Source organism: Pseudotabrizicola sediminis, from assembly GCF_004745575.1.
In the GTDB taxonomy this organism is placed as follows: Bacteria; Pseudomonadota; Alphaproteobacteria; order Rhodobacterales; family Rhodobacteraceae; genus Pseudotabrizicola; species Pseudotabrizicola sediminis.
The window spans coordinates 171,330-285,956 of the sequence record NZ_RPEM01000004.1 but is presented as its reverse complement, the minus strand read 5'-3'; the positions used below and the strand labels follow the sequence as shown (position 1 = coordinate 285,956).

Annotated in this window: 103 protein-coding genes and 3 pseudogenes (2 of these 106 running past the window's edge); 56 read left to right on the top strand and 50 right to left on the bottom strand. The window is 62.7% G+C overall.

The features are described 5' to 3' along the window. Together ctaD and EEB11_RS08215 are read right to left on the bottom strand one after the other, a co-directional pair. Positions 1-674, bottom strand: partial view of a cytochrome c oxidase subunit I gene (ctaD, locus tag EEB11_RS08220; protein ID WP_135430187.1) — the beginning only. 1,867 nt of this gene lie to the left of the window's left edge; only the first 674 of its 2,541 coding nucleotides appear in the window; the start codon lies at positions 672-674; the stop codon falls past the left edge of the window. A 2-nt stretch (positions 675-676) separates the two neighbouring features. After that, complete coding sequence (locus tag EEB11_RS08215) at positions 677-1,351, bottom strand: cytochrome c oxidase subunit II (protein WP_135430109.1); 675 nt, start codon at positions 1,349-1,351, stop codon at positions 677-679. A 66-nt stretch (positions 1,352-1,417) separates the two neighbouring features. On the opposite strand from EEB11_RS08215, the gene EEB11_RS08210 reads away from it, so the two are divergent. Beyond that, positions 1,418-1,933 (top strand): DUF2231 domain-containing protein, encoded by a 516-nt coding sequence (locus EEB11_RS08210; protein ID WP_135430107.1) that lies wholly within the window; start codon positions 1,418-1,420, stop codon positions 1,931-1,933. On the opposite strand, the gene EEB11_RS08205 is transcribed toward EEB11_RS08210, so the two are convergent. From EEB11_RS08205 to EEB11_RS08195, 3 genes are all read right to left on the bottom strand, one after another. Then, positions 1,915-2,391, bottom strand: a complete 477-nt coding sequence (locus tag EEB11_RS08205; RefSeq protein WP_135430105.1) for a CopD family protein — start codon at positions 2,389-2,391, stop codon at positions 1,915-1,917. The two genes, EEB11_RS08210 and EEB11_RS08205, sit on opposite strands and share 19 nt — an antisense overlap. Beyond that, positions 2,388-2,990: a cytochrome c oxidase assembly protein gene (locus EEB11_RS08200; protein WP_245298815.1), complete on the bottom strand. Its 603-nt coding sequence runs from the start codon at positions 2,988-2,990 to the stop codon at positions 2,388-2,390. The genes EEB11_RS08205 and EEB11_RS08200 overlap by 4 nt, the downstream gene beginning before the upstream one ends. 315 nt (positions 2,991-3,305) lie before the next feature. Beyond that, positions 3,306-5,798, bottom strand: coding sequence for a membrane-bound PQQ-dependent dehydrogenase, glucose/quinate/shikimate family (locus tag EEB11_RS08195; protein ID WP_435531098.1), 2,493 nt, complete (start codon positions 5,796-5,798; stop codon positions 3,306-3,308). A gap of 284 nt (positions 5,799-6,082) precedes the next feature. Between EEB11_RS08195 and EEB11_RS08190 the strand changes: the two genes are divergently transcribed. From EEB11_RS08190 to EEB11_RS08165, 6 genes are all read left to right on the top strand, one after another. Further along, the gene (locus tag EEB11_RS08190) at positions 6,083-6,607 is read left to right on the top strand and encodes a 2Fe-2S iron-sulfur cluster-binding protein (protein ID WP_135430099.1); all 525 of its coding nucleotides are present in this window, start codon (positions 6,083-6,085) and stop codon (positions 6,605-6,607) included. After that, positions 6,604-7,572 (top strand): FAD binding domain-containing protein, encoded by a 969-nt coding sequence (locus EEB11_RS08185; RefSeq protein WP_135430097.1) that lies wholly within the window; start codon positions 6,604-6,606, stop codon positions 7,570-7,572. Before EEB11_RS08190 ends, EEB11_RS08185 begins: the two co-directional genes overlap by 4 nt. After that, positions 7,569-9,743 carry a xanthine dehydrogenase family protein molybdopterin-binding subunit gene (locus tag EEB11_RS08180; RefSeq protein WP_135430095.1) on the top strand — a complete coding sequence of 725 codons (2,175 nt, stop codon included), beginning with the start codon at positions 7,569-7,571 and terminating at the stop codon, positions 9,741-9,743. The genes EEB11_RS08185 and EEB11_RS08180 overlap by 4 nt, the downstream gene beginning before the upstream one ends. A 63-nt stretch (positions 9,744-9,806) precedes the next feature. Then, entirely contained in the window at positions 9,807-11,627 is a 1,821-nt protein-coding gene (gene treZ / locus EEB11_RS08175) for a malto-oligosyltrehalose trehalohydrolase (protein ID WP_354002088.1), read from the top strand. A gap of 86 nt (positions 11,628-11,713) precedes the next feature. Continuing rightward, a complete protein-coding gene (locus EEB11_RS08170) occupies positions 11,714-12,076 on the top strand; it encodes a DUF1622 domain-containing protein (protein WP_167852697.1) in 363 nt (120 codons plus the stop codon). A gap of 113 nt (positions 12,077-12,189) precedes the next feature. Further along, positions 12,190-12,513 (top strand): DUF2934 domain-containing protein, encoded by a 324-nt coding sequence (locus tag EEB11_RS08165; RefSeq protein WP_135430091.1) that lies wholly within the window; start codon positions 12,190-12,192, stop codon positions 12,511-12,513. Between the two features lie 75 nt (positions 12,514-12,588). On the opposite strand, the gene EEB11_RS08160 is transcribed toward EEB11_RS08165, so the two are convergent. Next, a complete protein-coding gene (locus EEB11_RS08160; RefSeq protein ID WP_135430089.1) occupies positions 12,589-13,086 on the bottom strand; it encodes a YciE/YciF ferroxidase family protein in 498 nt (165 codons plus the stop codon). Positions 13,087-13,439: 353 nt separating this feature from the next. On the opposite strand from EEB11_RS08160, the gene EEB11_RS08155 reads away from it, so the two are divergent. Then, entirely contained in the window at positions 13,440-13,736 is a 297-nt protein-coding gene (locus EEB11_RS08155) for a PRC-barrel domain-containing protein (RefSeq protein WP_135430087.1), read from the top strand. 482 nt (positions 13,737-14,218) lie between these two features. After that, positions 14,219-15,223 carry a sensor histidine kinase gene (locus EEB11_RS08150; protein WP_135430085.1) on the top strand — a complete coding sequence of 335 codons (1,005 nt, stop codon included), beginning with the start codon at positions 14,219-14,221 and terminating at the stop codon, positions 15,221-15,223. 15 nt (positions 15,224-15,238) lie between these two features. Here the strand turns inward: EEB11_RS08150 and EEB11_RS08145 are convergent, their stop codons facing one another. Next, positions 15,239-15,943 carry a response regulator transcription factor gene (locus tag EEB11_RS08145; protein ID WP_135430083.1) on the bottom strand — a complete coding sequence of 235 codons (705 nt, stop codon included), beginning with the start codon at positions 15,941-15,943 and terminating at the stop codon, positions 15,239-15,241. A 528-nt stretch (positions 15,944-16,471) separates the two neighbouring features. Between EEB11_RS08145 and EEB11_RS08140 the strand changes: the two genes are divergently transcribed. Together EEB11_RS08140 and EEB11_RS08135 are read left to right on the top strand one after the other, a co-directional pair. Further along, entirely contained in the window at positions 16,472-17,056 is a 585-nt protein-coding gene (locus EEB11_RS08140) for a TRAP transporter small permease subunit (RefSeq protein WP_135430183.1), read from the top strand. After that, on the top strand, positions 17,053-18,906 hold the full coding sequence (locus tag EEB11_RS08135; RefSeq protein WP_135430081.1) for a TRAP transporter large permease: 1,854 nt from the start codon (positions 17,053-17,055) through the stop codon (positions 18,904-18,906). The genes EEB11_RS08140 and EEB11_RS08135 overlap by 4 nt, the downstream gene beginning before the upstream one ends. A gap of 101 nt (positions 18,907-19,007) precedes the next feature. On the opposite strand, the gene EEB11_RS08130 is transcribed toward EEB11_RS08135, so the two are convergent. From EEB11_RS08130 to EEB11_RS08120, 3 genes are all read right to left on the bottom strand, one after another. Beyond that, on the bottom strand, positions 19,008-20,114 hold the full coding sequence (locus tag EEB11_RS08130; protein ID WP_135430079.1) for a TRAP transporter substrate-binding protein: 1,107 nt from the start codon (positions 20,112-20,114) through the stop codon (positions 19,008-19,010). Positions 20,115-20,412: 298 nt separating this feature from the next. Next, entirely contained in the window at positions 20,413-22,632 is a 2,220-nt protein-coding gene (locus EEB11_RS08125) for an NADP-dependent isocitrate dehydrogenase (protein WP_135430077.1), read from the bottom strand. A 101-nt stretch (positions 22,633-22,733) separates the two neighbouring features. Then, positions 22,734-23,462, bottom strand: a complete 729-nt coding sequence (locus EEB11_RS08120; protein WP_135430075.1) for a FadR/GntR family transcriptional regulator — start codon at positions 23,460-23,462, stop codon at positions 22,734-22,736. Between the two features lie 105 nt (positions 23,463-23,567). Between EEB11_RS08120 and EEB11_RS08115 the strand changes: the two genes are divergently transcribed. Further along, complete coding sequence (locus tag EEB11_RS08115; RefSeq protein WP_135430073.1) at positions 23,568-24,254, top strand: fumarylacetoacetate hydrolase family protein; 687 nt, start codon at positions 23,568-23,570, stop codon at positions 24,252-24,254. Positions 24,255-24,283: 29 nt separating this feature from the next. Here EEB11_RS08115 and EEB11_RS08110 read toward each other — a convergent pair whose 3' ends face one another. Continuing rightward, positions 24,284-24,961, bottom strand: a complete 678-nt coding sequence (locus tag EEB11_RS08110) for a FadR/GntR family transcriptional regulator (RefSeq protein ID WP_135430071.1) — start codon at positions 24,959-24,961, stop codon at positions 24,284-24,286. A 195-nt stretch (positions 24,962-25,156) separates the two neighbouring features. On the opposite strand from EEB11_RS08110, the gene EEB11_RS08105 reads away from it, so the two are divergent. The 11 genes and pseudogenes from EEB11_RS08105 to EEB11_RS08055 all read left to right on the top strand — a co-directional run bounded on the left by EEB11_RS08105 (position 25,157) and on the right by EEB11_RS08055 (position 35,941). Continuing rightward, positions 25,157-26,083, top strand: a complete 927-nt coding sequence (locus tag EEB11_RS08105; protein WP_135430069.1) for a fumarylacetoacetate hydrolase family protein — start codon at positions 25,157-25,159, stop codon at positions 26,081-26,083. 65 nt (positions 26,084-26,148) lie between these two features. Then, a complete protein-coding gene (locus EEB11_RS08100) occupies positions 26,149-27,177 on the top strand; it encodes an ABC transporter substrate-binding protein (RefSeq protein WP_135430067.1) in 1,029 nt (342 codons plus the stop codon). Further along, the gene (locus EEB11_RS08095) at positions 27,177-27,986 is read left to right on the top strand and encodes an ABC transporter ATP-binding protein (protein WP_135430065.1); all 810 of its coding nucleotides are present in this window, start codon (positions 27,177-27,179) and stop codon (positions 27,984-27,986) included. Before EEB11_RS08100 ends, EEB11_RS08095 begins: the two co-directional genes overlap by 1 nt. Next, positions 27,983-28,849: an ABC transporter permease gene (locus EEB11_RS08090; protein WP_135430063.1), complete on the top strand. Its 867-nt coding sequence runs from the start codon at positions 27,983-27,985 to the stop codon at positions 28,847-28,849. The genes EEB11_RS08095 and EEB11_RS08090 overlap by 4 nt, the downstream gene beginning before the upstream one ends. Before the next feature lie 2 nt (positions 28,850-28,851). After that, positions 28,852-29,892: an Ldh family oxidoreductase gene (locus tag EEB11_RS08085; protein WP_135430061.1), complete on the top strand. Its 1,041-nt coding sequence runs from the start codon at positions 28,852-28,854 to the stop codon at positions 29,890-29,892. 35 nt (positions 29,893-29,927) lie between these two features. Then, entirely contained in the window at positions 29,928-31,460 is a 1,533-nt protein-coding gene (locus tag EEB11_RS08080) for an acyl--CoA ligase (RefSeq protein WP_135430059.1), read from the top strand. A gap of 88 nt (positions 31,461-31,548) precedes the next feature. Beyond that, complete coding sequence (locus EEB11_RS08075; protein WP_135430057.1) at positions 31,549-32,520, top strand: 2-dehydropantoate 2-reductase; 972 nt, start codon at positions 31,549-31,551, stop codon at positions 32,518-32,520. A gap of 417 nt (positions 32,521-32,937) precedes the next feature. Beyond that, a pseudogene (locus EEB11_RS08070) lies at positions 32,938-33,747 on the top strand (SDR family NAD(P)-dependent oxidoreductase); the annotation flags it as partial. A gap of 79 nt (positions 33,748-33,826) precedes the next feature. Beyond that, complete coding sequence (locus tag EEB11_RS08065; protein ID WP_135430053.1) at positions 33,827-34,252, top strand: helix-turn-helix domain-containing protein; 426 nt, start codon at positions 33,827-33,829, stop codon at positions 34,250-34,252. Beyond that, positions 34,249-34,956, top strand: coding sequence for an autoinducer binding domain-containing protein (locus tag EEB11_RS08060; RefSeq protein ID WP_135430051.1), 708 nt, complete (start codon positions 34,249-34,251; stop codon positions 34,954-34,956). Before EEB11_RS08065 ends, EEB11_RS08060 begins: the two co-directional genes overlap by 4 nt. Positions 34,957-35,056: 100 nt before the next feature. After that, complete coding sequence (locus tag EEB11_RS08055) at positions 35,057-35,941, top strand: acyl-homoserine-lactone synthase (RefSeq protein WP_135430049.1); 885 nt, start codon at positions 35,057-35,059, stop codon at positions 35,939-35,941. 123 nt (positions 35,942-36,064) lie between these two features. On the opposite strand, the gene EEB11_RS08050 is transcribed toward EEB11_RS08055, so the two are convergent. Genes EEB11_RS08050 through EEB11_RS08035 form a run of 4 tightly spaced genes read right to left on the bottom strand, consistent with a single transcriptional unit; the run spans position 36,065 to position 40,795 of the window. Continuing rightward, the gene (locus EEB11_RS08050; protein ID WP_135430047.1) at positions 36,065-37,219 is read right to left on the bottom strand and encodes an OpgC family protein; all 1,155 of its coding nucleotides are present in this window, start codon (positions 37,217-37,219) and stop codon (positions 36,065-36,067) included. Further along, a complete protein-coding gene (gene mdoH / locus EEB11_RS08045) occupies positions 37,212-38,996 on the bottom strand; it encodes a glucans biosynthesis glucosyltransferase MdoH (RefSeq protein WP_135430045.1) in 1,785 nt (594 codons plus the stop codon). Before mdoH ends, EEB11_RS08050 begins: the two co-directional genes overlap by 8 nt. 3 nt (positions 38,997-38,999) lie before the next feature. After that, a complete protein-coding gene (locus EEB11_RS08040) occupies positions 39,000-39,197 on the bottom strand; it encodes a hypothetical protein (protein ID WP_135430043.1) in 198 nt (65 codons plus the stop codon). After that, positions 39,194-40,795, bottom strand: a complete 1,602-nt coding sequence (locus EEB11_RS08035) for an OpgD/OpgG family glucan biosynthesis protein (protein ID WP_210134394.1) — start codon at positions 40,793-40,795, stop codon at positions 39,194-39,196. Before EEB11_RS08035 ends, EEB11_RS08040 begins: the two co-directional genes overlap by 4 nt. 480 nt (positions 40,796-41,275) lie before the next feature. Here EEB11_RS08035 and EEB11_RS08030 point away from each other — a divergent pair, with 480 nt between their 5' ends. Continuing rightward, positions 41,276-42,463 (top strand): glycine C-acetyltransferase, encoded by a 1,188-nt coding sequence (locus EEB11_RS08030; protein ID WP_135430041.1) that lies wholly within the window; start codon positions 41,276-41,278, stop codon positions 42,461-42,463. Positions 42,464-42,474: 11 nt separating this feature from the next. Next, positions 42,475-43,500: an L-threonine 3-dehydrogenase gene (tdh, locus tag EEB11_RS08025; RefSeq protein ID WP_245298828.1), complete on the top strand. Its 1,026-nt coding sequence runs from the start codon at positions 42,475-42,477 to the stop codon at positions 43,498-43,500. A 3-nt stretch (positions 43,501-43,503) separates the two neighbouring features. Here the strand turns inward: tdh and EEB11_RS08020 are convergent, their stop codons facing one another. Next, positions 43,504-43,974: an Lrp/AsnC family transcriptional regulator gene (locus EEB11_RS08020; RefSeq protein ID WP_210134393.1), complete on the bottom strand. Its 471-nt coding sequence runs from the start codon at positions 43,972-43,974 to the stop codon at positions 43,504-43,506. 105 nt (positions 43,975-44,079) lie between these two features. Between EEB11_RS08020 and EEB11_RS08015 the strand changes: the two genes are divergently transcribed. Then, a complete protein-coding gene (locus tag EEB11_RS08015; RefSeq protein WP_135430035.1) occupies positions 44,080-45,525 on the top strand; it encodes an aminotransferase class V-fold PLP-dependent enzyme in 1,446 nt (481 codons plus the stop codon). Between the two features lie 387 nt (positions 45,526-45,912). Continuing rightward, positions 45,913-47,217: an MATE family efflux transporter gene (locus tag EEB11_RS19540; RefSeq protein ID WP_245298827.1), complete on the top strand. Its 1,305-nt coding sequence runs from the start codon at positions 45,913-45,915 to the stop codon at positions 47,215-47,217. 5 nt (positions 47,218-47,222) lie between these two features. On the opposite strand, the gene EEB11_RS07995 is transcribed toward EEB11_RS19540, so the two are convergent. Next, positions 47,223-47,783, bottom strand: a complete 561-nt coding sequence (locus tag EEB11_RS07995; protein WP_135430033.1) for a helix-turn-helix domain-containing protein — start codon at positions 47,781-47,783, stop codon at positions 47,223-47,225. Between the two features lie 178 nt (positions 47,784-47,961). Here EEB11_RS07995 and EEB11_RS07990 point away from each other — a divergent pair, with 178 nt between their 5' ends. Beyond that, positions 47,962-48,849: an EamA family transporter gene (locus EEB11_RS07990; RefSeq protein ID WP_135430031.1), complete on the top strand. Its 888-nt coding sequence runs from the start codon at positions 47,962-47,964 to the stop codon at positions 48,847-48,849. 39 nt (positions 48,850-48,888) lie between these two features. On the opposite strand, the gene EEB11_RS07985 is transcribed toward EEB11_RS07990, so the two are convergent. The 10 genes from EEB11_RS07985 to EEB11_RS07940 form a co-directional block, all read right to left on the bottom strand. Continuing rightward, the gene (locus EEB11_RS07985) at positions 48,889-49,947 is read right to left on the bottom strand and encodes a sn-glycerol-3-phosphate import ATP-binding protein UgpC (protein WP_135430029.1); all 1,059 of its coding nucleotides are present in this window, start codon (positions 49,945-49,947) and stop codon (positions 48,889-48,891) included. Continuing rightward, entirely contained in the window at positions 49,948-50,817 is an 870-nt protein-coding gene (gene ugpE, locus EEB11_RS07980) for a sn-glycerol-3-phosphate ABC transporter permease UgpE (protein WP_135430027.1), read from the bottom strand. After that, positions 50,810-51,691, bottom strand: a complete 882-nt coding sequence (gene ugpA / locus EEB11_RS07975) for a sn-glycerol-3-phosphate ABC transporter permease UgpA (RefSeq protein WP_135430025.1) — start codon at positions 51,689-51,691, stop codon at positions 50,810-50,812. The genes ugpE and ugpA overlap by 8 nt, the downstream gene beginning before the upstream one ends. A 72-nt stretch (positions 51,692-51,763) precedes the next feature. Further along, positions 51,764-53,059, bottom strand: coding sequence for a sn-glycerol-3-phosphate ABC transporter substrate-binding protein UgpB (gene ugpB, locus EEB11_RS07970; protein ID WP_135430023.1), 1,296 nt, complete (start codon positions 53,057-53,059; stop codon positions 51,764-51,766). Positions 53,060-53,382: 323 nt separating this feature from the next. After that, on the bottom strand, positions 53,383-54,207 hold the full coding sequence (gene cysW, locus EEB11_RS07965; RefSeq protein WP_167852694.1) for a sulfate ABC transporter permease subunit CysW: 825 nt from the start codon (positions 54,205-54,207) through the stop codon (positions 53,383-53,385). 9 nt (positions 54,208-54,216) lie between these two features. After that, positions 54,217-55,059, bottom strand: a complete 843-nt coding sequence (gene cysT / locus EEB11_RS07960; RefSeq protein ID WP_135430021.1) for a sulfate ABC transporter permease subunit CysT — start codon at positions 55,057-55,059, stop codon at positions 54,217-54,219. Further along, positions 55,056-56,057: a sulfate ABC transporter substrate-binding protein gene (locus EEB11_RS07955; RefSeq protein WP_135430019.1), complete on the bottom strand. Its 1,002-nt coding sequence runs from the start codon at positions 56,055-56,057 to the stop codon at positions 55,056-55,058. The genes cysT and EEB11_RS07955 overlap by 4 nt, the downstream gene beginning before the upstream one ends. Further along, the gene (locus tag EEB11_RS07950) at positions 56,054-57,151 is read right to left on the bottom strand and encodes a sulfate/molybdate ABC transporter ATP-binding protein (RefSeq protein WP_135430017.1); all 1,098 of its coding nucleotides are present in this window, start codon (positions 57,149-57,151) and stop codon (positions 56,054-56,056) included. Before EEB11_RS07950 ends, EEB11_RS07955 begins: the two co-directional genes overlap by 4 nt. Before the next feature lie 225 nt (positions 57,152-57,376). Beyond that, the gene (locus tag EEB11_RS07945) at positions 57,377-58,450 is read right to left on the bottom strand and encodes an FAD-binding oxidoreductase (protein WP_135430015.1); all 1,074 of its coding nucleotides are present in this window, start codon (positions 58,448-58,450) and stop codon (positions 57,377-57,379) included. A 3-nt stretch (positions 58,451-58,453) separates the two neighbouring features. Then, positions 58,454-59,692: an aromatic ring-hydroxylating oxygenase subunit alpha gene (locus tag EEB11_RS07940; protein WP_135430013.1), complete on the bottom strand. Its 1,239-nt coding sequence runs from the start codon at positions 59,690-59,692 to the stop codon at positions 58,454-58,456. Between the two features lie 332 nt (positions 59,693-60,024). Between EEB11_RS07940 and EEB11_RS07935 the strand changes: the two genes are divergently transcribed. The 9 genes from EEB11_RS07935 to cobA all read left to right on the top strand — a co-directional run bounded on the left by EEB11_RS07935 (position 60,025) and on the right by cobA (position 71,228). Continuing rightward, positions 60,025-60,606: an ANTAR domain-containing response regulator gene (locus EEB11_RS07935; RefSeq protein ID WP_135430011.1), complete on the top strand. Its 582-nt coding sequence runs from the start codon at positions 60,025-60,027 to the stop codon at positions 60,604-60,606. Further along, positions 60,603-61,778, top strand: a complete 1,176-nt coding sequence (locus EEB11_RS07930) for an ABC transporter substrate-binding protein (RefSeq protein WP_135430009.1) — start codon at positions 60,603-60,605, stop codon at positions 61,776-61,778. Before EEB11_RS07935 ends, EEB11_RS07930 begins: the two co-directional genes overlap by 4 nt. A 283-nt stretch (positions 61,779-62,061) precedes the next feature. After that, positions 62,062-63,351: a CmpA/NrtA family ABC transporter substrate-binding protein gene (locus EEB11_RS07925; RefSeq protein ID WP_135430007.1), complete on the top strand. Its 1,290-nt coding sequence runs from the start codon at positions 62,062-62,064 to the stop codon at positions 63,349-63,351. A 10-nt stretch (positions 63,352-63,361) separates the two neighbouring features. After that, positions 63,362-64,246 (top strand): nitrate ABC transporter permease, encoded by an 885-nt coding sequence (ntrB, locus tag EEB11_RS07920; RefSeq protein WP_135430005.1) that lies wholly within the window; start codon positions 63,362-63,364, stop codon positions 64,244-64,246. Next, positions 64,243-65,052 carry an ABC transporter ATP-binding protein gene (locus EEB11_RS07915; RefSeq protein ID WP_245298813.1) on the top strand — a complete coding sequence of 270 codons (810 nt, stop codon included), beginning with the start codon at positions 64,243-64,245 and terminating at the stop codon, positions 65,050-65,052. Before ntrB ends, EEB11_RS07915 begins: the two co-directional genes overlap by 4 nt. Before the next feature lie 5 nt (positions 65,053-65,057). Further along, on the top strand, positions 65,058-67,484 hold the full coding sequence (nirB, locus tag EEB11_RS07910; RefSeq protein WP_135430003.1) for a nitrite reductase large subunit NirB: 2,427 nt from the start codon (positions 65,058-65,060) through the stop codon (positions 67,482-67,484). Next, complete coding sequence (nirD, locus tag EEB11_RS07905; RefSeq protein WP_135430001.1) at positions 67,481-67,816, top strand: nitrite reductase small subunit NirD; 336 nt, start codon at positions 67,481-67,483, stop codon at positions 67,814-67,816. The genes nirB and nirD overlap by 4 nt, the downstream gene beginning before the upstream one ends. Then, the gene (locus EEB11_RS07900) at positions 67,813-70,410 is read left to right on the top strand and encodes a nitrate reductase (RefSeq protein WP_135429999.1); all 2,598 of its coding nucleotides are present in this window, start codon (positions 67,813-67,815) and stop codon (positions 70,408-70,410) included. Before nirD ends, EEB11_RS07900 begins: the two co-directional genes overlap by 4 nt. Further along, positions 70,407-71,228, top strand: a complete 822-nt coding sequence (gene cobA, locus EEB11_RS07895) for a uroporphyrinogen-III C-methyltransferase (protein ID WP_135429997.1) — start codon at positions 70,407-70,409, stop codon at positions 71,226-71,228. The genes EEB11_RS07900 and cobA overlap by 4 nt, the downstream gene beginning before the upstream one ends. Positions 71,229-71,269: 41 nt before the next feature. Here the strand turns inward: cobA and EEB11_RS07890 are convergent, their stop codons facing one another. The 6 genes from EEB11_RS07890 to EEB11_RS07865 all read right to left on the bottom strand — a co-directional run bounded on the left by EEB11_RS07890 (position 71,270) and on the right by EEB11_RS07865 (position 77,071). Then, complete coding sequence (locus EEB11_RS07890; RefSeq protein WP_135429995.1) at positions 71,270-72,205, bottom strand: NAD-dependent epimerase/dehydratase family protein; 936 nt, start codon at positions 72,203-72,205, stop codon at positions 71,270-71,272. A 98-nt stretch (positions 72,206-72,303) separates the two neighbouring features. Continuing rightward, positions 72,304-73,107, bottom strand: a complete 804-nt coding sequence (locus EEB11_RS07885) for a glycosyltransferase family 2 protein (protein ID WP_135429993.1) — start codon at positions 73,105-73,107, stop codon at positions 72,304-72,306. Beyond that, positions 73,104-73,676, bottom strand: a complete 573-nt coding sequence (locus tag EEB11_RS07880) for a DedA family protein (protein WP_135429991.1) — start codon at positions 73,674-73,676, stop codon at positions 73,104-73,106. Before EEB11_RS07880 ends, EEB11_RS07885 begins: the two co-directional genes overlap by 4 nt. Before the next feature lie 4 nt (positions 73,677-73,680). Continuing rightward, positions 73,681-74,802 carry a ceramide glucosyltransferase gene (locus EEB11_RS07875; RefSeq protein ID WP_245298812.1) on the bottom strand — a complete coding sequence of 374 codons (1,122 nt, stop codon included), beginning with the start codon at positions 74,800-74,802 and terminating at the stop codon, positions 73,681-73,683. Beyond that, a complete protein-coding gene (locus EEB11_RS07870) occupies positions 74,802-75,596 on the bottom strand; it encodes a UDP-2,3-diacylglucosamine diphosphatase (RefSeq protein ID WP_167852693.1) in 795 nt (264 codons plus the stop codon). The genes EEB11_RS07875 and EEB11_RS07870 overlap by 1 nt, the downstream gene beginning before the upstream one ends. A 143-nt stretch (positions 75,597-75,739) precedes the next feature. Continuing rightward, entirely contained in the window at positions 75,740-77,071 is a 1,332-nt protein-coding gene (locus EEB11_RS07865; protein ID WP_135429985.1) for a formimidoylglutamate deiminase, read from the bottom strand. A 104-nt stretch (positions 77,072-77,175) separates the two neighbouring features. On the opposite strand from EEB11_RS07865, the gene hutI reads away from it, so the two are divergent. Genes hutI through EEB11_RS07840 form a run of 5 tightly spaced genes read left to right on the top strand, consistent with a single transcriptional unit; the run spans position 77,176 to position 82,925 of the window. Next, positions 77,176-78,378 carry an imidazolonepropionase gene (gene hutI, locus EEB11_RS07860; protein WP_135429983.1) on the top strand — a complete coding sequence of 401 codons (1,203 nt, stop codon included), beginning with the start codon at positions 77,176-77,178 and terminating at the stop codon, positions 78,376-78,378. Next, a complete protein-coding gene (gene hutH / locus EEB11_RS07855; protein ID WP_135429981.1) occupies positions 78,375-79,907 on the top strand; it encodes a histidine ammonia-lyase in 1,533 nt (510 codons plus the stop codon). The genes hutI and hutH overlap by 4 nt, the downstream gene beginning before the upstream one ends. After that, a complete protein-coding gene (hutG, locus tag EEB11_RS07850) occupies positions 79,907-80,698 on the top strand; it encodes an N-formylglutamate deformylase (protein ID WP_135429980.1) in 792 nt (263 codons plus the stop codon). Before hutH ends, hutG begins: the two co-directional genes overlap by 1 nt. Positions 80,699-80,712: 14 nt before the next feature. Further along, entirely contained in the window at positions 80,713-82,398 is a 1,686-nt protein-coding gene (gene hutU / locus EEB11_RS07845; RefSeq protein WP_135429978.1) for a urocanate hydratase, read from the top strand. Beyond that, positions 82,395-82,925: a HutD/Ves family protein gene (locus tag EEB11_RS07840; protein ID WP_135429976.1), complete on the top strand. Its 531-nt coding sequence runs from the start codon at positions 82,395-82,397 to the stop codon at positions 82,923-82,925. Before hutU ends, EEB11_RS07840 begins: the two co-directional genes overlap by 4 nt. Here EEB11_RS07840 and hutC read toward each other — a convergent pair. The 12 genes from hutC to EEB11_RS07780 form a co-directional block, all read right to left on the bottom strand. After that, complete coding sequence (hutC, locus tag EEB11_RS07835; RefSeq protein ID WP_135429974.1) at positions 82,906-83,622, bottom strand: histidine utilization transcriptional repressor HutC; 717 nt, start codon at positions 83,620-83,622, stop codon at positions 82,906-82,908. The genes EEB11_RS07840 and hutC overlap by 20 nt on opposite strands. 63 nt (positions 83,623-83,685) lie before the next feature. Next, positions 83,686-84,819: an aromatic ring-hydroxylating oxygenase subunit alpha gene (locus EEB11_RS07830; protein ID WP_135429972.1), complete on the bottom strand. Its 1,134-nt coding sequence runs from the start codon at positions 84,817-84,819 to the stop codon at positions 83,686-83,688. Between the two features lie 121 nt (positions 84,820-84,940). Further along, positions 84,941-86,176, bottom strand: a complete 1,236-nt coding sequence (locus tag EEB11_RS07825; protein WP_135429971.1) for a flavin-containing monooxygenase — start codon at positions 86,174-86,176, stop codon at positions 84,941-84,943. Between the two features lie 93 nt (positions 86,177-86,269). After that, positions 86,270-87,217 (bottom strand): LysR substrate-binding domain-containing protein, encoded by a 948-nt coding sequence (locus tag EEB11_RS07820; protein ID WP_135429969.1) that lies wholly within the window; start codon positions 87,215-87,217, stop codon positions 86,270-86,272. Between the two features lie 19 nt (positions 87,218-87,236). Continuing rightward, complete coding sequence (locus tag EEB11_RS07815) at positions 87,237-87,908, bottom strand: DUF1028 domain-containing protein (protein WP_135429968.1); 672 nt, start codon at positions 87,906-87,908, stop codon at positions 87,237-87,239. Positions 87,909-87,912: 4 nt separating this feature from the next. Beyond that, a complete protein-coding gene (locus EEB11_RS07810) occupies positions 87,913-88,326 on the bottom strand; it encodes a RidA family protein (protein ID WP_103335924.1) in 414 nt (137 codons plus the stop codon). 240 nt (positions 88,327-88,566) lie between these two features. Then, entirely contained in the window at positions 88,567-90,222 is a 1,656-nt protein-coding gene (locus EEB11_RS07805) for an amidohydrolase (RefSeq protein WP_135429967.1), read from the bottom strand. Between the two features lies 1 nt (position 90,223). After that, the gene (locus EEB11_RS07800; RefSeq protein WP_135429965.1) at positions 90,224-91,642 is read right to left on the bottom strand and encodes an amidase; all 1,419 of its coding nucleotides are present in this window, start codon (positions 91,640-91,642) and stop codon (positions 90,224-90,226) included. A 73-nt stretch (positions 91,643-91,715) separates the two neighbouring features. Beyond that, positions 91,716-92,741 (bottom strand): extracellular solute-binding protein, encoded by a 1,026-nt coding sequence (locus tag EEB11_RS07795; protein WP_135429963.1) that lies wholly within the window; start codon positions 92,739-92,741, stop codon positions 91,716-91,718. A 19-nt stretch (positions 92,742-92,760) separates the two neighbouring features. After that, positions 92,761-93,564 (bottom strand): ABC transporter permease, encoded by an 804-nt coding sequence (locus EEB11_RS07790; RefSeq protein ID WP_135429961.1) that lies wholly within the window; start codon positions 93,562-93,564, stop codon positions 92,761-92,763. Continuing rightward, positions 93,557-94,468, bottom strand: coding sequence for an ABC transporter permease (locus EEB11_RS07785; RefSeq protein ID WP_135429959.1), 912 nt, complete (start codon positions 94,466-94,468; stop codon positions 93,557-93,559). Before EEB11_RS07785 ends, EEB11_RS07790 begins: the two co-directional genes overlap by 8 nt. A gap of 4 nt (positions 94,469-94,472) precedes the next feature. Then, a complete protein-coding gene (locus EEB11_RS07780; RefSeq protein ID WP_135429957.1) occupies positions 94,473-95,528 on the bottom strand; it encodes an ABC transporter ATP-binding protein in 1,056 nt (351 codons plus the stop codon). A 176-nt stretch (positions 95,529-95,704) separates the two neighbouring features. On the opposite strand from EEB11_RS07780, the pseudogene EEB11_RS07775 reads away from it, so the two are divergent. The 6 genes and pseudogenes from EEB11_RS07775 to EEB11_RS07750 form a co-directional block, all read left to right on the top strand. Then, a pseudogene (locus tag EEB11_RS07775) lies at positions 95,705-96,412 on the top strand (substrate-binding domain-containing protein); the annotation flags it as partial. A gap of 81 nt (positions 96,413-96,493) precedes the next feature. Then, positions 96,494-97,876, top strand: coding sequence for a phosphate ABC transporter permease subunit PstC (gene pstC, locus EEB11_RS07770; protein WP_135429953.1), 1,383 nt, complete (start codon positions 96,494-96,496; stop codon positions 97,874-97,876). Beyond that, a pseudogene (locus tag EEB11_RS07765) lies at positions 97,876-99,189 on the top strand (PstA family ABC transporter permease). The gene pstC and the pseudogene EEB11_RS07765 overlap by 1 nt, the downstream one beginning before the upstream one ends. A gap of 135 nt (positions 99,190-99,324) precedes the next feature. Then, a complete protein-coding gene (gene yghX / locus EEB11_RS07760; RefSeq protein WP_135429951.1) occupies positions 99,325-100,212 on the top strand; it encodes a YghX family hydrolase in 888 nt (295 codons plus the stop codon). Between the two features lie 132 nt (positions 100,213-100,344). Continuing rightward, positions 100,345-100,698 (top strand): hypothetical protein, encoded by a 354-nt coding sequence (locus tag EEB11_RS07755; protein WP_135429949.1) that lies wholly within the window; start codon positions 100,345-100,347, stop codon positions 100,696-100,698. Positions 100,699-100,770: 72 nt separating this feature from the next. Then, a complete protein-coding gene (locus EEB11_RS07750) occupies positions 100,771-101,268 on the top strand; it encodes a copper chaperone PCu(A)C (protein WP_135429947.1) in 498 nt (165 codons plus the stop codon). Between the two features lie 37 nt (positions 101,269-101,305). On the opposite strand, the gene EEB11_RS07745 is transcribed toward EEB11_RS07750, so the two are convergent. Next, positions 101,306-102,175 (bottom strand): MurR/RpiR family transcriptional regulator, encoded by an 870-nt coding sequence (locus tag EEB11_RS07745; RefSeq protein WP_135429945.1) that lies wholly within the window; start codon positions 102,173-102,175, stop codon positions 101,306-101,308. A 178-nt stretch (positions 102,176-102,353) separates the two neighbouring features. Here EEB11_RS07745 and EEB11_RS07740 point away from each other — a divergent pair, with 178 nt between their 5' ends. The 7 genes from EEB11_RS07740 to EEB11_RS07710 all read left to right on the top strand — a co-directional run bounded on the left by EEB11_RS07740 (position 102,354) and on the right by EEB11_RS07710 (position 110,164). Beyond that, positions 102,354-103,121, top strand: a complete 768-nt coding sequence (locus tag EEB11_RS07740; RefSeq protein WP_135429943.1) for an N-formylglutamate amidohydrolase — start codon at positions 102,354-102,356, stop codon at positions 103,119-103,121. A 3-nt stretch (positions 103,122-103,124) separates the two neighbouring features. Beyond that, positions 103,125-103,631: a TRAP transporter small permease subunit gene (locus EEB11_RS07735; protein ID WP_135429941.1), complete on the top strand. Its 507-nt coding sequence runs from the start codon at positions 103,125-103,127 to the stop codon at positions 103,629-103,631. Beyond that, complete coding sequence (locus tag EEB11_RS07730; RefSeq protein WP_135429939.1) at positions 103,631-104,974, top strand: TRAP transporter large permease; 1,344 nt, start codon at positions 103,631-103,633, stop codon at positions 104,972-104,974. The genes EEB11_RS07735 and EEB11_RS07730 overlap by 1 nt, the downstream gene beginning before the upstream one ends. 50 nt (positions 104,975-105,024) lie before the next feature. Beyond that, the gene (locus EEB11_RS07725; RefSeq protein ID WP_135429937.1) at positions 105,025-106,077 is read left to right on the top strand and encodes a TRAP transporter substrate-binding protein; all 1,053 of its coding nucleotides are present in this window, start codon (positions 105,025-105,027) and stop codon (positions 106,075-106,077) included. A 92-nt stretch (positions 106,078-106,169) separates the two neighbouring features. After that, positions 106,170-107,537, top strand: coding sequence for a glutamine synthetase family protein (locus tag EEB11_RS07720; protein ID WP_135429935.1), 1,368 nt, complete (start codon positions 106,170-106,172; stop codon positions 107,535-107,537). Between the two features lie 79 nt (positions 107,538-107,616). After that, positions 107,617-108,999, top strand: a complete 1,383-nt coding sequence (locus EEB11_RS07715; protein ID WP_135429933.1) for an aldehyde dehydrogenase family protein — start codon at positions 107,617-107,619, stop codon at positions 108,997-108,999. Between the two features lie 4 nt (positions 109,000-109,003). Beyond that, positions 109,004-110,164 (top strand): iron-containing alcohol dehydrogenase, encoded by a 1,161-nt coding sequence (locus tag EEB11_RS07710; RefSeq protein ID WP_135429931.1) that lies wholly within the window; start codon positions 109,004-109,006, stop codon positions 110,162-110,164. A gap of 31 nt (positions 110,165-110,195) precedes the next feature. Here EEB11_RS07710 and EEB11_RS07705 read toward each other — a convergent pair whose 3' ends face one another. The 4 genes from EEB11_RS07705 to EEB11_RS07690 all read right to left on the bottom strand — a co-directional run bounded on the left by EEB11_RS07705 (position 110,196) and on the right by EEB11_RS07690 (position 114,106). Continuing rightward, entirely contained in the window at positions 110,196-111,257 is a 1,062-nt protein-coding gene (locus EEB11_RS07705) for an ABC transporter ATP-binding protein (protein WP_135429929.1), read from the bottom strand. Then, the gene (locus EEB11_RS07700; protein WP_135429927.1) at positions 111,257-112,039 is read right to left on the bottom strand and encodes an ABC transporter permease; all 783 of its coding nucleotides are present in this window, start codon (positions 112,037-112,039) and stop codon (positions 111,257-111,259) included. Before EEB11_RS07700 ends, EEB11_RS07705 begins: the two co-directional genes overlap by 1 nt. Further along, the gene (locus EEB11_RS07695) at positions 112,036-112,905 is read right to left on the bottom strand and encodes an ABC transporter permease (protein WP_135429925.1); all 870 of its coding nucleotides are present in this window, start codon (positions 112,903-112,905) and stop codon (positions 112,036-112,038) included. The genes EEB11_RS07700 and EEB11_RS07695 overlap by 4 nt, the downstream gene beginning before the upstream one ends. A 97-nt stretch (positions 112,906-113,002) precedes the next feature. Continuing rightward, positions 113,003-114,106 carry an ABC transporter substrate-binding protein gene (locus tag EEB11_RS07690; RefSeq protein WP_435531100.1) on the bottom strand — a complete coding sequence of 368 codons (1,104 nt, stop codon included), beginning with the start codon at positions 114,104-114,106 and terminating at the stop codon, positions 113,003-113,005. A 385-nt stretch (positions 114,107-114,491) separates the two neighbouring features. On the opposite strand from EEB11_RS07690, the gene EEB11_RS07685 reads away from it, so the two are divergent. Continuing rightward, positions 114,492-114,627: the start of a TonB-dependent receptor plug domain-containing protein gene (locus EEB11_RS07685; RefSeq protein ID WP_135429921.1), read on the top strand. The gene runs 665 nt beyond the window's last position; the window shows 136 of its 801 coding nt (coding positions 1-136); its start codon is at positions 114,492-114,494; its stop codon lies beyond the right edge, outside the window.

The following is a 114,627-nucleotide window of genomic DNA, read 5'->3' as shown; positions in this document are numbered from 1 at the left end:
CAGCCCATCAACGGCATCTGCGTCAATGCCATATTGGCCGCGCGGCAGAACAGGATGGTCACGATGATCTCGACCGCCGCCGCCACAGCTGAAATCTCGACAAAGGTGACGCCGATCAGCCAGATGTCGGCGTTGATGCCCGGCGTGTGGGTCTTGTCGGACAGCGGCGTATACATGAACCAGCCGCCATCAGGGGCCACGCCGCCCAACAGCGACAGGACGATGATCAGCCCACCGAACAGATAGCACCAGTACCCAAGCGCTGACAGACGTGGAAACGCCATGTCGCGCGCGCCAAGGATCTTGGGCAAGAGCCACAGCGCCAGGCCTTCCAGCATCGGGATGGCAAACAGAAACATCATGATGCTGCCGTGCATCGTAAAGATCTGGTTATACAAGGCAGTGTCGAGGAAATCGCCGCGCGGCGTGGCCAGCTGTGCCCGGATCAGCATCGACAGCACACCGCCGATGGCGAAAAAGACAAAGGCCGTCGCCATGAACCGCAGGCCGATGGTCGTGTGGTTGACCGACATCAGCACCCCGCGCCAGCCCGGGGCATCGGTCCAGACTTCGGTCAGCTCCTTGTGCAGCCGCAGGGCGCGTCGCTGCGGGTTGGCGGCAAAGCCCGCTGCCGTTGCCTGCACCGGGAGCGAGCTGGCATCCTGCGAAGTCATGGTCATGGAGAGACCTCCGTCCCGGCCACATTTGCATCAACATCCATTTCCGGAAACGCCCCTTCAGGGTAGACGATCACTGAAAACCGCATGACACTGTGCCCGACACCGCAGAATTCGGCACAAAGCCCTTCCAGCACCTCGGGCGCATCAGCCTGCAGGCGGGCCAGGTTCACGCGGCCCGGCACGGCATCCATCTTGCCTCCAAGGCGCGGCACCCAGAAGCTGTGAATGACATCGCTTGACGTGATCTCGATATCGAACGGACGCCCCGCAGGAACGTAAAGCACATCCTGCGTGACGATCGGTGTCCCATCAGGGCCGGGCTGGGTAAACTCCCACCCCCATTGCCGGGCATGTGCCGCTACCCGCAGCGCACCGTCATCGCGGGTAAGGATGCGCTCGCCCACCCAGACGCCGTAAGCCACCAGCACCACCAGGACCGACATGGTAAAGCCAACACCAAGGCCCCAGATCCAAAGCCGCTCACCCCCCGCGCGGGTGGCGTCGCCCCGCCATGCCAGCGCCAGCAAAAGCCAGACCAGAGCAGTGATCACCGCCGCTCCGATCAACATGGCCCACCACAGCCCTGCAACCACCCCCGAGGATGGCCCCGCCGGGTCCAAAGTCGACAAAGGGCCGCCACAGCCTGCCAACCATGGAACAAAAATGCCCATCAGTGCTTTGTTCCTATGGCAGGGCCGCATCGCGTGCCGCGCCTCAGGTTGTTTGAAAGGCCCCGCATGACCCGCAAACCCTCCCGCCGATTTGTCGACCCCGTCCAGAAGTTCGACGCCTTTAACGACACGGAATCCACCGTCGCCATCGCCGGGCACCCCCTGCACGCGATGATGGTCGCCTTTCCAATCACGCTGGCGTTCTGCACCTTTGCCGCTGACGGGCTTTACTGGTGGACAGGTGATGCCTTCTGGCCCCGTGTGGCGATCTGGTCTGCCGGGGTGGGCTTTTTCATCGGCGTTCTGGCCGGCATCGTCGGCACGGTCGAGCTGCTCGCAGTGCGCGGTATCCGCGTGCGGTCGGCCAGCTGGACACATTTCATTCTGGCGGTGATGCTGCTGTCGCTGCTGGGCGCGAACTGGGTTATCCGCCATGACAATGCCGAAGCGATTGTGTTGCCTTGGGGAATGCTTGTCTCGGCCATCTGTGCCGGGATGACGGCCATTACCGGATGGCACGGCGGCAAGCTGGTGTTCGACTATCAGATCGGCACGAAAGATGGTCACAGGGACCCTCCCTGAGGTTCAAGAGCCACTGCAGGCAACAGGTCTGCCAGCCAGGCCAGATCAGGCTTGGCCAATGCCAGCCAAAGAATGACCGCGATCTGGGTTAGAACCAGCGGCAGACTGATCAGCGGCGGTGGCATTTTGTAGCTGCCCCCGGTTTCGCCGGATTTCAGGATCAGATGCCCGAGCCACGCATGTACCAGCACCATCCCCGCCACGAAGGCCAGCTTGATGAGCAGCCATGGGTCGTACACATCGGCTAGGAAAATCAGCACTGTTCCCGCCGAAATGGCCACAACGGCGGCGGGCGAGGCAAAGGCGATATAGCCATAATGAGTGATCAGCCGGTATTCCGTGTAATCCGATTGCGTCCTGGCCCGCCGGTAATGGTGCAACAGCACCGGCAGCCCCACCAGCGCCGCGCTCCAGCACAACAGACTTGCGATATGCAGGAACTTGACCAGCGCGATCACGTCGCAAACCCTCGTGCCCATCCGCGCGCAACAATGCGGAACGCCAGGGCGGCAAGGGGCAGGAAGCCTGGCACCCACATGATCAGCCCTGCCAACTGCTGATCCGCCAGCAGGCTCAGGCCATAGGCATCGCTGCCGGGCAAATGCTGCGGATAAAGCGCGGTGGGCGCAAAGGTAAGCACCGCACCGATCAACCCCATGATCCCGGCAAGCGCGCCGACCTGAAGCGCATCCATGAACACCCTTTCGGCCTGCCGCTTGGGATGCAGCACTGCCGACCAGAACAGCCATGCCGGACCCAGCAGAGCGGCTTGCATCAGCCAGTAGACTGCCACGCTGTTCCACGCGGCATCATAGACTGAAGGGATATGCCAGAGCAGAACCGCGCCTGCCGTCAACGCAAAGCCGATCCCGCCTGCGGCACGACTCAGCGGCAGGGCAATGGCCAAGGCCGGAGCGACCAAGCTGATCAGAAGAATATGATGTACTGACCGCGCCGCAAACAGCGCGACCGTGGCCGCGCACAGGGGCGACACAAAAGCCACGATCAGTCCCGCAAAGGCGATGGCCAGCGCCCGGTTCTGCGAGCGGCCAGGCATAGAGGTACGCCTCATCCATAACACGGCCACTCCCAATGCCAGACACAATGTCCCCAGCAGCAATGGGTCGGTGTTCCATGCCGTTAAAAGCCCCTTCGGTGCCACCAATGGCCCGCAATAGGGATTGCTGCCTTCAAGCTGTGACAGCGGCGTCAGTTCCATTTGCAGCACCTCAAGACCGGGTTCCCCTTGTCACAATATATGGGTGGCGGAGCCAGACCTGCGCCCCGCTAGACGAAGGTGCAGGACCGTGGCCCGCACCTTCCTTCGTTGAACAAATGCCGGCCCTGTAGCCAGGCATGGCTCGCCAAAAGACTACGGCAACGCATAGGCGATGAAATAATCGCCAATCGGCGTTTCCATGAAATTGTGGCCGCCCGCATTGATGATCAGATACTGCACCCCGTCGATTTCATACATCGCCGGGCCCGCTTGTCCGCCTGCCGGCAAGCGGTCTTCCCAAAGCACCTCACCGGTTTCGATGTCCATTGCACGGATCAGATCATCGGTGGCCGCGGCGATGAAGATCAGCCCACCCGCCGTTACAACAGCACCCGCATTGTTCGGCGTGCCGATGTCCAGCGGCAACATCGAAGGGATACCAAACGGGCCGTTCTTGCGCGCGGTTCCAAAGGGTTTGTCCCACAGCACCTGCCGCGTGGCCAGATCAATGGCCATGATCCCGCCATACGGCGGCTCCTTGCACAAAAGGCCGGTGAAGGGCACCCGCCAGCCCGCATTGACCTTGATGGCGTACGGTGTGTCCGACTGCGGATTATAGCCCGCTGGTGTGTCTTCGGCACCCGGTTCGTCGATGGGTACAACGCCCAGACGTTCGGCCTCCTCACGCGGGAGCAACCGATTGAAGTTCGGCGTGTCGTTGTAATTGGCAACCATGACTCTGCGCACAGGGTCAATCGCGACGCCGCCCCAATCAGACCCGCCATTATAGCCCGGATATTGAATCCAGTCGCGGTCTACCGAGGGCGGCGTGTAGATACCGTCGTAATTCGCCTGACGGAACTGGATGCGGCACCACAGCTGGTCCAGCGGCGTCATACCCCACATGTCGCGCTCTTCGATGTCTGGCTTCAGGGTGCTGGGGAAATCGACGACAAAGGGCTGTGTCGGAGACAGGCGCTCTGGCTCTACCCCGCCCTGCGGCACCGGGCGTTCTTCGACCTCAACCAGCAGTTCGCCTGTTTCGCGGTTGAAGATAAAGAACATGCCCAGCTTGGTCGGCAGGATCAGCGCTGGAACTGAACCGGCCTCGGTTTCCAGATCGATCAGGGACCCTTGTGAGCCAAGATCGTAATCCCAGACATCATAGTGCACGGTTTGGTAGTGCCAGGCGACCTGCCCGGTTTCCACGTCAAGCGCGACCAGTGCAGTGGAGTATTCGTTCTCGGCTTCGGACCGCGTGGCCCCCCAGTAATCGACCGAGGAATTGCCAAGCGGCAGATAGACCAAGCCAAGGTCATTGTCGCCCGACGAAATGGTCCACACATTCGGCGTGCCGCGTGTATAGGTTTCACCCTCGGGCGGAGGGCCGGTTTCGCCCGGCCGTCCCATGTCCCAGGCCCAGGCCATCTCGCCGGTTTCAACATCATAGCCACGCACCACGCCAGAGGGCGCGTCACGCCGCTGGCCGTCACGCACCTGCGAGTGGACCACGGCGATGTTGCGGACCACGGTGGGCGGAGAGGTTGGCGCGTACCAGCGGGGCACTGTATGACCGATGCCCTCTTTCATATCCACCGAGCCACCAGTGCCAAACCCTTCGCACAGCGCGCCAGTGCGGATATCGACAGCAATAAGGCGGGCATCGAGCGTGTTCATAAGAACGCGCTGTGCACAGGGTGCATCTTCGGGCGGGCTGGGCGAAGCGTAATAAGCAAGACCGCGACAGGTGGCGTTATAGGGTATGGCTTCGGTCGGGACCTGCGGATCATAGCGCCAGTTTTCTTCGCCGGTGCGGGCATCCACGGCGATGATCTTGTTCATCGCTGAACAGATCAGCACCTGATCGTCGATCTTGAGGGGGGTGTTCTGGTTGGAATACCGCTCGCCGTCCTGCGGCATGTCGCCCGTGCGGAATTCCCACACCCGGCGCAGACCGGATACGTTCTGCGGGGTGATCTGATCCAGAGGCGAATAGCGGGTGGCGTGATGGCTGCCGCCATAGGCCGGCCAGTCCGCACCCGCTTCGGGCATTGTGAATGAAGCGGCGGCGTCTGGAGTTTCAGGGATAATGGTCCCGGGGGCTGGGGCCGGCTCCGGGATTTGATCAACCGGAGTGTCTGGAACCTGATCTGCGGGGGTATCAGGGGTGATCGATGGCGGGGTCGCGTCCTGAGCCTGCGCTGCGCCATAAAACGAGGGGCCCATCGCAAGCATCACGCCCATCAAGGCCGCGACCGAGAGCACCCCGCGGTGCGCCGGAGCCCCAAGCCGCCGCAGTGCCGGGATGGTCGCCAGCACCAGGAGCAGGATCAGCGTCGGTGCAACAAGCCGGGGCACCTGCGCCCACCAGTTGAACCCGACCTCCCAGAAGGCCCAGACAACAGTGCCCGCAAAGGTAAGCAAATACACCCAGACCGCCGCCATCGTCCTGCGAAACAGACCGTAAGACGTGGCCAACAAGCCCGCGCCTGCTAAAGCATAATACCATGAGCCGCCCAGCAAGATCAGCCATATACCACCGGCAAAGATTGGCATTCCAAAGATCAGAACAACAACCGCCAGTGTCGTTACAGCGGCGGAAGCTGCTCGGTTGCGGGCTGGCGGGACGGCTAAGGAATTTCGCACAAGGGGCTCCGCTGGTTAGGCTGATCCATGGGTCAACCAGTGGATCACAATTATGTTCCCAAAAAAATGATGTGCGTCCCGCGCGGACTGCGACGCCTCCCCGGTCATCCAGCGAAGCCGCGTCCAATCCCGGGAGCGCATATCAAGCTGTTGGAAACAGCGAGGGCTTTCCACTGATGATAAGGCGAGCCCGGGCAGGGAACAAACCGGGGGAACAAACCGGGCGCTCGGATGTTGATCAGGCAGACCGTGACTGAACACCCAACCCTGACGCCCGAGGATGCATGCAAATCTCTCTCCACATCAATGGCAGCCTGAGGGATGTCTATGTTGACCCGCGCACCACCCTTATTGACGCCCTGCGAGACCACCTTGGATTGACCGGTACGAAGAAGGGATGCGATCATGGCCAATGTGGGGCCTGTACGGTTCTGGTCGACGGGCGCCGGATCAACGCCTGCCTGACTTTGGCCTGCATGGCGCAGGATAGCGAGGTCACCACGATTGAAGGGCTGGGCACGTCTGACGCGCTGTCGCCCCTTCAGACGCAGTTCCTGAACGACGACGGCTTTCAATGCGGGTTTTGCACGCCGGGGCAGATTTGTTCCGCCACCGCAATGCTGGGCGAAATGGCTGCCGGTTGGCCAAGCCATGCCTCGGACAGTCTGTCTGGACCGTTTTTGCTGAGCCATGCCGAGATTGCCGAGCGTATGAGCGGGAACCTTTGCCGCTGCGCCGCGTATTCAAATATTATCGAAGCCATCCAGAACGCTGCCCACGCGGAAGGCAGCAGCGGTGATGCACCATGAAGCCGTTCATATATCACCGCGCCCGTACACTGCAGGATATGCCGGACGGTGCAACAATCATCGCGGGCGGCACCAATCTTCTGGATCTGATGAAGCATGAAGTGACCACGCCCGGATCCTTGGTGGACATTTCCCATCTTGATCTGAACCGGATTGAACCAGAAGGTGACGGGTTGCGCATCGGGGCCTTGGTGCGCAACAGCGATCTGGCTGCGGATCCGGTGATCCGGCGGGACTACCCCGTGCTGTCGCGCGCCTTGCTTGCCGGGGCTAGCGGGCAGTTGCGCAATATGGCGACCACTGGCGGCAATCTGATGCAGCGCACCCGTTGCCCCTATTTCTATGATCTGCGCACCCCCTGCAACAAGCGCGCGCCCGGAACAGGCTGTGCGGCATTGGGCGGTATCATCCGCAATCACGCCATCTTCGGTGCCTCGGCTGACTGCATCGCCACCTATCCGGGCGATATGGCAGTGGCCCTGTCCGCTCTGGATGCCGAGGTAGAGATTGCCGGACCCAACCCGAGGCGGGTTCGGGTTGCCGATTTCCATTTGCTGCCCGGCAATACTCCGCATGTCGAAACGCGTTTGCAGCCGGGTGAGATCATCACGGCTGTCATTTTGCCCGCTCCGGTCAAGGGGGAACAGCGGTATCGCAAAGTGCGGGATCGGGCGTCATTTGCCTTTGCGCTGGTGTCCGTCGCTGTTGTGATCACAATGACGGACGGCCGTATCACCCGCGTGGCACTGGCCTGCGGAAGCGTTGCCGCAAAGCCTTGGCGTGACCCGGAATGCGAGGCGGCGCTGATCGGCCACGCGCCGTCAGACGCACTTTTCGAGCAGGCCGCCAACCTGATGCTGCGCGCCGCATCCGGTCACGTCGGCCCTGCGTTCAAAATTCCCCTTTTGCGCCGGACCCTGATCGCCACGCTACGCGATGCAACCGGACTGGAGCCTGCCCCATGACCCGTCACCTCAAGGTAGATGCGCCCGACAACGAGAGCCGGGTAGATCAGATGGCGCAGGGCGTGTTGGGAATGCCGATCAATCGCATTGAAGGTCACCACAAGGTCACTGGCAGCGCCACTTATGCCGCCGATGCCGGTGCCGAGGGCATGGCCTATGGTGTACTGGTGCAGGCAGCCATTCCGGCGGGGCGGGTGGCAGAAATTGGCGACGTGCCGGGTGTACTTGCTGTTATCCATGACCCGCGCATGCTGCGCCGGGCCGCGCAGGGGATGGCGACCGAGGGACCGCCCGCAGGGCCACAGCAGATTGACTTCATGGGGCAGGCTGTGGCGCTGGTCGTGGCCGAGACCCTTGAGGGCGCGCAGGCGGCCGCCCATGCCCTGCGGGTCCGTTATGAGGCGTATCAGGTGCCCGTTGATCCGGACGCGGTAGACCCTGAGCTGCCGGAAGACAAACAATCCTCTTCAGGGGATCTTGATGCCGCCATGCGCAAGGCGGCGTTTACGGTAGACAATGTCTGGCACACCCCATCCCATGCCGCCGCCGCGATGGAACCCCATGCAGCGGTGGCGCAATGGGCGGGAGATTGCGTGACGATCCGGGCAGGATTGCAGATGCTTGGGTCCAGCCGCGAGCAGATTGCCGACGCACTGGGCATCGACGAAGGTCAGGTCCGCCTGCTTGCGCCCTATGTGGGCGGTGGCTTCGGGTCCAAACTGGGTATCAACGCGGAATCCGTGGCCGCTGCAATTGCCTCAAAGCAGTTGGGAAGGCCGGTCAAGGTTGTGATGTCCCGCCCGCAAGTCTTTGATCTGGCCCATAGGCGATCGGAAACCACGCAGCGTGTCCGACTGTCCTGCGATACAAACGGCGTGCTTTCGGGCATCGGGCATGAGGCGTTAGTCTCGAACCTGCCGGAGGCAGAGTTTTCCGAGCCGGTGACGCAGGCCACACCCTTTACCTATCAGGCGGCCCATCGGCAGATTGTTCACAAGGTTGCCCGGATACACCGCAGTTGTGCCGGTTCCGTCCGCGCGCCGGGCGAGGCAGTTGGGGTCACAGTGTTCGAATGTGCGCTGGATGAGCTTGCAGATGCCGCCGGTATTGACCCGGTAGAGCTGAGGCTGCGCAACATCCCCGAAACGGAACCCGGCACCGGGCGCCCGTTTTCCAGCCATAAGCTGGCCGAAGCCCTACGCGACGGCGCACAGCGGTTCGGTTGGGCGGATCGGCTGACGCCGCGTGCGCGCATCGAGGGTGAGTGGTACGTCGGCATGGGGGTCGCGGCTGCGGTGCGAGTGAACTCGCTGATCGAGTCCCGTGCCAAGGTAACGTTGACCCCGCAGGGCCGCGCCACCGTGGAAACCGATATGACTGATATCGGAACCGGCACCTACACGATTCTTGGCCAGATTGCTGCCGAGACATTGGGTCTTGATATCGGATATGTGGATGTCAGGCTTGGCGACACCGATTTCCCCCGCGCCTCCGGGTCCGGCGGATCGTTCGGGGCGGCATCCAGCGGGACATCGGTCTATCTTGCCTGCGTCGAAATCCGCGACCAGATCGCCGCCCGGATGGGATGTGCCGAGGCGGATCTGACCCTGCAGGACAGCACCGCGCGATGCGGGAACATCGTGCGGCGACTTGGCGATATTGTCACAAGCCCCCTTGCGGGCAACGGGCATCTTGAGCCGGGCAAGACCGAAGACAGCGTGCGTCAGGCCACCTGGGGCAGCCACTGGGCTGAAGTGGCGGTTAACCGCTGGACAGGTGAGACCCGTGTGCGCCGGATGCTGGGTGTTTTCGCCTGCGGTCGCGTGCTCAATCACAAGACGGCCCGTTCGCAATGTCTGGGTGGCATGACCTTTGGCATCGGCATGGCGCTGACCGAGGCGATGGAGCATGACCCGCGCGACGGCCATATCGTCACGCGGGATCTGGCCGAGTATCATATTCCCTGCCACGCCGATGTGCCGCCTATGGAGGTACATTTCCTGACCGAACGCGATGCCTATGTCGGACCGCTGCAAGCCAAGGGTCTGGGAGAGTTGGGGATTTGCGGTGCGGGGGCGGCCGTGCTCAACGCCATTCACAACGCTTGCGGAGTGCGGGTTCGCAGCCTGCCAGCGACACCTGACAAGATTATTGCGGGCTTGGATCCGTAAGCCAGCTTTCTGCCGAATGCCGACGCGACAAGACCAGTCTTCAAGCACCCCGGAAGCCCCCTGATGCATCATCACGCCACGCTTTCCCATAAGATGCGCTTTGGTGCAGAAGTCCGGCAGACGGGCAGCCGCTTTGCCCTTTGGGGCCCAAAGTGCCGGTCCGTCGGACTGAAGCTGCAACGGCGAAAGGTTATTCCGATGCAACGCGACGATGCGGGCTGGCACCGGGTCGATGTGCCCGGCGTCGGGGCGGGGGCGCGATACAAAAATGTGATCGGGTGTGGCAAGCAGATTGCAGATCCGGCGTCCCGGTTCCAGCCCGCCGGGGTTGAAGGCTTCAGCGAGGTGATCGCTCCCGAACTCTTTCGCGGGCGGGCACCCCGATGGTCTGGCAGGCCGTGGGAAGAGACCATTCTTTACCAACTGCACATCGGTACCTTTACCCCGGACGGCACCTGGGCTGCGGCCATGGACAGGCTGGACTATCTTGCCCGGCTTGGGTTTACCGCCATTGAGCTGATGCCGGCAGCCCAAAGCCATGGTGCATTCAACTGGGGCTATGACGGTGCCTTGTGGTTCGCGCCGTACGCGCCTTATGGCCGCCCTGAAGACATGAAGGCCTTCATAGACTGCTCTCAAGCCCTTGGGCTGATGGTCATTCTTGATGTGGTCTACAATCACTTCGGCGCAGTCGGAAATGCGCTTCCGGAGCTGTGCCCGACCTTCAACCACGCCTCCGGCAATGCCTGGGGCAAGGCGATCAACCTGGATGGCAAAGGGTTGGCGGATGTGCGCGCTTTCATCATTGAAAATGCGCTCTACTGGCTGACAGAGTTCAATCTGGACGGCCTGCGGCTGGACGCGGTGCACGTTCTGGTCGATGACAGCAACACCCATCTGCTGGAAATTCTCGCAGCGCGGGTGCGGGCGGCGTTTCCTTTCCGCCACGTCCATCTGATCCTTGAAAAAAAGCAGAACGAAGAGGGCTGGTTGCGCCGGGACACACGGCTGAACCCCGTGCACTACACGGCGCAGTGGAACGACGATCCGCACCATGTGCTGCATGCGGCAGTGACCGGTGAAGTGACCGGCTATTATGCCGATTACCAGACCGGCACCTCTGCTTCCGAAGACATGGGTCGCGCGCTGGCCGAGAGGTTCGTGTTTCAGGGTCAGCGCATGGCGGACGGGTCGCCTCGGGGTGAAGAAAGTGCGGGGCTGCCGCCCACGGCCTTTGTCATCAACATGCAGAACCATGACCAGATCGGCGATCGTGTGCATGGTGACCGCATCCACCGCTTCGCTCCGCCCGATGCAGTGACGGCCTTCGCCGCGACCTACCTACTTTGCCCGCAGATCCGGATGCTGTTCATGGGCGAAGAGTTTGCTGCCCCGACGCCGTTTCCGTTTTTCGCAGATATGCCAAAAACCATGCACGCAGACATGCGAAAGGGGCGCGTGGCGCAATTGCGCGACACGCCGGAAGAGGACGATCCGGAAAAGCCCGATGCAGATGAAACGGATGATCCCACCGACCGCAAGACCTTTGACCTGGCCAAACTGGATTGGTCAGAGTCAGAGGCGGGTCGCGGGTTTGAGACTTTGAACACCTATCGCGCCCTGCTGGACCTGCGGCGGCGCGAGATTGTGCCCCGGTTGGCCGGCATCTCTGGCTTTGACGCCTGCTACGCGCGGTTGGGGCAGGATGCTGTGCTGGTGATCTGGCGCATGGGAGATGGCGCGACGCTGCGGCTTTATCTGAACCTGTCGCAGACCTCTCAGACCGGTGTGCCGCCTATCGAAGGCTGCCAGCTTTGGCTGAGCGGTTATGTGGGGGAAGGCCGTCTTGGCCCCTGGACGGTCCTCTGGACGATCGAGGTTTGAACCGGCGGCGGATGCCCTGAGCCTCTTTCGGCTCACTGCGACGTGACACGTCAGTTCCGCGTTTGCCTGATAGAAAGGAGATGGCCATGCTGGCTTTGAGCGACAATCTTTCGGGCATAGCAGCCGCCCTTGAATGGGTGGTCATCGCGATCGAGCTGTTTGCGATAGCGATCTTCATTCTGGGCGTTCTGCGGTTTTCGGTATGGTTTATTTCCGGCGCAGCCTTGCGACGCGACGCCCATGAACGCAGCCATCAGCTCAATCGCGGGCGGTTGGCCCTGGGCCGGCATATACTGGCCGGACTTGATGTGCTGATTGTGGCCGATTTGATCCGCACTGTCCTTCACTTTAGTTTGGACACGGTCGCCCTTTTGGGAGGGCTGGTGCTGATCCGCGCAGTCATCTCACTGATCCTGGAGCACGAGATACGGGCGCTGGAGAAGGAGTGAGGGTCCTTTGGAAGGGGCTGACCCGTGCACAGGGCCCTCCGGCCTGGGGAACAGTATGCGGGCCGCAATGGTTAACTTACCAGTTACCCCGAACCATAAGGAGCGAACGTCAGATGACAGCGATTGAAGAAGACCGCATCCGTCAACGAGCCTATGAGATCTGGGAGGCACTTGGATGTCCGGAGGGGCGGCACGAAGACACCTGGCAGCAGGCGGAGATCGAAATTGCAGCGATGGACGCCTATGGTCTGAAAGCCGTAGAAGTCCGCACTATGCAGCACGCCGCCGCCGGTACCGATTTTGTGGCTGCGGATCCTTCTTCCGCTGAGGGCGCAGACCCTGCTCCTCCCACGCTTCAACAACTTAAAAGCTGCGTCAGCGATGGGCAGAGCCCGCCAGGCCGGTTTCCGGCCGCCCTTAGGACATCGACCAAATGAATGACGGCCCCCGGAAAGGGAGCCGTCCGCCGGTCAAGGACCACGGCAGGGAACGCCCGTGGTCCCCGCCTGGGGTCAAGCAGCCGCCACGGCCGCTTTGTTGACCGACCCTTCGGCCAGCTTGGTCAGTGCGGAATCGGTGGCCTCTTCCTCCGTCAGGGTTTTCTGGAACAGATTGACGGCGTCTGTATGACCCAACAACTCTGCCCAGTTCCGAAGCGTGCCGTAGCGTGCCATCTCATAATGCTCGACAGCCTGCGCCGCAGCGACCAGACCGGCGTCCAGCGCCTCGGACCCTTTGAAGGAGTCGAGAATTTCTTCGCCTTCTTCCAGAATTCCGTCGATGGCGGGACAGGTTTTGCCACGAGCCGGTTTGCCCAGCATTTCGAACACTTCCTGCAGGCGTTCGATCTGGCCTTGGGTTTCCTCATGGTGCTTTTCGAAGGCCGCCTTCAACTCGGCCGATTGCGCCCCGCGGGCCATCTTTGGCAGCGCCTTGAGGATTTTTCGCTCTGCGTAATAGATATCTTTCAGAGTATCGAGAAACAGATCGTCCAGGGTTTTGGTTTTCATGACATCGCTCCGGTCATTTGATTTCGGTGATAGGTTTACAACCCGGTCTTTGGGTGAGTGTTCCGCTTCGGCTCGAATTTATTGGCCCCCGGTGCCATTTTTCGTGCGCCCGATGATCATATATTGATCGGCACCGCGGGGCCGGTGTTTCGCGAACCCCGGTATTGACCGCGCTTCGGAACGCACGGGCCATTTCCGTGTTGATGAGGCAGAGATGCCCCCGGCAAGGCAATCGATTGGCAGGAAGACCGCAGTGGTTTTTCGTTTTCCTGGCGTAGCCAACACACTGGCGGTCTGGCTTTTGCCACCGTTTGCCGAGAGCTTCTTCACCCAGCGGCTAAAGGAGATCACGCATGGATCATAGCAAACACACACCTTTGAACAGCACGGAATATACCAACGCCATCCTGAACGACGCCCCCATCTATGGCGCGGACGATGAAAAGATCGGGACGATTTCGCATGTGCATGGGGTTGGCACGGCAACGGACGTTGTTGTCGATGTCGGCGGCTTTCTTGGCATTGGTGCGAAATCCGTTCAACTGAGCCTCGATCAGATCAAGTTGATGCGCGATGAAGCAGGAGTTGTGCATGGGGTAACGACGTGGACCAAGGAGCAGATCAAGGACCTGCCCGAGCACCACGACTGAAATCAGCGGCACCTCGGGCGCTGTCCGGGGTGCTACGGCCAGTGCGCTGCGAAAACGGGTCTGATCAGACCAGTAGCAGGGGGCAAATTTCATACCAGAACCCGGATAGCAGTGATTGCTCGCTGCTTCGGCAATTGGTCGATTGCCAAGGCCCGTAGTTCCCAGTCCATTCACGGGTCGCCCGCGTCTGGTCGTGAGTGGTGCCGCAGGGTTCCTTTGTCAGGGCTCCACGCTATGGAACAACAAGTCTGCAATGCTCATTTCGTGCCCGCCCCGTGCACAGGCTATGGTTGCCGCAACTGCCGCCATCGGCGCAGGCGATCAGGCGCCACCAGACCCTGACCGGCGCAGCCAGACGCTTGACTTTGGCATATTGCAACCGGATATTTTGCATTAACTTTCTGATATCAGCCTTATCCGAAGCCTGTTTTTTGCCTTTGATGCAGCCTTTTCCTTATGGCACGAGTTGCGGAGAATTTTAATTGGATGACCAACCCTGCGGTCAAAAGACCGATATCTGGGACGAACGCCATCTGCGCATCGCGACAGAGGCAACAGGCGTGGCCCTGTGGTCGTGGAACGTCGATACGGACCGTATCACGATGGACAGCCGAGCCTTCGAGCTGTGGGGCTTGCCTCAAAGATCCAAGGTCACATTCGAAGACCTGTCAGCGTGCATTCATCCGGCAGACATCGACAAGGTCCGGACAGAGTTTTCTGCCACCATAGATTTGCGCGGTGCGTATGAGATCGACTTCCGGATCCTGCATGGCGACGAAGAACGCTGGGTTTCCGCCCGGGGCCGCGGAGAAGACCAAGGCATCGTCCGCCGGATCATGTATGGCGTTTTTCTGGATGTGACATTCCGGAAAAGCCTTGAAGACCAGCGAGAACTTGTCACAAGGGAAATGCATCACCGGATCAAGAACCTGTTCAGCCTGTCGTCGGCACTCGCCTCAATAGCGGCCCGAAATACCGAAACAAAGGAAGAAATGCTTGAGGATCTTGCCCAGCGGTTTCAGGGCCTGTCAGCAGCGCACAATCTGATTTTTGCGAGATCCTATGATCAGAAAAAGGCGATCAGTCTGAATGAGCTCCTCAATGCTCTTTTGCAGGCCTATTCGCTTGATCCGACGGCAGCAAAAAACATTTCCATTTCGGCACCTGAAATCTTGGTTGGCGAGCATTCCATCACGCCTCTTGCAATGATCATCCACGAGCTGGCCACAAATTCCACAAAATATGGCGCGCTTGCAAATGATCTTGGCCGGATTGTCCTGACTGGTGAGGACGAAGCCGATGTGGTCAGACTGGTTTGGAACGAAGCGGGCGGTCCTGCATCAGACCCTATGGCACTGAAAAGCGGCTTTGGAAGCAAAATGACAGAGCGGGTCATCCAGCAATTCAACGGCTCGATCCATCGGGACTGGACGGAGGATGGTGTGAACATCACTTTGAGTTTGAACAAGGCTTTGCTGGTCGGCTGACCGGAGGCTGCGGCATCAGTTGGTCTGATGTGCCAAAAGGTACAGCTCCATCAGTGCGGGAAGAGATTTCACCCCACATTTGTGCATCAGACGCGCGCGGTGACCTTCGACGGTGCGCTGGCTGATGCTCAGGCCGGCGGCGATGTTCTTGTTTGGCATACCTTCAAGCATCATGGTCAAGACCTCGGTCTCGCGTGTCGTAAAGGCCCTGAACCGCGCTTTTGCCTTGTCGCGCAACTGGGCTTGGGTGCGCACCTCCTTGGCACCTTTGATTGCGTCGGCAATACTGGCAATCAGTGCCGTGCGTTCCGCTGGCTTTTCGATGAAATCCGCTGCACCCGCCTTCAGCGCGGCAACTGCGGTGGCGGCGTCTCCCAGACCGGTAAGCATGATTGCCGGAACCACTGACCCTTCCGCGCGCAGTTTTTCGAGCAATGTCAAACCGTCCAACCCGGGAAGCAGGACGTCAAGGATAAGACAGACATCGCCGGAAGGTCGTGGGGCGGCGAGGAAGGCTTCTGCCGAGAAAAAGTCGCGCACGACCCAGCCTTGGGATTCGAACAAGTCGCGCCCTGCCTCACGCAATGCAGGATCGTCTTCAATCAGATAAATTATGATGCCGGTCGCGAGGTTCGGTTTAGCCATCATGCGCCCTCTGCCCGAATGCGCCGCATGTGACCCTATTCGATCTGGATCGCGTAATTCAGCGATGCGCCCCATGTCCCGGACTCCCCAGCAAAAACCTCTTACTTAACTCACGGGAGTGTGATTGGTTCCATTCCGACGGCGCAATGGCGTATGATTGAGCGCTTTGGTCAGGTGCGAAATACACATCTGACAGAATCGGAACGAACGCGATTTTCCGGCTGTTGCGGCTTCAGAGTGCGTTTCCTACCAACCTTCTTAGCGACTTCGACCACCTGAGCGAGAGTGACACCCGTGTTTCCAGTGTTGCACTGGGTCTGTTTTGCCCGGACGGCGTCTCGCGCCCCTTTAACGCGTGTTATGCTCACTGAGTGGGCAGGTGGCCAACCGGAATTGTCTACATTATGCGACAACTTCGCCGCATCCGGGATTGCCGTCCCAGAAGCGCCGCGTGCGCAGTGGAGTGAACACATGCTGCGTTGACGGCGGTGCCGGTTTTTGCGATTGACCCCCGCACCTGTACGGCCAATTGTACCGGACACAAAGTGCGGACCCGGACCCGAGGCACATCGGGCGGGGAACAGGGTCATGGGAGGCTATCGAATGGCGTTTCTTTTGGCGATCTCGCGCGGGATCGACCGTTTCAACGAAATCATCGGTCGTGGCGTGGCATGGCTGATCCTGCTGTCCGCGCTGGTGAGTGCCGGAAATGCGGTGATCCGCAAAGTGCTGAACACCTCATCGAATGCCTGGCTTGAACTCCAGTGGTATCTGTTCGGCGCCGCCTTCCTGCTAGCGGCGGCCTATACGTTGAAGCAAAACGAGCACATCCGCATCGACATTCTGTACGGCACCTTCAGCCGAAAGACGCAGCACCTGATCGACCTGTTCGGGCATGTGTTCTTTCTGATGCCATTTGTGTTGCTGATGACATGGTACTTCTGGCCTTATTTCACCCAGAGCTTTCTGAATCAGGAGGTGTCGACCAATGCCGGCGGTCTGATCATCTGGCCGGCAAAATTCCTGCTGCTTGCGGGATTCGTGCTGTTGTCGATTCAGGGTGTGTCCGAGATCATCAAGAAGATCGCCATCCTGCGCGGCTTGATGGAAGATCCGCACCCGTTCGTGTCGGCCCAGACGCTGGCCGAAGAGGAAGCCCTCGCGCTGATTCAGGACATCAAGAAATGATCGAATTCATCGCGCATTATATGGCCCCGATCATGTTCCTGTCGCTGATCGGCTTTCTGCTGATCGGGTATCCGGTGGCCTTTGCCCTTGCGGCAAACGGGCTGTTGTTCTTTTTCATCGGTGTTGAGCTCGCCCCCTATTCCAATGGCCTGATCACGCTGAATTGGCCGCTGCTGAACACGCTGCCGTCGCGGTTCTGGGGCGTGCTGTCGAATGAGACGCTGCTGGCTATCCCGTTCTTTACCTTCATGGGCATCATCCTCGAACGCTCTGGCATGGCCGAAGACCTGCTTGATACAATCGGCCAGGTGTTCGGGTCTATCCGCGGAGGTCTGGCCTTTGCGGTGGTATTCGTGGGGGCGCTACTGGCGGCCACAACCGGCGTTGTGGCGGCCAGCGTCATCGCCATGGGCTTGATCAGCCTGCCGATCATGCTGCGCTATGGCTATGACCGGAAACTGGCCACCGGGGTGATCGCGGCGTCGGGCACGCTGGCGCAGATCATTCCGCCTTCGCTGGTTCTGATCATCATGGCTGACCAACTGGGCCGGTCGGTCGGCGACATGTACCGCGCGTCTTTGGTGCCGGCGCTGCTGCTGACTGCGATGTATATCGCCTATATCGTCGTGCTCACGGTGCTGCGCCCGAACGCCGCGCCAGCCCTGCCGCCCGAGGCGCGCACGCTGGGCAACGGCTTTCGCTCGCTTTTTGTTGCTGTCGCTGCCGTTATGGCGATCAGTTACGGCGCACATATCTGGCTGTACGAAAGCCAGGGTGGCAATGCCAATATTCTGGGCGTCGCAGTGGGCGTGATCGTGGTTTATTTCTACACGCTGGCCGACAAGGCGCTGGGTATGAACACCATGTCGCGGCTGGCGCAACAGGTGATCATCGTGATGATTCCGCCGCTTGCCCTGATCTTTCTGGTGTTGGGCACGATCTTTCTGGGCATTGCGACCCCGACAGAGGGCGGTGCGATGGGAGCTGTCGGCGCTATGATCCTCGCGGCGGTCAAGGGACGCCTGAACTTTGGTGTGGTCAGCCAGGCGCTGGCCTCGACCACGCGCCTGTCGGCCTTTGTCTTGTTCATCCTTTTGGGCAGCCGGGTGTTTTCGCTCACGTTTTTCGGGATCAACGGGCATGTCTGGGTCGAAGAACTGCTGACGTCGCTGCCTGGCGGCGAATACGGCTTCCTGTTCATCGTCAACCTGATTGTGTTCTTCCTCGGGTTCTTCATCGACTTCTTCGAGATCGTGTTCATTGTCGTGCCGCTCATCATACCGGCGGCAGAAAGTCTGGGGATCGACCTGATCTTTCTGGGTGTGATCCTGGGGATGAACATGCAGACCAGCTTCCTGACACCGCCCTTCGGCTTTGCGCTGTTCTACCTGCGGTCCGTCGCCCCGCGAGGGTCTTACATCGACAAACCGACAGGGCGGCGGATAGACGGGATCAAGACCACCGACATCTATCGCGGCGCGGTGAATTTCATCGCCATCCAAGTTGTGATGATCCTGATGGTCGTCTTCTTTCCGCAGATTGTGATGCACTACAAGGGGCCGGTGATCGACAGTTCTGACGTGCAGATCATCCTGCCGCAAGGCGGGGGGCTTGGCGGTGCACTCGGCGGTGGGCTGGGCGGAGGATTGGGCGGCGGGCTTGGCGGTGGCGGGCTCGGGGGAGGTGGATTGGGCGGTGGCCTCGGCGCGCCGGGCGGTGGTCTGGCTCCCGGAGGTGTGGCACCCGCGCCGGTTTCCCCGGCAGTTCCGGCCCCGGTCCAGCCCACACCTGCACCTGCGCCCGTGGTGCCTGCGCCTGCCGCTCCCGTGGCACCGGCACCCACGAACTGATTTTGAATTTGTATCCCCGCCGCATCGGGGATGCGAATACAACAAAGGCCCCGGGTTTCCCCGGGGCCTTTCCATTGCGGGCGTCGTCTGGCGCGTTGGCGTCAGATTTTGCCGTTGTTCTTCTGGATCATCATGAACGTGTCGTAGTTGTATTCCGCGATCTGCGTCCACTGATAGAAGTCACCGCGGAAGGTCTTGATCGAATCCCACAGCGTTGCAAAGCCCGGGTTTCCGGCCGAAGTTTCGGCATAGACCTCTTCGGCGGCGTTGAAACACGCCTCCAGAACCTCGGGGGTGAAGGGACGCAGCTGCGCGCCCTGCGCCACGAGGGTCTTGACCGCCGTCGGGTTCTTGTGGTCGTAGGACGACATCATGTCCATATTCACGGCCTGGCAGGCCGTGCGCAGCAGCGACTGATAGCCGGCGGGCAGCGCCTCATAGGCGGTCTTGTTGAACATGAAGTGAACCGTCGGCCCACCTTCCCACCAGCCGGGATAGTAGTAATAGGGCGCGACCTTCACAAAGCCGAGCTTTTCGTCGTCGTAAGGCCCGACCCATTCCGCCGCATCAATGACGCCGCGTTCCAGGGACGGATAGATGTCGCCACCGGCGATCTGCTGCGGCACCACGCCCAGTTTCGACATGACCTGACCAGCAAAGCCGCCGATCCGCATCTTGAGGCCGACCATGTCGGCAACGGTGTTGATCTCGCGCCGGAACCAGCCGCCCATCTGCACCCCGGTATTGCCGCCCGGGAAGGCGACCAGACCGTGCTGTTCAAGGAAGGTGTTGTAGAGGTCGATACCGCCCCCGTAATAGTGCCACGCATTCATGCCACGCGCCGACAGCGAGAACGGCACGGCGGCTGCAACCGCATAGGACGGGTCCTTGCCGAAATAATAGTATCCGACCGTGTGGCACGCCTCGACGTTGCCGGCGCCGACTTCGTTCGCGGCCTCAAGGCCGGGAACCAGTTCGCCTGCCGGGAAAACCTGCATGGTGAAGTTGCCGTCAGTTGCCTCGCTCAGGTACTTCGACAGCGTGTCGGACGCGCCATAGATCGTGTCGAGCGACTTCGGGAACGACGATGTAAGCCGCCAGTTGACCTTCGGCGTGGTCTGGGCGACCAGTGGTGCGGCAAGCGTGCTCGATGCCGCAATCGCTGACCCGCCGATCGCCGCTTTGCGGATGAAAGAACGTCTGTCCATGAATAGGTTACCTCCCCTTCGTGAAGTGCCGAGGTTTTGCCCGGCCACTGTTTGGTGCGCAAAGCCTAGTGAGGTTTGCGCGACAAGCAACCAAAATTGCGCGCATATGTGCCCGCTTTCGGGTGAAAGCAAGATGTGATCCAGATGCAGCTTTGGGCATGGCCCACAGCACCTTTTCTGCGCCTGCGTTGCGTGCTCCGTTGCGCAGCCTGCTTGCACCGATGGCGGCGCTGTTCCTGCGCAAAAGGCAAAAAATCGGCAGGGCCCGCTGTCCAGGCCCTGCCGCAACGCGCCAGTTTCAGCCGATGATTTCTGCGAACGTGGCCGAAGGCCGCATCACGGCAGCAACCTTCGCATCATCGGTGTGATAGTATCCGCCCAGATCTGCCAGCGTTCCCTGTGCGGCACCAAGTTCCGAGACAATCACCGCTTCTTTGTCCGTCAGCGCCTGAGCGATCGGTGCGAAGTGGGCAGCAAGCTCTGCGTCCACAGTCTGTTCTGCCAAGGCGCGGGCCCAATACAGTGCAAAGTAGAAATGGCTGTCGCGATTGTCTTTCTGGCCCACATTGTATTGTGGCGAGTGGTTGTGGTCGAGAACGCCTTGGGTCGCGACATCAACCGCATTGCCCAACACGCGCGCCTTCTCATTGCCCTTGGCATCTGCCAGAAATTTCAGGCTTTCCCCCAGCGCGCAGAATTCCCCCAGACTGTCCCAGCGCAGGTGGTTTTCCTCGACCAGCTGCTGTACATGCTTGGGAGCAGACCCGCCGGCACCGGTTTCGAACATCCCGCCACCGTTCATCAGCTTTACGATCGACAGCATCTTGGCGCTGGTGCCCAGCTCCAGAATCGGGAACAGGTCGGTCAGATAGTCGCGCAGCACGTTGCCGCTGACGGCAATCGAGGTTTCGCCTTTGCGGATGGTTTCCAGTGACAGCCGCGTTGCTTCGCGCGGGGCAAGGATCTGGAACTTATCCGCTACGCCCGCCGCGGCCAGCATGGGTTTGACATAGGCAATCAGCTGGGCGTCATGTGCGCGTGTCTCATCCAGCCAGAAGATCGCCTGACAGTTTTCTGCCTTCTGGCGCGAAATGGCCAGATTGACCCAATCTTCAATCGCAGCCTTGCGGGTGGATGCTGCGCGCCAGATATCACCGGCCTGTACGTTATGCTGGTGGACCAGATCGCCGTTTTCCAGCACCATCCGGACCGTGCCATCGGCTGGGATCAGGAAGGTCGTCGGGTGCGAGCCGTATTCTTCGGCTTTCTGTGCCATAAGGCCGACGTTCTGCACCGTGCCTGCCGTTGACGGATCAAGCGCGCCGGTTTCTTTGAAATACCGGATCGTTTCGTCATAGACCGCCGCATAGCTGCTGTCGGGGATCACACAATTGGTATCGGCCGCCTTGCCGTCTGGCCCATAGCCCTTGCCTCCTGCCCGGATCAGAGCCGGGATGGATGCGTCGATGATCACATCTGACGGCACATGCAGATTGCTGATGCCCCGGTCAGAGTTGACCATGTACATCGGTGCCCGGTCCGCGATCACTGCATGGATCTGCTCTGCAATCGCCTTGCCCGCCGGCATCTCTGCCACCCGCTCCAGCATCGCACCAAGGCCGGAATTGGCGTCGACCCCGGCAGCCGCTAGGGCCGGGCCATGCGCGTCGAACACAGGCTTCAGGAACTGGCGCACCGCGTGGCCAAAGATGATCGGGTCAGAGACCTTCATCATGGTGGCCTTCAGGTGGATGGAAAACAGAACCCCATTCCGCTTTGACGCATCAATCTGTTCGGCCAGAAACGTATCCAGCGCCGAAGCTGACATGAATGTTGCATCAACCACGGTGCCAGCGGGGTAGGACAGTTTGTCTTTCAACACGGTCACAGTGCCATCCGCCGAAACATGCTCGATGCGGGCGAGTCCGGCCTGCGCGTCTGTTAATGTGACAGAGGTTTCGTTTGAACGGAAATCGTCCGAGGTCATGGTGCTGACGCAGGTCTTGCTGTCTGCCGACCATTTGCCCATCGAATGCGGGTTGGCTTTCGCGTAGTTCTTGACCGCAATTGCCGCGCGTCGGTCAGAATTGCCTTCGCGCAGGACCGGGTTCACGGCAGAGCCCTTGATCGCGTCAAACCGGGCACGAACCGTTTTATCCTCGGCAGTCTGCGGATCTTCCGGATATTCGGGAATGTCATAGCCTTGCGACTGCAACTCTTTCACCGCAGCGATCAGTTGCGGCACAGAGGCCGAAATGTTGGGCAGTTTGATGACGTTGGCGTCCGGCGTCTTCACCAGTTCCCCCAGCTCTGCCAGATCATCGGGCTGCTTTTGCGCCAATGTCAGCCGGTCAGAAAACGCGGCGATGATCCGGCCGGCAAGCGAGATGTCCTTGACGCCCACCGAAACGCCTGCCGCAGAGGCGAAAGCCCGGATGATCGGCAAAAGCGAGGCCGAAGCAATTTGCGGTGCTTCGTCAACCTTAGTGTAGATAATGTCGGGGGTGGAATTTGCCATGTCGTGACCCTGTCCTGTTGTGGTGCGGATGTTCTGACTTCGGGTTAGCAGCATGCGACGGGCGCGTCACGCATGTCCGTGTCGAAAACCGAACGCAGGGCTTACCCAAGCAGCCGGTTTTCAACGGTGCGCAGATGCGACCGCATCGCATTCTGGGCATTGTCCGGATTGCGGCTGGCGATTTCGTTCACAATCCGAAGATGCTCGGCAAAGCTGGAGTGATCGGGCGGTGGGCGGATGCCACTGCGCACCATCCGGCCCCACGACACCATGCGCCGCAGCGTGTTCAGCTGATCAAACAGAGCCAGCAAGGTGACAGACCCGCTGCTTTCCGCGATCAGACGATGAAAATCATTGTCCAACGCTTCATACTCACGCCAGGTTGCGGCCTTTGCCGCCCTGTCGACATTCAGGCGCATTTTGGCAATCGTTGCGGCAGAGGCATGCAGGGCCGCTTCGCGCGTGATGGCAGGTTCGAACGCGGCGCGTGCGCGCAGCACATCTGCAGGGCTGACCTGCTGTGCCAGTTGCCCAAAGGCATCCGGCGGCCCCGATGGATGATCAACCTCGGTCAGAAAGGTGCCTTTTCCGACATGGCGCCAGAGCCGGTTTTCCCCCTCAAGCACCTGCAGGGCGCGGCGCAGTTCGGCGCGGTTCAGACCCAGATCCGTGCAAAGTTGCCGTTCCGGCGGCAAACGCTCCCCCGGCTTGAAGGCACGGTCAGCAATATAGGCGCGCAACTGGGCCAATGCGGCGGTGCCGGAAACGCCACTTTCGCTGCCCAAGGGGCGCACAGGGGCTTCGGATTGCGATGGAATGTCATTCGGCATGCCCATTCAATATCCGAATTGGTTTGGCGCGTCCAGAATGATCGTGATTGATTCACAGTCCGAAATCTGTGATCAAGATGTGCCGCTGAACAAGGAAGTGTCACCATGTCAAACTACGTATTCAGTCCAACGCCCCCCGTGACCCTTCCGATTGAGGGGTCTGACGCGCTTTTCCCCGTTCGGCGGGTTTATTGCATCGGGCGCAACTATGCCGCCCATGCGATTGAAATGGGCCATGACCCAAACCGCGAGCCGCCATTTTTCTTTCAGAAAAACCCCAACAACCTGACCACAGGGGATAGCTTCCCCTATCCGGATCAGACCAAAGACGTGCATCACGAAATTGAAATGATCGTCGCGCTGAAATCTGGCGGAAAGAGTATTCCCCTGGATCAGGCGCTGGACCACGTTTTCGGCTATGGTGTCGGGCTGGACATGACACGTCGCGATCTTCAGGGCGTAGCAAAGGAAATGGGTCGTCCGTGGGAAATCGGCAAAGCTTTTGAAGACTCGGCTCCGGTCAGCGCCTTGCGTACGGCGTCAGATGTTGGCCACCCCGATGCGGGATTGGTCCAACTTAAGGTCAATGGTGCGGCAAAACAGACCGGTGATCTGAACCAGATGATCTGGAAAGTGCCGGAAATGATCTCGTATCTGTCTGATTTCTTTGAACTGGCGGCGGGTGACGTCATCATGACCGGCACACCGTCCGGGGTTGGTCCCGTGGTGCGCGGCGACGTGATGGAATGTCATGTTGCTGGCGTCGGTGATCTGAAAGTCACTGTGGTCTGAAAAGTCACCGTGGTCTGAAACACAGTCTGTCAGCCTGAAATGGCTGGCAGCACCCTCTCGCGCACCGAAACCATATGGTCCCGCATCCGCAAGGATGCCACCTGACCATCCCGGGCAAGGATTGCGGCACAGATTGCATCATGCTCTGCAAAACTGCGGTGATCAGTGTGGGGCTTGCGGCTTGTTCTGGGCTGGCCCCAGACTGTTGACCTGCGAACAACATTAAGAATATCAAACAGATAGATCAGAAGTTTGTTGTGCGTGGCCTTGGCGATCGCATGGTGCAGGTTGTTGTCCCATGCCTCATAGATCCGCCAGTCATTCGCGGCACGACACCGGCTGCTGCACGCCTGAATTTCATCAAAATCGGCCCGTGTGCCGTAGAGCGCCGCCAGCCTTGCCAGTTCCGGTTCAATGACCAGCCGCGCCGCAATGACCTGCGCCGGGCTGGCCAATTCTCCCAGATAGGTCGCATCCGCAAGGTTCAGGACCGGGCGCGCCCCGATGAAGGTGCCGCGCCCGACATGGCGCCAGATGAGCCCGTCTTTCTCCAGTTCAGCCAGACCTTTGCGCAACTCGCCCCGTGTAACGCCAAAGCGCTGCGCCAGCACACGCTCGGGCGGCAGGCGGTCGTTATGCTTGAACTGCTCTGTGGTCACATATTCCATGATCTGCTCTGCAAGCTGCCGTACACCGGTGGCGTCCATTTAAACCAATCCTTCCATTGGTTATGCCAAAATTCTATGCATATGGCATAAACGTGGGTAGCGTAAGCCTCAGGAAAGCGAATCTGTTCTGACCGGTAAGAACCGCGAACCAATTTCAGCCACAGAAAGGCCGCTTGAGAGCCAATGCTCAAAGCGACCGTTGCCCCAACACCCTGACCAAGAAAGACCCTGCACATGCGCTTTGCGACCCTTCAGACATCCGCCGGTCCGACCTGTGCCGTCCAACTGGCCGATGGTCGTTTTTTGCCGGTATCGGGTGCCTGCAAGGCCGCAGGATTATCGGAGGTCGCGTTGTTGGACGGAAGCCTCCAAGCGCTGATTGAAGGGGGCGATGCCGCACTTGCCGCTGTGGCCGATCTGCTGTCGCGCGCGCAGTCGGGTGATGCAACACTGACTGTGCTGGCTGTCGAGTCACCTGTCTTGCTTGCCCCGCTGCCGCGCCCGAAAAAGAATGTCTTCTGTGTGGGCCGCAACTATGCCGAACACATTGCCGAAGGGGCGCGGGCGCAGAATACCAAGATTGCCGTCACCGAAGTCCCTGTGTACTTCACCAAGCCCTGCACCGCGGTTATCGGGCCGAATGCCGCGATCCCGATCTTTCCCCATGTGTCCGCCCAGATCGATTACGAAGTCGAACTTGCGGTCATTATCGGCAGACCAGGCCGGGATATTCCGAGGCACCGGGCCTATGACCATATCTGGGGCTACACCATCCTGAACGACATCACGGCGCGCGATGTGCAGCGCCGCCACGGCGGGCAGTATTTCAAGGGCAAGGGTCTGGATGGATCTTGCCCCCTCGGGCCGGTTGTCGTCACGCGTGACGAATTGACAGATCCGCAGAATGTCGGCTTGCGCACATTGGTCAACGGAGAGCTGCGTCAGAGCAGCACCACCGCCCAGATGATCTTCGACATCCCGACCCTGATCGCATCCTTGTCCGAAGGGCTGACGCTGGAGCCGGGCGACATTCTTGCCACCGGCACGCCTTCGGGTGTGGGCTACGCGATGGAGCCGCCGACGTTTCTAAAGGATGGCGACGAGGTGATCTGCGAAATTGATGGAATCGGGCGGCTGGCAAATCCTGTCCGCACCGTCTGAAACGACCCGGCCAGCAGAGCCGGGCGTTCATGAAGTCTGAACATGAAATTCTGGGAGGAATGGAAATGCTGAAGAGAAGGATCTTTACGACGGCCCTGGCAGGCGCGATGGCGCTGTCAGTTTTCGGCCTTGGCACTTTGGCAATGGCACAAGAGATGACGAAGGTCACCTTCGTGCAGCCCAGCCCGTCGGCCATCAATTCGTTCAACGTCTTTGTTGCCATCGGCGAGGGATATTTTGCCGAAGAAGGTCTGGACGTGTCTGTCGAGGCCATCAACGGCTCCGGTGCCGTTTTGCAGGCGCTTGCCTCAGGCCAGGCACAGTTTGGCCGCCCCGGCCCCGGCCCGGTTCTCGCAGCGCGCGGGCGGGGCGAGGATTTTGTCTTCATCTACAACTTCTCGGCCAAGTCGAACTTCGGTGTCGTGGTTCCCGCCGACAGCCCTGTGCAGTCGCCTGAAGATCTGAGGGGCAAGGTGGTTGGCACCGGCACCGCCGATGGCGCCGAAGTGGGCTTTGCGCGCAACGTGATGTCCGGCTCAGGTATGACAGATGGCGCGGATTACACCTTTCTTACAGTAGGGGATGGCGGGCCGGCGACGGCTGCATTTTCGTCTGGCGAGATTGATGCATATTCCGCATCGGTGGCAGATGCCGCGATCCTGAACCAGCGCGGCGTTTCGGTTCGCGAAATCACACCGCCGGAGTTCAGCCGTTTCTTTGGCAATGGCTTTGTTACCTCGGGTGCCCTGATCCGTGACAATCCGGAGCTGGTGGAAAAGTTCGTGCGCGCCATTCACAAAGGTCATGTATTTGCCCTTGATGAAGCAAACCGCGCGGCGGTTCTGGCCCATCTGGCCGCTGGCAACCCACAAGAAAGCGAAGATGCGGCCTTTGCCGCCGCCTTGTTCGACGCCGTGAAAGAAAAGACCATTCCGGTCGATTTGTCTAACGGCTACGGCTATCAGCCGCCGGAAGTTTGGGAAGAATGGCAAGCGACCCTCATAGCCGGGGGCGATCTTACGGGTCCGCTTCCAGACCTGACAGCGGCGTACACCAATGAGTTCGCGCTGAAAGTCAACGGGAGTACGAACTGATGCAGGCTGCCGCAGCCTTGACCGATCTGGCTACCCCCGTGGGAGAGCCTGTCTATCAGCTTCGCAATGTGGGCAAGACCTATGCGCGCAATGCGATCGTGGCTTTGGAAGGGGTTAGCTTGACCCTGACCAAGGGCAGCTTTTCCGCTGTTATCGGGTCGTCAGGCTGCGGCAAGTCCACACTTTTGAAAATCATGTCGGGTCTGATCCCGCCCTCCACAGGGCGGGTTGTCCTGCAAAACCGCCCCGTGACCGGTCCGCGCCGCGACATTGGCATGATGTTCCAGCAGGCTGTGCTGTTCCCATGGCGGACCACGCTGGAAAATATCGTGCTGCCGATTGAAATACGCGACGGCAAGGGTGCCGCCAAGGCCGCCGAGACCCAGGCGCGCGAGTTGTTGGAACTGGTCGGCCTGAAAGGATTTGAGAACACCTATCCGTCCGAACTTTCCGGCGGCATGGCGCAGCGCGCGTCCATCTGCCGGATGCTGATCACCGAACCCGCCGTACTGCTGCTGGACGAACCGTTCAGCGCGTTGGATGAACTGACCCGCGATTTCATGAACATGGAACTGCAGCGTATCTGCACGTCGCGCAATGCGACGGCATTTCTTGTCACCCACTCGATCCAAGAGGCAGTTATCCTGTCGGACGTGGTCTATGTGATGAAGCCCCGTCCTGGTCGGGTGGCCGAGGTGGTGCCCATCGACCTGCCGCGCCCGCGCACGCTGGACATGATGACCACACCGAAATTTGGCGAACTGGTCGAACACATCCGTGGTGCTTTGGATAAGGAGGCGTTCAAATGAGCAATCTGGAAAGCATCGCAGACCGGTCCCCTGCAGCCGAAGATGATACCGTCTGGACCGAGGAGACAAGCTGGCTCGACCGGGTTCCCCGCGCGATCCAGATGTTGTTTGTCTTCGTGGTTTTCGTGCTTCTGTGGGATCTGGTCACCCGCTTCGGCTTGGTCAGCCGGATCATCCTGCCCACGCCGCTTGAAACATTCTACGACCTGATCTTTGTCGGCAAGAACCTTGCAAGTGGTGGCTATATGCTGCCCGCACTGTGGATCACGCTGAAAGAGGTATTCTACGGCTTCCTTCTGGCGATGGCGATCGGCTTCAGCCTCGGGGTGATAGTCGGCGAAACCGCCTTTGGAGAGCGGGCGATCATGCCTTATCTTGTCGCCATCGATACCATGCCAAAAGTCGCCTTTGCACCGCTGTTCGTGGCCTGGCTTGGCTTTGGAATCGAAAGCAAGGTTGCCCTGGCCGCCTTCATCGCCACCTTTCCCATTATCGTGGGCACTGCGGCGGGTCTGCATGCCGCTGACTCCAACAGCCGCAACCTGTTCAAGACCATGGGGGCGTCCCGCTGGCAGACACTGTTGAAAATGAAGCTGCCGATGGCTCTGCCACAGGTGTTTACCGGGCTGAAAATCGGGTCGGTCGGCGTGATGGCGGGCGCGATTACCGGCGAATTCCTCGGCGGCGGCAAGGGCTTTGGCGAATTGATCCGCACGGCCGCAAGCCAGCTGAACACACCCCGGGTGTTTTCGCTGATCCTGTACCTGTCGGTGATCGGTTTGGGACTGTTTGCTTTCGTGTCCTGGGTTCAGCGCCGTTTCGTCTTCTGGCACAAAGAGCGGGTTTCAGCCGGAGGCGAGTAGGCATGACCAGAATTGCTGCTGAAGCGCTGATCGGATTTGTCACCCGCGCGTTCGCAAGCCTTGGCGTCCCTGACCGCGACGCCAAGGCGGTGGCGGTTCTGATGGTCGAGGCCGACCTGTTGGGATACGACACTCACGGCCTGTTCCGCCTGCGTCAATATGTGAACCGGCTGCGCGATGGTGGGTGCAACCCGCGTGCGCAGCCAAAGTTGTTGCGCGAAACATCTGCCACCGCGTTGATCGACGGTGACAATGGCCTTGGGCACCTGTCCATGTCACTGGCCTGCGATCTTGCGATGATCAAAGCGAAGACGGCGGGCATTGGCTGGGTTGGGGTGCGGGGTGGCAACCATGCGGGGCCTGCAGCGCTCTATGTCAGGCCGCAGGCTGCGGCGGGCATGATCGGCTTGTGTGCCGCCGTCGGCAGTGCCAATCACGTCGCACCTTTTGGGGGCAGTGACCTTCTCCTCGGCACCAACCCCATCGCCATCGCCACGCCCGGCGGCAACGATCCGTTTGTACTCGATATGGCCACCACCGTTGCCGCCGTTGGCAAGATCAAGACCCTAGCCCAACGCGGCGAGGCCATGCCCGAAGGCTGGATGGTCGGACGTGACGGCACGCCGCTGACAGACCCCACGCGCCGTGACGAAGGCTTTCTTCTGCCCATCGGCGGCGCCAAGGGGTACGGACTGGCCATGGCAATCGGTTTGCTGGCGGGCACGCTGAACGGCGCGGCCTTTGGGGCCGACGTCGTCGACTTCACCACCGACACCAAAACCCCGACCAACACCGGCCAGTTCGTCGCCGCGATAAACATCGCAGCCTTTGGCGACCCGGCCGCCTTTGTCGCCGACGCCACCCGTGCCTTTGCCCAGATGCGGGCGTCAGACCCGCTGCCCGGCCACGATCCGGTCCGCGTGCCCGGCGACGGGCGCGAGGCGACCCGGGCGCGCCATCTTGCCAGCGGCGTGCCGGTCCACCCGACACTGCGGGCCGAACTCGACCGTATTGCGGCCGACCTTGCCATCGCGCCCGTCTAGGCGCAGTTGTTCCTCTTGCACAGGCAGATGACCCGATGACCGACACCATTGCTGCCCTTCTCGCCTCTGCCAGCCCTGATGCGCCCGCCATCGGTGCGCCAGACCGGCCATGGCTAAGCTATGCAGAGCTCGCCGATCAGACCGCCCGTACCCTTTCTGCCCTTCATTCGGCAGGCGTCGGGCGCGGTGACAGGGTGGCCATCGTGCTGCCCAATGGCCCGGAAATGGCCTCGGCCTTCGTCTGCGTTGCGCAAGGCGCAGTCACAGCTCCCTTGAACCCGGCCTACAAGCTGGACGAATTCGACTTCTACCTGTCAGACCTCAAGGCCCGGGCCATCGTACTGCCCGAAGGCTATGACGGCCCGGCGCTTGAGGCTGCGCACAAACACAACCTTGCCATTCTGCACCTGTCCTTTGCGGCCACCGACCCTGCGGGTCAGTTCACCCTTGCAGTACAGGGTACAACCGGGCTCGCGCCAGACACCGCTCCTGCAGATGCCGATGACGTGGCCCTCATCCTGCACACCTCGGGCACCACGTCGCGCCCCAAGATCGTGCCGCTGCTACAGCGCAACGTGGCTGCATCGGCCAGGCATATCGGTGCCTCACTGGCATTGGTGCCGCAAGACCGGTGTCTGAACATGATGCCGCTGTTCCACATCCACGGCCTGATCGCTGCGGTCCTGTCCAGTCTTGCCGCCGGATCTTCGGTCTGGTGTACGCCGGGTTTTGACGCGATGCGCTTTTTCGGCTGGCTCGATACCGCGCGGCCCACATGGTATTCGGCCGTGCCGACGATGCACCAGACCATCCTGCAGCGCAGCGCCCGCAACGCGGACATCATCGCGCGCGCGCCGCTGCGCTTTCTGCGCTCTTCCTCGGCGAGCCTGCCCGCACAGGTGATGCTGGAGCTGGCGGCAACTTTCAACGCCCCGGTGATCGAGGCTTATGGCATGACCGAAGCCGCGCATCAGATGGCGTCCAACCCGCTGCCACCGCGCGTCCAGAAGCCTGGCGCTGTGGGCATTGCCGCTGGTCCCGCCCTGCACATCGCACATGAGGTTGAAAACCACCTCCTGCAGGGCGGAACCGGTGAAGTCGTCATCTCTGGCCCCAATGTCACCCCCGGCTATGAGGGCAACCCGGAGGCCAATGCCAAGGCCTTCTTCGACGCCGATGGCCTGCGTTGGTTCCGCACCGGTGATCAGGGCTCGCTGGATGAAGAAGGCTACCTCACCCTGACGGGCCGCCTGAAGGAAATCATCAATCGCGGCGGTGAAAAGATCAGCCCGCTTGAAGTCGACGGCGTCCTCATGGATCACCCCGCTGTGCAACAGGTGGTGACCTTTGCGCTGCCGCACGCAAGCCTGGGCGAAGAGGTCGCCGCCGCCATCGTGCTGCGAGAGGGGCAAGAGGTGGACGAAGCCGCCCTGCGCGCCTTTGCAGCCACCAGGCTTGCCGCTTTCAAAGTGCCGCGCCGCATTGTGATCCTGCCAGAAATCCCCAAAGGGGCGACGGGAAAATTGCAACGCATTGGTCTGGCACAGAAGCTGGGTCTGGCACCCTGACCCTTCATCTGTTCAAAAATATCCCCGCCGGAGGCTCCGCCATCCACGATAGGCGCGACATTCTGGTTTCAGACGTTTCGGAGTCCACATGAAAATCTGCATCTTCGGCGCGGGCGCCATTGGTGGTTACATGGGTGCAAAACTGGCCGCTGTCGGGGCCGATGTGTCGCTGGTGGCACGTGGCCCGCATCTGGCGGCGCTGCAGTCCAAAGGTCTGACACTGATCGAAGACGGCCACATGACCACACACAAGGTGCGCGCCACCGACGATGCGCGCACGCTCGGGCCGCAGGATTATGTGATCCTCACGCTCAAGGCGCATTCGGTGCCGGGCGTGGTGGATCAGATCACCCCACTGCTTGGGCCGGACAGCACGCTTGTCAGTGGTGTCAATGGTGTGCCGTGGTGGTATTTCCACCGCATTGGAGGCGTCTATGAAGGTACCCGTCTGGCCTCGGTCGATCCCGGTGATGTGCAGTGGAACGGCTTTGGCCCAGACCGGGTGTTGGGCTGCGTGGTCTATCCGGCGGCGGAAGTGTCGGAACCGGGCACCATCACCCATGTGGAGGGCAACCGTTTCTCATTGGGCGAACCCTCGGGTGAAAAATCCGCCCGTGCGCTGCACCTGTCTGCGGCGCTGACGGCAGCGGGCCTCAAGGCCCCCGTTCGGCCCCGTCTGCGCGATGAGATTTGGGTGAAGCTGTGGGGCAACCTGTCTTTCAACCCGATTTCCGCCCTGACCCATGCCACATTGGATGTGTTGTGCACTGATCCCGGCACCCGCGCCGTCGCGCGTGCGATGATGATCGAGGCACAGGTCATCGCTGAAAAGCTGGGTGTCATTTTTCCCATAGACGTGGATCGCCGCATTGACGGCGGCGCGGCTGTGGGCGCGCATCGGACGTCGATGCTGCAAGATCTGATCGCAGGCCGTCCGATGGAAATCGAGGCGCTTGTCGGCTCGGTCGCCGAACTGGGGCGGCTGACCCATACACCCACACCCTCCATCGACACCGTTCTGGCGCTGATCCGCCTGCGGGCGCTGTCGGCGATCAGCTAGCCTCGCCGGCCAATTTCTGAACCCCCCGCCGCAAAACCGGAGTGTGGTGCTGGTGATGCCTTAAAGAAGCAACATGTCGGATCGCCACTTTGGGCAGACAAATCGGCGTGACTCCGAAACCGCGACACGGTTGCCCGAAGCCTTCGGTTTCCAGAAGATCACCATAGGGCGGCGCAATGGCGCAAACAGCTTTTTCCAAGCCGTGCCGCCCTTGCCGGATACCGCTCACTGACAAGCGGCATTGACCGGGTGCGCTCAAGCACTTTGGTGCGTGTGGTTACATTGCCAAGGTTTCCAGCCATGTCGTGTTGATAGACAACAACCCCAGGGGTGGCTTCATACAAGCCCCGCTTCTTTGCCTCGGCCCGCCGACAGATAAAATCGGTATCTTCTTGATCGCGCACGGAGGTTGTCACCGGCGCAGGGTCCGGCATCGGGCGCGCAGTGGCGGCGCGCTTTGCGGCGAACGGGATGGCCGTTCTGTGTGCCGACCTGAATGAGCCAGCCGCGCAGGCCGTCGCCAATGGCCTGACAGCCGCCGGGCACCCCGCCTGCGCCGTGCGAACCGACATCACGGATGAAGCTTCCGTCGCCGCCATGGCCGCCGCGGCCATCAACTGGGCCGGCCGCATCGACACCTGCATTGCCAATGCCGGAGCCATGATCGAAGGCGATATCCTGTCCCTGTCGCTCACCGACTGGAACCGCGCAATGCTGGTAAATGCCACCGGGGCCTTTCTCACCGCCCGGGCCGTGCTGCCGCATCTGCTGGTGCAAGGTGGCACGCTGGTTTTTACCGCCACCACTGTCGATCTGTCGGGGATGAAGGGGGTGGCGGCCTATTTGCCCGCCAAGGGCGCGGTCATGGCACTTACCCGCCAGCTTGCCGCCGATTTCGCTGCGCGCGGGGTGAGGGTGAACGCGGTGGCGCCGGGGGCGGTGCGCACGCCGCTGTCGGAGTCCCAATTCCGTGCCCGTGCAGCGGACGAGGCGGAATTCCAGACCTTGCTGGCGCAGGTCATCGGGCGCTATCCGATCTCGCGCTGGGGCACTCCGGAAGAGATTGCCGAAGGGATGCTTTTTCTGGCCACCGACCGGTCATCCTGGATGACAGGTCAGATCATTCCAATCGATGGCGGATTGCTGGAACTGCGCCAAGCCCCCCGGTCAGCGCGGTCCAAAGCCCGGTTCGGCAGGTGGGATGCCCGCGCGGAGACATCATTTTAAGAATGATTAACGATTGGTTGATCCAGACACAGAGTGCTGTAAGATTTCGCATCCAGCAGCTTTAACGGCATCGCAAATCATGAACAGTGTAGATTCGTTTATTGGCCGTCGTATCCGGCAATTCCGCTGGGTTTGTGGCGTCACCCAGGCCGAGCTGGCAGAGCACCTGTCGGTCGACCCGGGGCAGATCAGCGCGTATGAGGCCGGCACAAACCGGGTTGCCGCCGCACAACTGCTGCAGATCGCGACCGTCCTCGATATACCCGTTGCCTCATTTTTTGACGGCATTGCCGCGCCATCCGGTGCCGACCAAAATGGTCCTCCAAAGACGATCGGCAGCAACCGAGCCGAAATGCTGTCGCATTTCAATGAGATGACCGACCCCCAGCAAGTGGCACTTCTGAAGATGGCGCAGACGATGGCCACGCACCTTGGTAATCTGGCAACGCCAGCGCAGAGCGCCAACGATCTGCAGTCCGCGACAGCAACAGAGCGTCAGCGGTGAACGTCGATCTGATCGACCTTGGAAACGAAAGCCGCAATGCCGGTAGTTTCGTCTCATTCCTCGATCAGATCTGCGCCCGCTTTGAACTTGACCATGCGGCCTATGCCGGAACCAACCCGGTCGCCAGTGCAGTCCATGGCTATGTGAATTACCCTGACGCCTGGAAGCACCACTATGCTGAAAACGGGTTGCACCGGATTGATCCCACGCTTCTGGTCGCAAGCCGGTCGATCGCCCCGGTGGACTGGAGCAGGCTGGACCACACGGAAGGTTTTGAGAAAACCTTCCGCGACGCCCGCGATTTTGGCATCACCAACCGGGGCCTGACCATTCCGGTGCGCGGGCCTTATGGCGATATCGGCATGCTCAGCGTGACCCGCGATTGCAGCGTGACAGAATGGGAAAAGCTGTCTCGGCAGATTTTGCCGGATCTGCAATCGGTCGCCGTGCATGTGCATGATACGGTGATGCGGTCCGATGTTCTGTCGCGCGCCCTGCGCTATCCGGCGCTTTCCACCCGCGAACGCGAGATCCTGCAATGGATCGCAGCTGGCAAGTCGCAGCAGGACGTTGGCGACATTCTGGGGATTTCACACCGCACGGTCGAGGTTCACCTAAGGTCGGGGCGCGAAAAGCTGTATGCATTGACCACCCCGCAGGCCGTGGGCCGTGCCATCATGCTGGGCCTGATCTACCCGCTTTAGGCCGCTCTCAGCCCGGATTACGGGATTCCCCTCATAGTCTTTACCCTGTCGGACGCATTAACCTTGTTCAGGGGAAGACCACTCATGTTTGGGGATAAATATGATCATCATCGTCGATGCACTGAACAAGGATCGCTTCGGCGACCTTCTGGATGAAATGTTCAAGCTCCGCGCACGCGTTTTCGGCGACCGCCTGGGGTGGGAAGTCGAGATCACCAACGGCCGCGAGATTGACCAGTTTGATCGGCTCGATCCGGCCTATGTCATCGGGCTGGATGACGAAGGCCATGTTGTGTCCTGCGTTCGCGCCCTGCAGACCACGGGGCCGCACATGCTGTCAGACGTGTTTCAGGTTCTGCTGGATGGCGAACCGCCGCTGCGCAGCGCCACTTTGTGGGAATCCACCCGCTTTTGCGTCGATACCCAGCGGCTGTGCCGCGATGGTAACACGATGAAAGCCGTGTCCATGGCGACGTGCGAACTGATGATCGGCTCGCTGGAATATGCGCGCCGCTCGGGGATTTCCGACATCATCACCGTGATCGACCCGGTGGTGAACCGTGTGCTCAAGCGGTCTGACAACGCGCCCTATGATTATGTCGGATCGACCAAGCAGATGGGTAAGGTTCCGGCCATGGCAGCTCTGCTCGATTGCACCGAAGAGCGTATCAACCGCGTCCGCGCCTTTGCCGGCATCACGCATGATGTGTTTGCCAACGAAGACACCGTGCGTGATCTGCTGGATGCGCGCCAGCTTGCTTTCGCGGCGCAGCTGGGGGAATCGTCGGAGTGGATGGCAGCCATCCTGTCCGGGTCGGAAGAGGCCCTGCCTCCGGTTTTGCCAGAGGATATCCAGGACTATTGCCGCGCGCAGATTGAAACCGCTCAGACCGAAGAAGAGCATGCCGCTGCCCTCCGCCTTGTCGCGGTTCTGGTCCGTGAACGCGTCCACCCGGCAATGCATCGGTTGGTGTTCCAAAGCTAAGGCACCTGGCGGCGGGCCACGGCTCGCCCTGACCGGATGGCAATGAAGGTGGCGCTTTCCGCGCGACGGGCCGTTTCGCGGCGCGCCGGGATATGCCGCGCTACGATGTGAAAGTCCGTCGGTTCAGACCCGGTGCTCAACCGGGATCGCGGCGCGCTGCGTCTTGCGCAGACTCAGCCACCCGGCCAGCGCAAACAAGATCGCAAATCCGGCGGCAATCAGCGCCGTGTCCAGCAGGAAGGACGGCCCCACCATCGCCTTGGTCACCTGCGCCACATAGGCCAGACCGGTGCTGGCGGCAAAGACCGGCAGTGCATGCTGCCCCAGCGTCACCAGAGGGGCCAGTTTGGGGTTTTCCGACAGCCGCGTCAGCGCGGGCAGCGCGCTCAGCACATAGGCCAGCGCCAGAATGTGCAGCAGCCGGGGCAAGTGGAGAAAGCTCTTGTCAAACGACGTGAACACCGATGGTGCGCCCAGATATTCGTGCACCATCCACAGCCCGTGCCCGCCCCAGGCTGCGACCACCGGCACCTGAACCCAGATCGCCGCGAGGCACAGATATGCCAAGGCCAGCCGGAACGCCCAAACCCGCATCGGCAACCACCGCTGCCCCTGCCGCATCGCAAGGCCCGTCAGCACGCCCGCCACAAACACCACCTGCCAGGCCAGCGGGTTGAAGAACCAGCCGTTGTCCAGCGGCCAGGTCGGCACCCTGATCCGGAAGATCCCGACCACCACCCACAGCAGCAAAGACGCCACCATCAGCCCGCGCGGCCAGCGCACGCCCGCCGCCAGAATGGCCGGGGCGGCCAGCAGCAGCACGATATACAGCGGCAGAATATCGGCATAGGCAAACTGATGGCTCAAGGCCACCAGCGCCGGAACAAAAAGCATCGGGTCTTCCAGCGCCCGGGCAATGTTGCGCTTCACCGACATTGCGGCCACCGCAGGGTCTTGCACGGTCAGGAAAAACAGCCCCAGAATCCCCAGCACCACCAGCACATGCACCCACCACAGCGTCAGCACCCGTCGCCAGGGCCGCAGCGCCAGCGCCATCGGCGGGGTCCGGTCGCGCATGAAAATCGGACCATAGGCCAGCGCTGTCGCAATGCCCGACATCAGGACAAAGCCTTCAGCCGCATCGGAAAAGCCGAAATTGCGCGAGGTCAGATGTTCCCAGAACGTGCCGGGAATGTGGTTGATGAAGATCATCATCAAGGCCACGCCCCGCAACAGATCCACCCGGTAATCGCGCCGGTGCGCGACCAGCTCAGGCAACGACCTTCTCCGCCGTTACCGGGGTAGCCAGCCATTCGCGCAGCACCGCATCATGGCGCGCGACAATTCCTGGCAGGGTACGGTCCTCGGGCACCGCAAAGCGGCCCCGGGCTGCTGGCTGCGATGTCCACCAGATCAGCACCGGGGCCAGAAGCATCGGGAGCAGCACCGGCAGCAACCACAGTGTCAGCGCCGGCGCAAAGAAGTGCGCCACCCCCAGCCCCACAAGTCCCCAGCCGCTGATCCAGCGACCCGCAGCCCAGGCCTCGGCAAAATCCAGGCCCCCATCACCACGGTTGTTGGGCGGCCAGCCGCCATCGCGCCCCAGCAAGACCTGCACAACAGACCGGCTCTGAAAGGCCAGCAGCACCGGCGCGATCAGCGATGACAACAAAAGCTCGCTCAACATGGCACGCAACGATGCCCCGGCCCCGCCAAAGGTGGCTGCCCTGCCGGTCAGGGCGGCGTCCAGCACCACCAGCAGTTTGGGCATGACCAGAAGGCCAAAGATCCCCAGAGCCAGACCCACGGCCTTTGCGGTCTGGTCATAGGGAAACACAGGAAAGGGCCAGTTTTCCTGTGGAAAGTAATCCGGCCCGCTGGCGGTGGCGGTGGCAATGACCGACGCTGCGATGAAGGCCAGCCAGATCAGTGGCGCTACATAGGCGAAAATGCCCTGAAACAGGGTGAAGCGGCTCCACCCCTTCAGCCCCGGCGCCCCGATCACCTTGCCATGCTGCAGATTGCCCTGACACCAGCGCCGGTCACGCTTGGCATGATCGACGATATTCTCCGGCCCCTCTTCAAAGCTGCCGTCCAAATCATCATCCAGCCGCACCGTCCACCCGGCGCGCGACAGCAATGCCGCCTCGACATAATCATGGCTCAGGATATGCCCGCCCAACGGGGGGCGTCCCGGCAGTTCCGGCAAGCCACAGCTCTCGGCCCATGCGCGAACGCGCACAATGGCATTATGGCCCCAGAACGGCCCCGTACGCCCCTGCATCGCGGCCAACCCATGGGCAAACACCGGCGAATGGAACGAGGCTGCAAACTGCATTGCCCGGCCAAATACCGTCCGCGCCCGGATCACTCGGGGCAGCGATTGCAGCAGGCCCAGCGTCGGATCAGCCTCCATCCGGCGGATCATGGTCAGAACCGTCTCGCCCTCCATCAGGCTGTCGGCATCAAGGATCACCGCGTAATCCCATGCCCGGCCCGATGTGGTGATGAACTCCTCGATATTGCCCGCCTTGCGCCCGGTGTTCTTTACCCTGCGGCGGTAAAAGATCCGGCCCGCCCCGTTCTGCCGTGCAAGCAGCCGCGCGCACCATTGGCGTTCCTCGGCGGCAATCGCCTCATCCCGCGTGTCGGACAGGATGGCAAAATCCACCATCACACCGCCACCTGCCGCCCGCAGGGAATCGTCCATCGCGGCAATCCGGGCAAAGGTGACGCTGGGGTCCTCGTTGTAGATCGGGACGATCACTACGGTCTTGCCGACGATCTTGCCCCGAACTTCCGGTACCGGCGGCCTTGCCCCGGAAAACAGACCCAGCATCGCCGTGCCAGCCCCCCATGCCAACCACCAGGTTGACAAAAAGATCAGACCCGAGCGGATCAGATCCACCGCCGTGACCCCATCTGCCGCGCCGTAGATGTGAAACACCATCCCCGCAGCGGTTGCCGCCAGCAGGCTGAAGGCAAGCGCAAACGCGCGCGCGCCCGTCGCGCGATCGAGTTTCACAGGCGACAGGGCGACCGAGGACAGCGTCATGCCTTACCCCACGCGGCCCATATCCCGGCGCAGCAGGGACAAGACCGCGACAAAGCCGCGCCACAGCGGCCCGGCCTCGCGGGTCAGGGTTTGTTTCGGCATTGCCAGCGGTGCCATGGGGGGGGCAAGGACAGACAGGTCCATGCCGCCGGTTCCGACATCTGGAAATGTTTCTGTCGCGGCAAAGGGTGCCATAGTCATGCGCTCATCCATTGATAGAGCCAATTTTCTGTCAGCTTGCGGCCGTAACCCGCGACATGCGCCACAAGTTCCACCGTGGCCCCCTGATTGGGCTTCACATCCACCACCAAACGCCAGACTGCATTGTTTTCAATCTTTGACAGTGTTTTGACGACTATTTCACCACCTGCGATGGTCACCACAGCGTCAACCTCGGCATCTGACGGTAAGCGCGACAGCAAGCCTCCGGCGAAATCGACCACGAACTTTCGGCTGCCATCGGTGTTTTCCACGCCCGACACACCACCAACCCCGGCCCGCGTTTCCTTGACGAAAGCCACGTCCGCCGCCGGATCGACCGGCAGCGCGCCCCAATGCAGGCGATAGGCAAATTCCATCATCTCGCCGGGCACGGGCTGGGCTTCGGGCACCCAGAACGCCACAATGTTGTCATTCACCTCAAGCGGAGTCGGGATTTCCACCAGACGCACGGCGCCCTTGCCCCATTCCCCCACAGGTTCCACCAGCAGCGAGGGGCGGCGTTCATAATGCGACACCGCATCCTGATAATTCTCGAAGTCCCGGTCCCGCTGCATCAGGCCAAAGGCAAGCGGGCTTTCCTCGATAAACCACGAGTCAGACAACCGGCTCGGGTTGTTCAGAGGCCGCCAGTTCCGGTCTCCGTCGCGCCGGTGAATCGCCAACCCATCGCTGTCATGCACGGCGGGGCGGAAATCGTCAAAATCGGTGCGGCTTTTTTCGGAAAACAGATACATCGAGGTCAGCGGTGCGATGCCGATCTGGTCCACTTCGGTGCGGAAGAACAACCGCGCTGTCACGTCCATCACCGTATCGGTGCCGGGGCGGATCACAAAGCGGTAAGCCCCGGTGCAGCTTTCGCTTTCCAGTGCTGCATGGATCACCACATCGCGGGCAAACGCCGCAGGCCGTTCCAGCCAGAAGCGCGAAAAGCGGGGGAATTCCTCGGGCTTGCCCAGCCCGGTGTTGATCGCCAGCCCGCGCGCAGACAGGCCATAGCCGGTATCGCGCCCCACGGCGCGGAAATAGCTGGCCCCCAGGAAGGCCACCACCTCATCAAACACATCGGCCCGGTTCAGCGGTGCGTTCAGCCGGAACCCGGCGATCCCCGGCAGGGGCTCATGTTCTGGCACACGGTCGCGGACAAGATCGAAATAACGGAAATCGTCGGTGCTGAACACCATCGGGCGCGCCACGCCGCCCTCAACCTCGAACATCGTTACCGGCTCGGCAAACAGCCAGCCAAGGTGGAAGGCATGCACATGGAATCCGGCATCGGTGCCTGACCAGCGCGCCTGCTCCGGGTTGAACTGCACTGCCTGATAATCATCATAGCTGAAGGTGCTGAAAAACCCTGTCGCCCGATCTGACGGCGCATGCGGCGCGGTGGCAAGGCTGCGCATCTCTTCTGTCAGGCGGTCAAAATCGAACGGCATTCCGGCAGCCTCAGTGGGGGGCGGGGTCTGTGCATGTCCAACGCCTACAAGGGCGGTGCTGCACTGCAGCAGGGCAGCAGTCCCTAAGAGCCCAAGGAAAGAGCGTCGCGGCATCATATCTGTCTGTCCCGGCATATCCGGCATTTTGGCTCCCGCACGTCGATTCGGTAAAAACTCAATGAAGTTCTCAGGTTATAGAGGGGTGCGCCAGACCGACTGCTATGCGCAAAATGCAAGTCTGCCATGCTGCGTGTGCAAAGCATTTTCCCGATTATGTCCCCGAAAACCCCAGCCTTCATGATGCCGCAGATGGGGTATCGGACCCGCAGCCGTCAATGGCTGCCGCGTTCCGGCGCAAAATATTCTGCGACAAATGGCTGCTTTCCGCCGAACAGCGGGAATGTCACGGTTTAAATGCCGGGGGCTGGGCAATGGCCGCCTGTCAATCCTCGTTGCGACCCTCACCAAATGCCTTTTGCTGATCGTCCAAGAGGGTTGCGCTCACCGCCTCTCAAGCAGGGTCTGCGTCGCGCTCCAACATCCGTAATAACGGACGATATTCTTTTATATTGACATTCACGCTCTGCTTGCCCAACATTCCCATCGTACAAGAAGGAGAGACTGATGTCGCGCACCGACTTCCTTCGCCAGATTGGCCAGACGTTGGCCGAGATTGAAGCGCAAGGCCTGCTCAAGCGCGAACGTATCATGTCATCGCCACAGTCGGCGCATGTCACGGTGGCGGGGCGCCCGCTGCTGAACCTGTGCGCAAACAACTATCTGGGGCTTGCAAACGACCCGGCGCTGATCGCCGCTGCCCATCGTGCGCTTGACGATCACGGGTTCGGCATGGCCTCTGTGCGCTTCATCTGCGGCACCCAGGATCTGCACCGTAAGCTGGAACAGCGGATCGCGCAGTTTCTGCACATGGACGACTCCATCCTTTTCGCCGCCTGTTTCGATGCCAACGGCGGCCTGTTCGAACCGCTACTGGGCCCCGAGGATGCGGTCATCTCGGATGCGCTGAACCACGCTTCGATCATCGACGGTATCCGGCTGTGCAAGGCCAAGCGCTACCGTTACGCCAATTCCGACATGGCCGATCTGGAGGCGCAATTGCAGGCCGCCCGCGCGGATGGTGCCCGCCACATCCTGATCGCCACCGATGGCGTGTTCTCGATGGATGGTTATCTTGCCAACCTGCCCGCCATCACCGCGCTGGCTGAAACATACGGCGCGCTGACCATGGTGGATGATTGCCACGCAACCGGCTTCATGGGTCCACAGGGTCGGGGCACGCCCGCGCATCACGGGGTGTCGGTCGACATCCTGACCGGCACGCTGGGCAAGGCGCTGGGCGGCGCGCTGGGCGGTTATATCGCCGGGCCGCAAGCGGTGGTGGACCTGTTGCGCCAACGCGCACGGCCTTACCTGTTTTCCAACGCGCTGCCCCCCGCCATCGTGGCGGCAGGTCTGGCGGCGCTCGATCTGGTCGAGGCGGCAGATGACCTGCGCGCCCGGCTGTTTGACAACGCAAGCTATTGGCGTTCAGGCCTGGCAGATGCGGGCTTCACCTTGCTGCCCGGTGAACACCCGATCATTCCGGTCATGCTGGGCGAAGCCCCTCTGGCACAAGCCATGGCCAGCGCGCTTTATGACCGGGGCGTCTATGTCTCGGGCTTCTTCTTCCCCGTGGTGCCCAAGGGGCAGGCCCGTATCCGAACCCAGATGAACGCCGCCCTGACGCGCGCCGATCTGGATTTCGGCCTTGATCAGTTCCGTGCCGCAGGCAAAGCCGTAGGGGTCATCTGATGCGCAACGACATGAAAGCACTGGCCAAAACCAAACCGGAAACCGGACTCTGGATGGAACAACGCCCAGTGCCGGAAATCGGCCCCGATGATGTGCTGATCCGTATCCGCAAGACCGGCATCTGCGGCACTGACATCCATATCTGGAACTGGGATGACTGGGCCGCCCGCACTGTGCCGCTGGGCCTCGTCACCGGCCATGAATTCGCGGGCGAGATTGTGGAACTGGGCCGCAACGTCACCGGCCTTGCCATCGGCCAGCGCTGTTCGGGCGAAGGGCACCTGATTTCCAACCAGTCGCGTCAATCGCGCGCGGGCAAGTTCCACCTTGATCCCGCCACGCGCGGCATCGGGGTGAATGAACAGGGCGCCTTTGCAGAGTACCTGTCGCTGCCCGCCTTCAACGTGGTGCCCCTGCCGGACGAGATCGACGATGACATCGGCGCCATCCTCGACCCCTTGGGCAACGCGGTGCACACTGCGCTGTCCTTTGATCTGGTGGGTGAAGATGTGCTGATCACCGGCGCCGGCCCCATCGGCATCATGGCCGCCGCCGTCGCCCGCCACGTCGGCGCGCGCCATGTGGTGATCACCGATGTCAATCAGGACCGTCTCGATCTGGCGGCGCAAGTCGCCGACGTGGTGCCGGTCAACGTGTTGAAACAGGATCTGCGCGAGGTGGAAACCCGGCTGAAGATGAAGCAGGGGTTTGATGTCGGCATGGAAATGTCGGGCAATCAGGCCGCGCTCGACCAGATGATCGAAAACCTTGTCATGGGCGGCCGCATCGCCATGCTCGGCATTCCCCCCGGCAAATCCCCGGTGGACTGGAGCCGGATCGTGTTCAAGGCCATCACCCTGAAAGGCGTCTACGGCCGCGAGATTTTCGAGACCTGGTACAAGATGATTGCCATGCTGGAAAACGGGCTGGATATCCGCCGCGTCATCACCCACCGCTTCCCCGTCGACCAGTTCCGCGACGGGTTCGAGGTGATGCGCGCAGGCTCCAGCGGCAAGGTCGTGCTGGACTGGACCTGACCGCTAAAGCAGGCGGTTCAGATCGGCGGGGCGGTTTTCAAAGATCTGTTCCATGGAAAACAGGCCCGTCACCTTGTCGAATTCGAACCCGTCGATCAGCCGCTGATAGAACCGGTCATACCCCGCCATGCCGGGTGTGACAATTTTCAGCAGATAGTCCCACTCCCCGCCGATCCGGTTGAAGTCGATCACCTCGGGCAGGCTTTGCACATGGTGCGAAAAGCGGTCTACCCAATCGCGCGCATGGTGCCGGGTGCGGATCATCACGAAAACCGTCAGATCCAGCCCCAGCGCCGCCAGATCCACCCGTGCCTGCGAGCCCGCCAATATGCCCGCCGCCTGAAATGCCTGTATCCGCCGCCAGCAGGCATTCTGCGACAGGCCCACCAGATCGGCAATCTGTCGCTGCGACAGTGACGAATCACGCTGCATCGCTGTGAGGATGCGCAGATCAAAAATATCCATAGTCTTCATATATTGGATCATATGATCTGAATTTATAGAAATATACCGGAATATCGCGGCATTTGATTGCCCGAATTCGATCTATCGTAAAGGCAGACCAAGGAGTGCCACCCCGTGACCGACGCCGCCGATCTGTTTTCCCCGTTCCGCACCGCCTTGCAGGCGGCAGACCCGCTGGCTGCCCTGCGCGCCGGCCTGATCGGCGAGGGCGCGCTGATCGACGGCCCTTGCGGCCCCAAACCGCTGATCTACGCCGACTACACCGCTTCGGGCCGCGCCTTGCGTCAGGTGGAAACCTTCCTGATGGATCACGTGCTGCCCTGGTACGCCAACAGCCATACCGAAGCCTCGTTCTGCGGTGCGCGGATGACTCAGATGCGCCGCGCCGCCCGCGCCATCATCGCGCAATCCTGCGGGGCGGGGCCGGATCATGCGGTGGTGTTCTGCGGATCGGGTGCCACGGCGGGCATCAACCGGCTGGTGGCGCTGCTGGGCGCGGGCCCCGGCGCGCGGGTGATCCTCGGCCCGTTCGAGCATCATTCCAACCTGCTCCCTTGGCGCGAAAGCGGGGCCGAGGTGATCGAGCTGGGTGAAGACCCGATGGGCGGCCCCGACCGTGCCGAACTGGCGCATGCGCTTGCATCGGCACCCAAAGGCGCGCGCATCATCTGCGCCTTCTCGGCCGCCTCCAACATCACCGGCGAGGTGGCCGATGTCAGGGCGCTGACGCGGCAGGTCCGGGCGGCTGGCGCGCGGATGGTCTGGGATTACGCCGGCGGCGGCCCTTATCTGCCGATCACCATGTCACCGGCACCCGACGCCGAAATCGACGCCATCGTGATCTCGCCGCACAAGTTCATTGGCGGGCCTGGGGCATCGGGTGTGCTGATTATGCGCCGCGACGCGGTGGTGTCAGACCGTCCCAGCTGGCCCGGTGGTGGCACCGTGCGATTTGTATCACCCGGCGCGCATGACTACAGCCAGCGGCTTGAGGCACGCGAAGAGGCGGGCACTCCGAACGTGACCGGTGATCTGCGCGCGGCATTGGTCTTCATGGTCAAGGACTGCATCGGCATCGCGCAGATGGCCATACGTAACGCCGTGCTGGTGCAGCGGGCGAACGCCGCATGGGCCAGCCAGCCCCGCATTGCCCTGCTTGGCCCTGCCGATCGCAACCGCCTGCCGATTTTCTCTTTCCGGATCAAAGACGGGCAGGGCGGCTTTGTGCATCATCAGCTGATTACTCGGCTTTTGTCCGATCTTTACGGCATTCAGGCCCGCGGCGGCTGTGCCTGCGCCGGGCCCTATGTGCACCGCCTGCTGGGCATCGACGCCGCCGCCTCAGCCCGCCTGCGCCACGCAATCCTGTCAGGCGACGAGATGCAGAAGCCGGGATTTGTCCGGCTCAACTTGTCACCGCTGATGACGGACGATAAGGTGCAGACCATTCTGGACAGCGTCGCATCCCTTTCCGCCACAGCCGCCGATCTGTCGCGGACGTACCAGTGTGATCCTGCGCGCGCCATTTTTTTCCGCTTGCCCGAGGCAGCTTTGGCATGACCAACGTGCAGCGCGCGCCGGGCCACGAATTAAATGATCTTGTGGTAAAGAATTCTTGACATGACCATCCGCTATGGCACCATTTAATCCGTAATATCGGAACAATGTGTCGCGATGGGTCAGAAACGTCACTCACTCCGGGGGGCAATACCCCGGCCAGACGATCTTCCCCGGCTGCCCGGCTCCGCCCGGTGGGGACAGATCAAAGCTGCACATCACCGGGCCATCATGGCCCTGTCGATGTGCCTCAACGGCGACCGGCCAGAGGTTTCGCGATGACTGCACAAGAACCGTCACCATCGGGATCGGCGTAGCTGGAGACGCGCCTTGCGCGCGATCTGCAGGATCTGTGCTATCCTCCAGCCAATTAAGTGCCGCACCGTGACCATGGCGGCGAAGCCGTGGTCGAGGGACAAGATCCCGCGTCCGATGTGGATGGACTATCTGTCATGGTATCGGCGCGTGATGCAGGTCCCGGTGGAAAACGGTGTCGCGCCGGCTCGTGTCGAACCCGAAGAAGGCCTGCTGCGCCTGCATGTCACCGGGGCGGCGCAAAACAGCATCCTGACCCGCAAGCTGGTGATGGCTACCGGGCGCAATGGCACCGGTGCCCCGCAGATTCCTGCTTTCGTGACCGGACTGGACCGGGCCTTCTGGGCGCATTCCGCTGATCCCATCGACTTCGCCGCCCTGCGCGGCAAACGCGTGGCGGTGGTCGGCGTCGGCGCATCAGCGGTCGACAACGCGGCAGAGGCGTTGGAGGCAGGCGCGTCAGAGGTCCGCCACCTGATCCGCCGCACCAAAACGCCGACGGTCAATAAATTCATGGGCATCGGCAGCTATGGCTTCACCTGCGATTTTGCAGGAATGGATGATGCATGGCGCTGGCGCTTCATGAACTATTCCTTCGCCACCCAGTCCCCGTCGCCGCGCGGGTCCACTCTGCGTGTCAGCCGTCATCCCCGGCGTCATCTCGGCCACCGCATTCCGCATCGCTGCGCGGTTGATGGGGCTGGAGCCGGGCATGTGGGCCATCATCTGGTCGCATGCCATCCACAACGTGCCCTTTGTGGTTCTGGTCGTGATGGTGTGCCTGTCCACCCTGCCCAAAATCTATATACGTCTTTCGTGTTCCTGTCTGCGGGGCAGGGCGATGTGAACCTTGCCGCCAATCAGGTGCTGCTGCAATTCCTGCACCTGTTTTCCTACATGCTCGACGCATTCGCCTTTTCGGCCGAAGCGCTGGTGGGGCAGGCCGTCGGTGCCCGCGCCGTGGGGCCATTGCGGCGCGCGGCCATCCTGTCGGGCAAATGGGCGCTGGGCGGCAGCCTTATTCTCACCACCGCAGCCCTGTTCGGCGGCCCCCAACTGATCGCCCTGATGACCACCGCCCCCCATGTGCAGGCCGAGGCGATGCGCTATCTGCCATGGGTCTGTATCATGCCGCTGGTCAGCTTTGGCAGCTTCATCTTTGATGGCATTTTCATCGGCGCCACCATGTCGCGCCAGATGCGCAACGTGATGTTCGTCTCGCTGATCTTGTATCTGGCCACCATCCTGATCGGCCTGCCGCTGATCGGCAACCACGCCCTCTGGCTGGGGCTGATCGTCATGTCTTTGGCGCGCACCTTGCTGATGGCGCGCAGCTATCCGCAGGTCGAGGCGAAGGCCCGCGTGGCGCAAGATCCGTGATGCTGCTAGCTGTTCTGCACGATCAGAATGGCGCGCGCCGGTCCGCCAACCGCCTCTATCCGGTGCGGGCGGTCGGCGAAATACCGCGCCGTGTCGCCGGTGCCCAGCTGCTGGCTTTCCTCGCCCGAGGTCACCTCGATTGCACCGTCGAGCAGCGTCAGATGCTCCCGGCACCCCGGCCCGTGCGGATCGCTGATCAGCTTGCCACCTGCAGCAAAGGTCAGGTCATACACCTCATGCTCGCCCACCGCTTCGGCGGGCGACAGGATGCGGATGGTCACCCCCAGCCCCCGACCGCCGATCACCGGTGCAACCTCGGCCCGGATCACCTCGATCCGCGGCGTTTCGCGGGCCTCCAGCAGCCCTGCGAAATCCACCTGCAACGCTTGCGTCAGGTTCCACAGCGTCGCCACCGTGGGGCTGCTTTCGCCACGCTCGATCTGGCTGACCATCGACCGGCTGACACCCGACAGCCGCGCCACGGCATCAAGGCTCAGCCCCTTGGCCGTCCGCGCCTCTTTGAGCGAGGCGGCAAGGCGGGCGTGAATTTCCGAACGCGGGTTCATGTATGATCTCTGAGACAAGCCAAACCATCCCGCCCGACAGCCGGGCGCGACCCGCAAAGCGTGGCGCAAATCTGCTTGCATGGCAATATTTTAAGTGTCGCAGGACCGCCGGGAAACCCGGCACAAAAGGCGCGCGCGCGGCTGGTCTTCAAGCCACCGCCGTGGCATCACAGCCGTGATGGACCTCTGGATCGCCTTCACGATTTTTGCCGCCCTGACGCAGACCCTGCGGTTCGCGCTGCAAAAGGCTTTGGGGTCCACCGGGCTTTCCCCCGGCGGGGCGACCTTCGCGCGCTTCCTGTTTGCCGCGCCCTTGGCCACGGCAGCGGCCTGCGCGCTTTATGTGCAGTCCGGCGTCTCGTTGCCGGTGCCGGGGGTGGCCTTCTTCGGTTATGTGGTCGTGGGCGGCATCGCCCAGATCATCGCCACCGAGCTTACCGTCCGCCTGATGGGCATGCGCAGCTTTGCCACCGGCATCGCCTTCACCAAGACCGAGGTGCTGCAGGCCGCCGTCGCCTCGGCGCTGATTCTTGGCGAGATGGTGTCCTTCGGCGCGGGCCTTGCCATCGCCGTCGGCTTTGCTGGACTGGTTTGCCTGTCCTTCCCGCGCACCACCGCGTTCGAAGGGCGGCCCGTCGCCTTCGGCCTTGCTGCCGGCGCGCTGTTCGCCGTGGCCGCGATCTGCTACCGCGGGGCCACGCTGTCGCTGGAACCCGCCCCCTTCCTTTTGCGCGCGCTGCTGGCACTGGCCACCGCCACCGTGATCCAATCGGTGATCATGGCGTTGTGGCTGAGCTTTCGCGAGCCCGGCGAAATGGCCCGCGTGCTGCACGGCTGGCGCCGCACCGCGCCGGTGGGCATCACCGGGCTGCTGGGTTCACTCGGCTGGTTCGCCGCATTCTCGCTGCAGAACGCCGCCTATGTCCGCGCGCTGGGCCAGGTTGAGGTGATCTTCACCCTGCTGTTTTCCACGCTCTGGTTCCGCGAAAAACTGGGAGGGCGCGAGGTCGCGGGCCTGCTGCTGGTATCGCTGTCGGTGATCTTTCTGGTGCTGGGCACCGGCTAAACCCCGGGGCGGCGCTGCGGCCGCCCCTGCCACAAACCTCTACAACCGCTTCCCGGTCTCGGGCGAAAATAGATGAATCCGCCCTTGCGCCGCCGCCACGTGCAGTCGGTCGCCGCGTTTGGCCAACGTATTGCCGGGCAGGCGCAGGGTCATCAGCACATCCGACCCCTCGATCACCCCATAGCCAAAGGCATCCGCGCCCAGCCATTCCACCGACTTCAGCACCACCGGAATCGACGGCGTGTCGCCCTCCACCAGCTCCATATCCTCGGGCCGCAGCCCCAGCCGCACCTCGCCGCTGGCGGGCAGCCCCGGCAGTGGCAGACGCTGGCCGCCGGGCAACACCGCCACACCAGCCTCGGCCCGTACCGTGAAGATGTTCATCGCCGGTGACCCGATGAACCCCGCCACGAACTCGCTGGCCGGGGTCATGTACACCTCATGCGGGGTGGCGATCTGATCGGCGACCCCCTTGTTCATCACGATCAGCCGGTCGGCCAGCGTCATCGCCTCCACCTGATCATGCGTCACATACAGCGTGGTCTGCCCGGTGCGCTGGTGCAACTCCTTGATCTGCAACCGCATCTGCACCCGCAGCTTGGCGTCCAGGTTCGACAGCGGCTCGTCCAGCAAGAACGCCGCCGGTTCGCGCACCAAAGCCCGCCCCATCGCCACACGCTGCCGCTGCCCGCCCGACAGGGCGCGCGGCTTGCGGTCCAGATAGGGCTCCAGCTCCAGCATGGTGGCCGCCTTCGCCACCCGTGCGTCAATCTCCGCCACCGGCATCTTGGCGATCTTCAAGCCATACGCCATGTTCTCGCGCACGCTCATATGCGGGTACAAAGCATAGTTCTGGAACACCATCGCGATGTCGCGCTCGCGCGGTTCCAGATCGTTCACCACCCGGTCGCCGATGGAAATCGTGCCGGCGCTGATCCCTTCCAGACCCGCCACCATCCGCAGCAGGGTGGATTTGCCGCAGCCCGAAGGCCCGACGATCACCACGAATTCCCCGTTGGAGATGTCCATCGTGATCCCGTGGATCACCTCTTGCCCGGCATAGCTTTTGCGCAGGTCGTTCAGCTGAATATGTGCCATTTACTTCTCCGTCTCGACAAGACCCTTCACGAACCAGCGCTGCATCAGCACGACCACAAGGATCGGCGGCAGGATCGCCAGCACCGAAGTCACCATGACGAGGTTCCAGGGGGTATCGGCATCGGCAAAAGAAACCATCTTCTTCAGCGCAATGACGATCGTGTTCATTTCATTCGAATTGGTAACCAGAAGCGGCCACAGATATTGCGTCCAGCCATAGATGAACTGGATCACGAAAATCGCTGCCACATTGGTCAGTGACAAGGGCCACAAGATATCCTTGAAAAACCGCCACGGCCCGGCGCCATCCACCCGCGCCGCTTCCAGCAGCTCATCCGGGATGGTCATGAAGAACTGCCGGAACAGCAGCGTTGCGGTCGCCGATGCAATCAGTGGCAGGATCAGCCCGGCATAGGTGTCGATCAGCCCCAGATCCACCATCACCTTGTAGGTCGGCTGAATCCGCACCTCGACCGGCAGCATCAGGGTGATGAAGATCAGCCAGAAGCACGCCATGCGGAACGGGAATTTGAAGAACACGATCGCATAGGCCGAGGCCATCGAAATTACGATCTTGCCCACTGCAATCCCCACTGCAATCAGCGTGGTATTGCCCAAGAGCCGCCACAGGCTGACCCCGCCGATCCGGTTGATCTCACCCGAGAACGCTCCCCGGTAATTTTCATAGGCGTCCGACCCCGGCAGCAACGGCAGGGGCGGGCGCAGGATCGTCTGCACTGAATGGGTCGAGGCGATAAAGACGTAATAGACCGGAAAGGCCACGATGATCACACCCAGGATCATCCACAGATGCGCCATTGTCCGGCCCATGCCGCGCGCCACCAGCGGGCCTTGCGTGCTGTTATCCATAGTGCACCCGCTTTTCAATGAACCGGAACTGGAAGGCCGTCAGGCTGATCACGATGACCATCAGAATCACCGACTGCGCTGCTGAATCGCCCATGATCAGGTTCACGAACCCGTCGTTATAGACCTTGTAGACCAGCGTCTCGGTCGACTTGCCCGGCCCGCCACTGGTTACCGCATGGATGATGCCAAAGGTGTCGAACAGCGCATAAACCGTGTTCACCACCAACAGGAAAAACGTCGTCGGCGTGAGAAGCGGGAAGACGATGGTCCAGAACGCCCGCCGCTTGGTCGCGCCGTCAATCGCCGCCGCCTCCAGCAGGGATTTCGGGATGGCCTGCAACCCGGCCACAAAGAACAGGAAGTTATAGCTGATCTGCTTCCACGTCGCCGCCGCCACCACCAGCGCCATCGCCTGCTCGCCGTCCAGGAGCGGGTTCCAGTTGATGCCCAACTGCCGCAGGGGCCAGGCCAGTGTGCCAAAGGACGGGTTGAACATGAACAGCCACAGCATCCCCGCAATCGCCGGGGCCACCGCATAGGGCCAGATCATCAGGGTGCGATACAACCCCTTGCCGCGCACGATCTTTTCCACCTGCACCGCAAGGAAAAGCGCAATCGTCATGGCAAAAAACGCCACCAGCACCGAAAACACCACCGTGACCTGCGCCGCATTCAGATAGGCCGGATCATTCAGAACCTTGCGGAAATTCGCCAGCCCCACAAATTGCGATGACAGGCCGAACGGGTCTTCGCGCAGCACAGACTGGCGAAAGGCCTGCGCCGCAGGCCAATAGAAAAAGATCAGGGTAATCGCCAATTGCGGTGCCAGCAAAAGCCAGGGCAGCAACTTGTGCGGAAAGACGGTGCGCCGCATTCATAGTCCTTGCGTTGGTCAAAAGAAAAGCGCGCACCGGCCATGGCCGGTGCGCGCCCTGTACCGGACTGTTCAGCCGCCGGTTGCGTCGCGGATCGCGGCATTGCCGCGCTCGGCTGCGGCGGTCATCGCCTGTTCAGCTGTCTGCTGACCTGCCAGCATCTTCTCGAACTCTTCGTTCAGGATGTCGCGGATCTGCGGCAGGTTTGGCGCGCGCACGCCTTTGGAGTTTTCGGTCGGTGCCTTGCCCATCATCTGGGTGATCGGAACTTCACGCGCCGGGTTGGTCTCGTAAAAGCCCGAGGCTTTGGTGGCTTCATACGCCGCCATCGTCACCGGCAGATAGCCCGAGACTTCGTGCAGATACTGCTGCACTTCGGTCTGCGACAGGTAGTTGAAGAAGGTGCCCACGCCTTTGTAGACCTCATCCGACTTGCCGCCCATTACCCACAGCGACGCCCCACCGGGAACGGTGTTCTGCGGCGCACCTGTCGCGGTTTCGTCATAGGGCAGCTGGCCGATGCCATAGTTGATGCCAGCCTTGACGATATCGCCCAAGCCACCCGAGCTTTCGGTCAGAATCCCGCACTCCCCGGACGTGAAGTTCTGCTTGGCTTCCGAGGTGCGGCCGCCATAGACAAACACGCCCTCTTTCGCCAGATCGGCCATTTCCTGGAAATGCTTCACGAACAGCGGGCCGTTGACGGCCAGTTCCGGCGTGCCGGCCAGACCGTTTTCGTTGCTGCCCCAGGACACGTTGTTCCAGGCGGCAAAGTTTTCAGTGTGGATCCAGGTCAGCCAGGTCGAGGTATAGCCGCAGGTGGCCGCACCGCTTTCCTTGATCTGACGTGCCGCCGCCCAGACTTCCGCCCAGGTTTTCGGCGGGGTGTTCACATCCAGCCCTGCCTTTTCAAAGATGTCCTTGTTGTAGAACATGATCGGTGCGGATGAGTTGTAGGGGAACGACAGCATCTCGCCTTCGGGGCTGGAATAATATCCAACGATGCCCGGCAGATACTCGCTCTTGTCAAAGGTGAACCCGGCTTCGCCCAGCACTTCGGCGACAGGTTTGATGGCGCCTTGTGCGCCCATCATCACGCCGGTGCCCACGTCGAACACCTGAATGATGTCGGGCGACTGGCCGGCGCGGAACGCGGCGATGCCGGCGTTCAGCGTTTCGGGATAGGTGCCCTTGAACACGGGCTTCACCACGTAATCAGACTGGCTTGCATTGAAATCGGAGGCGATTTTTTCCACCACTTCCGAATTTGCGCCGGTCATGGCATGCCACCAGGAAATCTCGGTCTGGGCCTGTGCTGCCATTGGCAGCGCCATCAACCCGATTGCCCACAGGTTTGCGGTTTTCATATGTGTCTTCCTCCTAGGGATTTGCTGACTGGGCACCTATTCCCGATAGACATGACATCCATGTAACAATCGGCCTCCCCGGCGCCCCTTCGTTTGTAACAAAGCCAGATTTTTTACCGGAAAGTCAATTGTCATCCGCCATAGCGCGGCGCGACCCGCTGCATGGAGGGGGCGGCGGCCGGGGCGATGGCCCGGGTCAGGCGGGGAAACAGGCGGCCAGGGTGCAGGCGGTGAGGTGTTAAAAGTTACTGAACATGAAAAGATCAAGCCATTGATATGGCTTGATCTCTATCGACGTCACACGGGGGTGCCCGTGTGACACCTCACGCGCCGCGCCGCCCCTCCAGCACCGCCTTGATGACCAGAGCCACCAGCGCCAGCAAGGTCAGCACCGACGCCGCCGCAAAGGCCCCGGTCGCATTCAGATCGTTGAACAGCAGTTCCACATGTAGGGGCAGGGTATTGGTCTGGCCCCGGATATTGCCCGACACCACCGACACCCCGCCAAACTCCCCCACCGCCCGGGCCGTGCACAGCACCGCCCCATACAGCAGCGCCCAGCGGATATTGGGCAGCGTCACCCGGGCAAACATCTGCCACCCGCTTGCCCCCAGCGTCAGCGCCGCCTGCTCCTGCTCGGACCCCTGGGCCTGCATCAAAGGCAGCACTTCACGCGCCACAAACGGGGCGGTCACGAACATCGTGACCAGCACGATGCCGGGCAGGGCAAACATCACCTGCAGATCATTCGCCTGCATCCATGGTCCCAGAATACCCTGACGCCCGTACAGCAGCAGATAGCAGATCCCCGCGATGATGGGCGAGATCGAGAAGGGTATCTCGATCGCCGTCACCAGAATGCTGCGCCCCGGAAAGCGAAACCGCGCCACCGCCCAGGCCGCTGCAATCCCGAAGGCCACATTGATCGGCACCACGATCAGCGCGACAATGCTGGTCAGCCAGATCGCATGCACGGTTGCCGGATGCATCAGGTTGGCGGCATAAACCTTCCAGCCTTCGCCAAAGGCGCGGGCAAAGATATAGACCAGCGGCGCCACCACGATCAGCAGCGTCAGCAGGGCCGCCACCCCGATCAACAGGCGCGGCATCAGGCGGTTCCGGGTCGGGTCCATCGCAAGCGTCTGCATCACACCCCCCTATATGCCCTTGAACCGCATTGCCCAGGCCTGCAGCCGGTTTGACACCACCAGCAGGATCAGCGCGAACATCAACAACACCAGCGCAATCGCCGACGCGCCCTGATAGTCGAACTCCTCCAGCCGGATAAAGGCCAGCAGTGCCGCGATTTCCGTCTTCATCGGCAGGTTGCCCGCGATGAACACAATCGCCCCGAACTCGCCCAGACTGCGGGCAAAAGCGATGGTGCAGCCTGCCAGCCAGGCGGGCAGGATCTGCGGAAACACCACGCGGGCAAAGATCGCCCCTTCCGACGCACCCAGCGTGCGCGCCGCCTGCTCGAAAGCCGGGTCCAGATCCTCCAGCACCGGCTGCACGGTCCGCACCACAAACGGCACCGAGGTAAAGGCCATCGCCAAGGCAACGCCCCAGATCGTATAGACAATGGAAATCCCCTGCGGCTCCAGAAACTGGCCGATCCAGCCATTGGCCGAAAACAGCGCCGTCAGCGACAACCCCGCCACCGCCGTCGGCAGCGCAAAGGGAATGTCCATCAGCGCATCCAGAATCCGTTTGCCGGGAAACTCATACCGCACCAGCACCCAGGCCATCAGCAAGCCGTAAACCGCGTTGAAGGCGGTCGCGATCACCGCAGCGGTGATCGTGACCTGGAATGCCGCCAGCGCGCGCGGCGCCGTGACAATGGCCCAGAACCGCGCCGGGCCGATTTCGGCCCCTTTCAGGATCAGCGCCAACACCGGGATCAGGATGATCGCGGTCAGGTACAGCAGCGTCGTGCCAAGGCTCAGCGTGAACCCCGGCAAGACGCGCTTGGCACGGACAGGCGCGGCGGCGTGAATCATTGGTTCACAAACACCTGATCAAGGATCGCGCCATCTGCCAGATGCTCGGCACGGATCGCATCCCAGCCACCGAACACCTCGTCCACTGTCACCAGCCGCACTTCGGGGAAGTCGGCGGCGTATTTTGCGGCGATGTCCGCGTCATTCACTCGGTAGAAGTTCTGCGCCAGAATATCCTGCGCCTCTGGCGAATACAGCCATTCCAGATAGGCGGTCGCAACCTCGGTCGCGCCCTTCTTGTCGGCGTTTTCGGCCACCACCGCTGCGGGGAAGGCCGCAAACAGCGACAGCGATGGCGTCACACGCTCGAACCCTTGGGCCGCATATTCCCGGGCAATTCCGCCGGTTTCGGCCTCAAACGTAACCAGCACGTCGCCCAGTTCCCGCTCGGCAAAGGTTTGCGTCGCCGCGCGGCCACCGGTATCGAATACCGGCACCGACGACAGAATTGCTTTCACAAACTCCTGCGCCTTTGCATGGTCGCCGCCATTCTGTTCCAGCCCGTAAGCATAGGCCGCAAGGTAGGTATAGCGCGCGTTGCCGCTGGTTTTCGGGTTGGGGAAGATCGGGGCCACGTCTTCGCGGGCAAGGTCAGACCAATCGCGGATGTTCTTGGGGTTGCCCGCGCGCACGAGGAAGGCGGGCAGTGAATAATAGGGCGAGGCCCCGTTCGGCAGCGCATCGCGCCAACCGGCGGGCAGCAGACCGCCCTCGGCCAGCACGTCGATGTCGGTTTCTTGGTTGAAGGTCACCACATCGGCCTGCAACCCTTCCAGAATGGCGCGGGCCTGACGCGACGATCCGCCATGACTCTGGTCGATGGTCAGGTCGCGCCCGGTGTCGGCCTTCCACTGGGCAATGAACGCCGGGTTCAGCGCCTCAAACAGCTCGCGCGCGATATCATAGCTGACGTTCAGGATGCTGTCTTGTGCGCTTGCGGGGGCGGCAAAGCCCAAGCTGGCGGCCAGAACGGCGGCCTTGATCAATCCGTGTTTCATTGGCGTTTCTCCTTGAGAATGGGAAGCGGACGCGGCGCATCATTTTGTGCGACGCCGTCCAAAGGAAAGACCGCGCCAGTCAGCGGGCGCAGGCGGTAAGCGGTGCCAAGGCTCAGATCCGGGGCCGAATGGCGCAGCAGATCGACCGGCACTTCGGTGCCATCGGCCCGGCGCAACGTCGCGCGGATCATGGCCCCGTTGCTGGCCTTGTGCGACAAGATCCAGGGGCTGGCCGGGTCAGCGTCCAGCGCAATCGCATCCGGGCGCAGGAACAACTGCGCCGGGCCATCGGCCATTGCGCGGCGTTCCAGCATGCGGGCATCAAGCCCCGCCGCCTCGGCCCGTCCGGCGCGCAAGGTGACCGGCAATTCCACCACGGCACCCATGAAGCGGGCGACAAACGGAGATGCCGGATGATCGTGGATCTGGTCGGCAGACCCGATCTGCTCGATCCGGCCTTCGCCCATCACCACGACGCGGTCGGCCAGCTCGAACGCCTCTTCCTGATCATGGGTCACGAACAGCGTGGTCGAGCCTGTCGCCTGATGCACCTCGCGCAGCCAGGCCCGCAGGTCGCGGCGGATGGCGGCATCAAGCGCGCCAAAGGGCTCATCAAGCAGCAGAACCGCCGGTTCGATGGCCAGCGCCCGCCCAAGGGCCACCCGCTGCCGCTGACCGCCAGACAACTGCGCCGGAAAGCGGTCGGCCAGATGCGGAATCTGCAGCAGACCCAGCAGGTCATCGACCTTGGCGGCAATCGCGGTCTTGCTCGGGCGCTCGGATTTGGGGCGCACGGTCAGGCCAAAGGCGATGTTGTCGCGCACCGTCATATGCGGGAACAGCGCGTAATGCTGGAACACAAACCCGATCCGCCGCTTTTGCGCGGGCAGGGGCAGCCAGTCCTGCCCGTTCACGACCAACCCGCCGGCATCGGGCCAGTCCAGCCCGGCGATGATCTTCAACAGCGTGGTCTTGCCCGACCCGGAAGGCCCGAGCAATGCCACCAATTCCCCGTCATTGATCGTCAGATCAATGCCGCGCAGAACCGCAGTCTGGTCGAACCGTTTGGTCAGCGATGAAATGGCAATTGTCATGCGAGTTTTCCTGTGCTCGCCGTGACATGCGCCGATCCGATGCGCGTTTCAATGGTGGGCCCGGGGCGCGCGGCCCTGCCGTTCCGGGTTGGGGCGGAACAACATTCCGGGCGGGTCCGGACCGCCCTTGCTGGCGTCCGCGCCGCCGTTGCTACAGCGGAACCTTGTGCCCGGCGCTGCCCCGCCTTCGCGACGCAGTTCTTTTTTCGGCGGGGCAGGCGCGCGTCAGACCTCGACGCTCACCCGCCCGATGGGGTTTGAACAGCAGGCCAGAATGAACCCTTCGGCAATCTCGTCATCCGAAATGCCGCCGTTGTGCACCATATGCACTTCGCCAGCCGACTTGCGCACTTTGCATGTACCACACAGGCCGAACGTGCAGCCCGACGGAATGTTCAGGCCCGCTTTGCGCGCGACAGCCAGCACCGTGTCGGTTTCCGCACAGGCGGCAGTGACGCCGGAGGCGGTGAAGGTCACGGCAGCGCGGGTATCGGCATCAGGCACCACATCGGTGATCGGTTCGGCATCGCTTTCCTTGCGCACCGGCGCGCCAAAGCTTTCCTGATGATAGCGGTCCATGTCATAGCCGATCGACACCAGCATCTCGCGCACCGACTGCATGAACGGCTCTGGTCCGCAGCAGAACACCTCGCGCTCAAGGTAATCCGGGGCCATCAGGCCCAGCATGATCTGTGAAAGGCGCCCCTGAAACCCGTGCCAGGTGCGGAACGGGTCAGGCTCTTCCACCGTAAACCGCAGCTTCAGCCCCGGCACCCGGTTGGCGAACTGCTCCAGCCGTTCGCGAAAGATGATCTCGGACGGGCGTTTGGCGGCGTGGACAAAGGCGATGTCGGGCATCTCGCCGGAATCCCACGCCCATGTCGTCATCGACATCATCGGCGTGATCCCCGACCCGGCCGAGATGAACAGGTATTTCTGCGCCGGATGGCGGTGAAAGCTGAAGATTCCCGATGGCCCGTACGCCTTTATCCGCATGCCGGGTTTCAGGTGGTCCAGCATCCAGCGCGTGCCGATGGACGTGGCCTGCGCCTTGACGGTGACCGAAATCGACAAGGGCCGCGACGGGCTGGAGCTGATGGTGTAGGTGCGCTGCACGTTGCCGCCCGGCACGGGCAGGTCCAGCGTCACGAATTGCCCCGGTTGATAGTCGAACCATGCCCCCGACGGCGCGCGGAAGGTGAAGGTGGCAGTATCGGCCGTGTCGGGCACCACCATGGCGCATTCCAGTGGCTCGGACTCTTGCCACGGCTTTGCGGCCCAGTTCAGCTGGTTCGGCATGGTCTACTCCGCCGCCAACGACGTTGAGGGGGTCAGCTTTTTGCCCATCGAGTCGCAATACCAGTTGATGAACTGGATCACGCCCTCTTCCTGAATCGGCGAATAGGGGCCGGGCTCATAGGCGGGCGACAGGATGCCCTTCTGGTTTTCCTCGACCACCTGACGGTCTTCGTCATTGGTGGCCAGCCAGACATGGGTCAGCGTTTCCAGATCGTAATCCGTGCCCTCGACCGCGTCCTTGTGCACCAGCCAGGTGGTGGTCACCTCCGTCTCGGTCGGGCTGATCGGCAGCACGCGGAAGGTGATGGCATGGTCGCCAAGAAAGTGGTTCCAGGTGTTGGGGTAGTGGTACATCAGCAAGCTGCCCGCATCGTTGAACGGCATCTTGCCCATCCGCTTGGCCACCGCCGCCTTGGTGCTCATCGTATAGCTTTCGGCGTTGTTCAGCAGCGGAATGCGCGCCAGCCGCCACTGGAAATCCGGGGCATGCACAAACCGCGACGGCAGACCCGCCGCTTCACAACGTTCCCAATGCGCAAGGATTTCCGGGCTGGCAGACTGCGGGCCATCCATCGCGCCGATCTTGGGGTTGTCCGAAAACGTGCGGCACAGTGCGGGGTGCGATCCACCGCAATGATAGCATTCGCGGTTGTTCTCGATAACCAGCTTCCAGTTGCCTTTTTCCACGATGCTGGACGAAAAGGCCACCTTGGTATCGGCAAGGCCCGAAGGCGCCAGATACGTCGCAGCCGTGCGGGCCAGATCGGCAATGGCGGGCGGCACCTCGGCCAGACAAATGTAGACGACTCCGCCCAGATCAACGCAATGCACCTTTTTCAACCCGTAAGCGGCGGGGTTGAAATCCGCGCCCATGTCGCGCGCCCAGGCCAGCTTGCCATCCAGATCATAGGTCCACTGGTGATAGGGGCACACCAGCTTGGTCACCGTGCCGCTGGTCTTGGCGCACAGCCGCTGGCCGCGATGGCGGCAGACATTGTGAAACGCCCGGATGCGGCTATCGGTGCCGCGCACGATCACCACAGGGTAATCCCCGACCTGCAATGTCGCGTAAGACCCGGCTTTGACCAGCTCGCAGGCTGGCACGGCGAACAGCCACTCCTTGTACCAGATCTGCTCCAGATCGGTCTGATAGACGCCCGGATCGCAATAAAGGTCGCGCGACAGGGCAAAATTTGCCTTGCGCGACTGCAGTTGTGTACGGATTCCGTCCTGGCTCAGCATCTGGACCTCGCTCTGCCCAATTCTCCGCTGTCGTCAGCGGCACCTTAAAGCCGCACGATATTGTTTTGCCGCAGCCGTCGTATCGCGGCGGCGACTTGGCGTGATCGCTTTCCGACTTTGCGGAAAATTGCCGGTTTGCGTGCGGTTTGCGCTCCCCGGGCAAATCCCGCAGACCCTGCGGCAATTTCTGTTCTTGTGACGATTAAGCCATAGGCAGATCGGAAAAATTTGGGGAATTTTCGGGCGGTTTCCGGGGTCGGTGACCCCACAATGCCAAGGCCGGTCGCACACGCTCTTGCTCCGCCGCTTTTCTCTCTGACGGGGTGATCAACATGGCACGGCTTTCCATCATTGTGGTCGAGCGCGACCGGGACCGGGCGCTGCGCATTGTCGATGGCCTTATGGCCTCGGGCGATCATGCGATCACGGTCATTTCCGAAAAAACCGGTCTGGCCCGCAGAATCGCCGACCAGAAACCCGACATCGTGCTCATCGATGTGGCCGATCCGTCGCGCGACGTGCTTGAAGAACTGGCGCTGGTCTCCGGCCCGATGGAACGCCCGGTGGCCATGTTCGTCGACCGGTCCGATGAACAACTGACCCGCGCCGCGATAGAGGCCGGGGTGTCGGCCTATGTGGTGGATGGCTTGCAGCCCGAACGGATCAAGCCGGTGCTCGATGCTGCCATTGCCCGCTTTCACATGTTCCAGAAGATGCGCGCCGAACTGGCCGCCACCAAGGCCGCGCTGGAGGATCGCAAGATCATCGACCGCGCCAAGGCCATCCTGATGAAGGCGCGCGGGATTGATGAGGAAGCCGCCTATGCCCTCTTGCGCAAAACCGCGATGGATCAGAAGCGGCGGGTCGCCGATATCGCACAGCAGCTGGTCATGGCGGCGGGATTGCTGACATGAGCCTCACCCCGCTGCGCCTTGGCTATGTGCCGCTGACCGACGCGGCCCCCCTGATCGTGGCGCAGGAACTTGGCTTTGCGGCTGAGGAAGGGCTGCATCTTGATCTGATCCGGGTGCAAAGCTGGGCGCAAAGCCGTGATTTGCTGGGCATGGGCGGCATTGATGCCGCGCACATGCTGGTGCCGTTGCCGATTGCACAGACCCTTGGGCTTGGCCCGGACTATCCGCGCTTTGATCTGGTGATGATGCTGTCGGTGGGCGGGCAGGCTATTGCGGTCAGTGCTGCATTGGCCAACGCGATGCGGGCGCAGGGGCATGGCTTTGGCTTTGACGATCCGGTCGCGGCGCGCACCGCTTTGGCGGGCGTGGCGGACGGGCCGTTGCGCGTGGGTGTGCCATTCCCCTTCTCAACGCAGGCAGAGCTTGTGCGTCGCTGGCTGGACGGCACCGATCTGGGCGCGCGCGTGACCATCCATACCGTGCCCCCGCCGCTGATGGCCGATGCGCTGGCAGCGGGCGAGGTGGACGCCTTTTGTGTGGGCGAGCCTTGGGCGTCTTATGCCGTGGAAACCGGGGTCGGCGCGCTTTTGCTGGCGGGGCGGGCAATCTGGGCATCGCCGCCGGAAAAGGGGCTGGTGCTGACCCGCGACTTTACCGAGGCCCGCCCCGACGAAACCGGGCGGCTGATGCGTGCGGTCTGGCGCGCCTGCCGCTGGCTCGACCGGCCCGACAACCGGGGCACGGCCGCCGAAATCCTGTCGCGCCCCGACTATCTGAACCTGCCGCCGGAACTGACGGAACGCGGGTTGCTGGGCCGGCTGCATGTCAGTGCTGCAGGCGAGGTGCGGCAGTTTCCGGGCTTCATCCGGTTTCACGACGGCTCGGTGAATTTTCCCTGGCGCAGTCTGGCGGCGCTGCTGGCGCGGCGGATTGCCGGGCAGCACGGGCTGGACGTGGCGCGCGCGATGGAGCAAGCGACGGAATGCTTCCGTACCGACCTCTACCGCCAGCATCTGCGCAGCGCAGGCGCAGATCTGCCCGGCGCTTCGGCCCGGATTGAGGGCGCGATGGCGCACCCGACAGCGGTGGCCTCGGAAAAAGGCCAGATGATTCTGGCCCCCGATGCGTTCTTTGACGGCGAAACCTTTGATCCGGCGTTTACGCTGCGCTGAAGGATTGGGCAGAGCCTTCGGCCTTTGCGCAAAAGCAATGCTGCAAGCGCGATACTGCAGTGCAGCGCTTGACCGGATACGGCCTGTGGCACATGATGAAACTAGGCCGCAAGCAATGGCGCTGTCGGCCGCCGTGATTTCCGCAAAGATGCGGTCCCCCAAAATGGCAATGCCGCCACCCATCCTGTCCTCAAGCCGAGGCAGTGATCGAGGTGGCTTTTTGCCGTTCAGCCCAAGCCCGCCGCGCACCCGCCGGCCCGGCCTTTGCCAGAGGACACGCCACATGACCCTGATCCAGCCCACCCGCCGCAGCTTTCTGAAATCCGCCGTCAGCGTCGCCGCAACCGCCGCAGGCGCCCGCCTTGCCCTGCCGGGCGGGGCATGGGCCGCCACCCCCACGCCCGAGGTCACCGGCTGCACGCTGGGCTACATCGCCCTGACCGATTCCGCGCCACTGATCATCGCCTTTGAAAAAGGCTTCTACGCCAAACACGGCATGCCCGATGTGAAGGTGGAAAAGCAGGCCAGCTGGGGGGCCACGCGCGACAACATGGCCCTTGGGTCGGCAGGTGGTGGCATTGATGGCGGCCATATCCTGCGCCCCAAGGTGCATCTGTATGCCACCGGCAAGGTCATGCAGAACAACCAGCCGCTGCCGATGTATACCCTGCTGAGCCTGAACGAGGATTGTCAGGGCCTGTCGGTGGCGCAAGCCTACGCCGATACCGGCGTCGGGCTGGATTCGTCACCGCTGCGCGAGGCCTTTGCCGCCAAACGCGCCGCCGGGCAGGAAATCCCGGTCGCCATGACCTTCCCCGGTGGCACCCATGATCTGTGGATGCGCTACTGGCTGGCCGCAGGCGGGATCGACCCGACGAAAGACGTCGATCTGATCGTGGTGCCGCCGCCGCAAATGGTGGCCAACATGAAGGTCGGCAATATGGAGGCCTTCTGTGTGGGCGAGCCGTGGAACGAACAACTTGTCAACCAGGGCATCGGTTTCACCGCGGCCACCACCGGCGAGGTTTGGGCCAACCACCCCGAAAAGGTGCTGGGCATGCGGGCCGCATGGGTCGACGCCAACCCGAACGCCACCCTCGCCCTGATGATGGCGGTGATGGAGGCGCAGATCTGGTGCGAAGACGCCGCCAACAAGGACGAGATGGCCGAAATCATTGGGCGCCGGCAATGGTACAACGTGCCCGTCGGCGACATCATCGGCCGTATCAAAGGCGAAGTGAACTATGGCAACGGCCGCACCGCATCGGACCCGGCATTGGCGATGAAGTTCTGGCGGGGTGGGGCCACCTCCTTCCCGTGGAAGTCGCTGGATGCGTGGTTCATCACCGAAAACAAGCGCTGGGGGTACTTCCCCGGCGATCTGGACACCAAGGCCACTGTTGACGCCACCAACCGCAGCGATCTGTGGCTGCAGGCGGCGGCGGGTCTGGGGATCGACACCAGCGCCTTTGGCGACAGCCGGGGCACAGAGACGTTCTTTGACGGCAAGATCTTCGACCCCGCCAATGCAGATGCCTATCTCGACAGCCAGTCGATCAAGGCCATGGTGTAAGGGGGTGGGCATGTCTGTTGTAGTGCTCAAGAAAACCCCCGCCCCGGCCAAACACCCCCCGGCGCAGGTGGTGCCGCTGCCGGTTGCCGCGAAATCCGGGCAATGGGCGCAGAAGTCGCTGGCATGGATCGTCTCGTCGGTCCTGCCGCCGCTGGTGGTGCTGTTCGTGCTGCTGGCGATCTGGCAGATCGCCTTTTCCGGCCCTGATGCCGGGTTGCCCACACCCACCAAGGTCTGGGCCGAAAGCAGCGAGCTGATCCTTGATCCGTTCTTTGTCTACGGCTCGCAGGACATCGGCCTTGGCTGGCGGGTGCTGACCTCGCTTGAACGGGTGGCCTACGGGTTTGGCCTTGCCGCCGTGGCGGGCGTGCTGATGGGCGCGGTCATTGGCCAGTCGGCGCTGATGATGCGCGGCTTCGACCCGATCTTTCAGGTGCTGCGCACAGTGCCGCCACTGGCCTGGCTGCCCATCAGCCTGGCCGCCTTCATGGACAGCCGGCCAAGCGCGATCTTCGTGATCTTCATCACCGCGATCTGGCCCATCATCATCAACACCGCCGCCGGGGTCCGCGCCATTCCGCAGGATTACCGCAATGTCGCCGCCGTGTTGCGCCTGAACCAGATCGAGTTCTTCTGGAAGATCATGGTCCCCTCTGCCGCACCCTACATCTTTTCCGGCCTGCGCATCGGGGTTGGCCTGTCCTGGCTCGCCATCGTTGCGGCTGAGATGCTGACCGGCGGCGTGGGCATCGGGTTCTTCATCTGGGATGCGTGGAATTCCTCGCGCCTGACCGACATCATCGTGGCACTGATCTACATCGGGGTGACCGGCTTTGTGCTGGACCGTCTGGTGGGCTGGATCGGTTCTGTCGTCTCAAGAGGAACAGCATCATGACCATGGCACCGACAAAATACCTGCACATCGACCGCATCAGCAAAACCTTCACCAACGGCTCCAAGGTGACCGAGGTTCTGCAAGACATCCGCCTGACCATCGACAAGGGCGAATTCGTCTCGATCATCGGCCATTCCGGCTGTGGCAAATCCACCTTGCTGAACCTGATCGCGGGCCTGACCGACGTGACCACGGGTGCCCTGAAACTGGAAGGCCGCGAGGTGAACGCACCGGGGCCGGAACGCGCCGTGGTGTTCCAGAACCACAGCCTGCTGCCCTGGCTGACCGTTTATGACAACGTGAAGCTGGCGGTTTCCAAGGTGTTTTCCGGCACCAAGACGCGGGCGGAACGCCACGACTGGATCATGCAGAACCTTGATCTGGTGCAGATGATCCATGCCGCCGACAAACGCCCCGGCGAGATTTCGGGCGGCATGCGGCAGCGGGTGGGCATTGCCCGCGCCCTGTCGATGGAACCCAAGGTGCTGCTGCTCGATGAACCCTTCGGCGCGCTCGACGCGCTGACCCGGGCGCATCTGCAGGATGCGGTCATGGATATCCACGCCCGCCTTGGCAACACCATGATCATGATCACCCATGATGTCGATGAAGCCGTGTTGCTGGCCGACCGCATCGTGATGATGACCAACGGCCCGGCGGCCACGATCGGCGAGGTGCTGGAGGTTGCCATCCCCCGCCCGCGCGACCGCATCGCGCTTGCCAGCCATCCCGATTACGTCCGCGCCCGCGAAGCGGTGCTGCGGTTCCTCTATGAACGTCACCGCTTCGTCGAAGCGGCGGAGTAAAGATCATGAAACAGAAACTTGTGGTGGTCGGCGCAGGCATGGCCTCGGGCCGCATGCTGGAGGCTGTGTTTGAGGCGGGGGGCAATTTCGACGTCACCCTGTTCAACGCGGAACCGCGCGGCAACTACAACCGGCTGATGCTGTCGCCGGTGCTGTCCGGGGAAAAAACCTACGACCAGATCGTGACGCATGATGCAGACTGGTATCAGGCCCATGGCGTCGACTGCCGCTTTGGTGAACCCGTGGTCAAGATCGACCGCGCCAACCGCATCGTCACGTCCAACACCGGCGGCGTGCCCTATGACGCGCTGGTCATCGCCACCGGGTCGGCCCCGTTCATCGTGCCGGTGCCGGGCAAGGATTTGCCGGGCGTGGTCGCCTACCGTGATCTGGAAGACACCAATGCGATGATTGCCGCCAGCCGCCCCGGTGCACGCGCCGTAGTGATCGGTGGCGGTCTGCTGGGGCTTGAGGCCGCCGCAGGCATGGCCGCGCGCGGGGCCGAGGTAACGGTCATCCACCTGATGGGCCACCTGATGGAACGTCAGCTCGACCCCGCCGCCGGATATCTGCTGCAAAAGGATCTCGAACGCCGCGGCATCCGCATCCATTGCAAGGGGGCCACCAAAGCCATTCTGGGCACGGATAGGGTGGAGGCGGTTTTGCTGGAAGACGGCACCGTCTACCCCGCTGATCTGGTCTGCATGGCCGTCGGCATCCGGCCCGAGGTGCGGCTGGCCAATGACGCGCATCTCGACGTGGGGCGTGGCATCACGGTCGATGACCAGATGCGCACATCCGATCCCGCAATCTTCGCGCTGGGCGAATGTGTGGAGCATGACAAGCAGGTGTTCGGCCTCGTCGCGCCGCTGTATGATCAGGCCAAGGTGCTGGCAGCCACGTTGCTGGGTCAACAGGCCGCCTTCAAACCCGTGCAAACCGCCACCAAGCTGAAGGTCACTGGCGTCGATCTGTTCAGCGCCGGCGATTTCGCCGATGCACCGGGGCGCGAGGATATCGTGTTCCGCGATCCGGGGCGCGGCGTCTACAAGCGCCTGATCCTTGAGGGCGCGCACCTGATCGGCGCGGTGATGTATGGCGATACCGCCGATGGCGCGTGGTTCTTTGACCTGATCAAACAGCGCCGCGATGTCACCGATCTGCGCGACACGCTGATCTTTGGCCCGGCCTTTCAGGGAGGTGCCCAAACGGACCCTCTGGCAGCCGTTGCAGCCTTGCCGCCTGAGGCGGAAATCTGTGGCTGCAACGGCGTGTGCAAGGGAAAAATCGTGACCGCCATCGGCGGCGGGGCCACCACGCTGGAACTTGTGCGCAGCACCACAAAAGCCAGTGCCAGCTGCGGCACCTGCACGGGCCTCGTGGAACAGGTGATGGCCCTGACACTGGGCGACAGCTTCAGCGCCAATGCCAACCCGCCCATGTGCAAATGCACCGATCACACCCATGAAGACGTGCGCAGGCTGATCAAGTCGATGGGCCTGAAATCCATTCCCGCTGTGATGCAGGACCTGGGCTGGAAAACCGTGGGCGGCTGCGCGTCGTGCCGTCCTGCGCTGAACTACTACCTGATCGCCGACTGGCCGATGGACTACACCGATGACCGCCAGTCGCGGTTCGTGAACGAACGCAACCACGGCAATATCCAGAAGGATGGCACCTATTCCGTTGTGCCGCGCATGTGGGGCGGCGTCACCACGCCGGCTGAATTGCGCGCCATCGCCGATGCCGCCGACCGCTACGGCGTCCCGATGGTCAAGGTCACCGGCGGCCAGCGGATCGACCTTCTGGGCGTGAAAAAGCAAGATCTGCCCGCCATCTGGTCCGACCTGAACGCCGCCGGAATGGTCTCGGGCCACGCTTATGCCAAGGGCCTGCGCACCGTGAAAACCTGCGTCGGCACCGACTTCTGCCGCTTTGGCACCCAGGATAGTACCGGGCTGGGCATACAGCTGGAAAAACTGCTCTGGGGCTCATGGACCCCCGCTAAGGTGAAACTGGGCGTCTCGGGTTGCCCGCGCAACTGTGCCGAAGCCACCTGCAAGGACATCGGCGTGGTCTGCGTGGACTCAGGGTATGAGATCAGCGTGGCCGGGGCCGCAGGCATGGACGTGCGCGAAACCGAGTTTCTGTGCAAGGTCACCACCGAGGCCGAGGTCATGGAGGTGATCGCCGCCTTTACCCAGCTTTACCGCGAAAACGCCCGTTATCTGCACCGCATCTACAAATGGGTGGCCAAGGTGGGGCTCGATTGGTGCCGCGCGCAGGTCGAAGACCCGGCCACGCGCCGCGCGCTGTATGACCGTTTCATGCTGTCGCAGTCGATATATCAAACCGACCCATGGGCCGACCTTGCCGCAAAACCGGCAGACTGGGCCCCGATAGCCGACCTGACGCTGAGGGCCGCAGAATGACCGCATTCATCGACATCGCCGCATTGGAAGACATTCCGCGTCAGGGCGCGCGGCTGGTGAAAACCGTGCTGGGCTGCATCGCGGTGTTCCGCACTGCCGATGATCAGGTCTTCGCGCTGGAAGACCGCTGCCCGCACAAGGGCGGGCCGTTGTCCGAAGGCATCGTGCATGGCACATCGGTCACCTGCCCGCTGCACGCCTGGGTGTTCGACATGAACACCGGGCAAGCGCAGGGTGCCGATGATGGCGCGGTGCAGACCTTCGCGGTGCGGCTGGAAGCGGGCCGCGTGCTGCTGGACGCCACCCGCCTTGCCCGGCGCAGCGCCGCATGACCGGGGTCAGCACAACCTGCCCCTATTGCGGCGTCGGCTGCGGCGTGATCGCCACGCCGGATGGCAGGGGCGGCGTGCAGATCAAGGGCGACCCCGACCACCCGGCCAACCGGGGCCGCCTGTGCGTCAAGGGCGCGGCACTGGGTGAAACCCTGTCCACCGAGGGGCGGCTCCTGTCGCCGATGATCCGTGGGCAACAGGCGACTTGGGACAGCGCGCTGGACGAAGTGGCGGCACGGTTTTCGCAAACCATCGCAGCCCACGGGCCGGACTCGGTGGCGCTTTATGTCTCCGGCCAACTCCTGACCGAAGATTACTACGTCGCCAACAAACTGATGAAAGGCTTCATCGGCAGCGCCAATATCGACACCAACAGCCGCCTGTGCATGGCGTCTAGCGTAGCAGGCCACCGCCGCGCCTTCGGCTCCGACACCGTGCCGGGCCAGTATGAGGATCTGGAACTGGCCGATCTGGTGGTGCTGGTCGGCAGCAATCTGGCGTGGTGCCACCCGGTGCTGCACCAGCGCCTGATGGCCGCCAAAGCCGTACGGCCTGCATTGAAAATCGTCGTCATCGACCCGCGCCGCACCGCCACCTGCGAAGGGGCCGATCTGCACCTTGCGCTGGCCCCCGGCGCGGATGCGCATCTGTTCAACCTGCTGCTGTGTCAGCTTGCGGATCAGGGTCACCTGAACCCGGACTTCCTGCACCATGTGACCGGGCTGGACGCGGCCCTTGCCAGCGCGCGCATCAGCACCCCCGCCGCAACCGGATTGCCCCCGGCGGATCTGGCCGCCTTCCTCACCCTCTGGGCCAGCACCGAACGGGTGGTCACCGTCTATTCCCAAGGCATAAACCAGTCCGACTCTGGCACCGACAAGGTGAATGCCATCCTCAACTGCCACCTTGCCACCGGCCGCATCGGCCGCCCCGGCATGGGGCCGTTTTCCATCACCGGTCAGCCCAATGCCATGGGCGGGCGCGAGGTGGGGGGGCTGGCCAATATGCTCGCCTGCCATCTGGATCTTGAAAACCCCACCCACCGCGACGCGGTACAAGGCTTCTGGGCCGCACCCGCCATGGCAACCCAGCCGGGGCTGAAGGCGGTGGACATGTTCCGCGCGGTTGAAGACGGGCGGATCAGGGCGCTGTGGGTCCTGCACACCAACCCCGCCGTCACCATGCCCGACGCGGATCGCGTGGCCCGTGCCATCGCTGCTTGCGATTTCGTCGCGGTCAGCGACCTTTGGCCCAACACCGACACCGCCCGTCTGGCGCATGTGCTGCTGCCCGCCGCAGGCTGGGGCGAAAAGAACGGCACCGTCACCAACTCTGAGCGCATGATCAGCCGCCAGCGTGGCTTTGCCCCGCCCCCCGGTCAGGCCCGGGCGGATTGGTGGCAGCTGGCACAAGTGGCGCAGCGCATGGGGTTTGCGGGGTTTGACTGGGACAGCCCCGCGCAGATCTTTGATGAATACGCCCGCCTGTCCGGTGTGGCTGGCACCTTGGGCAGCGATTTCGACATCTCGGGGCTGGTCGGCACCGCTTACGAAGCCTTTGCCCCGGTTGTCTGGCCGCAGGCCGCCAAGCGGGGCGGCAGGTTCTTTGCCGATGGCCGCTTTCACACCCCCGATGGCCGTGCCCGCATGATGCCCGTCACCGCCAGCCTGCCCGCCGCAGTGACCAAGGCCCTGCCATTCCGCCTGAACACCGGCCGCGTACGCGACCAATGGCACACCATGACCCGCACCGGCATGGCCCCGCGCCTGACGCAGCATCTGGGCGAACCGTATCTGGAACTGCACCCCGCTGATGCTGCGGGTCTGGGGCTGGCCCCCGCCTCTCTGGCCGAGGTCAGCAACAGCCATGGCCGCTGCATCCTGCGCGTCATGATCAGCGACAAGGTCCAGCCCGGCCACCCCTTCGCCCCGATGCACTGGACGGGTGAGACCGCCCCCACGGGCCGCATTGATGCGCTGGTTCCGGGCCTGACAGACCCCGTGTCCGGCCAACCCGCCAGCAAATCCGCAACTGTGGCCATCCGCCCCTTTGCCGCCGGCTGGTACGGCTTTGCCCTGTCACACCGCGATGTGACCCCGGCCTGCGACTATTGGGCCGAGGGCCGGACTGCGGGCGGCATCCAGCTGGAACTGGCAGGGCAGGTGGCACCAGAGGACTGGCCTGCATGGGCCTCTGCCCTGTTTGACCTGCCATCCCCCTCGGCGATGGTGTCAGACCCGGCGCAGGGCGTACATCGCATGGCCTTTACTTCTCATGGCAAGCTTGTCGCCGCCTTGTTCATCGCGCGCACTCCGGTCCTGCTGTCGCGCGCCCACCTGACCACCGCCCTTGGCACCACCGACCTGTCGGTGCTGGCAGGCCGCCCCGCAGCCGACCGCCCCGATCCGGGGCCAACGGTCTGCGCCTGTCTGAATGTCGGGCTCAACACCATCCTGCGCGCCATCACCGGCGACGGGCTGATGAGCGTTGATGCCATCGGTGCCGCCCTTGGCGCGGGCACCAATTGCGGCTCCTGCCGCCCGGAACTTGCCGCCCTTTTGTCCCGTCACAGCCACCGCGAGGCCGCCGAATGAGCTTTCTTCAGAACCCCGCCACCATCCTCCCCGATCTGGACAAGGCACCACGCGGGCGCATCACGCTGGTCGGGGCCGGGCCGGGCGCGGCGGACCATCTGACGCTGCGGGCGGTGCGCTGCCTTGGGCAGGCCGATGTCATCTACTACGACCGGCTGGTCGACCCTGAAGTGCTGGCCTTCGCCCGCCCCGGCGCGGAATGCGTCTTTGTCGGCAAAGAGGTCGGCGCCCACAGCTGGCCGCAATCCCGCATCGACGCCACCATCGTCGCCGCCGCGCTGCAGGGCAAGCATGTGGTGCGGCTGAAATCGGGTGACCCTTCGATCTTCGGGCGCGCAGGCGAAGAAATCGCCGCCGCCCGCGCCCATGGGATTCCCATCGACATCATCCCCGGCGTCACCGCCGCCTCTGCCGCTGCGGCCAGCCTGTGCCAGCCGCTCACCCTGCGCGGGGCGACAGACCGGGTGGTGCTGGCCACGGCAACCTGCTGCACCGGCGACATGCCATCGGGCGTGGCCGAAATGGCGCGTCCCGGCACGTCACTGGTGTTCTACATGGCGATGAAGCAACTCGACGCGCTGACCGCGCAATTGCTGCTGGCCGGTGTGGCACCCGGTCAGCCGGTGACGGTTGCCGCCAATATCTCGCGTCCCGATGAGCGCGCGATTACGACCACGCTGGCCCGCCTGTCGCAGGATTGCGCTGCGGCCAGGCTGCGCAATCCGGCGATCATTCTGATCGAACTGGCAAAGCCGGCTGGGGAAAGACCGACAGCGGCAGGCGCGAACGCAGGTGCCGAACTGGTTTGCCCCGTCTGAACCGGCCCGCTGCGCAACTGGCTGTCACGCGATCTTCCTGCTTAAGATGCCGTCCGGATCATGTCGCGCAGACTGTCCTCCAGCGAAACCCTCGGGGTCCAGCCGGTGGCCGCCACCAGACGCGCGGGGCTTCCGATGCTTCTGGTGACGCCAGCCACGTTGTGCGCAGCGCCTTCGCGGACAACCGGTTGCCAGCCGCCAATGCGGCACAGCACGTCCAGAACCTCTTGCAGACTGTGCCCCAGACCTGTGGCCACATTGAACACCCCACGCGGACCCTGCGGCTGGCCCAGCATCACCAGCGCCGCCGCCACATCGCGCACATCCACCCAGTCGCGCACCGATTGGGGATTGGACAGGGCAAATGCCGAAGGATCGGCGCGCAGCCGTGCGACAAACACCTGGGGCACCAGATGCGCGGGCTGGCCGGGGCCGGTCACATTGAACGGGACGGCGACCGCCAGATCAAGGTCAAGCCGCTCCGCCTGCGCCAGCGCATGCAGCGTCGCCGCCGCCTTGCTGACCCCGTAGGCCCCGGCTGGGCGCAGCGGATGATCTTCGGTGGTGGCCGCCAGACCCTCTGGCATCGGCGCATAGATCGCGGCTGACGACACCACCACCAACCGCACGGGCTGCGGCAGGCGCGCGGCGGCTTCAATCAGCCGCACCGTGGCGGTCAGGTTGGCGGCGGTCAGCGCGGCCCGGCCCTCCCCGGTCTCGGGCGCATGGGTCAGACCTGCGCAGTGGATGATGGTGTCGGGCCGCAGCCCTGCCAGCACAGGGGGCAGCGGGTCGGTCGCCAGATCGGCGCAGACAGCCTCCACTCCCCCCGGCAAAGGCACATCCGGGGCGGTCCGGCACACTCCGATCGCGCGATGACCGGTTGCCAAAAGCGTTTGCACAACCGCCCTGCCGACAAAACCGCCGGCCCCGGTCACAACCACCCGTCGTCCCGCCCTGTGCTGAATGGGTTCCATCTGCCCGCCTTTGCCTTAGCCAGTTGCCGCAAGCTTGGCAGCAATCGCCAGCGGCAAGCAACCGCTGTCAGCGCACAGGCGCAAAGATCCGGCCGGTCTCAGCCCTTTGCATCCCGGTTTGATGCGGCGCGGCTGGCGCGTCTTTGGCCCTGCTCTGTCACCCAGTGCACAAAACGCTGCGGCAGGCTTTCGGCCATCTCGGTCTGCATCTGCGCTTTTGCGGCACCGCCACTGGCCCGGCGCAAAAAGGTGATCTGGCGAAAGGTTGTCGTGATCGACACGGTGACCAGAATGTCGCGCATCATGCCGATATCGGCAAGGATACCCGCCCGCCAGCCGGTCTTCTGCGCCTTCGACGGGCTGGAAACGCGGGCCCAGCGGACAATGGCCACCGACAGACCGGCGGCCTGAATATGGGTGTTCAGGAACACTTCCACCCCAAAGCGCGGCAGCGCCTTCATACCGGGCAGCAGAGGCCGGATCAGCCACATCGGCAGCACCCGCTCACCTGTGATGTAGTCGACGCCCAGCCAATGCCAGACCCGGGGCGCGTTCCCCCGCAACGACAGCGCCACATCGGCCTGCCCCTCTGCCACCGGTGCCATCAGGCGTGACAGGTCTGTGGCACCCAACCCGGTCAGGTCGGCATCCAGCAGCAGCACATGGCTGGTGCGGACGCGGGCCAGCGCGTGCGCCAGCGCCGCCGACTTCCCCCGGTTGGGGAAAAGCCGCAACACCTGCACCGCGGCCGCCCGGGCGATGGCGGCAGTGTCATCGCCCGATCCGTCATCCACCACCACGACGGACTGGATCATCGGGTGCCCCTGCACGGCCGCCAGAACGCCAGCGATCCGCGCGGCCTCGTTATGCGCGGGGATCAGACAGGTGAAGGTCGGTGTCATTTGTCTCTCTCGCTGCGGGATGTGACATGAAACATGGCCAGCACAAAAATGCAGAACAGCACCAGAAGTGCCCCACCGATCAGCCCGTTGCCGACCCGGTCCGTCACCGCGCCGAACCACCAGCCGATGGCAAGGCAGACGGCAGTCTTAGGCAGGGTTGCCAAGGTGTTCAGCACCAAAAAGCGCATCACAGGCATCCGTGCCATGCCCGCCGCCAGCAACACGGCAAAGCCCGCCGAATGCGTCAGCTTGCCAAGCACGAGAAGCCGCCCGCCATTGCGCCGGAAGGCCCGCAGCGCGGTTGCCAGCCGCCGCCGCGTCACGCCAAAACGCGCCAGCCAGGGTAGCGCCAGACCGGCGCGCCCCCGGCGCCCGATCCAGTACATCAGCAGATCGCCGGCAAGATCGGCCACGACCAGAACCCCGAACACCCAGTGCAGCGGCACAAGCCCCGCCTTTGCCAGATACCCTGACACGACAGACACCACCGGCCCTTCCAGCAGGGCCAAAGGCGCAATGATCAGCAACCCATAGTCGCGGATCAGCGCGCCGACATCGGCTTCGGTCATGCGCCTACTCGGCAGGCAGGGCGCTGGACGAAGGCGACAGCGTCGTGCCCCGCCAGTCAAAGCCCCGCCGCAGGAAGGTGGCCAGCCAGATCGGCATCATCATCAGGTCGCGCAGCAGCAAAACCGGTACCGCCCACAGACCCGAAGGCCAACCCGCGCGGGCGGCAACAAAAACTTCCGACAGATACCACACAGCCGCATAGACCAGACCAAAGACTGGATCGGCCCTTGTCAGCATCACGGCCCCGAACGCGGCTGCAACCGGCACCACACCACCGTTCAGAACCTCAAAGGCAAACAGCACCGGAAAGGCGTCACGCCGCACCCGGCTCCACCGCAGCTGGCGGTTCCAGACCTGCACCATGCTGCGCCGCCCGATCGGCTGGGCAAAGGGCAGGGGGGTCAGCGTCACTTCACGCCCCAGTGCCCGCGTGATCTGTGTGGCGGCGGCATCTTCGGCCAGTGTCTGGCCCAGTTCCCGCAACCCACCGGCATGTTCCAGCAAAGGCTTGTTGAAAAACAACGTCTTGCCCTGCGCATAGGCGGGGCCGACGCTGGCGGCGGCATGTTGCAGCAGCGCCTGATTGCTGTTGAGAAAGGCACACTCCAGCAATCCGCCCAGGTTCTGCGGGCGCGATCCCACCGGGGGCGAAGACACCAGCCCCGTCGCCGGTCCCCAGCTGCCGACGACCGTCGCCAGATAGTCCGGCGGCAGCATCAGATTGCTGTCGGTCATGCAGACCCAGTCGCCGCTGGCCGCGTTCCAGCCCTTCAGCACGTTGTTCAGCTTGGGATTGCCCGAAATCCGGTCCATCCCGATCAACAGGCGCGCGGGCACATGGGGATTGCGCGCGATCAACTGATTGACCAAAGCAATCACCGGGTCATCCGAGGTTTGCGCGCAAAAGATGATCTCATAGCGGGGATAGTCCTGATCAAAGGACGATTGCAGCGTTTCTTCGTCAAACGCATCCACCCCGCACACCGGCCGCAACAGCGTCACAAACGGCTGGCCGATGACACCTTTCGCCGGTGCCTTGCGGCCAAGCCGATGCAGATACAGCCCCACGGCCACCAGATGCGCCAGCAAAAGCCCGGCGGCCAATGCGGTCAATGCCAAAGCCATCATGCTGCTCCCTCCAGATCCTGCGACGCCATTCCCGTGCTGATCGCCGCAGCCACCGGCCGCCAGGACAGCAGCCGCAGACTGCCGTCGGAATGCTCCGCCAGTGCCGTCATGCTGTCCAGCCAGTCGCCACAGTTGGCATAGGTCAGCCCGTGGTCATCATGCAGGCCCGCGATGTGGAAATGCCCGCAGATCACCCCATGCACACCGTGCTGCCGCGCCATTTCCACCAGATGGCGTTCATGCTTGCGCCCCCGGTACAAAAGCGAATTGACCCCGGCCAGCAGCGCCTCGATGGTGCTGCGCGCCTCTGCCGAGGTGCCGCGCCGCAGCACGGACAGCCCACGGTCAAGCAGGCGCAGCATATGGTCGATCCGGCTGCCCAGACGGGTCATCGTGTGCGAACGGACCATCCGTGCATCCGCAATGTCGCCGTGCAGCACCAGATAGCGGCGCTGATCCCCGGCCTCATGGATCACATGATCCACAGCCGCCACGGCAAGATGCTTGGGGGCGGGTGCCAGCGTCGGGTCCGGGTCATGGTTGCCGCGCAAATAATGGATCACGGCTCCGGCCGTCTGCCGGTCGCGCAGATGATCGACCACCCGCTGCGCGTCCTCTGTCCAATGCGGCAACAGCGGCTGCCACAGGTCAAGCACATCGCCGACCAGAAAGTAGGTGTTCGCATGGTTGTGCTGCAGGAAAGACAGGATCAGGTCTGCCCGGCTGCCCAAAGCCCCAAGATGCAGATCAGACAGGAACAAGGCGCTGTGATGTCGGACTGATCTGGTCATGCGCCTGCTCCGCTTCGCCCTTTGCACCAACCTTTGGCGCAAAAGCGCAACGGCCGTGTGAAGGATTTGCTGCATTGCGGCGACAGTTGCGGCGAAGGCGCAACAATCCGCACCCCGTTGGGTGCCCGACAGTCCGGGTCAGGTCAGATCAGCGCGCGACAGGCCTTTGCGGCGGCCTGCACGATGCCGTCACGCGCGATGTGCCGTCCACCCTGCACCACATGCCGCCCTGTCGCCCAGACATCAGCAACCCCCAGGTCACGCCCGAACATCCAGCGGTCCAGCAAACGGTCATCGGCCATATCAAGGCCCATCGGGTCGTGCAGCGCCACCAGATCGGCGGGTGCACCGGTGCTGATCTGCGGGGCCGGGGCCCCAAGCGCCTGCGCCCCGCCCGTGGCAGCACCCTGAAACAGCCGCGCCCCGGTAGACCCGGTGTCGGCACACACATTGCGCGCCCGGCTGTGCAGGCGCTGCGAATATTCCAGCATCCGCGCCTCTCCCGCCGCCGTGATCTGCACATTGCTGTCGGTGCCAAGCCCGAACCGCCCGCCCGCCGCCAGAAACGGCTCGGCGGGGAAAATCCCATCGCCCAGATTGGCCTCGGTGATCGGGCACAGGCCCACAACGGCACCGCTGGCGGCAATCCCCTGCACCTCTGCGGGGGTCAGATGGGTGGCGTGAATCAGGCACCAGTCAGGCCCGACCGGGGCCTGATCCAGCAGATACGCAACCGGGCGCTGGCCGCAAAAGGCAAGGCAATCGTCCACCTCCTGCACCTGTTCGGCAATATGGATGTGAAAGGGCCGCCCCGGAAAGGCCTGCGCCAACCCGGTGATCTGCTCAACCGTCGCCGCACGCAGCGAATGTGGTGCCAGCCCCACACGGTCCTGCGGACGCGCCATCGCATCACAGGCCTCCACCAGACGCGCAAAGCCGTCCGGGTCGTGCAGAAACCGCCGCTGACCTTCGCCCGCCGCTTTGGGGCCAAAGCCGCCATGGGCATAGAACACCGGCAGATGGGTCAGGCTGATCCCGGTCTCCTCGGCGGCGGCAAAGATCCGCGCCGACATCTCGGCGGGGGTGTCATAGGGCGCACCATCCGGCGCATGGTGCAGATAGTGGAACTCGCCCACCCGGGTAAACCCCGCCTCCAGCATCTCGACATAGGCCAGCGCCGCAATCGCCTGCATCGCCTCGGGCGAAAGCTGCAGGGCAAAGCGGTACATCATCTCGCGCCAGGTCCAGAAGCTGTCACGCCCCGGGCCGCGCTGTTCGGTCAGCCCCGAAAACCCGCGCTGAAAGGCATGGCTGTGCAAGTTTGGCAGACCGGGCAGCAGAATATCGGCGCGCAGGTCACCGGGCTGCGGCGGGGCACCGATGGTGACGCTGGCAATCCGCCCCCCGGCCAGCACCAGCCGCACATCGCGCGCCCAAGCCTGGGGCAAAAGGGCAGTCCGGGCGTGAAGGATCATGGCGCGGTCCTTTGACAAAAGGGCTATGCAGGCGGTGCTTATTATGTATATACTTGAAAACGACACAAAGGAAGCAAAACCTTTTCCATCCTCAAGGGGCCACCATGCCAGCCACGCTATGGACCAATGCCCGCGTTGTCACCGCCGATGGCGGCATTGACCGCGCCCCGCAGCCGGGCGCGCTGGAGGTGCTGACCGAAGGCGGACGGATCGTTGCCGTCGGCCCGGCCCTTCCCCGCAATGGCCACCGCATCGTCGATTGTGGTGGCCGTTTGCTCACCCCCGCGCCCATAGATTGCCACACCCACATCGTTTTCGGCGGCGACCGCGCGGCGGAATTCGAGATGCGGCTGGACGGCGTGCCCTACACCCGGATCGCGCAGGCGGGTGGCGGCATCACATCCAGCATGCGCGCCACACGCGCGATGGATGTCGCGGCACTGGTCGCAGCCAGCCTGCCAAGGCTGGATCATCTGCTGGCCGAAGGCACCTGCACGGTCGAGATCAAATCCGGCTACGGCCTGTCGGTCGAGGCCGAGCTGACCATGCTGCGCGCCGCCCGCGCACTGGGGCAGGCGCGCAAGGTCAGGGTCTGCACCACATGGCTCGCCGCCCACGCCCTGCCGCCAGAGTATGAAGGCCGCCCCGACGCCTACATCGCCGAAGTCGCCATCGCCGGGCTGAACGCGGCCCATGCCCAAGGCCTGGTCGATGCGGTGGACAGCTTCTGCGAAGGCATCGCCTTCACCCCCGCCCAACTTGCCCCGCTTTATGGCCGCGCCCGCGCCCTTGGCCTGCCAGTGAAAATCCATTCCGAGCAACTGTCGCCCTTCGGTGGCACCGCTTTTGCCTGCGCCTACAACGCCCTGTCGGCCGATCATCTGGAATATGCGACCGAGGCGGATGCGCAAGCCATGGCGGCCTCCGGCACCGTGGCGGTGCTGTTGCCCGGTGCCTTCTACACCTTGCGCGAAACCAAATTGCCGCCCGTTGCGGCCTTCCGCGCGGCGGGCGTGCCAATGGCACTTGCCACCGATTGCAACCCCGGCACCTCACCGCTGACCTCTATTCTGCTCACGATGAACATGGGGGCGACGCTTTTTCGCATGACCGTGGCCGAATGCCTGTTGGGGGTTACAGCGCATGCCGCGCAGGCGCTGGGCCTGCAAAACGTCACCGGGCGCATCGCGCCCGGTCTGGCCGCCGACATGGCACTGTGGGACGTGGACACCCCGGCGCAACTGGTGGCGCGGATCGGGTTCAACCCGCTGCACGCCCGGATTTATCAAGGAGAGCTGGTCGCATGACCCAAATGATCCTGACCCCCGGCGCGGTGCCACTGGCCACCCTGCGCGATCTGTACTGGCAGGGCGGCAGCCCGCGCCTGACCCCAGATTGCGCCCCTGCGGTCGCGCGCGCCGCCGCACGCATTGCCGAAGTCGCCGCAGGCGACGCAGCGGTCTACGGCGTCAACACCGGTTTTGGCAAACTCGCCTCCATCCGCATCGCGCAAGCTGATGTGGCGCAATTGCAGCGCAACCTGATCCTGTCGCATTGCTGCGGCGTGGGCGCCCCGCTCGACCCGGCGGTGGTGCGGATGATCCTGACACTCAAGCTGATGTCGCTGGGCCGAGGCGCATCCGGCACGCGGCCCGACGTGGTGGCGCTGATTGAGGGGATGCTGGCCCACAACATCCTGCCGGTGATCCCCGAAAAAGGCTCGGTCGGTGCCTCGGGCGATCTGGCCCCCTTGGCCCATATGGCAGCGGTAATGATCGGCGAGGGCGAGGCGTTTGTCGGTGACACCCGCCAGCCCGGGGCCGATGCGCTGCGCAGGGCCGGGCTTGCCCCCGTGGTGCTGGCCGCCAAGGAAGGGCTGGCGCTGATCAACGGCACGCAGGTCTCTACCGCGCTGGCCCTCGCCGGACTGTTCCGCGCCGAACGCGCCCTGCGCGCGGCCATCGTCACCGGCGCCCTGTCCACCGATGCCGCCATGGGCTCAACCGCGCCCTTCGCGGCTGAGATCCATGAGCTTCGCGGCCATCAGGGCCAGATCGACGTCGCGGCCAGCTTGCGCTCCCTGCTGGCGGGCAGCCAGATCCGCGACAGCCATGAGACGGGCGATGAACGGGTGCAAGACCCCTATTGCATCCGCTGCCATCCGCAGGTCGCCGGGGCCGCGCTGGATATTCTGCGGGGCGCCGCCCGCACCTTGGAGATCGAGGCGAACGCCGCCACCGACAACCCGCTGGTCCTGTCAGACGGCTCGGTGGTGTCGGGCGGCAACTTCCACGCCGAACCCGTGGCCTTCGCCGCCGACATCGTGGCGCTGTCCGTGGCCGAAATCGGCGCTATCGCCCAGCGCCGCATCGCCCTGCTGGTGGACCCCGCACTGAACTTCGGCCTGCCGGGGTTCCTCACGCCCAAACCGGGGCTGAACTCCGGCTTGATGATCGCCGAAGTCACCTCCGCCGCGTTGATGAGCGAAAACAAGATGCTGGCCCACCCGGCCTCGGTCGACAGCACCCCCACCTCGGCCAATCAGGAAGATCACGTCTCCATGGCCTGCCACGGCGCGCGCCGCCTGCTGGCGATGACGCAGAACCTGAACTGGATCATCGGGGTCGAGGCGATGGTGGCCGCCCAAGGCGTCGGCCTGCGCGGGCCGCTGGCAACCTCGCCCGCCTTGCAGGCCGCGATTGCCGCGATCCGCGACCGCATCCCGGCGCTGGAGGCCGACCGCTTCATGGGCGCGGATATGGAGGCGGCAGGCGATCTGGTCGCCTCCGGCGCGCTGGAGGCGGCAGGGGCCGACCTTCTGCCATGGGTGGCGTGATGCAGGCCGTTCAGGTGCAACAGGGCGATGGCCCCGTCATCCTCGCCTTCCCGCATGTCGGCACCGAAGTCCCGCCCGAAGTCGCCGCGCGGCTGAACGCCGAAGGCCGCCTGCTGCGCGACACCGACTGGTATATCCACACCCTCTACGCCAACCTGATCCCCGGCCTGACCACGGTGACGGCCACCCAGTCGCGCTATGTGATCGACCTCAACCGCGACCCCAGTGGCACCAGCCTCTACCCCGGCCAGACCACCACCGGGCTGATCCCGGACACCACCTTCGACAACGTGCCGATCTGGCACCAGCCGCCTCAAGCGGCAGACGTCGCGCACTGGCTGCAAGCCGTTCACCAGCCCTACCACGCCGCCCTCGCGTCCGAAATCGCCCGCGTCCGCGCAAAACATGGCGTGGCGATACTCTACGACTGCCACTCGATCCGCTCACAGGTGCCGTGGCTGTTTCCCGGCACGCTCCCCGACCTCAACATCGGCACCAACACCGGCACCAGCTGCGCGCCCGAACTGCAACAGGCGGTGAGCGCGATTGCCGCCGCCTCTGGCCACACATGGGTGCTCAACGGTCGCTTCAAGGGCGGCTGGACCACCCGGCACTATGGCCGGCCCGAAGCGCAAGTGCATGCCATCCAGATGGAGCTGTCGCAGATCAGCCATCTGGCGGCGGAAGAACCGCCCTTCGCCCTGCACCCCGCCCGCACCGCCCACTTGCGCCAGACCCTGACCCACATCCTCGCCACGCTGGCCGATCTGGCCCCGCGTCTGGCCCATTGACGAAGAGGCCCCCCATGACCCGCCACAACACCCGCGACATCTACCCTGCCACCGGCACCGACATCACCTGCAAAAGCTGGCTCACCGAAGCCGCCCTGCGCATGCTGATGAACAACCTGCACCCCGATGTTGCCGAAAACCCGCACGAACTGGTGGTCTACGGCGGCATCGGCCGCGCCGCCCGCACGTGGGAGGATTTCGACCGCATCTGCGCCGCCCTGCGCGATCTGGAAGCGGACGAAACCCTGCTGGTGCAATCGGGCAAGCCCGTCGGCATCTTCCGCACCCACACCGACGCCCCGCGCGTGCTGATCGCCAATTCCAACCTGGTGCCGCATTGGGCCACCTGGGCGCATTTTCACGAGTTGGACCGCAAGGGCCTGATGATGTACGGTCAGATGACCGCGGGGTCGTGGATCTACATCGGCACCCAAGGCATCGTGCAGGGCACCTATGAGACCTTCGCCGAAGCCGGGCGCCAGCATTACGACGGCAGCCTGAAAGGTCGCTGGATTCTGACCGCAGGCTTGGGCGGCATGGGCGGCGCGCAGCCCCTTGCGGCGGTGATGGCCGGGGCCTGCTGCCTTGCCGTCGAATGCGACGAGACCCGCGCCGATTTCCGCATCCGCACCCGCTATTGCGACGCCAAGGCGCATACACTGGATGAAGCATTGGCGCTGATCGACCAATGGACAAAGGCGGGCGAGGCGAAATCCGTCGCCTTGATCGGCAATGCCGCAGACATCTTCCCCGAAATCTACCGCCGCATGCAAGCAGGCGAACCGATGCCCAACACCCGCCCCGATATCGTCACCGACCAGACCTCTGCCCATGACCCGCTCAACGGCTATCTGCCACGCGGCTGGACCGTCGCCGAATGGCAGGCCAAGCGCGAAACCCATCCGGCAGAGGTGGAAAAGGCCGCCCGCGCGTCAATGCGCGATCATGTGGCGGCGATGGTGGGCTTCTGGAACGCAGGCGTGCCGACGCTGGATTACGGCAACAACATCCGGCAGGTCGCGAAAGAGGAGGGGCTGGAAAACGCCTTCGCCTTCCCCGGCTTCGTCCCCGCCTACATCCGCCCGCTGTTCTGCCGCGGCATCGGCCCCTTCCGCTGGGTGGCGCTGTCGGGCGACCCCGAGGATATCTACAAGACCGACGCCGCGATGAAGCGGCTGTTCCCCGACAACGCCCACCTGCACCGCTGGCTTGACATGGCGGCGGACCGCATCGCGTTCCAAGGCATGCCCGCCCGCATCGCTTGGATCGGCCTTGGCGAGCGTCACCGCGCCGGGCTGATGCTGAACGATATGGTGCGGTCGGGCGAGTTGAAAGCCCCCGTGGTCATCGGCCGTGACCATCTGGACTCCGGTTCGGTTGCCTCGCCAAACCGCGAGACCGAGGCCATGAAGGATGGATCAGATGCTGTCAGCGATTGGCCGCTTCTGAACGCCATGCTCAACGTGGCGGGCGGGGCCACATGGGTGTCGATCCACCACGGCGGCGGCGTCGGCATGGGCTTCAGCCAGCATGCCGGTGTGGTCATCGTGGCCGACGGCACCGATGAAGCCGCCAAACGGCTGGAACGCGTGCTGTGGAACGACCCCGCCACCGGCGTGATGCGCCATGCCGATGCAGGCTACGACATCGCGCATGACTCTGCGGCAAAGCACGGCTTGCGCCTGCCGGGCATCCTGTGACCGGCCACTACCCCGCCGCCGCCCGCACCTTCCGCCCGTGGAAGAACGGCGGCGGCGAAACGGCAGAAATCCTGTGCTGGCCCGAAGGGGCCGGCATCGACGACTTCACCCTGCGGCTCAGCACGGCGCGCGTCGCGGCCTCCGGCCCGTTCTCGGCCTTCCCCGGCGTGAACCGGGTGCTAACCGTGATCGAAGGCGGCGCAATGGTCCTGACGCTCGACGGCACAGACCACCCCCTTGCCCCCGGCAGCCCGCCCTTCGCCTTCGCGGGCGATACCCCCTGCACCGCGCACCTTGTCGGCCCGCCTCTGCTCGATTTCAACGTGATGACCCGCCGCCCCTTGCAGGCACAGGTCACCACCGGCCCGTTGGCACCAGATGCCCGCTTTGCCCTGCTGCTGGCCCCCGCCGCCGGTCTGGCGCGGCTTGATCTGGTGGATCTGGACCATGCAGACCCTAATCTGGTGGCGGCGCTGACAGGCACCCCCGCCATCGCCGTTCACCTGCCTAGCGCGCCTCGGGGGTGAACCGGCTGACCAGCTGGTGCCGTGTGCCGGGGTAGGTCTGACTCACCAGCGTCACCCATTGCCCGGCGCTTTCCGTGCGGCGGGTGACTTCCAGGCAGGCCTCCCCCACCGGCAGCGCCAGCGCGCGCGCCATCGCCGCGGGCGCGTTCAGCGCGCGGATGCGGTGGTCGGCCGATGTCCACGGAATTTCGCGCAGCAGCCACTGGCCGGGGGCAATGGTGCGAAAGTCCTGCGCAAGTGCTGCGGGCGCGCTGACCGGATTGATGATCCGCGCCTCATGACAGAACGGCTGATCCCCCGCGTAATGCACCCCCTGCAACGCCAGCACCGGCGCTGCGCTGTCGGTTCGCGCCGCCTGTGCCTCATCGGGGCGGGGCGCACGCAACTCGCGCAAGCTCAGCGCAAAGCGCCACTCAAGTCCCAGCGCCCGCACCTCGGCCTCGATATCGGTAATCGCCATCACCGCCGCCTGCGCCATCGGCTGCGCCACAAAGGTGCCCAGCTTCTTGCGCCGCACCAGAAACCCTTCGCGCGTCAGCTGCCCCAGCACCTTGTTCATCGTCATCCGCGACACGCCCTGCTGCTGCGCAAGCTGGGTTTCAAACGGCAGTTGAAACCCGGGCGGCCAGTCGCCGCCGGTAATCCGGTCGCGCAACTCCGCCAGAATGCGGTCGTGATGGGTGGTGCGGCTGTCCACAAGGCCCTCGCTCTGGTCTGGGTCCAACCTAGACACGCGGGGCAGGGGGAACAAGCAGATGGGTCAGGGCATCTTACCGGCGATATAGGTGGCAAACTCGAAATTCGGCCGCTCCAGATGGCTCAGCGCACCGGGAACGGACATCTGCGCACACAGGCCGCGATAAACCCGTTCCACACAACCCTTGTCCTCGACATTCACATCATCCAGCAGCGCCTTCAGCGCCGCGAAATGCGCGGGTGCCTCGGGGTCGGCGGCCCAGTCGGGGGCAAGCCCGCCGCCAAACAGCACGCGCACCTTGCCCGGCCCGTCTGGCGTTAGGCACAGATACCAGAAATACCCCGGCGTCAGGGTAATCAGCAGCGCCGGATAAACCGACAACAGCCATGTAATCCGCCGCTCCTCGCCCACCAGCGTGGTGTTCGACGGATGCGCCAGCGTCAGCGGCAGCGAGTCGTTCTTGACGATGTAATGGTAGTTAAAGGCCGGAAAGCCTTCGGGGCATGTCATCTTGAGTAGGTCCACCGTGCCGCCGATGGTGTCGTGGTGGCAGACCGGCAGATGGTAGCTTTCCATGAAATTCTCGGCCAGCACCTTCCAGTTGGTGTTCCAGTGGAACTCCTCGCGGAACGCCTCCACATAGTTTCCCATATCGAGATACCCGACGAGGTTCTCAACATCCATCAGCACCTCGGCAGGCGGGGCCGCATCCGGGTTCAGGGTCACCATGATCCAACCCAGCCAGGTCTCGACCCGCACCTTCGGCAGCGCGATCTGGTCCTTGCAGAACCCCTCATTCAGCGTCATCGCAGGCGCACCGCGCAACGTGCCGTCAAGGTTATAGGTCCAGGCATGATAGGGGCAGACAATCGCCCGCGTATTGCCCCGCCCTTCCAGCAGCGTGCTCATCCGGTGGCGGCACACGTTGGACAGGCCCCGCAGCGTGCCATCCCGGTCGCGCAGAATGATGATCGGCTCGCCCGAGATTTCCATGGTCAGGTAATCACCGGGGTTGGGCAAAGCATCGGCCCGCCCGGCGCACAGCCACTCGGCAGCAAAGATGTGCTGTTCCTCCAGCGCGGCAAAGTCGGGCGAGGTATAGACCGATTTCGGCATCGCGGTTGCACGCTCGAACGGTTGCGCCACATTGGCGCGCAATTCGGCAAGGGGGGTCAGCTTCAAGTCGTGGCGGGTCATCAGACACCTCCGTCTGCCGTAGGGTTACCGCGTCAGGATGCGGAAGGATCGCGGGGCGGGCAAGCCCGATGTGGCCGGGCCGCAGGCAATTCTGCGCAATACCTCATGCAGTGCCCGCCGCTCAGGCATCTGCACGCACCCGCGCGGCAATATGGGCCGCCAGCCGTTCCGCATCGCGCCACGCCCCCCAGATGAACGCCGACCCCCGGCACGACAGCCATGGCAGCCCCACGAAATACAGCCCCGGCACCTGCGACACGCCCTCGCTGTGCAGCGGGCGGCCCTGCGGGTCAAATGCATCTATCTTGATCCAGCCGTAATCCAGCGCAAATCCGGTGGCCCAGAGGATGCTGGTGATGCCATGCGCCGCCAGATCAAGCGACAGCACAGGTTGCGTCACGCAGCCCGGCAGCGGCGCAAAGATGCGTGCCTCCGGGTCTTCGGGAAAATCAAGCCCATGGGCGGCGGCATAGGCATCCGCCTCATCCAGCACCGACAGATAATTCGCATCCCCCCGCGCGATGTTCTGCGCAAGGTCGGCACTGACCGTCACAGCCCCCTCCGCAAAGCCATTGGCGCGGCCCAGCAGCACCACCCCCTGCGTGGCCAGCCTGCGGAAATCCATCGTCTGCCCGCCATAGGCCCCGCTGACGGCAATCGTCACATGCTCGGTGCCCGGTTCCTTGGCCTTGGCGTCCCATTTCCCCAGCTTCCCCAGCCACCAGACAAAATCCTGCCCGCGATAGCGGCGGGGCGGGCGGTCATGCGGGCCGACCGACAGGTAAACCTGACGCCCCGAGCGCTGCAATTCCTCGGCAATCTGCGCGCCCGATGACCCCGCGCCCACCACCAGCACCGCGCCTTTTGGAAGCTGAGCGGGGTTCTTGTAGGCACTGGAATGCAGCTGCATCAGCCCCGCCTGCGCCGGAACCATGGCTGGGATCAGCGGTTTCTGGAACGGGCCGGTGGCGACCACCACCTGCTCTGCCTCGATCACACCATCCCTGGTTTCGGCGCGGAACGCGCCCGAGGGCAGGCGGTGCAGCGCCACCACCTCCACCCCGCAGCGGACCGGCGCCTTGATCCGCGCCGCAAAGGCCTCGAAGTAATCGGCCACCCGGTCCTTGCCGGCAAAGGCATCGGGGTCCAGACCCTCAAACTCCATCGCCGGAAACCGGTCATGCCACGCGGGGCCATTGGCAACCAGCGAGTCCCACCGCTCCGACCGCCAGCGCTCGGCAATCCGGGCGCGCTCCAGCACCAGATGCGGCACGCCGTGCTGCGCCAGATGGGCAGAGGTGGCAATCCCCGCCTGACCGCCGCCGATCACCAATGTGGGAATTGTCTCAGGGCTCATCGGGCGTCCTTTCGCTGACGGGTCCGTGAAAGCTGTAATCCCTCCCTTGCTTTGGCAAAACGATGATCTGTCTCAGCCTTGCCAAGGCGCAGCCTAACCGGACCCCGGATCAATCGACGGGCTCAGACTGCGCACCTTTTCCGGTGTCAGCTGGCCCTGGCAATGGCCGACAAAGGCCCGCAGCGTCAGCGACGACCGCGCCCCCACCGGCAGGATCAGCCCCAGCCGCATCGGGCGCACCGCGCCCGCAAGTGGCACAAAGCGCAACGGCTGCCCATCGGGCGACCGGTCCGACCACGGGCGGATATTGGCGATGGAATAGCCAAAGCCCTGCCCGACAAGGCTGTGCATCACCCCCATGTCACGGGTGCGCTCCACGATGCGCGGCCTCACCCCGGCGGCGTGAAAGCATGACAGAAAGTAATCGGCCGACAGCGGCAGGTCCAGCAGCACCATCGGATGCGGTGCCAGATCCTGCGGCGTCAGGCTGTCCTGCCCCGCAAGCGGATGGCTGGCCGCCAGCACGGCATAGGGCGTCAGGCTGGCCAGCGGCACAAACTCCAGATCGGCAGGACTGTCGAGATCATAGCCCAGGGCCGCATCCAGCGTGGCATTGCGCAACCCGTCATACAGGTCAGACTGGTCACCTTCGGACTGGTGAAACTCTACCTGCGGGTGCAACGCGGTAAAGCTGCGGCGCAGTTGCGGCAGGATCACCTGTGCAAAAGTGATCAGCCCGCCGACATGCAGCCGCCCCTGCACGGTCTGGGTGATGCTGCCCGCCAGATCGTTCAACTGCCCCGCTTGCGCCAGAACCTGCCGCGCGTGGTCGAAAATCTGACGGCCCGGGCTGGTCAGCGTCAATCCCTGCGCATGGCGGCGGACAAACAGCTGCAACCCGAATTCCTGCTCCAGATGGGCAATCGCGGCCGAAATCGACGGCGACGACACGCTCACCCGCTCTGCCGCCACCGCAATCGACCCGGCCTCGCCCACCGCGACAAGGTATTCCAGCTGCCGAAGGGTAAAGCGCAGGGGCATCTTGGCCTTTCAGACGGGATCATTCATCGCCGGGCACGCCATAGCTGGGGGCAGCGCTCGGGTCCGTCGCACGCTGTGCGTAAGCCTGCATCTGCGGATGATACACCTCCCACGCCGCGCGCAACATACCGATCGGGTCATCGGCCCAGTCGATCCGCAGATCGGCCAATGGCCATGCCAGCCGGTCGGCCAGCGTCAGCCCGGCAGAATGCACCGGCCCCGCCTCGCCCCCCGCAGCCAGCCCCGCCTCCAGCGACGCCATCAGCCGGTCGCCCAAAGCGCCGCTGGCCGATTCAAAGGCGGCAACCATGGCTGCGGGAACCGCGTCATCGGCCAGCAGATTGCCCCCCGCCGCACATTCCATGCCCGCAGCCTCACCCCACACCCCCAGAACCTGCTTGCCCGAATGAACAGCCGTCCGGCCCTGAGCGTCAATCACCAGCAACTGCCGGTAATCAATATGCGCCCGCCCCGCCGTCACCTGTGCCAGCGCGTCCGGCGCAGACAAGCCCGCCTGCATCTGGTCCAGCAGCAACGGCCCCAGGCCCGGGTCGGTCACGTTCTGGCTCGCCACCGCCCCCACACCCGCCCGCACATGCGCACAGCGCGCCGCCACGGCTGGAGAGGATGAGGCGATCACCATGCCGAACTGGCCGGTCCGCGCACAACGGGCAATCAGCGAAAATGTCATGGCCCTAGTCCGGAATGACGGCAGTGCCGTCGATCTCCACCAGCCAGTCCGGCCGGGCCAGCGCGGTGACGACCACGCCGGTGGACACCGGATGCACGTCCTTTATGTATTCCCCCATGGTGCGGTACACCGCCTCGCGGTGGCGCACGTCCGTAAGGTAAACCACCACCTTGCACAGATGCTCCATGCTGCCGCCAACCTCTTCCAGCAGCTGCCGGATGTTCTGCATCACCTTGTGGGTCTGCTCCACCGGGTCATGGCTGCCTATGTTTTGCGCGGTGTCCAAGTCCTGCGGGCACTGGCCGCGCAGGAACACCATGCGCCCCCGCGCCACCACAGCCTGCGCCAGATCATTGTCCAGCTTCTGTTCTGGGTATGTGTCCTTGGTGTTGAACTTGCGGTGGCGGGTATGGGCCATGAAAACCTCGGTGCGTGAAGGGCGGATCAGACGCTTGCGTCAGCATGCGCCGGTTTTGGCTAAAGCAAAAGCATGGTCTGGCATCACGTTGCGTAGGCATATCCTAATCGGGGCAGGGCAGACCGGTAAGCGAAAGATCCTCGTTTGCGCACAAACGTCATGACGTAAACCATACACAAACCAGACGCGGATCAGACCCAAACCATACCGAAAATTTCAAGCCTTTTCAGACCCTTGCCGTCACATCGCCTGATGCGTGATCCGCCCGCCGCAAATCGTCAGCGCGATGCCGGTTGTGCCCATGGCCTCGGGCGGGGTCGCCTCCACATCGCCGTCAATCATCACCAGATCCGCCGCCATGCCGGGCACCAGCCGCCCGACCAGGTGCTCGCGATGCGCCGCCCATGCCCCGCCTGCGGTGTAGGCGTGCAAGCTGGCCATCAGCCCTACCCGTTCATCGGCACACCCTTCATAGGGCACACGGGTCAAAGCTGCCTGCATCCCGCGCATCACCGACACATCGGTTACCGGCCAGTCACTGGCAAAGGCCAGCGCAGCCCCCTGATCTGCAAGGGTTTTCCACAGATAGGCATCCTTCCACCGTGCCCGCCCGATCCGGTCCAGCGTCGGCATCAAAGGGAAATCCATCGCCCCCGGCGGGTGCGGCGGTTGCAGGCTGGCGGTAATGCCAAGCGCGCCAAGCCGGGGGATGTCGCTGGCGTCGATCAACTCGATATGCTCGATCCGGTGCCGGCTGTCGCGGCGCCCATTGGCTTTTTGAGCCGCCTCATACCCATCAATCGTGGTCCTCACCGCCCCGTCACCGATGGCATGCACCGCGATCTGCAACCCCCTCCGGTCGATCTCGGTCGCAATCTGGTAAAATTTATCCTGCGAAAACAAAGGCTCAGACCGATGCCCCGGCTGGTCGGGATAGTCGCGCAGCATAAAGGCGGTGCGGCTGTCCACCACCCCATCCATGAACATCTTCACAAAGCCAGATTGCAGCCAGTCATCGTTGAAGTCCCGCGTCATGTCCTCGGCTCGGTCCAGCGCCGACAGGTCCATGTGCGGCTTGAAGTGGAAGGGCACCTTGACCCGCGCGGTCAGCCGCCCCTCGGCTTGCATTTCCCTCAGCAATTCAAGCGTATAGCGGTTGCCATCCATGTTCACCATGCTGGTGATGCCCTGCGCCGCGCAGTGCCGCAGACCAGCCTCGATCTTGGCCTTGTCAATCGCCCGCTCCGCCGCATCGGGCCAGGGCGACGGCTCCTCGCCGGTCGCGATCCCCAGGTTCAGCCGCGCCTCGCCGCCCAAGGCGATCACCGGCGCAAAGGCTTCAAATTCAAGCAGTTCTCCGGTGGCCGTACCATCGGCACCCATCACCACCTCATGCCCATGCGGGGTGTCCATCCCGTGCAGGATGCCCGCCGCCCGCAGGGCGGCGGTGTTGGCCCAGACCGTGTGATGGTCATGCGACGTCATGGCGATGGGGCGGTCGGGCAGGATGGCGTCCAGATCGTGGCGTGTCACCGGATGATCCAGCATGGCATAATCCGCACCCTGCGCCATCAGCAGCGGGCGGTCGGGGTGTGCCGCGCCAAAGCGGCGGAACGCATCGCGCAAGGCCTCCATCCCATGCAGGCCGGACACATGCAGATGCCCAAGCTCCGCCCCGCCCAGCACCAGATGCAGGTGGCTTTCGACAAAGCCGGGCAACACCGTGCGCCCTTTGCCATCAATGACTTGCGTGTCCGGCCCCGCCAGCGCCTCCACGTCGGCACGCTTGCCAACGGCCAGTATGCGCCCCGCCGCGGTGGCCACCGCCTCGGCGCGGGGGTGGAAGGCGTCCATCGTCAGGACGCGGGCATTGGTCACAATCAGGTCGGCTGTCATGTCAGTCCTCAAGGTTTGGCGGGCGCTTGCCCGGCCAGTCGGTGGCAGTGTGATAGGCCTGCCCCATCGCCAGAATGGCGGCATCTGCCCCCACAGGCCCCGCCAGTTGCATCCCCATGGGCAGGCCACCCGCGCCAAAGCCCACAGGCACCGATAGCGCGGGCAGACCGATCAGGCTGACCGGGATCACCACCTCCATCCAGCGGTGATAGGTGTCCATCGTGTGGCCGTTGATCTCTTGCGGCCAGCGCCAGCCAACCGGAAAGGGCCAGACCTGCGCCGTGGGCAGCGCGATGGCATCGAACCGGGTGAAAAGCGGCGCCATATGGGCGTAATAGCGGCTGCGGATGGTGGAGGCGTCGAACACCGCCTGCGCGGTAAGGCCCTGACCCTGTTCAATTTCCCAAACAGTCTCGGGCTTCAACTGCGCCCGTTTGGCCGGGTCGTCGTACAGCGCCTTCATCCGGCCTGCGTTCAGCATGGCGCGCAGGGTGGTCCAACTGTGCCACAATTTCCCCGCGGGGAAGGGCGGGGCAATCGCCTCGACCTCGGCCCCCTGATCGGTAAACATCCGCAGCGCCGTCTCGCACAGCGGCAGAATCCCCTGCTCCATCGCATAGGCCCCGCCCCAGTCGGCCAACCATGCAATGCGCTTGCCGCGCAGGCTTGCACGCTCAAGCCCTGCGGCATAATCCTGCACCGGCAAGGCGAAGGGCACTTCCGGGTTTGGCCCGGCCTGCACCTGCAACAGGCGGGCCACATCCTCCACCGTGCGGCCCATCGGGCCTTCGGTGGCCAGCGTGGCCAGAAAGGTATCGCCATCGGCATCGCCAGGCACCAGACCCCAACTGGGCCGGAAGCCATAGACGTTGCAAAACCCGGCCGGGTTGCGCAACGACCCCATCATGTCGCTGCCATCGGCCACCGGCACCATCCGCGCGGCAAGCGCCGCTGCCGCCCCGCCGGATGACCCGCCCGCCGTGCGGCTCAGGTCATAGGGGTTGCGGGTGGCCCCGAACACCGGGTTGAACGAATGGCTGCCATGCCCCCATTCGGGCGTGTTGGTCTTGCCGATGAAGATCGCGCCCGCGGCCCGCATCCGTGCGGCCAGCAGATCATCGGCCTGCGGCACGTGATCGGCAAACAGCGGGCTGCCCCAGGTGGTGCGCAAGCCCTTGGTTGCGCACAGATCCTTCACCGCCAGCGGCAGGCCGTGCAGCCAGCCCTTTGGCGGCTGATCATCCGCCGCCCGCGCCTCGGCCATCAGCGTATCGGCATCGCGCAGCGACACCACGGCATTCACCTGCGGGTTCACGTCCGCAATCCGCGCCAGACAGGCTGCCATCACTTCAGACGGGGCCACGCTTCGCGCGGCAATCATCCGCGACAGATCGCTTGCAGACTGCTCCCACAGCTCCATGCTGCTTTCACCTTTGGAAAATACTCTTGTGGGTGTGGGGGGCGATCAGCCCCCCAACGACTGTCAAAACCGCTTACTTCATAAGTTCGGTCCAGATGGCGGCCATATACTGCTGCGCGGTGGGCGAGCAGGTGGGCAGGAACGTGCCCGCTGCCTTGTGCTCATCCGGCGTCACCACTTCGGGGGCGGCTTTCATGTCTTCGGGCATGAACGCATCAGACCCGGCGATGCCGTTGTTATAGCGGGCGAATGCCGAGATCATCGCGGCGTTCTCCGGCTCCATGATGAAGTTCATGAACGTATAGGCCTGATCGACATTGCGGGCGTCGGCCAGCAGCATCACCGAATCCATGAAGATCGGGTAGCCTTCCTTGGGGTAGCCATGCGCCACGGTGTCATTCGCCAGACGCGCGCGCATGGACGATCCGTTCCAGTTCACCGAGGCCGCCCAGTCGTTGTTCGACAGCTTTTCGGTGGCACCGTAATCCATGCTGATCCAGTGCGGCTTGGCCGCCAGCAGCACGTCGCGGGCCTTTTTCAGCACTTCGGTGTCTTCGGTGCAGGGCTCGCCACCCACATACATCACCGCAAGGTTGACCACATCGGTCATCTCGGGGACGACATTGATCTTGCCTTTCAGCTCATCGGGCACATCCAGAAAGATCGACGACGTGTTGATGTCGCCGGTGTAAACGGCGGTGTTGACCGACAGGCCGATCGACCCCCACTGCCATGGGATCGAATGGGTGCGGCCCTGGTCCCAGGCCACATCCATCCATTCCGGCGCGATATTGGTGTGGTTGGGCAGCTTGGTCAGGTCCAGCTCAACCGCCAGCCCCTTTTCGACAAAGATCGGCACATAATTGGTGGATGGCACCACCAGATCAAAGCCATGGCCCCCGGCCTCGATCTTGGCCAATGCTGTGTCGTTGCTGTCGTAGTCGGTGACGGTGACCTTGATCCCGGTCTCCGCCTCGAACTTGGCCAGCAGATCGGGGCCGGTGTAATTGCCCCAGTTATACAGGTTCAGAACCCCTTCGGCCTGCGCCAAAGAGGTGGTGGCGGCCAGAAAGGCCAAGGCTGTCAGCGTGCATTTCATCTGTCGTCTCCCGGTTGGTTCAGTTTTTTTTGCGCGTCAGAATGAAGAACAAGGTCAAGAGTACCACGGTCAGCCCCAGAAGGGCGGTCGAGATGGCATTGACCTCGGGCGTGATGGCGCGTCGCATCTGGCCCAGCATGTAGGTGGGCAGGGTATCCTGCCCGGCCGACTTCACGAATTCGGTGATCACCACGTCATCCAGAGAGATGACAAAGGCCAGCATCGCCCCGGCAGCAATGCCGGGGGCCAGCAGCGGCAAGGTGACATGGCGGAAGGTCTGCCACGGGTTGGCGTAAAGATCAGCGGCGGCGGTTTCGAGGCTCAGGTCCATCCCTTCCAGCCGCGCGCGGATGGGCAGGTAGGCAAAGGGCGTGCAGAACGCGGCATGGGCGAGGATCAGATACGCCAGCCCCTGATAGCCGGTGGCCTGCTTGACCACCCCGAACAGGATCAGCAGCGCCACAGCCGTCACGATTTCGGGCACCATCAGCGGCTGGTTGATCACCACATAGATGAAGGTCTGGCCGCCAAAAGCCGCCCGCCGGGTGGTGCCAAGCGCGGCCATGGTGGCCACGGTGGTGGCAAGCGCGCTGGCACAGGTGGCGATGATCAGCGACCGGGCGGTGGCACCTTTCACGGCTTCATTGTTCCACGCATCAGCATACCAATGCAGTGACCAGCCCTCCCAGACTGCAACGGAGGGGCCGGAGTTGAACGAGAACACCACCAGCGTCAGGATCGGCAGGTACAGCAGCACAAAGACCACAATGGCCACGGTGGCAAAGCCGGGCAGGCGGGACACCTCGAAGCTGCGTTCAGCCATGCGGATTGTTCCCCTTGGTGCTGGCGCGGACATAGATCAGCAGCGCCGCCATCACGATAAGGAGCAGCGCCATCGACAGCGCCGCCCCCAGCGGCCAGTTGCGACCTTGACCGAACTGCAACTCAATGAAGTTTCCGATCATCATGTTCTTGCCACCGCCCAGAACGCGCGGCGTGACATAGGCCCCAAGCGAGGGGACAAATACAAGGATCGACCCCGCGATGATGCCGGGCTTCACGATGGGCAGGATGACATGGCGCAAGACCTGCAACCGGCTGGCATAGAGGTCATATCCCGCCTCCAGCAGCTTCATGTCGAACCGGTCGATGGCCGCGAACAGCGGCAGCACCATCAGCGGCAGGTAGACATAGGCCATGCCGATGAACACGGCCGTGTCTGTGTTGATGATGCGGATCGGTTCGGAAATCAGCCCCGCGCCGATCAGCACCGTGTTCATCAACCCTTCGTTGCGGATCACCTCATTGATCGCAAAGGTGCGGATCAAAAGGTTGGTCCAGAACGGGATGGTGATCAGAAACAGCCACATCGCGCGCTGCGCCGGGGGCCTTGTGGCGATGAACCACGCGGTCGGAAAGCCGAGTGCAAAGGTCAGCGCGGTGGTCATCAGCGACAGTTTGACCGACCGCCAGAAGATCGTCAGATGCGCGTCCGCCAGGTTCGTTGTGCCGTCAAAGATATCGCGGGTGAACAGGATGCCGACCCAACCGTCCAGACTGAACTCCCACACCACATTGCCATATTGGCCGGGGGTCAGAAAGGAATAGACCAGCACGATCAAAAGCGGGCCCGATGCCGCAAGGAACAGCAGCGTCAGCGCCGGAGCAGACAAAAGCCATCCGTTGCGGGTGGATTTTCTGCGCTGGCTTTGTTCAGCGGGGCTCATGGCGCTATTCCCGGATCAGGCGGGCAGCGCCCGGCTGAAAGGTCACGGCGACTGGCTGACCAGTGGTGAAATCCGCGCCGCCATCCACCGGGCTGGGGACGCGTGCTGTCAGGCTGGTGCCGTCTGAAAGCGCAAGATTGACGTGAATGTCAGTGCCGAAATACACCACCCCGGTCACTGTAGCGGCAAGGCCGGCCCCGACCCCTGCCGGGCCAAGGCGCAACTGTTCGGGCCGCACGATCAGCACGGTGCCCTGCCCTTCAGCGGCAATCACATCACCGGTGCTCAGCCGCGCGCCTTGCTGCGTTGCAGTCACCGGCAGGAAATTGGTCTCTCCGATGAAGCTGGCAACGAAGCGGTTGACCGGGCGGGTGTAGATGTCACGCGGGGCACCGACCTGCTGGACCTTGCCCGCACTCATCACCGCGATCCGGTCGCTCATGGTCAGGGCTTCTTCCTGATCATGGGTGACAAACACAAAGGTGATCCCGGTTTCAAGCTGCAGGCGTTTCAGCTCGACCTGCATTTCCTTGCGCAGCTTGAGGTCCAGTGCCGACAGCGGTTCGTCCAGCAGCAGCACCTTTGGCCGGGGGGCCAAGGCCCGCGCAAGCGCCACGCGCTGTTGCTGGCCGCCGGAAAGCTGGCTGGTCTTGCGGTCGGCCATCGCGTCAAGCTTGACCAGTGCCAGCATTTCGGCCGTGGTCGCCTTGACCTCGGCCTGTGGCCTGCCCTGCATTTTTAGGCCAAAGCCTATGTTTTCGGCCACGGTCAGATGCGGGAATAACGCATATGACTGGAAGACCGTATTCACCGGGCGGCGATTGGGCGGCATTTCGGTCACATCGGCACCGTCGATCAGGATCTTGCCTGCCGTTGGCATTTCAAACCCTGCGATCAGCCGTAAAAGCGTGGTCTTCCCACAGCCCGATGGGCCCAGCAGCGTAAAGAACTCTCCGGTCGCGATGTCTACCGATACATCATCCAGTGCCCGCAGCGCGGTGGCTCCCTGACCAAAGGCCTTGATGATGTTCTGTGCGGTGATCGCCACCTTTTGGGTCAAGTGACTCGCTCCCTCATATTTTGATCAATTTGATCGTTGGTTGCGCGATGGGGCAAGCAAAACCTTTACCGCCGCGTGCCGAATGTAAGATTCAGGGCAACGACTGCACAATCTGCCGACCAGAAACGGATGATCACCACGGCGCGCACCTAGGGCCGCTGGCGCGCTAGGGCAGTGGCATCGTCTTCGCTTCGGACATCACTGGCCCGGAATTCGCCTACACGCAGGCTGACATCCATGCTGCGCTGGCTGCCAAGGTTCTCAAGGACGGCGCTCTGGTCGACAACACTGCCAAGACCTGGGCAGATGTGAACCCCGCACTGCCCGCACAGGACATCCTGGTTTTCGTTCCGGGTACCAAGCACGGCACTCGTGAAGTGTTCGATGAAAAGGTGATCCTGCAGGGTTGCGAAGACAACGGCACGTTCGAGGCGCTGAAGGCTGCTGCAAACGGCGACGAAGATGCTGCTGAAGAAGGCTGCATGGCGCTGCGCACCGACGGCCTGTCGGTCGACATCGACGGCGGCTACACCGAAACTCTGGCCCGTGTTGACGCCAACAAGAACGGCATCGGTGTGTTTGGTCTGACGTTCTACCAGAACAACACCGACAAGCTGCGCGTTGCCACCATGGCAGGCGTGGTCCCGACCACCGAGTCGATCGCTGCTGGTGACTATCCTGTGTCGCGCCCACTGTATTTCTACATCAAGAAGGCGCATCTGGGTGTGATCCCCGGCCTGCAGGAATACGTTGACTTCTGCGTGTCGGATGACATGGCAGGCCCGGATGGCCCGCTGGCCGCCTATGGCCTGGTGTCCGACCCGGAACTGGCCGCGACTCAGGCAATGGTCGCTGCCGGCACGCCGATGGCTCCGATCGAGTAATCGACCGAAAAACCGAGAGAGCGCGATTTCGCGCTCTCTCAGTCCTTTCGCCCGCAGGCGTTTCCTGAAAGCGGTTTTGCCATGAGTGTCGGCCTTCTTTCCCTGATCGTCCTGGTCATTTCGGTCATTGGCTTCATCGTGGCGCGCGCACGCGCCTTGAAAAGCGCCGGTGGAAATGCGCGAGCCCTGCATTCGCTGCCGTCCTATTACGGACAGGCAGCTTTTCTTTTCACCGCCGTTCCGGCATTTCTGTTGATGGTCCTCTGGCTTTTGATCCAGGGCCCCATGATCGATGCGCGTGTCATCGGGCAGCTGGGACCAGATGTCGCCGCTGATGCAACCGCCGCGAAACTGAGTGAGCTGCGTGCAGACGTGACCGATGTCCGCGGACGACTTGCTCAGGTCGGTGTCGCTCTGGGCAGTGACATCAATGCCGAGGTTTTTGAAGCCGCCAAGTCTTATCGTATCGCGCAAACCTATGGTGCCGTCGCGATGAGCATCACGGTCATCCTCGCTGCGCTTGCCGGTTTCGCGTTCGCAATCATGCGCACCACGCGCGACTTCCGCGCCCGTAATGTGACTGAGCAGTTCATCCTGTGGGTGTTCATGGCAGCGGCCACGGTTGCCATTCTGACAACCGTTGGCATCGTCTTGTCGCTGCTGTCAGAGTCGATCCGGTTTTTCAGTCAATACCCGATTTCGCAGTTCTACTTCGGCACTGTCTGGAACCCGCAGTTCCGCGGCGGGTCTGACCTTGGCCTGTTGCCCTTGCTCTGGGGTACGCTTTACATCAGCTTTGTCTCGATGCTGGTGTCAGTGCCGCTTGGCCTGTTCACGGCAATCTACACTGCCGAATATGCACCCCAGCGCGTGCGCAACGTGATCAAGCCGCTGATCGAGGTGATCGCCGGCATCCCGACGGTTGTCTTCGGCCTCTTTGCCCTCGTGACGGTTGGCCCGTTCTTGCGCGACTTTATCGCCGTGCCGACGGGGCTTGGCAATTCCGGCTCGTCCGTGATGACGGCCGGTCTGGTCATCGGAATATTGAACACGCCGTTCATCTCGTCCTTGGCGGATGACATCATCAACTCGGTGCCCAATTCCCTGCGCGAAGGGTCTTATGGTCTTGGCGCGACCCAATCTGAAACGATCCGTCAGGTTGTGTTGCCCGCCGCTTTGCCGGGGATTGTCGGCGCGGTGCTGCTGGCTGCAAGTCGTGCCATCGGCGAGACGATGATTGTGGTCATGGGGGCAGGGGCGGCCGCCAAGCTGGGGCTGAACCCGTTCGAAGCAATGACGACCATCACTGTCAAGATCGTCAGCCAGTTGACGGGTGACCTTGCCTTTGACTCGCCCGAAACGCTCGTCGCCTTTGCGCTTGGCATCACGCTGTTTTTCTTGACGCTGGGGCTGAACATCTTCGCCCTGTGGTTCGTGCGCAAATACCGGGAGCAGTACGACTAATGACCGACATATCTCAATCCCCCGACAGCGGTGTGCCTCCGATGCGGACCACAAGCTCTCTTATGGCGGATACCCCTCGCACCCGGCGCCGCAACGCAGCTGAAAAGCGGTTTCGCATTTACGGGCTTATCGCGGTAAGTATCGCGCTAACCACCCTTGCGATCATGCTGTTCACGATCTTTCGCGACGGTTCATCGGCCTTTGTTCAGGCAAAGATCACCTTCCCGGTCACCATCGACGCGACTGTCGTTGACAAGTCCGGCAATCGTGATCTCGCCGAGATGTCAAAGGTTACGACGGTCGGATACGGGCGCGTCCTTGGAGCCTCGCTGGTGCAGTACATGACCGACCGGAACATTTCGGTCGATGGCAGCTCCGAAAAAGAAATCGCCGACATGATCTCCAAGGTTGCTCCGGCACGCCTGCGCGATATGGTTCTGGCGGATCCATCGTTGGTCGGCCAGACCATCACCTTCGTGGCCCTCGCCACGGGTCGGATCGACGGGTATCTGAAGGGGCGCGTGGACCGTGACATTGCGGCGCGGGACTCGAACGTGACGGTTCTTCAGCTGGATTTGGCCGACGCGATGGTCGACGCCTGAATTATGGAAACCCGCTTCAACTGGCGCTTCATCACTGCGCCGGACGCATCAGACCTGCGTTCCGAGGCTGCAGGACTGGGAGTGGCGCTTCTGGGCACTCTCTACATGATGTTTCTGGTGTTCATATTCACCTTGCCTCTTGGAGTGGGTGCCTCGATCTATCTTGAAGAGTTCGCGGCAAAGAACTGGTTCACCGACCTCGTCGAGGTGAATATTTCGAACCTGGCGGCCGTGCCGTCAATTGTTTACGGCATCCTGGGCCTTGCGGTCTTCATCAACTTTGCCGGATTGCCTTCGTCAGCCCCATTGGTGGGGGCACTTGTCCTCACGCTGATGACATTGCCGACGATCATCATCGCGACACGGTCCGCCATTCGGGCCGTACCGCCTTCGATCCGCGACGCCGCACTCGGTGTCGGTGCTTCCAAGATGCAGATGGTGTTCCACCATGTCCTGCCTTTGGCCGCGCCCGGCATCCTGACCGGGACGATCCTCGGTCTTGCCTCGGCGCTTGGAGAAACGGGTCCGTTGCTGCTGATCGGCATGGTCGCCTTCGTGACCAACTATCCGGCCAGCGCATTGGAGGGCGGTGTCCTCGATCCGGCCTTCATCGAGCGGTCATCCGGTGCGATCATCGTGCTTCTGGCTTTCCTTGTGGTCATGAATGTCGCGGCGATCCTCTTGCGCCGCCGGTTCGAGCGGCGCTGGTAAGCCCGGTCTTTAGAAATGCGCACGTGGTAAACAGGGGGGCTTGCCGAAAGGCGGGCCCCTCTCGCATTTGTGAGCATGGTCTGGGCGCGGTTCCGGCCTACTTTTGTAGAAGCAATGATCAAATTGGAGACCGGCATGACCAGATTAACGGCCAAGGATTTTCACCCTGATCTGCTGGAGCTTTACGATTTCTACGCCCATGGCAAGATCACGAAGCGTGAGTTTCTGGATCGGGCAGGGCGCTTCACCGTCGGTGGCGTAACTGCAATGGCGCTGCTGTCGGCGATCTCGCCCAACTATGCGCTGGCCCAGCAGGTTGCCTTTACCGACCCGGACATCGTCGCCGATTACATCACCTATCCTTCGCCCAATGGCCATGGCGAGGTGCGCGGCTATCTGGTGCGGCCTGTGGCGGCGACCGGTAAGGTGGCTGCGGTGGTCGTGGTCCATGAAAACCGGGGTCTGAACCCTTACATCGAGGATGTGGCCCGCCGTGTGGCCAAAGCCGGATACATCGCACTGGCCCCGGACGGGTTGTCATCGGTCGGCGGCTACCCCGGAAATGATGAAAAGGGGCGTGAATTGCAGGCCCAAGTCGATCCGGAAAAGCTGATGAACGACTTTTTCGCGGCCATCGATTTTCTGATGACTCATGACGCGACGACCGGCAAGGTCGGGATCACCGGGTTCTGCTATGGCGGCGGTGTCGCGAATGCCGCAGCGGTCGCCTATCCGGAACTGGCCTGCGCTGTTCCGTTTTACGGGCGTCAGGCTGCGGCGGAAGATGCGCCAAAGATCACTGCGCCGATCCTGCTGCATTTTGCCGAACTTGACACGCGCATCAATGAGGGCTGGCCGGCCTATGAAGCCGCCTTGCAGCAGGCCGGAAAGACCTATGAGGCGCATATCTATCCGGGGGCGAACCATGGGTTCCACAACGATTCGACCCCGCGCTATGATGAAGCGGCGGCCAAGCTGGCCTGGGACCGTACATTGGACTGGTTTGCGCGGTATCTGGTCTGATGCGCTGTCCTGTGTGACAAGCGCTGCCCCGGCGGCAGGGGCGCGGGACGCTTCTTGTGCTGTCGATGGCGACAGAGTGACCCGTTGTGTTTCGGTGCGAACTGCGGCATCTGATTTCGCATGGTTGCGTCCTTGATCACACGGCTGCGGTGCATTGCTCTGATCGCTTTTCTGGCGATCAGTCTTGCAGGTGCTGGCTTGGGTCATCGCGCGCCGATGCAGCAGGATGCGCAGGTTGAGGCGTTTCTGCTGTCCGGCTTCGCCATCGCCGATCTTTGCGCCCCGTCCGGTTCCGGGCAGGCGGCATCGGCTGCGCCTTGTCTTGCCTGCACGCCGCCCGGGCCGGTGCTGATCCCGGGGGTCGCTTGTGTGCTGCGCCCGGCGGATGTGCGGGTGGTTGCGGCCGTGTTTGCCCCGCGCGAACGGAAAACCGTGGCTTCCGTTCATGACCCTGCCCGCGCGCCGCGTGCGCCGCCTCTGGCCTGATCCTGTCTGTCTGAATTCCATCCAGTCCTGACAGCCGGCAAGGTGCCGCGCTTACGCCAAAAGGCAAACATCATGAATTTTCGTTTCTCTCTGACCCGCCCCAAAACCCTGCTTCTGGCAGCTTGTGCAGCGCTTGCCCTGGCAACCGGCGCACAGGCGCATGGCGTCACCGCCGGTGATCTGGAAATCATCCATCCCAATATCCTTGCCCCGGCACCTTCGGCCAAATCGGCGGCGGGCTATATGGGCATCGCAAATGCGGGCACGACTGCGGACCGCCTGATCGGCATCGAAGTGCCCTCGGTCCACCACTCCGAGATGCACACCACCGAACACAGCGCCGATGGCGTGGCCCGGATGATGCATGTCGATGCCATCGACATCCCCGCAGGCGAGACCATTCTGCTGGAGCGTGGCGGCATGCACATCATGCTCATGGGCCTGACCGAGCCAATGACTGAAGGTCGGATGGTGCCTGCCACGCTGATCTTTGAACATGCGGGCCGGGTCGAGGTGGAGTTCAGCGTCGATCCGTCAGATGGCGCTGATCATTCCGCCATGGGGCACTGAAGCCAAAAGCCCGTGGCGTCTGCGCGCCACGGGTTCATCAGCGGTAACGCCGGAAGAACCGTGACCGGTCATACAGCGTTTCCAGCCGCTTCATCCGGCCTTCGGTTTCGCCCCATGTCCGGCTTTGCACACCGGCCAGCAGCGTTTCGACCAGTACCAGAATCGACACGGTGGAATCCCATGCCGAGGGGGCCTCGATATGCGCGGTCAGGGCGTGTCGGGCGTGGGCGGCGGCGGGGCTGACCCAGCGGTCGGTGATTACCACCACCTCGGCCCCCTGTTCCACCGCCAGTTCCACCAGTTGCAGGACCGAGTTTTCATAGCGCCGGATGTCGAAGGCCACCAGAACATCCCCCGGCTTCATGTCCAGTAGGGCGGGGGGCCAGGTGTTTGACATGTCCGACAGAAGTGTCACCTCGGGCCGGACCACCTTCATCAGCGAGACAAGGTAATCGGCATGGGCATGCGTGATGCGCCCGCCCATGGCAAAGATCCGGCGCGACGGGTCGGCCAGCAGGTTGGCCACCGCATCAAAGTCATCATGGTTTATCTGGCTGAGCGTGGCCTGCAGGTTTGCGACCACCGCATCGGCAAAGCGGTTCAGGATGTGGGTGTCGGGCGCACCCCCGGCCCAGCGGTCGTGCTTGACCAGCGGCGATTCTAGCATCGCCCCCACCTCGCTGCGCAGGGCAGATTGGTAGTCGGGGTAGCCGCGATAGCCCAGCTTCTGGCACAGGCGCACCACGGTGGGGGTGGAAACTTCTGCCGCCTTGGCCAAAGCAGTGATCGAACCAAGCGCTGCCACCGGATACTGGCGCAGGATATGGGTTGCCACCTGGCGTTCCGCGCGCGTCAGATCGGGCAGCGCCGCGCGCATCCTGTCTTCGACGCCAAGGGGAAGGTCCATATCCGTGCCTTTCCTACCAGTTTTGTGCCCCGCTTTGCGCGGGTGACAGTGTTGATTGCAAATCACTCTGCTAGGTTTCCGAAATGATTGTAACAGAAATTGTGCAGAAGAAAAATTCTTGACAGAACCGTATCGGATCAGGAACCCTGACGGCAACAAGAGGGGCCCCGAGTCACTGATGAGCCTGCAGTCCACCCAGACAGATTTTGTAGCACGTGTAGAAAACCGTGATGCCGCAGGGGCCATTCTGCTGGTGTGCGAACACGCAAGCAACGCTTTTCCCGCGCCATGGGGATGCCTCGGCCTGACCGACACACAAACCCGTGCGCATGTGGCGTGGGACCCCGGCGCGCTTGATCTGTCACGGGCCCTTGCTACGAGGCTGGATGCTGCGCTGGTGCACGCCCCCGCCAGCCGGCTGATTTATGATCTGAACCGTGGCCCGGACCGTGCCGATGCCATGGCCGCCCGGTCCGAGGTGCATGACATTCCCGGAAATAAGGGCCTGACCGCGCAGGACCGCCTGCACCGGGCAGAGGCGCTCTATCTGCCGTTTCACACAGGCTTGCATGCAGAGATTGTGCGGCGGCTGGCCCTTGGGCAGGCGACTGTTCTGGTCACCGTTCATTCCTTTACCCCGGTCTACCATGGCCAGCCCCGCGCGGTGGAGTTTGGCGTGATCCATGATGCCGATGCCCGTCTGGCGTGGGCGATTGTGGCGGCGGCACAGGCGATGACCGGTCTGGCCTGTGCTCTGAATGAACCCTATTCCGCCGCCGATGGCGTGACCCATACCCTGCGTTTGCAAGCCACACCTTACGGGCTGGCCAATGCGATGCTGGAAATCCGCAATGACCTGATTGCCACGCCCCAGCAGGTGGAGGTGATGGCGAGCCAGCTGGCTCCGGTGCTGCAAAAGGCACTTGCCACCATGGCGGAGGGTTAAGCGATGCCACGTTTCGCTCTGGCCTTTGTGCGGCTGGTTGACCGGCTGAATTACGGTGTGGGCCGGATGGCGATGTATCTGTTGTTCGTACTGATGGGCATTCTGATGTGGTCCACGATCAGCAAGGCATCCGGCGCGCCGTCGCTTTGGACGCTGGAAATGGCGCAGTTTGTGATGGTGGCCTATTTCGTTCTGGGCGGGCCATACGCCATGCAGATGGGTAGCCATGTGCGGATGGATCTGTTTTACGCCAAGCAAACGCCAGTGCGACAGGCGTGGTGGGATGCGATCACCGTGCTGGCGCTGATCTTCTACCTTGGCGTCATGCTGTGGGGCGCGGTCGATTCGACGATGTATTCGTTGCAGTACAACGAACGCAGTCCGACCGCATGGCGCCCCTATCTGTGGCCGATCAAGGTGATCCTGTGCATCGGCTTTGCCCTTATGCTGCTGCAGGCTCTTGCCGCGCTGATCCATGACGTGGCCACCATCCGTGGGGAAACCATCTGATGCCCTATGAGATGATTGCCGCCCTGATGTTTTCGACCATGCTGCTGATGATGATGACAGGGCAGCGGGTGTTCGGGATCATCGGCTTTGTCGCCGTGGTGGCGGCCATCGCGCTGTGGGGGCAGGGTGGCGAGCAGATGGGCTTTTCCGCCACCATGAAGCTGATGCGCTGGTATCCGCTGCTGAGCCTGCCGATGTTTGTGTTCATGGGCTATGTGATGTCGGAATCGCGGCTGGCCGATGATCTGTACCGCATGTTCTATCTGTGGTTCGGCCGGGTGCGGGGCGGGCTGGCGGTGGGAACCATCCTGCTGATGGTGCTGATATCCGCGATGAACGGGCTGTCGGTGGCGGGCATGGCGATTGGTTCCACCATTGCGCTGCCGGAACTGCTCAAGCGTGGCTATGACAAACGCATGGTGACCGGCGTTATTCAGGCCGGGTCGAGCCTTGGTATTCTGATCCCGCCCTCGGTGGTGCTGGTGCTGTATGCCATGATCGCCCGTGCGCCGGTGTCGGAACTGTGGCTGGCGGGGCTGATGCCGGGCCTGCTGATGGCGTCGATGTTCATTCTGTACATCACCCTGCGCTGCCGCTTTCAGCCGCACCTTGGCCCTGCGCTGAGCGTGGAAGACCGCGCGCAGATCACGTTGGCCGAAAAGCTTCGCAGCCTGCGGGCGGGGCTTTTGCCCTTCATCATCTTTGGCGCGATGATGCTGCCGTTCATCTATGGCTGGACCAGTCTTGTTGAAAGCAGCGTGATCGGGGTGGCCGCTACCGTGATCGGTGCCGTGATCAAGGGCACCTTCACGCGTCAGGTGTTCGAGGTTGCCACCCGCAACACACTTGGCATCACCTGCATGTTCATGTGGGTGATCCTGGCCGCCCTGTCCTTTGGTGCGGTGTTCGATGGCCTGGGCGCAGTCAAGGCGGTGGAGGCGCTGTTTGTCGACCGGCTGCACATGGGGCCGTGGACCATCCTCATCCTGATGCAATTGTCGTTCCTGCTGATGGGAATGTTTCTGGATGACACGGCGATGTTGGTCATCGTGGCCCCGCTGTATGTGCCGCTGGTGGCCACGCTGGACCTTGGCCTGCCGCGTCAGGATGTGCTGATCTGGTATGGCGTGCTTTATACCATCACCTGCCAGATTGCTTACCTGACGCCGCCTTTTGGGTATAATCTGTTCCTGATGCGGGCCTTCGCGCCAAAGGAAATCACCATGGGCGACATCTACCGCTCGGTCACGCCGTTTGTCGGGGTGATGATCGTGACACTTGGTCTGATCATGGCCTTTCCGCAGATCGCCCTTTGGCTGCCGCATCTGATCTATCGAAACTGAGGTGCGGACCTAACCGCACCCGCCCCATCCACCAACAAGAGGTAACACCGATGACAACATCCAGACGTTCCTTCCTGACCAAATCCGCCACCCTCGCCGTGGGCGCAGGGGCGGCAACCCTTGCCACGCCCGCCGTCACCCGCGCGCAGGACGTGATCAAATGGCGCATGCAGACCTATGCCGGGGCCGCTTTGGGCGAAGAGGTGGTGAAACCCGCCATCGACGCCTTCAACCGCATGGCCGTCGGCCAGATGGAAATTGAGCTGTTCTACGCCGACCAGCTTGTCCCCACTGGCGAGCTTTTTCAGGCCATGCAGCGCGGCACCATTGACTGCGTGCAATCGGATGACGATTCCATGGCTTCGCCCACCGAAGTGACCGTGTTCGGCGGCTATTTCCCGATGGCGCTGCGCTACAGCCTCGATGTGCCCGCGTTGTTCAACAAATACGGGTTGAAAGCCATCTGGGAAGAGGAATACGCCAAGGTCGGCGTCAAGCACATCTCGGCGGGGGCATGGGACCCGTGCCATTTCTCGACCAAGGATCCTATCAACTCTCTGGCCGACCTTCAGGGCAAGCGCATCTTCACCTTCCCGACCGCTGGCCGCTTTCTGACCCAGTTCGGCGTTGTGCCGGTGACCCTGCCATGGGAAGACATCGAAGTTGCGGTACAAACGGGCGAGCTGGACGGCATCGCGTGGTCCGGCATCACCGAGGTTTACACCGTGGGCTGGTCGAACGTGACCAACTACTTCCTGACCAACAATATCTCGGGCGCGTGGATTGGTCACTTCTTTGCCAATATGGACAAATGGAATGCCCTGCCGCCGCACTTGCAGGAAATGCTGGCCACCTGTTTCGAGCAGTCACACTATTACCGCCAGCACTGGTACTGGGCGGGTGAGGCCGACCTGCGCCTGAACGGCGGCAAGCTGCAGCTGACCACGATTCCCGATGAGGAATGGGCCACGGTCGAAGCCGCCGCAGTGACGTTCTGGGATGAAATCGCCGCCGAATCCGAGGTGAAGGCCAAGGTTGTGGCGATCTTCAAGGAATACAACGAGGTACAGAAAAAGGCCGGCCGTCCGTATCGCTACGGCTGATTGTTGCGCGTGCGAAACTGGAGGGGGCGCAGCCGTTGCGCCCCCGTCTTTGCAAGAATATGATCAAAAAACTGACCGATGGGGATGGGACAATGCCGGGCAATCTTACGCTGGACGCTTTGCGCGAATTGGTCGACGCAGGCACTGTTGACACGGTTCTGGTCGCCGCTGTCGACATGCAGGGGCGTCTGATGGGCAAACGCTTTCACGCGGCATTCTTCCTTGATGGTGGATACAAGGAAACCCATTGCTGCAACTACCTGCTGGCCGTCGACATGGAGATGACAACCGTTCCCGGCTACAAATCCGCCGGGTGGGAGCAGGGCTACGGCGACTACATGATGAAGCCGGATCTGGACACCATGCGTGTGCTGCCATGGTTGCCCGGTACTGCACTGGTGCTGGCTGACCTTATGGACCACTCCGGCACCCACGACATTACCGTCAGCCCCCGCGCCATCCTGAAACGTCAGGTCGCCCGCGCCCGTACCATGGGGTACGAGCCGATGATGGCGACCGAACTGGAATTCTACATCTTCGAGAACGCCTATGACGATTTGCGCGATGGCGGTCTGTCGCGGCTGAAACCGATCTCGGGCTATAACGAGGATTACCACATCTTCCAGACCACCAAGGAAGAGGGAATGATGCGCGACGTGCGCAATGGCCTCTATGCGGCGGGCATCCCCGTGGAAAACACCAAGGGCGAGGCGGACGCGGGCCAGCATGAGGTGAATTACCGCTATTCCGACGCGCTGGATACCGCCGACAACCACATCGTCGTCAAGCAGGCGGTAAAGGATATTGCCCATGCCAAGGGCAAATCGGTGACCTTCATGGCCAAGTATGACCACCGCAAGGCGGGGTCATCGTCCCATGTGCACCAAAGCCTTTGGACCAAAGACGGCAAGCCGGTGTTCTACGATCACGATGACGCCAATGGCATGTCGGAGACGATGAAGCAGTTTGTCGCCGGTCAGTTGGCCCATGCGCAGGAGATTACTGCTTTCCTTGCGCCCTATGTCAACAGCTACAAGCGTTTCACCATCGGCATGTTCGCCCCCACCAAAGCGGTGTGGAGCGCGGACAATCGCACAGCAGGCTTCCGCGTTTGCGGCGCGCATACCAAGGCCGTGCGCGTCGAGTGCCGCATCCCCGGCAGCGACGTGAACCCCTACCTCGCCTGTGCCGCGCTGCTGGCCGCCGGTCTGGCAGGGATTGAGGGGAAGATGGAGCTGGAGCCTGAGATGAAGGGCGACATGTATACCACCAAGGGTCTGCGGGAGATTCCACACAACCTGCGTGAGGCGGCGGATCTGCTGGAGGATTCGGCCATGCTGCGTGCGGCTTTTGGCGATGACGTGGTGGACCACTACACCCACGCAGCCCGGTGGGAGATTGCCGAAACGGACCGTGTGGTGACAGATTTCGAATTGCAGCGCCTGCTGGAGCGGGCCTGAACACACTGAGGTAGGGCGGGGTTCACCCCGCCATTCCCTTGCAACAGAGGCGGGGTGAACCCCGCCCTACGAGGACGCGATGATGAAGCCCATCCAATTGATTTCCCCGGTCGATGGCCGGGTCTATGCCGAGCGCACACCGCTTTCACCTGACGCTGCGCAAGCCGCCGTTGCCCGCGCGCGCGCGGCCCAAAAAGCCTGGGCTGCAAGGCCACTGGAAGAACGTATCGCGCTGGTCAAGGCGGGCGTCATCCGGTTGAACGAAATGAAGGACGTGATCGTCGAGGAACTGGCATGGCAGATGGGTCGCCCGACCCGTTTCGGCGGTGAATTCGGCGGGGTGAATGCCCGCACCGACTATATGGCCGAAATTGCGGCGGAAACCCTTGCGCCAAAGATGGTCGAGGATGGCGACACCTTCCGCCGTTATCTCGCGCGCGAGGCTCTGGGTGTGGTGTTCATCATCGCGCCGTGGAATTATCCCTACCTGACCACGATCAACACCCTCGTTCCTGCGCTGATTGCCGGGAATACCGTGGTGCTGAAGCATGCCAGCCAGACCCTGCTCGTGGGCGAACGGCTGGCAGAGGCGTTCCACGCCGCTGGCATTCCCGAGGACGTGTTCCAGAACATCGTGCTTGATCATGCCTCGACCGAAGCTCTGATCAAGGCGCGTTCCTTTGATTTCGTCAACTTCACCGGTTCGGTCGCGGGCGGGCAGGCGATGGAACGTGCGGCGGCGGGCACCTTCACGCCCTTGGGGCTGGAATTGGGCGGCAAGGACCCGGGCTATGTCCGGGCCGATGCCAATCTGGATGCGGCAGTGGATACGCTGATGGATGGCGCGCTGTTCAACGCAGGCCAGTGCTGCTGCGGAATAGAGCGGATTTATGTGCACGAGTCCCTCTACGATGCCTTTGTGGAAAAAGCCGTTGCATGGACCAACACTCTGAAACTGGGCAACCCGTTTGAGGCTGACAGCACGATGGGGCCGATGGCGCATGCGCGCTTTGCGCGTGTGGTGCGCGACCAGATCGCCGAAGCCATTACCGCCGGGGCCAAGCCGCTGATCGACGCGGCAAACTTCCCGGCCGATGATGGTGGCGCCTACCTTGCGCCGCAGGTGCTGGTGAATGTGGATCATTCGATGCGGGTGATGACCGAGGAATCCTTTGGGCCCGTCGTCGGCATCATGAAGGTCAAGGACGATGCCGAAGCCATCGCCCTGATGAACGACAGCCAATACGGTCTGACCGCCAGTATCTGGACCGAAGACTACGACACCGCCGCCGCCATCGGCGCGCAGATCGAGACCGGCACCGTGTTCATGAACCGCGCCGATTACCTTGACCCCGCCCTGTGCTGGACCGGCTGCAAGAACACCGGGCGCGGCAGCTCGTTGTCTTATCTGGGGTTCCATTCGGTAACCCGCCCAAAATCCTATCACCTCAAGAAAGCTTGACCTCATGTCGCACGGCGTGCCTTCCCGCAACTGGTCCTATCCGACCGCCATCAAATTCGGCGTTGGCCGGATTTCCGAACTGGCCGATCATGCAAAAAGCATCGGCTTGATGAAGCCGCTATTGGTGACCGACAAGGCACTGGCCAGCCTGCCGATCACGGCAGAGGCACTGGCGGTGCTTGACGCCGCCGGTCTGGGTCGCGCGGTGTTTTCCGAAGTCGACCCTAACCCGAACGAGAACAACATGGCCGACGGCATCGCCGTCTATCTGGCGGGCGGTCATGATGGGGTGATCTGCTTTGGCGGCGGCTCGGCGCTGGATCTGGGCAAGATGATTGCGCTGATGGCACATCAGCGCAAAGACCTGTCGGTCTGGGATCTGGAAGATATCGACGACTGGTACACCCGCGCCGATGGCGAAAAGATTGCCCCTATTCTTGCCGTACCCACCACTGCCGGCACCGGGTCCGAGGTGGGGCGCGCGGGCGTTCTGACCAACTCGGAAACCCACAAGAAAAAGATCATCTTCCATCCCAAACTGATGCCCGCTGTCACCCTGTGCGATCCGGCGCTGACCGTGGGGATGCCGAAATTCATTACCGCTGGCACTGGGATGGACGCACTGGCCCATTGCCTTGAGGCCTATTGCAGCCCGTTCTACCACCCGATGTCGCAAGGCATCGCGCTGGAGGGCATGCGGCTGGTGTTTGAGAACCTGCCCTTGGTCTACAAAGACCCGACCAACCTGATGGCGCGCAGCCATATGATGTCTGCGGCGGCCATGGGCGCGGTGGCATTCCAGAAGGGGCTTGGTGCCATTCACAGCCTGTCACACCCGGTGGGCGCAGTTTACGGCACACATCACGGTACCACCAATGCGGTGGTGATGCCGATGGTGCTGGATTTCAACCGGGCTGAGATTGAGGACCGGATCACTGCGGCCGCAGCCTACCTGGGCATTGCGGGCGGGTTTGTTGGCTTCCGCGCCGCCATCATGGACCTGCGCGAAACGCTGGGCATTCCGGCCAACCTGACCGCCATGGGCGTGAAGGCGGCGGATCTGGACATGCTGACCGACATGGCGCTGGAAGACCCGTCTTGCGGCGGCAACCCGGTTGCGATGACGCGGGAAAACACCCGCGCGCTGTTTGACGCCTGCCTGTAAGCGATGGGGGCGGCGGCGCTGCCGCCCCAGCTTATGCCTGCAGCAGAATGAAATCGCGGCCAGACAGGCTGACCTCTACTGCGCTGCCCACCACGGGCGGCGGAGTATCGGGGCGGTTGAAGGTATCCAGCGACACGGCAGCGCCCGCCAGATCGGCTTTCACCCGGATCACCGACCCCATGAAATGCACATCGGTCACCTGCGCGGTCAGCAGCGCCTCGGCATCGGGCAGGCGGCCCAGACGCAAAGCCTCGGGGCGCAGCGCTACCGACAGCTTTTCGCCCGTCCGTGCCGCCAGCGGCGCATTCGGCAGGGTCAGGCCCTGACCGGCCAGCATCACCCGGCCTGATGCCGCATCGGCCACCTCGACCTCGAAGGTGTTCAGGGTGCCGACGAAATTGGCCACGAATTTGGTGGTCGGCCGGTTGTAAATCTCAAACGGCGCGCCAACCTGATCGGCCACGCCGCCGTTCATCACAACGATCCGGTCGGAAATGCTCATCGCCTCTTCCTGATCATGGGTCACGAAGATGGTGGTGATCCCCAGATCCTGCTGGATCTGCCGGATCTGGTTGCGCAACGACACCCGTACTTTGGCATCCAGCGCTGACAACGGCTCGTCCAGCAGCAGCACCGACGGGCGCGGTGCAAGCGCCCGGGCCAGAGCCACCCGCTGTTGCTGGCCGCCCGACAGCTGGAACGGATAGCGCCCGCCCAGATCGGCCAGCCCGATCAGCGCCAGCATCTCGGCCACCCGCGCCTCACGTTCCGCTTTGGGTGCGCCTTTCACCTTCAGTCCAAAGGCGACGTTATCTGCCACGGTCATGTTGGGAAACAGTGCATAGGCCTGAAACATCATCCCGATGTTGCGCGAATTAGCGGCCAGAGCGGTGACATCCTTGCCGTCAATGGTGATGCCGCCCGCCGTGGGCTGCTCGAACCCGGCAATCATGCGCAGCACCGTGGTCTTGCCGCAGCCGGAGGGGCCGAGCAGCGAAATGAATTCGCCGCGGTCGATGTCTAGGCTGAAGTCCTTGACAACACGGTTCTGGCCAAAGGTTTTCTCAAGATGGGTCAGGGTCAGAAAAGACATCAGGCTTTCGCCCTTTCGTGTTTGGAAAACCGGGTGACAAGCTGGATCAGACCCATGCAGGCCCAGGTGATGGCAAAGGCGATCACGGCAAGCGCGGAGGGCTCGTAAGCGCGGTTCGCGCCAAGGATCTGCATGTAGGGGCCAAAGGCCGGCCGGTTCAGCAAGGCCGCCATGGTGAATTCGCCGATGACGATGGCAAAGGTCAGAAATGCCCCCGAGAGCACAGCGCCCAGCACATTCGGCAGGATAATGCGTGATAGGATGGTGCCCCATCCCGCGCCAAGGCTTTGCGCCGCCTCGGTCAGCGTGCCCACGTCAATGGTGCGAAGCCCGGTATCAACCGCGCGGTACATATAGGGCAGCGCAAGCGTGGCATAGCCGAACATCAGCAGAATGTTGGTGCCCATGGCCGAGCCGGTCAGTGGCAGCCAGCTGGAGGTGTTGTAAAGCCGGATATAGCCGAACACGATGACGATGGCGGGGATCACCAGCGGCAACAGCGTGATGAACTCCACCACGGGGCGGAGCTCCGGCATTTTCAGCCGCACCCAATAGGCGGTGGGCACGACCAGAAGGATGCCAAAGGCGATGGTGAACAGCGCCATTATCACTGAATAGCCGAAGGTCGCCTGAAACTGCGGGTCGGCCAGAACAGCGCGGTAAGCGTCGAGCGAATAAACTCCCCGCCGCATGCGGAGCGAAAAATCGGTCATCCCGTACAGCGGTAGGAGGAAGAAGGTGATGCCGGTAAGCAGCGCACCCCAGGCGAAAATTCGGCTCATTTCAGCCACCGTTCAGACCGCGCACGCAGCCAGATATAAACCGCATTTGCCAGCCCGGTGATGACGATCATCCCGAAGGCCAGCGCATAGCCCAGATTGGGGTTGCCCAGAACGTCGCCCCGGATCTGCGAGAACAAAAGGATCGGCGCGATGTTCAGCTGAGGCCCGGTCAGGGCGATCGCCGTGGCCACCGCGCCGAAGGCATTGGCAAACAGCAACGCCATGGTGCCCAGAATTGACGGCAGCAGGATCGGAAAGCCGATCATCCGCCAATATTGCGGCCCCGTGGCCCCGAGAATCGCGGCCGCCTCGCGCCATTCGCGCTTCAGGCCGTCCAGCGCGGGGGTGATGATCAGGATCATCAGCGGAATCTGGAAAAACAGGTAGGTCACGATCAGCCCCCAGGCCGACAGCAGGTTCCAGCCATAGGCGCGCAGGTTGATGCCGAATTCCGTGCGCAGGTACAGGGTGATGATCCCGGCCGGGCCCACGGTGGCGATGAAGGCAAAGGCCAGCGGCACACCGGCAAAGTTCGAAGCAACACCAGAGAAGGTCATCAGCGGGTTGCGCAGGCCCTTTGCTGTATTGCCCACGGTGATCGCCGCCGCCATGGCAAAGCCGATCACGCAGCCCAGCAGGGCCGACCAGAAGCTGATCTTGATCGAGAGCCAATAGGCATTCAGGATTGTCGGCGTGTTCAGCCCGATGATGTTATCAAAGGTAAAGCCGCCTTGCGGGGTGCGGAACGCGCCAATGACGATATACAGCGTCGGCAAGATCAGGAACAAAAAGGCAAACGCAAAGAACGGCAGCACGCCCAGCCAGCGCAGGGGCAGATGTTGGCTCAGGATCACAGGCTTGGCCATGCGGTGCGGTGCTTTCGCAGGCGGCACCCGTCGGTGCCGGATCAGGGAGATCGGTCCGGCCCCATGACGGGGGCCGGACCTGGGCTGTCAGGCTCGCTTATTCGACGACGTTTGCGCCGACAACGCTATCCCAGCCGGCCTTGACGGCGGCGGCATTGGCATTGACAGCGTCAATCGATGGGAACACTGCGCGCTCATAGGCGTCTGCTGGCGGCAGGGCATCCATCAGCTCTTGCGGCACAACGCCACGTGCGACCAGATCGTTGAAGCGGATCGGGTGGCAGTAGCCTGCCAGCCAGCCCAGTTGGCCTTCGTCGCTGTAGAGGTACTCCATCCACAGTTTCGCGGCATTCGGCTGTGGCGCATAGGCCGAGATCGCCTGCACATAGACACCGGCCAGCGTCACGTCCGATGGCACGATCACTTCGACCGGCGGGTTGCCGGCCAACGAGTCGCGGGTGGACAGCGCGTTGTAGTCCCACTGGATGACGATGGGCGTCGTGCCTTGGGCCAGAGTGCCGGCCTTGCCGATCACCGGCACGAAATTGCCCGCGTCGTTCAGTTCCTTGAAGAAGGCGAGGCCCGCCTCGGCAGCGGCTGCACCCGGCTCGGCACCGCGTGCCATGCCAGCCGCCAGCACGCCCAGAATGGCCTGGTTCGAAGCGCGCGGGTCACCCGCCAGAGCCACCTGGCCAATGTATTCCGGCTTCAGCAGATCAGCAAAGGACATTGGCGGGTTCGGCACCAGATCGGTGTTTACGGCAAAGGACATCACGCCGTAGTAGTCGCCATACCAATGGCCATCCGCATCCTTGGCATCGTCGGGGATCGTGTCCCAGGTCGAGACCTTGTACGGCTGCAACAGGTTTTCCGCCTGAGCCGCCGGGCCGAACGACAAACCGATGTCCAGCACGTCTGGCGCTTGCGGGCCCTTGTTGTTCATGTTGGCCTTCACGGCCTCAATCTCATCTGCCGAACCGGCATCCGGGTTCAGCTCGTTCACGGTGATTTCGGGGTACTTTGCCTTGAACCCGGCGATCACGTCGCCATAGCCACACCAGGAATGCGGCAGGGCGATGGTGGTCAGCATGCCTTCGGCTTTCGCGGCGGCTTCGAGCTCGGCCATCGACTGTGCCGATGCCAGCGGTGCCGTCATCAGCATCGCAAGGCTGGTCGTCAGCCCCAGCATTTTCTTTGTCATCATTGGAGTCTCTCCCGGTTGATCATTTCTGTCCCGCTTTCCCTTCCGTCCCGCCTGCCCGATAGACCGGAACGGAGTCGCGGTTTATTGGCAGAGGTTAAGGGCGCATGAGCGGGTCAGACAAGTCACCTATCGCTGTCATGTGACAATTTTTTCACAAGAGCGTAGGCTGAAACAATTATATCGTGTCTTCAGAGGCTTTGCCCAGCAACCTGCAGGCGCGGATGCCCATTGCATAGGCAAAAAGATCCTGATCGCCCCGGTATGTAAGCGATTTCGTGCCGTCAGGGCAGTGCCACGTCCGCCACGGCCTACGGAGTTCGCCACAAAATCCGCAAGCTTTGCCTCAGACAGACCGATCGAACCCGACAAACTTGAAACGTCGATGACGCTGAGCCACCTGCTGACCGATGGATTTTCGGCGGCTGCGACTGGCACAGAGCGGGACGGAGCCGAAGCCACGCGCCTGTCAACTACGCTGCGCTACAATATTAGTGACGCGCTCGCCATGGGTGGTGCGG

Excerpts from the sequence above, each read along its gene's own strand:
- yghX (WP_135429951.1), top strand. The coding sequence starts at position 99,325 with ATGACCAGATTAACGGCCAAGGATTTTCACCCTGATCTGCTGGAGCTT.
- EEB11_RS08065 (WP_135430053.1), top strand. The coding sequence starts at position 33,827 with ATGAACAGTGTAGATTCGTTTATTGGCCGTCGTATCCGGCAATTCCGC.
- mdoH (WP_135430045.1), bottom strand. The coding sequence starts at position 38,996 with ATGACGCTGTCCTCGGTCGCCCTGTCGCCTGTGAAACTCGATCGCGCG.
- EEB11_RS07830 (WP_135429972.1), bottom strand. The coding sequence starts at position 84,819 with ATGACCCGCCACGACTTGAAGCTGACCCCCCTTGCCGAATTGCGCGCC.
- EEB11_RS07690 (WP_435531100.1), bottom strand. The coding sequence starts at position 114,106 with ATGACAAAGAAAATGCTGGGGCTGACGACCAGCCTTGCGATGCTGATG.
- EEB11_RS07865 (WP_135429985.1), bottom strand. The coding sequence starts at position 77,071 with ATGATCCTTCACGCCCGGACTGCCCTTTTGCCCCAGGCTTGGGCGCGC.
- EEB11_RS08165 (WP_135430091.1), top strand. The coding sequence starts at position 12,190 with ATGACAGCGATTGAAGAAGACCGCATCCGTCAACGAGCCTATGAGATC.
- EEB11_RS08170 (WP_167852697.1), top strand. The coding sequence starts at position 11,714 with ATGCTGGCTTTGAGCGACAATCTTTCGGGCATAGCAGCCGCCCTTGAA.
- EEB11_RS19540 (WP_245298827.1), top strand. The coding sequence starts at position 45,913 with ATGGCGGCGAAGCCGTGGTCGAGGGACAAGATCCCGCGTCCGATGTGG.
- hutG (WP_135429980.1), top strand. The coding sequence starts at position 79,907 with ATGCAGGCCGTTCAGGTGCAACAGGGCGATGGCCCCGTCATCCTCGCC.
- EEB11_RS07930 (WP_135430009.1), top strand. The coding sequence starts at position 60,603 with ATGAGCCTCACCCCGCTGCGCCTTGGCTATGTGCCGCTGACCGACGCG.
- EEB11_RS07915 (WP_245298813.1), top strand. The coding sequence starts at position 64,243 with ATGACCATGGCACCGACAAAATACCTGCACATCGACCGCATCAGCAAA.
- EEB11_RS08135 (WP_135430081.1), top strand. The coding sequence starts at position 17,053 with ATGATCGAATTCATCGCGCATTATATGGCCCCGATCATGTTCCTGTCG.
- tdh (WP_245298828.1), top strand. The coding sequence starts at position 42,475 with ATGAAAGCACTGGCCAAAACCAAACCGGAAACCGGACTCTGGATGGAA.
- EEB11_RS07695 (WP_135429925.1), bottom strand. The coding sequence starts at position 112,905 with ATGGCCAAGCCTGTGATCCTGAGCCAACATCTGCCCCTGCGCTGGCTG.
- ntrB (WP_135430005.1), top strand. The coding sequence starts at position 63,362 with ATGTCTGTTGTAGTGCTCAAGAAAACCCCCGCCCCGGCCAAACACCCC.
- EEB11_RS07870 (WP_167852693.1), bottom strand. The coding sequence starts at position 75,596 with ATGACCAGATCAGTCCGACATCACAGCGCCTTGTTCCTGTCTGATCTG.
- EEB11_RS07945 (WP_135430015.1), bottom strand. The coding sequence starts at position 58,450 with ATGCCGAACCAGCTGAACTGGGCCGCAAAGCCGTGGCAAGAGTCCGAG.
- EEB11_RS08085 (WP_135430061.1), top strand. The coding sequence starts at position 28,852 with ATGACCAGAATTGCTGCTGAAGCGCTGATCGGATTTGTCACCCGCGCG.
- EEB11_RS08140 (WP_135430183.1), top strand. The coding sequence starts at position 16,472 with ATGGCGTTTCTTTTGGCGATCTCGCGCGGGATCGACCGTTTCAACGAA.
- nirB (WP_135430003.1), top strand. The coding sequence starts at position 65,058 with ATGAAACAGAAACTTGTGGTGGTCGGCGCAGGCATGGCCTCGGGCCGC.
- EEB11_RS07710 (WP_135429931.1), top strand. The coding sequence starts at position 109,004 with ATGTCGCACGGCGTGCCTTCCCGCAACTGGTCCTATCCGACCGCCATC.
- EEB11_RS07745 (WP_135429945.1), bottom strand. The coding sequence starts at position 102,175 with ATGGACCTTCCCCTTGGCGTCGAAGACAGGATGCGCGCGGCGCTGCCC.
- EEB11_RS07750 (WP_135429947.1), top strand. The coding sequence starts at position 100,771 with ATGAATTTTCGTTTCTCTCTGACCCGCCCCAAAACCCTGCTTCTGGCA.
- EEB11_RS08185 (WP_135430097.1), top strand. The coding sequence starts at position 6,604 with ATGAAGCCGTTCATATATCACCGCGCCCGTACACTGCAGGATATGCCG.
- EEB11_RS07885 (WP_135429993.1), bottom strand. The coding sequence starts at position 73,107 with ATGACACCGACCTTCACCTGTCTGATCCCCGCGCATAACGAGGCCGCG.
- treZ (WP_354002088.1), top strand. The coding sequence starts at position 9,807 with ATGCATCATCACGCCACGCTTTCCCATAAGATGCGCTTTGGTGCAGAA.
- EEB11_RS08190 (WP_135430099.1), top strand. The coding sequence starts at position 6,083 with ATGCAAATCTCTCTCCACATCAATGGCAGCCTGAGGGATGTCTATGTT.
- EEB11_RS07725 (WP_135429937.1), top strand. The coding sequence starts at position 105,025 with ATGACAACATCCAGACGTTCCTTCCTGACCAAATCCGCCACCCTCGCC.
- EEB11_RS07800 (WP_135429965.1), bottom strand. The coding sequence starts at position 91,642 with ATGGAGCTGTGGGAGCAGTCTGCAAGCGATCTGTCGCGGATGATTGCC.
- EEB11_RS08080 (WP_135430059.1), top strand. The coding sequence starts at position 29,928 with ATGACCGACACCATTGCTGCCCTTCTCGCCTCTGCCAGCCCTGATGCG.
- ugpB (WP_135430023.1), bottom strand. The coding sequence starts at position 53,059 with ATGAAAACCGCAAACCTGTGGGCAATCGGGTTGATGGCGCTGCCAATG.
- cysT (WP_135430021.1), bottom strand. The coding sequence starts at position 55,059 with ATGATTCACGCCGCCGCGCCTGTCCGTGCCAAGCGCGTCTTGCCGGGG.
- EEB11_RS07810 (WP_103335924.1), bottom strand. The coding sequence starts at position 88,326 with ATGGCCCATACCCGCCACCGCAAGTTCAACACCAAGGACACATACCCA.
- EEB11_RS07825 (WP_135429971.1), bottom strand. The coding sequence starts at position 86,176 with ATGAGCCCTGAGACAATTCCCACATTGGTGATCGGCGGCGGTCAGGCG.
- EEB11_RS07805 (WP_135429967.1), bottom strand. The coding sequence starts at position 90,222 with ATGACAGCCGACCTGATTGTGACCAATGCCCGCGTCCTGACGATGGAC.
- ugpA (WP_135430025.1), bottom strand. The coding sequence starts at position 51,691 with ATGCGGCGCACCGTCTTTCCGCACAAGTTGCTGCCCTGGCTTTTGCTG.
- EEB11_RS07995 (WP_135430033.1), bottom strand. The coding sequence starts at position 47,783 with ATGAACCCGCGTTCGGAAATTCACGCCCGCCTTGCCGCCTCGCTCAAA.
- EEB11_RS08105 (WP_135430069.1), top strand. The coding sequence starts at position 25,157 with ATGCGCTTTGCGACCCTTCAGACATCCGCCGGTCCGACCTGTGCCGTC.
- cysW (WP_167852694.1), bottom strand. The coding sequence starts at position 54,207 with ATGCAGACGCTTGCGATGGACCCGACCCGGAACCGCCTGATGCCGCGC.
- pstC (WP_135429953.1), top strand. The coding sequence starts at position 96,494 with ATGAGTGTCGGCCTTCTTTCCCTGATCGTCCTGGTCATTTCGGTCATT.
- EEB11_RS08075 (WP_135430057.1), top strand. The coding sequence starts at position 31,549 with ATGAAAATCTGCATCTTCGGCGCGGGCGCCATTGGTGGTTACATGGGT.
- EEB11_RS07785 (WP_135429959.1), bottom strand. The coding sequence starts at position 94,468 with ATGAGCCCCGCTGAACAAAGCCAGCGCAGAAAATCCACCCGCAACGGA.
- EEB11_RS08200 (WP_245298815.1), bottom strand. The coding sequence starts at position 2,990 with ATGCCTGGCCGCTCGCAGAACCGGGCGCTGGCCATCGCCTTTGCGGGA.
- hutH (WP_135429981.1), top strand. The coding sequence starts at position 78,375 with ATGACCCAAATGATCCTGACCCCCGGCGCGGTGCCACTGGCCACCCTG.
- EEB11_RS07790 (WP_135429961.1), bottom strand. The coding sequence starts at position 93,564 with ATGGCTGAACGCAGCTTCGAGGTGTCCCGCCTGCCCGGCTTTGCCACC.
- EEB11_RS08160 (WP_135430089.1), bottom strand. The coding sequence starts at position 13,086 with ATGAAAACCAAAACCCTGGACGATCTGTTTCTCGATACTCTGAAAGAT.
- EEB11_RS08020 (WP_210134393.1), bottom strand. The coding sequence starts at position 43,974 with ATGAAGACTATGGATATTTTTGATCTGCGCATCCTCACAGCGATGCAG.
- EEB11_RS07940 (WP_135430013.1), bottom strand. The coding sequence starts at position 59,692 with ATGCTGAGCCAGGACGGAATCCGTACACAACTGCAGTCGCGCAAGGCA.
- EEB11_RS07875 (WP_245298812.1), bottom strand. The coding sequence starts at position 74,802 with ATGGCTTTGGCATTGACCGCATTGGCCGCCGGGCTTTTGCTGGCGCAT.
- EEB11_RS08125 (WP_135430077.1), bottom strand. The coding sequence starts at position 22,632 with ATGGCAAATTCCACCCCCGACATTATCTACACTAAGGTTGACGAAGCA.
- EEB11_RS08035 (WP_210134394.1), bottom strand. The coding sequence starts at position 40,795 with ATGCCGGATATGCCGGGACAGACAGATATGATGCCGCGACGCTCTTTC.
- EEB11_RS08120 (WP_135430075.1), bottom strand. The coding sequence starts at position 23,462 with ATGCCGAATGACATTCCATCGCAATCCGAAGCCCCTGTGCGCCCCTTG.
- EEB11_RS07935 (WP_135430011.1), top strand. The coding sequence starts at position 60,025 with ATGGCACGGCTTTCCATCATTGTGGTCGAGCGCGACCGGGACCGGGCG.
- EEB11_RS08180 (WP_135430095.1), top strand. The coding sequence starts at position 7,569 with ATGACCCGTCACCTCAAGGTAGATGCGCCCGACAACGAGAGCCGGGTA.
- EEB11_RS08055 (WP_135430049.1), top strand. The coding sequence starts at position 35,057 with ATGATCATCATCGTCGATGCACTGAACAAGGATCGCTTCGGCGACCTT.
- EEB11_RS08090 (WP_135430063.1), top strand. The coding sequence starts at position 27,983 with ATGAGCAATCTGGAAAGCATCGCAGACCGGTCCCCTGCAGCCGAAGAT.
- hutI (WP_135429983.1), top strand. The coding sequence starts at position 77,176 with ATGCCAGCCACGCTATGGACCAATGCCCGCGTTGTCACCGCCGATGGC.
- EEB11_RS08210 (WP_135430107.1), top strand. The coding sequence starts at position 1,418 with ATGACCCGCAAACCCTCCCGCCGATTTGTCGACCCCGTCCAGAAGTTC.
- EEB11_RS08130 (WP_135430079.1), bottom strand. The coding sequence starts at position 20,114 with ATGGACAGACGTTCTTTCATCCGCAAAGCGGCGATCGGCGGGTCAGCG.
- EEB11_RS07990 (WP_135430031.1), top strand. The coding sequence starts at position 47,962 with ATGGACCTCTGGATCGCCTTCACGATTTTTGCCGCCCTGACGCAGACC.
- EEB11_RS07890 (WP_135429995.1), bottom strand. The coding sequence starts at position 72,205 with ATGGAACCCATTCAGCACAGGGCGGGACGACGGGTGGTTGTGACCGGG.
- EEB11_RS07900 (WP_135429999.1), top strand. The coding sequence starts at position 67,813 with ATGACCGGGGTCAGCACAACCTGCCCCTATTGCGGCGTCGGCTGCGGC.
- EEB11_RS07700 (WP_135429927.1), bottom strand. The coding sequence starts at position 112,039 with ATGAGCCGAATTTTCGCCTGGGGTGCGCTGCTTACCGGCATCACCTTC.
- EEB11_RS07815 (WP_135429968.1), bottom strand. The coding sequence starts at position 87,908 with ATGACATTTTCGCTGATTGCCCGTTGTGCGCGGACCGGCCAGTTCGGC.
- EEB11_RS08100 (WP_135430067.1), top strand. The coding sequence starts at position 26,149 with ATGCTGAAGAGAAGGATCTTTACGACGGCCCTGGCAGGCGCGATGGCG.
- EEB11_RS07705 (WP_135429929.1), bottom strand. The coding sequence starts at position 111,257 with ATGTCTTTTCTGACCCTGACCCATCTTGAGAAAACCTTTGGCCAGAAC.
- EEB11_RS07730 (WP_135429939.1), top strand. The coding sequence starts at position 103,631 with ATGCCCTATGAGATGATTGCCGCCCTGATGTTTTCGACCATGCTGCTG.
- EEB11_RS08215 (WP_135430109.1), bottom strand. The coding sequence starts at position 1,351 with ATGGGCATTTTTGTTCCATGGTTGGCAGGCTGTGGCGGCCCTTTGTCG.
- cobA (WP_135429997.1), top strand. The coding sequence starts at position 70,407 with ATGAGCTTTCTTCAGAACCCCGCCACCATCCTCCCCGATCTGGACAAG.
- EEB11_RS08095 (WP_135430065.1), top strand. The coding sequence starts at position 27,177 with ATGCAGGCTGCCGCAGCCTTGACCGATCTGGCTACCCCCGTGGGAGAG.
- EEB11_RS07880 (WP_135429991.1), bottom strand. The coding sequence starts at position 73,676 with ATGACCGAAGCCGATGTCGGCGCGCTGATCCGCGACTATGGGTTGCTG.
- nirD (WP_135430001.1), top strand. The coding sequence starts at position 67,481 with ATGACCGCATTCATCGACATCGCCGCATTGGAAGACATTCCGCGTCAG.
- ugpE (WP_135430027.1), bottom strand. The coding sequence starts at position 50,817 with ATGGATAACAGCACGCAAGGCCCGCTGGTGGCGCGCGGCATGGGCCGG.
- EEB11_RS07795 (WP_135429963.1), bottom strand. The coding sequence starts at position 92,741 with ATGAAATGCACGCTGACAGCCTTGGCCTTTCTGGCCGCCACCACCTCT.
- EEB11_RS07735 (WP_135429941.1), top strand. The coding sequence starts at position 103,125 with ATGCCACGTTTCGCTCTGGCCTTTGTGCGGCTGGTTGACCGGCTGAAT.
- EEB11_RS07715 (WP_135429933.1), top strand. The coding sequence starts at position 107,617 with ATGATGAAGCCCATCCAATTGATTTCCCCGGTCGATGGCCGGGTCTAT.
- EEB11_RS08110 (WP_135430071.1), bottom strand. The coding sequence starts at position 24,961 with ATGGACGCCACCGGTGTACGGCAGCTTGCAGAGCAGATCATGGAATAT.
- EEB11_RS08155 (WP_135430087.1), top strand. The coding sequence starts at position 13,440 with ATGGATCATAGCAAACACACACCTTTGAACAGCACGGAATATACCAAC.
- EEB11_RS08145 (WP_135430083.1), bottom strand. The coding sequence starts at position 15,943 with ATGGGGCGCATCGCTGAATTACGCGATCCAGATCGAATAGGGTCACAT.
- EEB11_RS07950 (WP_135430017.1), bottom strand. The coding sequence starts at position 57,151 with ATGACAATTGCCATTTCATCGCTGACCAAACGGTTCGACCAGACTGCG.
- EEB11_RS07985 (WP_135430029.1), bottom strand. The coding sequence starts at position 49,947 with ATGGCACATATTCAGCTGAACGACCTGCGCAAAAGCTATGCCGGGCAA.
- EEB11_RS07925 (WP_135430007.1), top strand. The coding sequence starts at position 62,062 with ATGACCCTGATCCAGCCCACCCGCCGCAGCTTTCTGAAATCCGCCGTC.
- EEB11_RS08115 (WP_135430073.1), top strand. The coding sequence starts at position 23,568 with ATGTCAAACTACGTATTCAGTCCAACGCCCCCCGTGACCCTTCCGATT.
- EEB11_RS07720 (WP_135429935.1), top strand. The coding sequence starts at position 106,170 with ATGCCGGGCAATCTTACGCTGGACGCTTTGCGCGAATTGGTCGACGCA.
- EEB11_RS07955 (WP_135430019.1), bottom strand. The coding sequence starts at position 56,057 with ATGAAACACGGATTGATCAAGGCCGCCGTTCTGGCCGCCAGCTTGGGC.
- EEB11_RS07740 (WP_135429943.1), top strand. The coding sequence starts at position 102,354 with ATGAGCCTGCAGTCCACCCAGACAGATTTTGTAGCACGTGTAGAAAAC.
- EEB11_RS08040 (WP_135430043.1), bottom strand. The coding sequence starts at position 39,197 with ATGACTATGGCACCCTTTGCCGCGACAGAAACATTTCCAGATGTCGGA.
- EEB11_RS08030 (WP_135430041.1), top strand. The coding sequence starts at position 41,276 with ATGTCGCGCACCGACTTCCTTCGCCAGATTGGCCAGACGTTGGCCGAG.
- EEB11_RS07820 (WP_135429969.1), bottom strand. The coding sequence starts at position 87,217 with ATGCCCCTGCGCTTTACCCTTCGGCAGCTGGAATACCTTGTCGCGGTG.
- hutU (WP_135429978.1), top strand. The coding sequence starts at position 80,713 with ATGACCCGCCACAACACCCGCGACATCTACCCTGCCACCGGCACCGAC.